General features: G+C 43.0%; 85 protein-coding genes and 1 rRNA gene (1 of these 86 running past the window's edge). 40 read left to right on the forward strand and 46 right to left on the reverse strand.

Translation table 11 applies throughout. From position 1 onward, the window contains the following. Window positions 1-18, reverse strand: the 5' portion of a protein-coding gene (locus tag AAEO56_RS09845; RefSeq protein WP_341696878.1) for a zinc-dependent metalloprotease family protein. The gene continues 606 nt to the left of window position 1, outside the view; 18 of the gene's 624 nt are visible here — the first part of the coding sequence; its start codon is at window positions 16-18; its stop codon lies off the left edge, out of view. Window positions 19-334: 316 nt separating this feature from the next. Between AAEO56_RS09845 and AAEO56_RS09850 the strand changes: the two genes are divergently transcribed. Further along, a complete protein-coding gene (locus AAEO56_RS09850; RefSeq protein ID WP_341696879.1) occupies window positions 335-814 on the forward strand; it encodes a hypothetical protein in 480 nt (159 codons plus the stop codon). 311 nt (window positions 815-1,125) lie between these two features. After that, complete coding sequence (locus tag AAEO56_RS09855) at window positions 1,126-3,597, forward strand: beta-glucosidase (RefSeq protein ID WP_341696880.1); 2,472 nt, start codon at window positions 1,126-1,128, stop codon at window positions 3,595-3,597. Window positions 3,598-3,687: 90 nt separating this feature from the next. Here AAEO56_RS09855 and menD read toward each other — a convergent pair whose 3' ends face one another. The 5 genes from menD to ccsA form a co-directional block, all read right to left on the reverse strand. Next, the gene (gene menD / locus AAEO56_RS09860) at window positions 3,688-5,346 is read right to left on the reverse strand and encodes a 2-succinyl-5-enolpyruvyl-6-hydroxy-3-cyclohexene-1-carboxylic-acid synthase (protein WP_341696881.1); all 1,659 of its coding nucleotides are present in this window, start codon (window positions 5,344-5,346) and stop codon (window positions 3,688-3,690) included. After that, window positions 5,347-5,649 carry a hypothetical protein gene (locus AAEO56_RS09865; RefSeq protein WP_341696882.1) on the reverse strand — a complete coding sequence of 101 codons (303 nt, stop codon included), beginning with the start codon at window positions 5,647-5,649 and terminating at the stop codon, window positions 5,347-5,349. It abuts the gene before it with no gap. 2 nt (window positions 5,650-5,651) lie between these two features. After that, entirely contained in the window at window positions 5,652-6,242 is a 591-nt protein-coding gene (locus AAEO56_RS09870; RefSeq protein WP_341696883.1) for a glutathione peroxidase, read from the reverse strand. A gap of 77 nt (window positions 6,243-6,319) precedes the next feature. Next, window positions 6,320-8,032 carry a hypothetical protein gene (locus AAEO56_RS09875; RefSeq protein WP_341696884.1) on the reverse strand — a complete coding sequence of 571 codons (1,713 nt, stop codon included), beginning with the start codon at window positions 8,030-8,032 and terminating at the stop codon, window positions 6,320-6,322. Window positions 8,033-8,040: 8 nt separating this feature from the next. Further along, the gene (gene ccsA, locus AAEO56_RS09880) at window positions 8,041-11,184 is read right to left on the reverse strand and encodes a cytochrome c biogenesis protein (RefSeq protein ID WP_341696885.1); all 3,144 of its coding nucleotides are present in this window, start codon (window positions 11,182-11,184) and stop codon (window positions 8,041-8,043) included. 169 nt (window positions 11,185-11,353) lie between these two features. On the opposite strand from ccsA, the gene AAEO56_RS09885 reads away from it, so the two are divergent. The 8 genes from AAEO56_RS09885 (at window position 11,354) to AAEO56_RS09920 (ending at window position 21,249) form a co-directional block, all read left to right on the forward strand. Beyond that, window positions 11,354-13,279, forward strand: a complete 1,926-nt coding sequence (locus tag AAEO56_RS09885; RefSeq protein WP_341696886.1) for a M1 family metallopeptidase — start codon at window positions 11,354-11,356, stop codon at window positions 13,277-13,279. Window positions 13,280-13,458: 179 nt separating this feature from the next. Beyond that, window positions 13,459-14,214, forward strand: coding sequence for a Rossmann-like and DUF2520 domain-containing protein (locus tag AAEO56_RS09890; RefSeq protein ID WP_341696887.1), 756 nt, complete (start codon window positions 13,459-13,461; stop codon window positions 14,212-14,214). Next, window positions 14,207-14,734, forward strand: a complete 528-nt coding sequence (locus AAEO56_RS09895; protein WP_341696888.1) for a KdsC family phosphatase — start codon at window positions 14,207-14,209, stop codon at window positions 14,732-14,734. The genes AAEO56_RS09890 and AAEO56_RS09895 overlap by 8 nt, the downstream gene beginning before the upstream one ends. 116 nt (window positions 14,735-14,850) lie before the next feature. Further along, entirely contained in the window at window positions 14,851-15,750 is a 900-nt protein-coding gene (locus tag AAEO56_RS09900; RefSeq protein ID WP_341696889.1) for a UbiA family prenyltransferase, read from the forward strand. Beyond that, entirely contained in the window at window positions 15,737-16,321 is a 585-nt protein-coding gene (locus tag AAEO56_RS09905) for a Maf-like protein (protein ID WP_341696890.1), read from the forward strand. Before AAEO56_RS09900 ends, AAEO56_RS09905 begins: the two co-directional genes overlap by 14 nt. Then, window positions 16,322-16,858 (forward strand): mechanosensitive ion channel domain-containing protein, encoded by a 537-nt coding sequence (locus AAEO56_RS09910; RefSeq protein ID WP_341696891.1) that lies wholly within the window; start codon window positions 16,322-16,324, stop codon window positions 16,856-16,858. Between the two features lie 5 nt (window positions 16,859-16,863). Then, window positions 16,864-19,335, forward strand: coding sequence for a PIG-L family deacetylase (locus tag AAEO56_RS09915; RefSeq protein WP_341696892.1), 2,472 nt, complete (start codon window positions 16,864-16,866; stop codon window positions 19,333-19,335). Window positions 19,336-19,527: 192 nt separating this feature from the next. Next, window positions 19,528-21,249: a sodium:solute symporter gene (locus tag AAEO56_RS09920; RefSeq protein WP_341696893.1), complete on the forward strand. Its 1,722-nt coding sequence runs from the start codon at window positions 19,528-19,530 to the stop codon at window positions 21,247-21,249. Window positions 21,250-21,378: 129 nt separating this feature from the next. Here the strand turns inward: AAEO56_RS09920 and AAEO56_RS09925 are convergent, their stop codons facing one another. After that, on the reverse strand, window positions 21,379-21,960 hold the full coding sequence (locus AAEO56_RS09925) for a hypothetical protein (protein ID WP_341696894.1): 582 nt from the start codon (window positions 21,958-21,960) through the stop codon (window positions 21,379-21,381). An 86-nt stretch (window positions 21,961-22,046) separates the two neighbouring features. Then, entirely contained in the window at window positions 22,047-22,901 is an 855-nt protein-coding gene (locus tag AAEO56_RS09930; protein ID WP_341696895.1) for a DUF2911 domain-containing protein, read from the reverse strand. Between the two features lie 145 nt (window positions 22,902-23,046). Between AAEO56_RS09930 and AAEO56_RS09935 the strand changes: the two genes are divergently transcribed. After that, window positions 23,047-23,517: an SRPBCC family protein gene (locus AAEO56_RS09935; protein ID WP_341696896.1), complete on the forward strand. Its 471-nt coding sequence runs from the start codon at window positions 23,047-23,049 to the stop codon at window positions 23,515-23,517. Continuing rightward, the gene (locus AAEO56_RS09940) at window positions 23,499-24,797 is read left to right on the forward strand and encodes a cryptochrome/photolyase family protein (protein ID WP_341696897.1); all 1,299 of its coding nucleotides are present in this window, start codon (window positions 23,499-23,501) and stop codon (window positions 24,795-24,797) included. The genes AAEO56_RS09935 and AAEO56_RS09940 overlap by 19 nt, the downstream gene beginning before the upstream one ends. A gap of 32 nt (window positions 24,798-24,829) precedes the next feature. On the opposite strand, the gene AAEO56_RS09945 is transcribed toward AAEO56_RS09940, so the two are convergent. Beyond that, window positions 24,830-25,516 carry an HAD family hydrolase gene (locus AAEO56_RS09945; RefSeq protein WP_341696963.1) on the reverse strand — a complete coding sequence of 229 codons (687 nt, stop codon included), beginning with the start codon at window positions 25,514-25,516 and terminating at the stop codon, window positions 24,830-24,832. 53 nt (window positions 25,517-25,569) lie between these two features. Beyond that, on the reverse strand, window positions 25,570-26,226 hold the full coding sequence (locus AAEO56_RS09950) for an HAD family hydrolase (protein ID WP_341696898.1): 657 nt from the start codon (window positions 26,224-26,226) through the stop codon (window positions 25,570-25,572). A gap of 157 nt (window positions 26,227-26,383) precedes the next feature. On the opposite strand from AAEO56_RS09950, the gene AAEO56_RS09955 reads away from it, so the two are divergent. The 3 genes from AAEO56_RS09955 to AAEO56_RS09965 are packed head-to-tail and all read left to right on the forward strand — an operon-like array spanning window position 26,384 to window position 27,810. Beyond that, window positions 26,384-26,926, forward strand: coding sequence for an RNA polymerase sigma factor (locus AAEO56_RS09955; protein WP_341696899.1), 543 nt, complete (start codon window positions 26,384-26,386; stop codon window positions 26,924-26,926). A gap of 30 nt (window positions 26,927-26,956) precedes the next feature. Next, window positions 26,957-27,358 carry a hypothetical protein gene (locus AAEO56_RS09960; protein ID WP_341696900.1) on the forward strand — a complete coding sequence of 134 codons (402 nt, stop codon included), beginning with the start codon at window positions 26,957-26,959 and terminating at the stop codon, window positions 27,356-27,358. A gap of 8 nt (window positions 27,359-27,366) precedes the next feature. After that, the gene (locus AAEO56_RS09965) at window positions 27,367-27,810 is read left to right on the forward strand and encodes a sensor of ECF-type sigma factor (protein ID WP_341696901.1); all 444 of its coding nucleotides are present in this window, start codon (window positions 27,367-27,369) and stop codon (window positions 27,808-27,810) included. A gap of 55 nt (window positions 27,811-27,865) precedes the next feature. On the opposite strand, the gene AAEO56_RS09970 is transcribed toward AAEO56_RS09965, so the two are convergent. The 3 genes from AAEO56_RS09970 to AAEO56_RS09980 all read right to left on the reverse strand — a co-directional run bounded on the left by AAEO56_RS09970 (window position 27,866) and on the right by AAEO56_RS09980 (window position 30,956). Further along, window positions 27,866-28,585: a glycosyltransferase family 2 protein gene (locus AAEO56_RS09970; RefSeq protein WP_341696902.1), complete on the reverse strand. Its 720-nt coding sequence runs from the start codon at window positions 28,583-28,585 to the stop codon at window positions 27,866-27,868. Continuing rightward, the gene (locus AAEO56_RS09975) at window positions 28,586-29,827 is read right to left on the reverse strand and encodes a hypothetical protein (protein ID WP_341696903.1); all 1,242 of its coding nucleotides are present in this window, start codon (window positions 29,825-29,827) and stop codon (window positions 28,586-28,588) included. A 76-nt stretch (window positions 29,828-29,903) separates the two neighbouring features. Further along, entirely contained in the window at window positions 29,904-30,956 is a 1,053-nt protein-coding gene (locus AAEO56_RS09980) for a WD40/YVTN/BNR-like repeat-containing protein (protein WP_341696904.1), read from the reverse strand. 84 nt (window positions 30,957-31,040) lie between these two features. Here AAEO56_RS09980 and AAEO56_RS09985 point away from each other — a divergent pair, with 84 nt between their 5' ends. Genes AAEO56_RS09985 through AAEO56_RS09995 form a run of 3 tightly spaced genes read left to right on the forward strand, consistent with a single transcriptional unit; the run spans window position 31,041 to window position 33,287 of the window. Then, window positions 31,041-31,736, forward strand: a complete 696-nt coding sequence (locus tag AAEO56_RS09985; RefSeq protein WP_341696905.1) for a hypothetical protein — start codon at window positions 31,041-31,043, stop codon at window positions 31,734-31,736. A 28-nt stretch (window positions 31,737-31,764) separates the two neighbouring features. Continuing rightward, entirely contained in the window at window positions 31,765-32,262 is a 498-nt protein-coding gene (locus AAEO56_RS09990) for a hypothetical protein (protein WP_341696906.1), read from the forward strand. Window positions 32,263-32,264: 2 nt separating this feature from the next. Next, a complete protein-coding gene (locus AAEO56_RS09995; RefSeq protein WP_341696907.1) occupies window positions 32,265-33,287 on the forward strand; it encodes a hypothetical protein in 1,023 nt (340 codons plus the stop codon). Between the two features lie 38 nt (window positions 33,288-33,325). On the opposite strand, the gene AAEO56_RS10000 is transcribed toward AAEO56_RS09995, so the two are convergent. Next, window positions 33,326-33,685, reverse strand: a complete 360-nt coding sequence (locus AAEO56_RS10000) for a DUF983 domain-containing protein (RefSeq protein ID WP_341696908.1) — start codon at window positions 33,683-33,685, stop codon at window positions 33,326-33,328. Between the two features lie 105 nt (window positions 33,686-33,790). Here AAEO56_RS10000 and AAEO56_RS10005 point away from each other — a divergent pair, with 105 nt between their 5' ends. From AAEO56_RS10005 to AAEO56_RS10015, 3 genes are all read left to right on the forward strand, one after another. Further along, window positions 33,791-34,672: an AraC family transcriptional regulator gene (locus AAEO56_RS10005; protein ID WP_341696909.1), complete on the forward strand. Its 882-nt coding sequence runs from the start codon at window positions 33,791-33,793 to the stop codon at window positions 34,670-34,672. 197 nt (window positions 34,673-34,869) lie between these two features. Then, window positions 34,870-36,084: an RsmB/NOP family class I SAM-dependent RNA methyltransferase gene (locus AAEO56_RS10010; protein WP_341696910.1), complete on the forward strand. Its 1,215-nt coding sequence runs from the start codon at window positions 34,870-34,872 to the stop codon at window positions 36,082-36,084. Between the two features lie 70 nt (window positions 36,085-36,154). Next, complete coding sequence (locus AAEO56_RS10015; RefSeq protein ID WP_341696911.1) at window positions 36,155-37,249, forward strand: endonuclease; 1,095 nt, start codon at window positions 36,155-36,157, stop codon at window positions 37,247-37,249. 293 nt (window positions 37,250-37,542) lie between these two features. Here the strand turns inward: AAEO56_RS10015 and ettA are convergent, their stop codons facing one another. Further along, a complete protein-coding gene (gene ettA / locus AAEO56_RS10020) occupies window positions 37,543-39,237 on the reverse strand; it encodes an energy-dependent translational throttle protein EttA (protein WP_341696912.1) in 1,695 nt (564 codons plus the stop codon). Between the two features lie 87 nt (window positions 39,238-39,324). On the opposite strand from ettA, the gene AAEO56_RS10025 reads away from it, so the two are divergent. Then, on the forward strand, window positions 39,325-40,221 hold the full coding sequence (locus AAEO56_RS10025) for a helix-turn-helix domain-containing protein (protein WP_341696913.1): 897 nt from the start codon (window positions 39,325-39,327) through the stop codon (window positions 40,219-40,221). Between the two features lie 12 nt (window positions 40,222-40,233). Beyond that, window positions 40,234-40,806 carry a DUF1572 family protein gene (locus tag AAEO56_RS10030; protein ID WP_341696914.1) on the forward strand — a complete coding sequence of 191 codons (573 nt, stop codon included), beginning with the start codon at window positions 40,234-40,236 and terminating at the stop codon, window positions 40,804-40,806. A 1-nt stretch (window position 40,807) separates the two neighbouring features. Here AAEO56_RS10030 and AAEO56_RS10035 read toward each other — a convergent pair whose 3' ends face one another. Continuing rightward, window positions 40,808-40,990 (reverse strand): CAL67264 family membrane protein, encoded by a 183-nt coding sequence (locus AAEO56_RS10035; protein WP_257868009.1) that lies wholly within the window; start codon window positions 40,988-40,990, stop codon window positions 40,808-40,810. 43 nt (window positions 40,991-41,033) lie between these two features. Then, window positions 41,034-42,038 carry a DNA polymerase III subunit delta gene (gene holA, locus AAEO56_RS10040; RefSeq protein ID WP_341696915.1) on the reverse strand — a complete coding sequence of 335 codons (1,005 nt, stop codon included), beginning with the start codon at window positions 42,036-42,038 and terminating at the stop codon, window positions 41,034-41,036. 54 nt (window positions 42,039-42,092) lie between these two features. Between holA and AAEO56_RS10045 the strand changes: the two genes are divergently transcribed. The 3 genes from AAEO56_RS10045 (at window position 42,093) to AAEO56_RS10055 (ending at window position 44,455) form a co-directional block, all read left to right on the forward strand. After that, on the forward strand, window positions 42,093-42,545 hold the full coding sequence (locus tag AAEO56_RS10045) for a type I restriction enzyme HsdR N-terminal domain-containing protein (RefSeq protein WP_341696916.1): 453 nt from the start codon (window positions 42,093-42,095) through the stop codon (window positions 42,543-42,545). Further along, a complete protein-coding gene (locus tag AAEO56_RS10050; RefSeq protein WP_341696917.1) occupies window positions 42,542-43,549 on the forward strand; it encodes a glycosyltransferase family 2 protein in 1,008 nt (335 codons plus the stop codon). Before AAEO56_RS10045 ends, AAEO56_RS10050 begins: the two co-directional genes overlap by 4 nt. Before the next feature lie 63 nt (window positions 43,550-43,612). Continuing rightward, on the forward strand, window positions 43,613-44,455 hold the full coding sequence (locus AAEO56_RS10055) for an OmpA/MotB family protein (RefSeq protein ID WP_341696918.1): 843 nt from the start codon (window positions 43,613-43,615) through the stop codon (window positions 44,453-44,455). A gap of 105 nt (window positions 44,456-44,560) precedes the next feature. On the opposite strand, the gene AAEO56_RS10060 is transcribed toward AAEO56_RS10055, so the two are convergent. Together AAEO56_RS10060 and AAEO56_RS10065 are read right to left on the reverse strand one after the other, a co-directional pair. Next, complete coding sequence (locus AAEO56_RS10060) at window positions 44,561-45,034, reverse strand: hypothetical protein (protein ID WP_341696919.1); 474 nt, start codon at window positions 45,032-45,034, stop codon at window positions 44,561-44,563. Between the two features lie 577 nt (window positions 45,035-45,611). After that, window positions 45,612-46,106 carry a DNA-deoxyinosine glycosylase gene (locus tag AAEO56_RS10065; protein ID WP_341696920.1) on the reverse strand — a complete coding sequence of 165 codons (495 nt, stop codon included), beginning with the start codon at window positions 46,104-46,106 and terminating at the stop codon, window positions 45,612-45,614. Window positions 46,107-46,305: 199 nt separating this feature from the next. Here AAEO56_RS10065 and AAEO56_RS10070 point away from each other — a divergent pair, with 199 nt between their 5' ends. The 3 genes from AAEO56_RS10070 to AAEO56_RS10080 all read left to right on the forward strand — a co-directional run bounded on the left by AAEO56_RS10070 (window position 46,306) and on the right by AAEO56_RS10080 (window position 48,912). Further along, the gene (locus tag AAEO56_RS10070; RefSeq protein ID WP_341696921.1) at window positions 46,306-47,001 is read left to right on the forward strand and encodes a YciE/YciF ferroxidase family protein; all 696 of its coding nucleotides are present in this window, start codon (window positions 46,306-46,308) and stop codon (window positions 46,999-47,001) included. 74 nt (window positions 47,002-47,075) lie between these two features. After that, window positions 47,076-47,732 (forward strand): DUF6766 family protein, encoded by a 657-nt coding sequence (locus tag AAEO56_RS10075; RefSeq protein WP_341696922.1) that lies wholly within the window; start codon window positions 47,076-47,078, stop codon window positions 47,730-47,732. 25 nt (window positions 47,733-47,757) lie between these two features. After that, on the forward strand, window positions 47,758-48,912 hold the full coding sequence (locus AAEO56_RS10080) for a zinc-dependent alcohol dehydrogenase (protein WP_341696923.1): 1,155 nt from the start codon (window positions 47,758-47,760) through the stop codon (window positions 48,910-48,912). Window positions 48,913-48,994: 82 nt separating this feature from the next. Here the strand turns inward: AAEO56_RS10080 and AAEO56_RS10085 are convergent, their stop codons facing one another. Further along, window positions 48,995-49,858, reverse strand: a complete 864-nt coding sequence (locus tag AAEO56_RS10085) for a hypothetical protein (protein ID WP_341696924.1) — start codon at window positions 49,856-49,858, stop codon at window positions 48,995-48,997. A 411-nt stretch (window positions 49,859-50,269) separates the two neighbouring features. On the opposite strand from AAEO56_RS10085, the gene ku reads away from it, so the two are divergent. After that, a complete protein-coding gene (gene ku, locus AAEO56_RS10090; RefSeq protein WP_341696925.1) occupies window positions 50,270-51,055 on the forward strand; it encodes a non-homologous end joining protein Ku in 786 nt (261 codons plus the stop codon). Between the two features lie 5 nt (window positions 51,056-51,060). Continuing rightward, the gene (gene ligD / locus AAEO56_RS10095; protein ID WP_341696926.1) at window positions 51,061-53,853 is read left to right on the forward strand and encodes a DNA ligase D; all 2,793 of its coding nucleotides are present in this window, start codon (window positions 51,061-51,063) and stop codon (window positions 53,851-53,853) included. Window positions 53,854-53,993: 140 nt separating this feature from the next. Here the strand turns inward: ligD and sucD are convergent, their stop codons facing one another. The 9 genes from sucD to AAEO56_RS10140 all read right to left on the reverse strand — a co-directional run bounded on the left by sucD (window position 53,994) and on the right by AAEO56_RS10140 (window position 62,647). Next, entirely contained in the window at window positions 53,994-54,866 is an 873-nt protein-coding gene (gene sucD, locus AAEO56_RS10100) for a succinate--CoA ligase subunit alpha (protein WP_341696927.1), read from the reverse strand. A gap of 105 nt (window positions 54,867-54,971) precedes the next feature. Continuing rightward, window positions 54,972-56,087 (reverse strand): hypothetical protein, encoded by a 1,116-nt coding sequence (locus AAEO56_RS10105; protein ID WP_341696928.1) that lies wholly within the window; start codon window positions 56,085-56,087, stop codon window positions 54,972-54,974. A gap of 37 nt (window positions 56,088-56,124) precedes the next feature. Then, window positions 56,125-56,487: a nuclear transport factor 2 family protein gene (locus AAEO56_RS10110; RefSeq protein ID WP_341696929.1), complete on the reverse strand. Its 363-nt coding sequence runs from the start codon at window positions 56,485-56,487 to the stop codon at window positions 56,125-56,127. Window positions 56,488-56,489: 2 nt separating this feature from the next. After that, a complete protein-coding gene (locus AAEO56_RS10115) occupies window positions 56,490-57,419 on the reverse strand; it encodes a UDP-3-O-(3-hydroxymyristoyl)glucosamine N-acyltransferase (RefSeq protein ID WP_341696930.1) in 930 nt (309 codons plus the stop codon). An 80-nt stretch (window positions 57,420-57,499) separates the two neighbouring features. After that, the gene (efp, locus tag AAEO56_RS10120; RefSeq protein WP_341696931.1) at window positions 57,500-58,066 is read right to left on the reverse strand and encodes an elongation factor P; all 567 of its coding nucleotides are present in this window, start codon (window positions 58,064-58,066) and stop codon (window positions 57,500-57,502) included. A gap of 92 nt (window positions 58,067-58,158) precedes the next feature. Then, a complete protein-coding gene (lpxA, locus tag AAEO56_RS10125; RefSeq protein WP_341696932.1) occupies window positions 58,159-58,941 on the reverse strand; it encodes an acyl-ACP--UDP-N-acetylglucosamine O-acyltransferase in 783 nt (260 codons plus the stop codon). 11 nt (window positions 58,942-58,952) lie between these two features. Next, on the reverse strand, window positions 58,953-60,341 hold the full coding sequence (locus AAEO56_RS10130) for a bifunctional UDP-3-O-[3-hydroxymyristoyl] N-acetylglucosamine deacetylase/3-hydroxyacyl-ACP dehydratase (RefSeq protein WP_341696933.1): 1,389 nt from the start codon (window positions 60,339-60,341) through the stop codon (window positions 58,953-58,955). Between the two features lie 15 nt (window positions 60,342-60,356). After that, a complete protein-coding gene (gene lpxD / locus AAEO56_RS10135) occupies window positions 60,357-61,379 on the reverse strand; it encodes a UDP-3-O-(3-hydroxymyristoyl)glucosamine N-acyltransferase (RefSeq protein ID WP_341696934.1) in 1,023 nt (340 codons plus the stop codon). Between the two features lie 23 nt (window positions 61,380-61,402). Continuing rightward, entirely contained in the window at window positions 61,403-62,647 is a 1,245-nt protein-coding gene (locus AAEO56_RS10140; RefSeq protein WP_341696935.1) for an HD domain-containing protein, read from the reverse strand. Between the two features lie 189 nt (window positions 62,648-62,836). On the opposite strand from AAEO56_RS10140, the gene AAEO56_RS10145 reads away from it, so the two are divergent. Both AAEO56_RS10145 and AAEO56_RS10150 read left to right on the forward strand, forming a co-directional pair. After that, window positions 62,837-63,115, forward strand: coding sequence for a hypothetical protein (locus tag AAEO56_RS10145; protein ID WP_341696936.1), 279 nt, complete (start codon window positions 62,837-62,839; stop codon window positions 63,113-63,115). 127 nt (window positions 63,116-63,242) lie between these two features. Beyond that, window positions 63,243-63,932, forward strand: coding sequence for a hypothetical protein (locus AAEO56_RS10150; RefSeq protein ID WP_341696937.1), 690 nt, complete (start codon window positions 63,243-63,245; stop codon window positions 63,930-63,932). 20 nt (window positions 63,933-63,952) lie between these two features. Here AAEO56_RS10150 and AAEO56_RS10155 read toward each other — a convergent pair whose 3' ends face one another. From AAEO56_RS10155 to rpsA, 3 genes are all read right to left on the reverse strand, one after another. Further along, complete coding sequence (locus AAEO56_RS10155; protein WP_341696938.1) at window positions 63,953-64,492, reverse strand: hypothetical protein; 540 nt, start codon at window positions 64,490-64,492, stop codon at window positions 63,953-63,955. 293 nt (window positions 64,493-64,785) lie between these two features. Next, a complete protein-coding gene (locus tag AAEO56_RS10160) occupies window positions 64,786-65,304 on the reverse strand; it encodes a hypothetical protein (protein WP_341696939.1) in 519 nt (172 codons plus the stop codon). Between the two features lie 366 nt (window positions 65,305-65,670). Beyond that, window positions 65,671-67,452, reverse strand: coding sequence for a 30S ribosomal protein S1 (gene rpsA, locus AAEO56_RS10165; protein ID WP_341696940.1), 1,782 nt, complete (start codon window positions 67,450-67,452; stop codon window positions 65,671-65,673). Window positions 67,453-67,749: 297 nt separating this feature from the next. Here rpsA and AAEO56_RS10170 point away from each other — a divergent pair, with 297 nt between their 5' ends. Continuing rightward, window positions 67,750-70,998, forward strand: coding sequence for a T9SS type B sorting domain-containing protein (locus AAEO56_RS10170; protein ID WP_341696941.1), 3,249 nt, complete (start codon window positions 67,750-67,752; stop codon window positions 70,996-70,998). A gap of 138 nt (window positions 70,999-71,136) precedes the next feature. Continuing rightward, on the forward strand, window positions 71,137-74,448 hold the full coding sequence (locus AAEO56_RS10175; RefSeq protein ID WP_341696942.1) for a T9SS type B sorting domain-containing protein: 3,312 nt from the start codon (window positions 71,137-71,139) through the stop codon (window positions 74,446-74,448). Between the two features lie 163 nt (window positions 74,449-74,611). Here the strand turns inward: AAEO56_RS10175 and AAEO56_RS10180 are convergent, their stop codons facing one another. The 12 genes from AAEO56_RS10180 to AAEO56_RS10235 form a co-directional block, all read right to left on the reverse strand. Next, on the reverse strand, window positions 74,612-75,988 hold the full coding sequence (locus AAEO56_RS10180) for a nucleoside permease (protein WP_341696943.1): 1,377 nt from the start codon (window positions 75,986-75,988) through the stop codon (window positions 74,612-74,614). A gap of 81 nt (window positions 75,989-76,069) precedes the next feature. Next, window positions 76,070-76,762, reverse strand: coding sequence for a (d)CMP kinase (gene cmk / locus AAEO56_RS10185; protein ID WP_341696944.1), 693 nt, complete (start codon window positions 76,760-76,762; stop codon window positions 76,070-76,072). A 2-nt stretch (window positions 76,763-76,764) separates the two neighbouring features. Continuing rightward, window positions 76,765-77,784, reverse strand: coding sequence for a type IX secretion system protein PorQ (gene porQ, locus AAEO56_RS10190; protein WP_341696945.1), 1,020 nt, complete (start codon window positions 77,782-77,784; stop codon window positions 76,765-76,767). 108 nt (window positions 77,785-77,892) lie between these two features. Further along, on the reverse strand, window positions 77,893-80,343 hold the full coding sequence (lon, locus tag AAEO56_RS10195) for an endopeptidase La (protein ID WP_341696946.1): 2,451 nt from the start codon (window positions 80,341-80,343) through the stop codon (window positions 77,893-77,895). Between the two features lie 198 nt (window positions 80,344-80,541). Continuing rightward, window positions 80,542-81,837: a DUF6252 family protein gene (locus AAEO56_RS10200; RefSeq protein ID WP_341696947.1), complete on the reverse strand. Its 1,296-nt coding sequence runs from the start codon at window positions 81,835-81,837 to the stop codon at window positions 80,542-80,544. Window positions 81,838-81,977: 140 nt separating this feature from the next. After that, window positions 81,978-82,715: a hypothetical protein gene (locus AAEO56_RS10205; protein WP_341696948.1), complete on the reverse strand. Its 738-nt coding sequence runs from the start codon at window positions 82,713-82,715 to the stop codon at window positions 81,978-81,980. 56 nt (window positions 82,716-82,771) lie between these two features. After that, window positions 82,772-84,055 (reverse strand): MFS transporter, encoded by a 1,284-nt coding sequence (locus tag AAEO56_RS10210; protein WP_341696949.1) that lies wholly within the window; start codon window positions 84,053-84,055, stop codon window positions 82,772-82,774. A 313-nt stretch (window positions 84,056-84,368) separates the two neighbouring features. Continuing rightward, window positions 84,369-85,184 carry a M48 family metallopeptidase gene (locus AAEO56_RS10215; protein WP_341696950.1) on the reverse strand — a complete coding sequence of 272 codons (816 nt, stop codon included), beginning with the start codon at window positions 85,182-85,184 and terminating at the stop codon, window positions 84,369-84,371. Between the two features lie 31 nt (window positions 85,185-85,215). Then, complete coding sequence (locus AAEO56_RS10220) at window positions 85,216-87,615, reverse strand: glycoside hydrolase family 31 protein (RefSeq protein ID WP_341696951.1); 2,400 nt, start codon at window positions 87,613-87,615, stop codon at window positions 85,216-85,218. 190 nt (window positions 87,616-87,805) lie between these two features. Further along, complete coding sequence (gene glgB / locus AAEO56_RS10225; RefSeq protein ID WP_341696952.1) at window positions 87,806-89,707, reverse strand: 1,4-alpha-glucan branching protein GlgB; 1,902 nt, start codon at window positions 89,705-89,707, stop codon at window positions 87,806-87,808. Between the two features lie 225 nt (window positions 89,708-89,932). Further along, window positions 89,933-91,558 carry a maltokinase N-terminal cap-like domain-containing protein gene (locus AAEO56_RS10230; RefSeq protein WP_341696953.1) on the reverse strand — a complete coding sequence of 542 codons (1,626 nt, stop codon included), beginning with the start codon at window positions 91,556-91,558 and terminating at the stop codon, window positions 89,933-89,935. A gap of 2 nt (window positions 91,559-91,560) precedes the next feature. Then, on the reverse strand, window positions 91,561-93,501 hold the full coding sequence (locus AAEO56_RS10235; protein WP_341696954.1) for an alpha-1,4-glucan--maltose-1-phosphate maltosyltransferase: 1,941 nt from the start codon (window positions 93,499-93,501) through the stop codon (window positions 91,561-91,563). Window positions 93,502-93,576: 75 nt separating this feature from the next. On the opposite strand from AAEO56_RS10235, the gene AAEO56_RS10240 reads away from it, so the two are divergent. The 5 genes from AAEO56_RS10240 (at window position 93,577) to AAEO56_RS10260 (ending at window position 96,312) form a co-directional block, all read left to right on the forward strand. Then, a complete protein-coding gene (locus tag AAEO56_RS10240; RefSeq protein WP_341696955.1) occupies window positions 93,577-94,443 on the forward strand; it encodes an alpha/beta fold hydrolase in 867 nt (288 codons plus the stop codon). Next, complete coding sequence (gene msrB / locus AAEO56_RS10245) at window positions 94,443-94,961, forward strand: peptide-methionine (R)-S-oxide reductase MsrB (protein ID WP_341696956.1); 519 nt, start codon at window positions 94,443-94,445, stop codon at window positions 94,959-94,961. Before AAEO56_RS10240 ends, msrB (AAEO56_RS10245) begins: the two co-directional genes overlap by 1 nt. Before the next feature lie 21 nt (window positions 94,962-94,982). Then, window positions 94,983-95,378, forward strand: a complete 396-nt coding sequence (gene msrB / locus AAEO56_RS10250; RefSeq protein ID WP_341696957.1) for a peptide-methionine (R)-S-oxide reductase MsrB — start codon at window positions 94,983-94,985, stop codon at window positions 95,376-95,378. A 25-nt stretch (window positions 95,379-95,403) separates the two neighbouring features. After that, entirely contained in the window at window positions 95,404-95,595 is a 192-nt protein-coding gene (locus tag AAEO56_RS10255; protein ID WP_341696958.1) for a hypothetical protein, read from the forward strand. Window positions 95,596-95,667: 72 nt separating this feature from the next. Next, window positions 95,668-96,312, forward strand: a complete 645-nt coding sequence (locus AAEO56_RS10260) for an endonuclease III domain-containing protein (protein WP_341696959.1) — start codon at window positions 95,668-95,670, stop codon at window positions 96,310-96,312. A 41-nt stretch (window positions 96,313-96,353) separates the two neighbouring features. Here the strand turns inward: AAEO56_RS10260 and AAEO56_RS10265 are convergent, their stop codons facing one another. Continuing rightward, window positions 96,354-96,620 carry a hypothetical protein gene (locus tag AAEO56_RS10265; protein ID WP_341696960.1) on the reverse strand — a complete coding sequence of 89 codons (267 nt, stop codon included), beginning with the start codon at window positions 96,618-96,620 and terminating at the stop codon, window positions 96,354-96,356. Between the two features lie 276 nt (window positions 96,621-96,896). Then, a 5S ribosomal RNA gene (rrf, locus tag AAEO56_RS10270) occupies window positions 96,897-97,005 on the reverse strand. Between the last annotated feature and the right edge of the window lie 15 nt (window positions 97,006-97,020).

Consider the following 97,020-nt stretch of genomic DNA (forward strand, 5'->3'; position numbering starts at 1 on the left):
CAAAATAAATCTTCTCATGCCCAAAAATATAAAATTCCGTATGCTGTGCATCTGTTTAGTCAGGGAATTTTAAATGTTTGAAACATTTGTATAACCAGCAACCGTAATTTTGCAAAAAAAATGTGTTTAGTAAGGTTTTTGATGGATTTTTTCGTCAATAATGCACACCTGCATACCTTAAAAAATTGCTATTTTTACCCTTCAAAATAAACAAACATACCTCTATGCATTACCACATCATTGCTGCGGCACCTGCTGCATTCTTTTCGGCGAATGCCCGAATAAATGTAAAACCTTTATCATCAATTACAAACCAAACAAAAAACTAAAAACCATGAAGACAATATTTATTTATATAATTGCAGTAATTGTAATCGCGATCATAATCCTCGTATTAATAGCAAGAGGCAAGACAAGGCGACAACTTCAAAAATCTAATAACAATATACAGGGATTAAAAGATGGCAAGGCAAACCATGAGTTTGAGATGCCGGGACCGCTTGATGGAGCTTCGATTTCAAAAATTAAAAATGCATTAGCGGCACAAAATTTCAGGATAATTGATAACGTCAGCGATGGTATTATTGCCTACTCGGGTAAAAATGAGGATGCTACTTTACATGGATGGCAGAATATAGACAGCCTGAAACTGCCTTTGCGTATTGTGGTGACCAATACACCAACGGGTAACATCAAGGTGAAATTTTCAGATGATTACGGCTTCCAGATTTTAAATACTGCACAAAAGGAAAAATTCAACAATGTATACAGCCCGGCTTTTACACATTACGAAACCCTTTTAAAAAATATTTAATTGATACCCGGGTGGGATATTTTACAAAGGTGTTCGGAAGACGAAAATGTTCTTGTTGCGATTAAAACATAGAAGCTACTTATAATTTTTTACCACAAGGGACACGAAGATTTACACAAGGCGCACAAGGAAAACCGCCAAATTCGGAAGGTCACAAGGCTTTGTGTCCCTTCTGAGTAAACATTTTATAGCTCTGCTTTGTGATCTTCGTGAAAAACCTTGTGTCCTTCGTGGTAAAAATCTTTAAAATAAGTCTTCTGAACACCTATGGATATTATACCTGCCTGACATAACTAAAAAACATACATTCTATGCGTTATCATATTATTATTGCGGCGCTGGCTGCATGCCTTTCGGCGAATGCCCAGGTTTACAAAGACACTAATGCACAGGTAGAAACACGTGTTGAAGACCTGCTTTCTAAAATGACCCCTGAAGAAAAAATCGATTACATAGGCGGTTACAAGGGTTTTTATATTCGTGGCATTGAGCGCCTTGGCCTGCCAGAAATAAAAATGACCGACGGCCCGGTGGGGACCCGAAATGATGGTAAAACTACGGCCTACCCTGCGTCTATACTCACTGCCGCAACCTGGGATACAAATCTTGGATTCAGGCTGGGTGAGGCTTTAGGCAATGATGCCCGTGAGCGCGGTGTACATATACTACTGGCTCCCGGCGTAAATATTTACCGTGCCCCAATGAATGGGCGTAACTTCGAATACCTTGGCGAAGACCCATATTTGTCAGGTGAAATGGCAGTGGGTTATATTAACGGCGTACAAAGTAAAAAAGTAGTAGCTACCGTCAAGCATTATGCCGCCAATAACCAGGAATGGGACCGCAATAACGTGAGTTCGGATATGGATGAGCGAACACTGCAGGAGCTATACCTGCCTGCATTTAAGGCTGCTGTGGCCAAAGGAAAAGTGGGCGCCGTAATGGACAGTTACAATCTAATAAATGGTGAACATGCTACGCAAAACAGCCACCTGAATAATGATATTTTAAAAGGAGACTGGCGCTTTGACGGTATAGTGATGTCCGACTGGGTTGCGACCTATGATGGTGTTGCTGCAGCAAAAGGCGGGCTTGACCTCGAAATGCCAAATGGTGCATTTATGAACCGCGCAACATTGCTGCCAGCCTTGCAGAACGGTACACTTGACCAGCACATTATTGATGATAAAGTGCGCCGTATACTCAGGATCATATTCCGGTTTGGTTTTTACGATACCAAATACACAATGGCTGAACCGCTTAAACCGAATCCGGAGAGCGAGAAAGTGGCGCTGGACCTTGCCCGTAGCGGTATTGTACTGCTTAAGAATGAGAGCAATATCCTTCCACTTTCCAAATCAGTTAAAACCATTGCCGTTGTAGGCCCAAATTCTAAAGGTTATATTGCAGGCGGTGGCAGTTCATATACAGAGCCTTTTCACAGTACCGGCCTGTTAGACGGCATTAAAGCTGCTGCGCCCGGCGTTACGGTGAATTTTGTGGATAACAGCATTCCTCAAATGGAGAATTACATTGCTTCGTCTCCTTTTTTTGATGGCAAAGGATCTAAAACGCACGGACTTAAAGCGGAATATTTTAAAAACAAGAATCTTGAAGGCAGGCCGGTGGCAACCTTTACAGATAAAAGCATGAACCATGACTGGCCAGGAGTGCCTGACGTTATGGGTATTCCCGAAGATAATTTCTCCATACGTTTTACAGGGGTAGTACGTCCCGATAAGACGGCAACTTATAAATTTGGCGTTCGTGGTGATGATGGCTTCCGCCTTTACGTAGATGAAAAACTTGTTATCGATATGTGGGCCGACCACGCTCCTACCCTCAAAATGGCCGACCTGCCGCTTGAAGCCGGCAAAGAATACAACGTTCGCCTTGAGTTCTATGAAAATTCCGGTGGTGCAGTGATCGCATTTGCCGTATATAATGAGGTGATCGACTTTAGTGCCGCTGAAAAGGCTGCTGCCAGCGCCGATGTGGTTATATTGAGCGCGGGATTTAATATGTCGAGTGAAGGTGAAGGTTTTGACCGTACGTTTGAGCTTCCTCCGTATCAGGAAGATCTTATAAAAGCGGTGACCAAAGCCAACCCAAATACTATTGTAGTATTATATGCCGGAGGAAATGTAGCCATGCAAAACTGGCTGCCAGGGACCAAAGGCCTGCTGCATGCCTGGTATCCGGGACAGGAAGGCGGTACAGCTATTGCCGAGATACTCTTTGGGACTGTAAACCCAAGCGGGAAACTGCCGGCAAGCTTTGAAAAGCGTTGGGAAGACAATCCCACTTACGACAGCTATTATGATGCCGACAATAACAAGCGGGTGACTTATGGTGAAGGGCTAAATGTGGGCTACCGCTTTTACGACAATAGCCGTACCAAGCCTCAATTCCCATTTGGATACGGCCTTTCCTATACTGCGTTTGAATACTCTGACTTAAAGGTTTCGGGTAAAGGCACGAATGTTACCGTGACCTATAAAATAAAGAATACAGGTAATTATGACGGCGCTGAAATAAGCCAGGTATATGTACATCAACTGGAGAGCCCGGTTTACAGGCCTTTGAAAGAACTTAAAGGCTTTAATAAAATATTCCTAAAAAAAGGAGAGTCAAAAACTATTTCGGTAGCCCTTGATGCCGATGCCTTCTCTTACTATAAGAGTGATAAGAAAGCTTTCGGTTATGATCCGGGGACTTTTGAGATCATCGTTGGGGCATCGTCAGAAGATATAAGGCTGAAAGGCAACGTAAAGGTGAAGTAGTTCGGCGTTTACAAAATTCGTAAAACAAATAATCCGCTATGATGCATAGGCACTTAGCGGATTATTTATTTTCTACTATTAAAAAAAGGATTATGCCAATGCTTTAAAATATTGCAACAGTACGGCATCATTTTCCCGCATTGGTGTAAATATTTCAAGAATTTTCGGCTGGCCCGATTTTTCCATAAAAGAGTATAAAACAGTTTTTAAATCATGCTCATTTGACGCAGATTGATATCCGAAACCATACATTTTTGCCAAATGCTCTGCCGTAAGGTTGTGGGCGGTTTCAAAATAGGTATTGAACACTTCATTTTCAGAGTGTCCCGGCAATATCCTGAAAATGCCCCCACCGCCATTATTGATAAGTACTATTTTAAAGTCTTTCGGGATATAATTATTCCACAAAGCATTGCTGTCGTATAAAAAGCTGACATCCCCTGTAATCAGCACGGTTTCCTTTTGGCTTCCCACTGCCGCGCCTATTGCAGTCGACGTACTTCCGTCAATACCGCTTGTGCCGCGGTTACAGAAAACCTCGATATCCTCACGCATTTCAAACAGCTGCGCATAGCGTATAGATGCGCTGTTGCTGATTTGCAATTGCGAATTATGGGGCAATGCAGGCAGTATTATTTCAAACGCTTTAAAATCAGAGAAAGGTATTTTAGATAAATATTCATCCTGCTTAACCTGCCTGTAGGCCTTCAGTTCCTGCGCCATCTTATTATAGTGGCTTGCTGTGGTTCCGGTTTTCGAAAGCAAGTTTTTCAGGAAACTATTAGCGTCAGTTGTAAAGTGTTGTGTCAATGCGCCAAAGGTGTCATAAGCCCTTAATTTGTCAATGTGCCAGTGTTCTGCCGGACTGTATTTGCGCAGCCAGGCTTTTACACGTTTGGAAACCACCATACCGCCAAATGTCACCAGTATATCAGGCCGCCATGCTTCAAAGTCATCATGGGAGAATGGCGTAATAATCGTATCAATACTGCCCAAAAAATTCTCATGGTGCAGGTTAGCCAGTGTCTCAGTCATTACAATAACCGAGGGGTCGTTCGCCAGTTGTTCAATAATAGCTTTATCTATAGTATGAGGGTCGTTCACCCCTACCAATACAAGCTTCTTTCTCGCGGCATTCCATTTTGCAATGTACGGAGCCAGATCTTCCTCAACTTCCGGTTCTTCAATAATAGTATCGAATACAGGTGCCTGTATGGAAAGACCCGTTACCGTTTCATAAAGCGGCTCTTCGAAGGGTGCATTGATGTGTACCGGCCCTTTTTGCCGTAAAGCGATATTGATGGCCTCGTTTATCCTGGTATCGTTTTCTGCGGAAGCGTCCTCGAGAAGGTTGGCGTTATATAGTATATGGTTCGCATAGACATTTTCCTGCCGTATCGTCTGGCCGTCGCCAATATCGATCTTATCATGCGGCCTGTCGGCAGATATAACGATCAGCGGTATCTGGCTGTAAAAGGCTTCAGCAACTGCCGGATAATAATTCAATAACGCCGATCCCGACGTACACACTACAGCTACCGGTTTTTTTAGCTGCTGTGCCATACCTGTTGCAAAAAAGGCAGCACAGCGCTCATCGGCAATACTGTAACAGGTAAAGTTGGGATTGTTGGCAAACCCTATGGTTAAAGGTGCATTGCGCGATCCCGGGGAAATAACAATATCAGTAACTCCTTTAGCGAGGCATATTTCGATAATACTCTGTGCCAAAGGTATTTTAGGATAGATCATTTATTTAATTACGTTAAATGTAATAAGCATTGTAGTTATAAAAAGAAATGTAAGCCCCGCAAGGAAAACAATATCGGCAATCTTTTCATACTGGGGTTTTGGCGCCAGCCTGCTGCTCCGCATTGAAAGGTACGAAAGCATACTGCTCGCCATAAACATTACAATAGCGGCGGCGGTAAATTCATCGATAAGCGATGCCTCACTTGAATTTGATATCCTGAGGGAAGTGAGTACGACAAAACACAACCCCAGCAATGTTGATGAAGTTGTGAGTATGTGCGGAAAATTGTTATCCCCGGCCATTATCAGGCTTTTATCCAGCCAACTATTTCAGGGGAGGTAGGCAATGTCTGGGGTTGTATTACTTTTTCAAGTTCGCCATTTTCGTTGATAAGGTATTTCTGGAAGTTCCATTCTACCTCGCTATCCTGGAGGCCGTTTTTGCTCTTTTGAGTAAGAAACTTGTATATTGGGGCCATATCGCTTCCTTTAACGGATATTTTATCCATCATTGGGAAAGTAACACCATAATTCATCTCACAAAACTCAGCAATCTCTTTATTGGTACCGGGCTCCTGCGACGCAAAGTTATTGGCAGGGAAACCTACGATCACGAACCCTTTATCCTTATATTCTTTATACAATGCCTCAAGATCCTTATACTGGGGTGTAAGGCCGCATTTTGATGCCGTATTTACAATAAGCACTTTTTTGCCTTTAAGAGATGCAAAGTCAAATTCTTTGCCGTAAAGGTCTTTTACCTTAAACTGGTATATGGTTTCTTTTGCCATTGGTTTGTTTTTTTCGGTTGCTTTTGCAGTGGTTTTCGTCTGGGCCTGGTTTTGGCAGCTGCACAAAAGCAGCAGTCCGCATGCCAGCATTACAATATTTTTCATGGTTATTTAATTTATATAAAATTACGGAAAAAAGGATAAATCACATCAGGAACATACTACTATCTGATCCTCCTTTATTATATTTCGCTGTATTCGCCTGTCTCATGAAAAAACTGGAACAGCCTGTTCTGTAGCTTGTGGTCATCATCCCTTTCGAGGAGCAGGCTAATGGTGTCTCCTATTCCATTTTCGGCAATCACAACTGATTTATATGTTTCAGGATGCCTGTCCGAGTATTCATCCTGTGTGTAGAACCTTGAGACCGGGAGTAATTTATATCCGCGAATTTTAAGTTTCTTATTGTTAAAATTATTTTTGAACAATTGAGGAAAAATTACATTCAGCGCTTTTTCTTTTTTCGTAAACACATCATATTCAGACAACTGAGAATCCTCAATTCGTGATTCATATTTTTCCATCCTTTCACGTTTTGCAAAATAGTATTTATCTTCCTCAGATCCTTTCAAAGACAGCTTTGAAGATAACTTTACATTTACCAAAAGCTGTTTTTTTGCTTCATACTTCGGCTGGTCGATGTGTATATTGAGCAGTTGTGCCGACTTAAAACCAATCTGGCCCGGAAAATTTTTCTCAAGAGCATCCTTTACATACTGGTTGATAATGATCTTCCTATACGAAAAGGTATATAGGTCATAATAAGATTCCAGACTATACGCTTCAGGAGTAATTGTTACCGAGTACCGTATCGGTAAATGCTCTTCTCGTAATGCTGCCCTGATTGTTTCTACATCATCCAGGTTATTGATCGTTGCCTTAACCGGGCCATACTCCTTATTTTCATCAAAATCGTCCAGGGAAAAATGAAAGGCGTTATTGGTATATGCCAAATCCTTATTGAGTGTGTCAGAAATTATTTGAAGGACATAGAACTTTGTGTCTGTCTTTACTTTTTTTGGCTGAAGATTGACTTCCTGGTAATTGTGTTCGGGCAATTTAAATTGTTCAAGCACTTTCTTTACATTCTCACTTACTAAAAGTGACGTACAGCCGGAAAACGAACTAAATCTCGGAATGTCATATAGCCTGTCGGGGCCCTCCTGCAATGACCCGTTTACGAGGGTAGGGATCACATCCATAACGAATGGTTGTTGATATTCGCGATATTCCCTGTATATTTTTGGGTCTTTTGCTTCAAACTCCGGTGTCAGCCCGTGAATATCCAGTTTTAAAGGCTCGAGAAAATAATAACGTTGGGCATAATTGAATTTATTTTCGAATATTTTTTCAAGGGAAATTTCATCAATAATTGGTTTGAAAACTTCATTGTAAATAACCCTTTGGTTATGATAAAATTTGGTTTTATTAAACACTTTATCAAAATCCTCATCATTATATTCTTTAATACTTTGCGAATCGAAAACAACTTCCGGAACGGTTGAAAGGCTGTACTTATCGATCATCTCCTGAGTAAGGTAAGGATTAATCTTCATGATAATCATTTTTTTTGAATATTTCGATGCCATTTCCTCTGTAAGTGGCAGGTTTTTATTCCGTCCTAAATAATACCATTGCAGGCGCTTTTTAAATTTCTCAATCTTTTCAATATCCCATACTATTGCTTCATTCCAGGCCAGTTCATGCCATGTAAAATAGTCCTCATATTTTTCCAGGAATTCAGTATTCCAATCAATAACACGATTTTTGCTTATTGCGTTCCAGTCCAGTTCATATTCATACCTGTCTATAAAAGAATAGGTTAAAGGGAAAAATTCGCAGGTATGCGATAAAAAATTATCCCAATAATATCGGATTATAACTTCTGTTTGCATAAGATAAGCTACTTCTTAAAATGTTTCGTGTAGCGGATATTTGCCAAAACACCAAGCAGTACTACAGCAAGCGCCATCCAGAAGAAATACATTGGTGTGCGGAGTTCGCCGCTTGCATACGAGTGCAGTCCGGTGAGGTAGAAATTCACACCGAAATACGTCATCAATATGGATGCAAAAGCAAGTACACTGAAGAAGTTGTATATCCATTTACCCCTTAATGCAGGCACAAAACGCATGTGTATTACAAACGCATATACCATGATGCTCACAAGCGCCCAGGTCTCTTTCGGGTCCCAGCCCCAGTAACGGCCCCAGCTTTCATTGGCCCATTGGCCACCCAGGAAGTTACCGATACTCAGCATCACGAGGCCTACGGTGAGCGCCATTTCATTGATGTAGGTGATCTCTTTGATATTGAGTTCCATTTTGTGCTTGTTCTTTTCGTTGGTGAACAGCATGAGGAACAGTGCCACAAGGCCAAGTACACATCCCAGGGTAAACGGCCCGTAACTTCCTACGATAACCGCAACGTGTATCATGAGCCAGTAAGAGTTAAGCACCGGAACAAGGTTGGCTATTTCCGGATCGGTCCAGTTCCAGTGTGCTACCATCAGTACTACAGACACAACAAAACCTGTTGAAGCCACAGTAAGCTGCGATTTCCTTCCGAATGCCATACCGAAGAACATGGTAGCCCAACCTACATAAATTACCGATTCGTATGCGTTACTCCATGGCGCGTGGCCCGAAATGTACCATCTGGCAATAAGTCCCAAAGTATGCAACAGAAACAAAACCCCAATTATAATGTGCGAAACATTAGCGGCAACCTTAACCCATTTTGCGGAGTTAAATATTTTCATGATAACGAACACAAACATCAACAGGCCTGCATACATATACCAGGAAAACAGCTTTTTGAAGATGTCGTACCTGTTGTACAGTATCTCTGCCTCCACTTTATCATCGCTTGGCATGATCGATGCGCCATATTTGTGCTGATACTTTTTCAGGCCTTCCAAAAGGCTGTCTGCCAGTTTGTAATCTTTGTTTACAACGGCCTCGCCCAATGACTGGAAGTACGCAGGCACAACATTTCTTATAGTATCAAGCCCAATACCATCCTTTACTGCCGCTTCCGGATAGGAAAGCCATTTATTATCTTTATCGTTTGGTATCGGCAGTACTTTAAGTATCTGACCTGATATTGCCCAATTGAGCAGGTTGATACGCTTATCAAGATCGATGAAATCTTTCTGGAACTGGTTAGGTTCCCTTTCTTTATATGCGCCATCGAGTATGGTCTCTAACTTGTAATTGCCCTGGTTGTCAAAAAAGTCGGACATGGCTGCATATTTCGCTTCCTTGTCCAGCCCGGCTATTTTCCTGATGCTGTCGTTACCGCGCTTTAGCTGTATTATTGGCACTTCATACCATAACCTGTCCATCAACGCCATAGACAGGAATACCTGGTCGGCGTTCATTCCTTTATACGTATCGCTCTTGCTAACTTTACGAAGCAGTTCCGAAGAGAATGTATTGGCAGGCTTCATCCGTCCGCCCGCATCCTGTATTATGAGACGTCCGAATTTTGCGGCATGTTCTTCACTTACCTGGTATTTTTGCAGGATGGAATCTAATTGTTTCTCGGTTGGCTTTTCGTGTGCATGGCTTTGCGAATAGCCGCTAATCCCAAAGAACAAAACGAGTATTGTGGTTAATGCGGCTTTTTTAGCCTGTACATTATCCAGTTTCTTTTTCAGGTCGCCAAAACGTGTATTCTTATCAAATAGTATTGCCATAAGCCCTATATAGAGCAGGAAGTAGCCGATATAGGATATCCAGGTACCCCAGAAATCATGGTTTACCGACAGTCTTGTACCTTTCTCGTCGTCATCAAAGCTGGCCTGAAAAAACCGGTAGCCCCTGTAATCCAAAACATTGTTCATAAAGATACGGGTATCGAAAGTATTGTTTTTTTCCTTATCCATTACGGTAACCTTGCTCTCGAAGGAGGCGTAGCTTTTCTCAGTGCCGGGATATTTCTCAGCGATAAAATCATTAAGTTTAATGGCGAAAGGAAGGTCGTATTGCCTGCTCCCGTAAGTAATGGTAAAGTCGAGGTTGCCCAATTTAAACATCTGAGGCTCGCCAATCTGGCCTTTGCCGCCAAGTAGTGTAACCTCTTTCTCTTTGCCTCCCGATTTAACAGTGACAGTGAGCGCCGATTGTTCTTTGGTTTTTAAATCCTTGTTTGATTTATAGACTATTTTCCCTTTAATGGGCTGGTCCGGAATTACGAAAACAGTGCCCGAGAGGTTATACAGCGAACGGAACATCAGTGGCTGGGTGGTATCTTTCGCGACATTTCCCTGAAAACGGTCTTTCATACGCATAAAGTTCCCTTCAAAAGGGGTAGTAAGCGTATAGGTTTCACCTTCTTTATTGATATTAATAGCACCTTTGGTAGGCTTATTGAAGGCAAAGAGTATGTTATGAATGCTTTGCACTTCGCCTTCTATAAGGAAATGGTCGTGGCGGGTACCTGACCCCTGCTCTACCAGTTTTAAGTACAGCTTGCCGTTATTATCCTGTACAATAGTATCTTTTGCGCCAAGCACAAAATTTTTATATTCTATTTCAACAGGTGTCTTATCAAATTCGTCTGTAATGCTGAAATAGTTAGATGCCAGGAACGGCACTTCTTTGGATGTAAACAATAGGGGTTTTTCAAGCCTCTTGCGGCTCATCTGGCCGTTATATTCGCCATCGATCAAAACAGTGAGATAGGCTTTATCCGAGTAAAAACGGCTTTCGGTTGCATTTTCGCGTATTGGCATCATCCCTTCAAAACTGACGTAACGCGTTACAAAAGCGCCGGTTATGATCAGTATAAAAGAAAGGTGCAAAAGCAGGGTTGCCCATTTTTCTTTCTTGTTAAGCTGATAGCGTTTTATGTTACCAAAAAAATTAATTACGAAAAGCAGCATGATTGCCTCGAACCATTTTGCATTATAAATAAAAACACGGGCTGTCTCTGTATTGTAAGCATCTTCGATAAAGGTGCCTATTCCCATTGCTGCTGCAAAAACCAGGAAAAGCATAGCCATTAAACGTGTTGAGGAAAAGAACGAAATTATTTTATCCATGAGTGTGGAAAGTTGAATGTAAATTGGTGCAAATTTACTCAAAACTTCAGTGTAAAAACTTACTTTATCTATAAAAATATGGCAGTGAAATATAATTTTAATATTAATCAGAAGTTAGGTATATTTGATGTTTCGCTTATTAATAACCAATACAAACTTTTACGATTTAATGAGAATACCTAAATTACTGTTACTCCTAAGCCTTACAGGGTTAACTTCCTTCGCACAGGAAGCAGTGACAAAGAACAACCAGTCGGAATTTGACGATGTTATGTACCGAAGGGGTAATGAATACCGCGCAGCATCGGGCGTGCCGGGTCCGCATTACTGGCAAAACAATGCCGATTATGCTATCGAGGCCGAACTGGATGATAAGACCAATATCCTGAAGGGCAAAATGACAATGACGTATTATAACAATAGCCCACAAAGCCTTGATTATATCTGGATGTACGTGGAGCAGAACCGCTTTACACCTGATTCCCGCGGAACGCTTACCACTCCCCTTGCCGGTAACCGCTACTCAGGCGATACCGATGGCGGGCTTACCATAACCAACCTTAGCGCCAAAACCAAGGGCGATGCTTCAAACAAATACCTTATTTCTGACACAAGGATGCAGGTTTTCTTTAATGAGCCGCTGAAGCCTAAAGGGAAAGCTACAGTTACAATGAACTTCGAGTTTAAAATACCTAAAGCGGGTATGGACCGTATGGGCCAGCTAAATACGCCAAAGGGTACTATTTACTCATTAGCGCAATGGTACCCGAGGGCGGCAGTTTATGACGATGTTGTAGGCTGGAATACTGAGCCTTACCTTGGCGCAGGCGAATTCTATGTGGAATATGGCAACTTCGATTACAAAATAACGGTGCCGTATGACCATATTGTGGTGGGTTCGGGTGAATTGGTAAACGCCAAAGAAGTCCTTACCAAACAGCAGCAGTCACGCTGGGAACAGGCAAAACAAAGCGACAAAACCGTTTACCTTATCACTCCCGAAGAAGTAGGCAATACGAGTGTTACTAGGCCAATGCAAAGCGGCAAAGCGACATGGCATTTTAAAATGACAAATACCCGCGATGTGGCGTTTGCAACATCAAAAGCATTTGTGTGGGATGCCGCCCGTATCAATTTCCCAAGCGGGCGCAAGGGTATGGCGCAATCGGCATATAATACGGAAGTGAAAGGCACCAAGGCATGGGGCCGCTCTACCGAATATACAAAAGCGTCTATTGAGCACTATTCTAAAATGTGGTTTGAATACCCTTACCCTAACGCTGTGAACGTTGCATCGAACGCCGGTGGTATGGAATATCCAGGGCTTTCTTTCTGTGAAGCCGGAGCTACAGGGGCCAGCCTTTGGGATGTAACCGACCATGAATTCGGACACAACTGGTTCCCGATGATAGTAGGTTCCAACGAGCGCCGTTATGCCTGGATGGACGAAGGTTTCAACACTTTTATCAACTATTACAGTACGCTTGACTTCAATAATGGTGAATACCCATCTGACATCGCAAAAGCACAGAACAGGGTACACTGGTTCAAATGGAAAAGCAGGGAGAGTATCGCTACCTACCCTGACGTTGCCAAAAACATGAACCTTGGCTATACCGCTTATTATAAGCCTGCTACAGGGTTGATTATGCTTCGCGAATACATCCTTGGGCATGACCGTTTCGACTATGCTTTCAGGAGCTATATCAAAAACTGGTCATTCAAACATCCACAGCCTACGGATTTCTTCAATGCAATGGATAATGGTGCAGGTGAAAACCTGAACTGGTTCTGGAGGGGATGGTTTGTAGAGAACGGCAACATAGATCTTGGAATACTGGAGGTTACGCAGGACACCGGATCGGCAATCATTAAATTTGTAAACAAAGGCGACTTCCCGATGCCGGTTGTCTTTAAGATAACCTATGACGATGATACTATCGAGATGCGTACCCTGCCTGTTGAGGCCTGGATGCGCCAGAACGAATGGAAATACCTTGTAAAATCAGACAAGAAACTGAAATCCGTAGAGATCGACCCGCAGAGGTTTATCCCGGACATCGACCTGAAAGATAATAAATGGGTAAAAGAATAATGGAAAGCGGCTTCGGCCGCTTTTTTGTTTAATTCCGCAAAGATTCACAAAGAAGACGCAAAGGACCACAAAGATATTTGGAGATATTAAATTCCTTTGAGAAACTTTGAGCTCCTTTGCGAATCTTTGTGAAATAATTCACTCTGATAACCTGAAAGTTTTTTCATAATTTAGCGACCATGTTAAGAGTAGTTATTATCGGTTCGGGAAATGTAGCGCAGCACCTTGCCAAAGCAGTTGAAAGATCAGGCAGCGCAACACTGGTGCAGATTTATGCAAGGCATGCCGAAAAGCTCGCATTTATTGTCCCTGAAGATAAGATCACGGCTTCATTGAATAATTTGGCTGAGGCTGATATGTACATCATTGCTGTTACTGACGATGCGATTGCCGAAGTATCTTCGAAATTGCCGTTTGAAGGAAGGCTCGTTGTCCATACTTCGGGAAGTGTGGCGATGGAGCAACTGGATAGCAAAAACCGTCGCGGAGTATTCTATCCTTTGCAGACCTTCTCGAAAAATAAGGACGTTGATTTTAAGAAGGTACCGCTCTGCCTTGAAAGCGAATATGAAAATGATTATGTAATACTGGAAGAATTGGCGAATGCCTTATCGGATAGTGTTTATAATACAGGCTCGGAACAACGGAAGGCATTGCATGTTGCAGCGGTTTTTGTAAGCAACTTCTCCAACCACATGTATGCATTAGGAAGCGCTATTTGTGAGGAAAACAATATACCTTTTAGCATTTTAAATCCACTGATAATGGAGACGGCGGATAAGGTAAACACGCTCTCCCCTATCCAGGCTCAGACAGGCCCGGCAGTGAGGCATGACCAGAAGACAATAGAAAAACACCTTGATTTCCTTAAGGATAATAGCAGGAAAGAGATTTATAAAATATTAACCCAATCGATACAGAACACAAATGGCTGAAAGCTATAAAGAAATAATGAACGGCATCACCACATTTATCTTTGATGTGGACGGCGTGCTTACCGACGGTACCATACATGTAACACCTACTGGGGAAATGCTCCGTAATATGAACATACGCGATGGTTATGCCATGAAAGCGGCCGTAGAGAACGGCTATACGGTATGCATCATTTCAGGCGGTCTGAACGAAGGAGTGCGTATCCGCCTGCGCAACCTTGGCATTACCGATATTTACCTCGGTGTGCCCAACAAAGTGGAGACTTTTAATGAATTTATCGACATTTATAATATAAAGCCGGAGCAGGTGTTATATATGGGAGATGACATACCGGATTACCATGTGATGCAGTTGGTGGGCCTGCCTACCTGCCCGCAGGATTCTGCCCCCGAGATCAAGGAGATCAGCAGGTACATTTCGCACAGGAATGGCGGTACAGGCTGCGTGCGCGATGTCATTGAGCAGGTAATGAAAGTACAGGGAAAATGGATGGAGCATTTTAATGCCAGATACGATTAAATTCCAAATAACAAATCCCAAATAACAAAATTTAAACTCCAAACTTCGGACTTCGGACCTCCGACTTCGGACAAATCAACAAATCAACAAATCCACGAATCAACATAAGAATAAGAATGAAGATATTAAAACTGATAGAACTACCTAATCTGTTATTACTGACTTTTGCCATGCTTGTTTTCCATTACGGTTTTTTGGACCAGCAGCAATCCATTTTGCCTGCATTGAACGGATGGCAATATGGCCTTTTCACGTTATCGTGCGTTTTTATTGCGGCAGGTGGCTTCCTGATGAATAACGTAGCAGGCATTGGCCGTCCGGAAACAGGCCTTACTGAAGCGCAGGGTTACAATCTTTATATAGCCCTTACACTTATCGGAGTCGGCTTTGGCTACTACATAGCGAATTTTGTGGGAAAACCTATGTATGTGGGCATATTCGGCGTAGCAGCCGCCACCATTTATATCTATGCAACAAGCCTGAAACAGACACTCCTGATAAGCAATATTATTGTGGCTCTAATTATGGCATTGCCTGTTGTTGCTATTGGCATCTTCAACCTCTACCCTATCCTTACCCCCGACAACCAGCCGATATTGGCCACGCTGTTTTCACTTCTTTTGGATTATGCCATATTCATATTTACGATCAGCCTCCTGCTTACTTTTGTAAATGACCTTGCCAATACGGATAGCGACTATAATTCCGGCATCACCACGCTGCCTATTGTTATGGGTAAAGACCGCACCATAAAAGCCGTTTGTGCATCTACAATTGTGCCAATGGCGATGTTGGTATATTACGCCAATACTTATATCATCGACCTGTTGTGGGCCTTAGGCTACGGCCTGCTGTTCATTGGCGGCCCGATGATCTATTTCATTATAAAATTGTGGGCGGCAAAAACTCAGAAAGACTTTAAACATCTTGAATTGGTACTGAAACTCGTTCTGTTTTTCACGGCTATATCGATGGCGGTAATAACCTTCAATATCAAATATAATGCTCAGGGATAAATTAAAAAATTATAAAGTGGTACTGGCATCCGGGTCGCCAAGAAGGCAGCAGTTCCTTAAAGAGCTGGATGTGGACTTTGAAGTACGCCTTAAAGAGGTTGAAGAATTTTACCCTGAAACGCTTAAAGGCGCCGAAATAACCGACTACCTCGCCGAGCTCAAAGCAGCCGGGCTGGACGGGTCGCTCACGCCAAATGAGATACTTATTACAAGCGATACCATCGTGTGGCTTGAAGGAAAAGCGTTGGGCAAACCAACAGACTATGATGATGCTTTTGCTATGCTGAGATCGCTTTCAGGGAAAACGCATGAAGTGATCACATCAGTTTGCATCAAAAACCTGTCGAAAAAGGATGTGTTTAACGAAACAACGCGCGTTACGTTTATCCCTCTGTCGGACGAAGAAATAAAATACTACCTCGATAACTACAAGCCTTTTGATAAAGCCGGCTCGTATGGTATACAGGAATGGATCGGCCTCGTAGCGATCGCAAAAATTGAAGGATCGTATGCCAACGTAGTGGGAATGCCGGTTGATAAAGTGTACCGGCATTTGAGTAAATTTGCATAAATGAAAGAATTTCAGCACTACTTATATTACAAGGAAATACTACGCACAGTTATAACTGTAATAGTATTTATTGCACTGAGCCAAATAATAAAGCGGCTTACCAAACGCTATGCCCGTACTGCGCACCTTTCGGAACACCGTACCAACCTTATCACGAAGTACATCGATATTTTTATGATGATATTGTTCGCCGTGGTAATGATTGCAATATGGGGTGTAAATTCCAAAGACCTCTACCTCGTATTTTCGTCAACTTTTGCTGTAATAGGAGTTGCATTTTTCGCCCAATGGTCCATACTCAGTAATATTACATCGGGCATGATCCTTTTCTTTACCTTTCCTTTCCGCATAGGCGATGTGATAAGGGTGCATGACAAAGATTTCCCTATAGAAGCGCAGATAGAGGATATAAAAGCTTTTCACACGATACTCCGTACACGTAGCGGCGAACTCATAACTTACCCTAACAGCCTGCTACTCCAAAAGGGAGTAAGCATCATCCCTATAAAACAAGAGGATAAAGAATTTTACGATTAGATACAATGAAGAAACCACTCATATACCTATTACTGTTTGCCTGCACGCTTTGCTTTGCACAGCCCCAAAAGCCGTCTTCAGCAGAGATATATAATAAGCTTGAAAAGCTTAATTTCCTTGGCAGCGCGTTATACATAGCAGCCCATCCGGATGATGAGAATACAAGGCTTATCTCTTTTTTGGCAACAAAAGAGCACGCCCGTACCGGCTACCTTTCGCTTACCCGTGGCGATGGCGGACAGAACCTTATAGGCCTTGAGCTAAGGGAATTGCTGGGTGTTATCCGTACACAGGAACTTATAGAGGCCAGAAAGATCGATGGCGGCGAGCAGTTCTTCAGCCGTGCCAATGACTTCGGGTATTCTAAAATGCCGAATGAAACACTGGAAATCTGGGACAAGGCAAAAGTATTGCAGGATATGGTATGGGTTATCCGAAAATTCAGGCCGGATGTGATCATCAATCGTTTCGACCACCGTTCGCCAGGTACAACGCATGGGCACCACACGTCTTCGGCAATGCTTACGCAGGAAGCATGGGATTTGGCAGCCGACCCGAACTATGAGCCAAAACAACTGGAATATGTAAAAACATGGTCACCAAAACGACTGCTGTTCAACACTTCATGGTGGTTTTTTGGAAGTAAGGAAAATTTTGAAAAGGCCGATAAATCTAAATTTGTGAACCTGCAGACGGGCATTTATTTCCCATTATTAGGTAAGTCTAACCAGGAAATTGCAGCATTGAGTCGGAGCAAACACAGGTCGCAGGGATTTGGCTCTACCGGGCAACGGGGTGACGACATGGAATACCTTGAGCTAATAAAAGGCGATGACCTGAAAAACAGGCAAAACCTTTTTGAAGGCATCGATACGACATGGAACCGTGTTCAGGGCGGCAAGCCTGTAGGCGATGCCATAGCCGTCATACTAAAGAATTTTGATTTCAAAAACCCTTCTGCCTCTGTTCCGGCACTTACAGATGTATATGTAATGATCAACAAGCTGGAAGATAAGCACTGGGCACGGATCAAGCTTGAGGAAGTAAAAGACATTATTGCAGCCTGTAGCGGTTTGTACCTCGAAGCAGTCGCTGAACAGCAGTCCATTACTCCGGGCAGCACACTAAAGCTGAAATGGGAAGCCATCAACCGCAGCAGCATACCAATGACATTAGAATCAGTAACCGCCGCAGGGAATATTGCGCTACCACTTGACAATAACGTGGGCCAGGCAGGCGACATCGACATTAAAATACCGGAGAACAGCAACTTTACTTCCCCTTATTGGCTTACCGAAAAAGGCACTTCAGGTATGTACCGTGTGGATGACCTTCAAAAGATAGGTATCCCAGATATTATCAGGGAGCAATTTGTCGATTTTAACGTGCGTATCGGAGCTACTACGATCCCTTTTAAAAGAGAGATCGTTTATAAATCCAATGACCCTGTGATGGGCGAAGTGTACCAGCCATTGGATATCATCCCTGCAGTTACGACGAAGATACTTAACAAGGTACAGTTGTTCACCAACAATAAAAAACAAACTATCAGTATCCGTATTAAAGCGGGTATTGATAACTGCAAAGGCAGCCTGAGGTTCGAATTGCCTGCCGGATGGAAAGTTACCCCTGTATCAATTCCGTTTGACCTGGCCCGAAAAGGAAGCGAAACGGTAGTTGATTTTGAAGTTACCCCTCCCGCCGAACCATCCGAAGCCACAGGGCGAAGCATAGCTACCATAAACGGCAAGGACTTCGACAGGGAGCAGATGATGATTACCTACCCGCATATCGTATCCCAACAGGTATTGATGCCTTCAACAGCAAAGTTCACCAAAGCCGACCTGAAAATACGTGGCGAAAAAATAGCCTATATAATGGGTGCGGGCGACAACGTACCGGAAAGCCTAAGGCAAATGGGTTACGAAGTAGCGCTGCTCACACCGGAAGCTATCTCTGCCGAGACACTAAAAGGATTTGATGCAGTTGTAATGGGAATCCGTGCTTACAATGTGCTCGATGCCCTTGCATTCAAGCAGCAGATATTGTTCGATTATGTGAAGAATGGCGGCAACATGGTAGTACAGTACAATACTACCGGAGAGCTTGTTGTAAAAGAACTCGCCCCCTACCCGCTCAGGCTTTCACGCGACAGAGTGACTGAGGAGAACGCTAAAATGACCTTCCTCGACCCTTCAAACCAAGTACTGAACCATCCGAATAAAATTACGGACAAAGACTTTAAAGGCTGGGTACAGGAACAGGGATTATATTATCCTGACCAGTGGGGACCTGAGTTCGTACCGGTGCTTTCGTCCAACGACAAAGGCGAGGAAGCCAAAAAAGGCGGCCTGCTTGTAGCAAAGTATGGCAAAGGTTACTATATTTATACCGGGCTGAGCTTTTTCCGCGAACTGCCGGAAGGTGTTTCGGGTGCCTACAGGCTGATGGCGAATATCATCGGGATAGGGAAGTAATTGATTATTTTTGATTGATTATTGACTATTGCCCAAATGGCCACAACTAAAAGAAATAAAAAATAAAAATTAGAAAATAAAAAATAGTGAAAGATAATCCTTCATCGTGGAAAAAGAGCTACTCGCTGGTGCTGCTGCTCAACGTGATCTACATACTGCTTTTCTATTTCCTAATGCAAATTTTCTCCTGATATGCAGTTACTTGACTGGATCATCTTATCGGCAACGCTTCTATTTATTGTAGCCTACGGCGTAATAAAAACAAAAGGCAGCAAAAATGTCGAAGAATACATACTTGGCAGTAACCAAACTCCATGGTGGACGGTTGGGCTATCGGTTATGGCCACACAAGCCAGCGCCATCACGTTCCTTTCTACACCGGGACAGGCTTTCCATGACGGTATGGGGTTCGTACAGTTTTATTTCGGGCTGCCGCTGGCTATGGTGGTTATCTGTATCACCTTCATACCAATATTCCATAAACTAAAAGTATATACGGCCTATGAATTCCTGGAGCAGCGCTTTGATGTAAAGACAAGGACGCTGACATCGGTTATCTTCCTGATACAAAGGGGGCTTGGAACCGGCCTTACTATTTATGCACCCGCCATTATCCTGTCGTCCTTACTCGGCTGGAACCTGAACCTTATGAACCTTGTTATAGGCGTAATGGTAATTATCTATACTGTTTCGGGCGGAACAAAAGCGGTTAATGTTACACACAAGCAGCAAATGTTCGTTATTATGACGGGGATGGCTTTTGCGTTCTACATGATATTAGATTACCTGCCGGAAGACCTTAGCTTTACGAATGCGCTGCATATTGCCGGTGCCAACAACAAGCTGGATGTGCTCAACTTTTCGTTCGATCCCGAAGAGCGATATACAGTATGGAGCGGTATCGCTGGCGGATTCTTCCTAATGCTGGCCTACTTCGGCACCGACCAGTCGCAGGTACAGCGCTATCTTTCAGGAAAGTCCATTCGCGAAAGCCAGATGGGGCTTATCATGAACGGCCTACTTAAGGTGCCGATGCAGTTTTTCATCCTCCTTATAGGGGTGATGGTATTTGTATTCTTCCAGTTCCATGCTGCGCCGTTGCATTTTAACCCGAACAATACTGCTATCATCAACAGTTCTCAGTATAAAGCAGATTACCAGCGCCTCGAAGGACAGCTCAAAGATGTGGCATCAGAAAAAGAAGAGATCAGTCTTCTTTACGTACACCAGCTTAACCAGGATTTTGATAATAAGGAACTCCATAATAAGCTTGTATCCCTTAACAGCAGGGAAAAAGACCTTCGCGACCAGGCAAAGGACCTCATAAAAAAAGTCGATAAAACCGCCGAAACCAACGACAAGGATTATGTATTCCTGTATTTTATTCTGAATTTCCTTCCGCATGGCCTTGTAGGACTGCTACTCGCCGTGATATTCTCGGCAGCCATGTCGTCATCTGCATCCGGGCTTAATGCGCTGGCATCCACCACAACCATAGATATCTATAAACGGTATGCAAAAACCGAAAAGCCCGAAAAGCATTTTGTTGATATGACAAAGCTGTTCACGCTCATGTGGGGTGTCATCGCGATACTCTTTGCCTGCTTTGGAACGTTGTTCGAAAACCTCATCCAGTTGGTAAACATCATCGGCTCGATATTCTACGGGACAGTGCTTGGGGTATTCCTTGTGGCATTTTACATTAAATATATTGGTGCCAAAGCAATGTTTTGGAGCGCACTTATGACCCAGTGCATCGTAATTGCTATTTATAAAGTATTCGTTTACGACCTGGAGATACTAAGCTATTTGTGGCTTAATGTTATCGGCGCTACATTAACGATAGTACTCGGGCTGATACTTCAGAAGTTTTTAGGTGGTAAGGATAAACAGCAAGAGTTAGTAGAGATTTAAATTTCGTAGCAGTCATCTAAGCACTTGTTGCTAAACATAAGTCCTGCTGTCCGCTATATCTGCTTCGTTCCTCAGCAGGATATCGCTTCCATCAGGGCTAAAGTAAAAATTTGTTTTGTAGAGGTTATACTATTTGGGAACCGCAAACTCAAAAAAAATGGTGTCCCTTATCATCGCCTTATGTAGATCACTATATCTAGTATCATATTCTCGAAAAGCGTGCCATGTTGAGTTAGCTTGGTACAATAAAATTCCTATAGAATCATTTAGGTATATATTATCAATATGTGATGCCCCTGTTGTAATAGGCCTTCTATAGATAGGTTCAGAATAAAATTTTAGAACTTTAACTTTCGAACCTTTAAAAACAAATGTTTTCTCACCCAATAAACGGAATTTTTTTGAACTATAAGTGTATGTTGAATCTCTATAATAAGTTAAGGTATCTGAATCATAAGTGTTAGTATAGATAAATACAGTCTTATGTGGATAAATGATTCGTTTTACTGACATTGTATCAAGTTCTCCAACTTTATCATGATTTTCCAGATTGGCACCAACATTAAAATAGGAACTGAGCAACCTTCGTTCTATCGTATATTCAGAAATTGATTTGATTTTATCTCTGGTTTTAGGCATTTTACTCTTTACTGTATCAGAACAGGAAAGAATCATAAAAGCTGAAATTAGCAAATAGGGAAATATTTTCATTCGATAAATCTATAAAAAACAATCAATATACAACAAAAAAAAACGGCCACTTCTCAGCAGCCGTTCTTGCAATAGTGATAAACAATTTATTTTCTGCTCCACTCATTGATAGAGTCCCTGTTCATTTTTGCGTAATCAGCGTTACCTGCTTTTTCAGATGCAGCAAGCGATTGTTTAGCCGTTTCGATGGCGCCTTTTTTGTCTCCAAGCTTGGCCTGAATCAATGATTTCTGCCTTAGGAAATAGAACGGCACATCATTAGCAGGAGATTTTGCAATAGCCTGGTTCATCCATACCAATGCTTTATTTTGGTCACCGTTCGACTGATAGTAGTACTGTGCAGCAGAGAAAAGGTCATTAGCCGACGGTCCGCTTATCGTAGCATCGATGCTTTGCATTGCCATTTTTTTGGTAGGCACCTCAAATTTAAGGGCAACCATTGTTTTTTCCCATGCGATCTCAAGGAAAGCGAAGTCATTGTCAAGTCCGTTTACACCTATTGTAAGTGTTTCTACAGGACGTGAAAGGAATTCCGGCTTAACCGATGCGCGCAGTACTTCTTTGCTGTCATCATATTTTTCAGGAAGCCCCCAGTTGTTTGTGTCGTTGTAAAAGATCACATCCCAGCTATCTGCTTTAGGTTGTGTATACAAAGCATAGTGGCCTGCTTTAAGCGTTTTTCCGGCAATTACCACATCATTGCTGAAGGTGATAATTGTGTTGGCATTAGCGCCCGTCCTCCACATTCTTCCGAATGGCACAAGCTCTCCGTATACCGACCTTCCTCTTGCACTTGGGCGGGAATATTCGATTTTAACATCTGTGAGGCCTACCTTCTGTTCTATGACAGCTTTTGGGCTCGCCTGAGGGGTTACGATCTGTGCCTGTCCGTTTACCATAAACGCCAGAATCAGGGCTGCGGTGATGAATATTTTTTTCATAATTCGTGTTTTTTATTAAAATGTTTGCAACTGCGAAATTAGTGATTAATGCTCGTACGATTGTTAAAAAAAGTTAAAATTACTTTGTAAATTTTAATTATTGTGGTTGTAGATTCCTAACTTCACCATCTGAATTATTTACTATATGCTATATACCTTCCATACAAAACAAAAGCTCCCTATATCATTGCAGGAAGCCTGGGATTTTATTTCCAATCCTAAAAACCTCGCCGTAATAACCCCGGATTCGATGGGATTCAAAACGCTTTCAGGTGATGACCGCGCGATGTATCCCGGACAGATCATCCATTATACCGTAACGCCGATGCTGGGTATTAAATTGCAATGGGTTACAGAAATCACTCATGTTGCAGACAAAAGTTTTTTTGTAGACGAACAACGCTTTGGTCCTTACTCCTTTTGGCATCACAAGCATTTTTTAAAAGAAATCCCGGGCGGCGTTGAGATGGAAGACATTGTGCATTATAAAATCCCAATGGGTTTTCTTGGCACGTTGGCACACCCGTTTTTAGTCAAGCCAAAACTGGAAGAAATTTTTGAATACAGGGAAAAGAAATTAATCGAATTATTTGGAGAATGGACAGCCAAGCAATAAACATATTCTGGTTTCGCCGCGACCTGCGGATAGATGACAACACAGGCCTTCATGAAGCGTTGGCTTCAGGAGAAAAAGTTTTGCCCATCTTTATTTTTGATGAGAATATCCTTGACGAACTTCCAAAAGATGATGCCAGGGTAACATTCATAATGGAGCTTTTGGGTTGTATCCAAAAGGTACTGGAAAAACACAACAGGTCGCTCGCTGTATTTCATGGTGACCCGGAGGCGGTATTGGAAAAATTGATTTCGGAACATTTTGTCAAATCCATCTATACGAATCATGACTATGAGCCGTATGCCCTGAAAAGGGATAAAGTTATTCATAAACTCTTAAGCGATAAAGGTGTTGGTTTTAAGACATTTAAAGACCAGGTTGTTTTTGAGAGGGCCGAAGTTGTAAAAGATGATGGCTCGCCGTATGTCGTGTATACCCCCTACATGAAACGGTGGAAAGAGCAATTCAAAAAAGAAGATTTGAAGCAATATGATATTCACCTGACTGCCGATAAAATTGCCGTTCACGACTACCCATTTTTAAATCTTGAAGACATCGGTTTTACTGAGTCGGTCATTAAGCCTGCACCGTATGATATCTCGAACGCGCTGATCGATAATTATGAAGGTACACGGAATTTCCCTGCAATTAATGGCACATCGGGATTGAGCCCTTACCTTAGGTTTGGTGCGGTAAGCATACGGGCACTGGTAAAAAAAGCCTCCGAAAGCAACAACAATACCTTTCTCAACGAATTGATATGGCGCGAATTTTTCATGCAGATTTTATGGCATTTCCCGGAAACGGTTACCAAAAGCTTCCGACCTAAATATGACAACGTGAAATGGTTACACGACGAAAGTAATTTTAAAGCCTGGTGTGAAGGGAAAACCGGGTATCCTATTGTGGACGCGGGTATGCGTGAGCTGAATGCTACGGGGTTCATGCACAACAGGGTCCGCATGGTCACAGCCAGCTTTTTATGCAAGCACCTGCTAATCGACTGGCGGAAGGGTGAAGCCTATTTCGCCAAAAAACTGTTGGATTATGAGCAGTCGAGCAATGTGGGCAACTGGCAATGGGCATCGGGAAGCGGTGTAGATGCTGCGCCTTATTTCAGGATATTCAATCCGTCGGAACAGGTTAAGAAATTCGATAAGGATCTCGAATATATAAAGAAATGGGTGCCTGAGTTCCAGGAAATGGACTACCTCCCTATTGTGGATCATAAAGAAGCGCGGGAACGGGCACTCAGGGTATATAAGGAAGCGGTAAGTTAAGCACACAACCCCCAAAGTGGGCACCGCTATTGCTACTCCCCCTTCGGGGGTTGGGGGGCTAATTTTTGTATCTTCTCAAAATCCAGTTTCCTTAAATCCGTAATAACTTTATCAGCCAGCGAAGTATCCTGTCCCATGGAATGTTCGCTTTTATAACCAATACAATACACACCGGCAGCCTTTGCGGCCTTTATGCCGTTGGTGCTGTCTTCAATTATAACGCATTCTTCTTTGGTAAAACCCGACCTTTCAACAGCCTCAAGGAAAATGGCAGGATTAGGCTTGGAAAACTCGAAATCCTCGCCGCTTATCGTCGCGTCAAAATAAGGATGCAGGCCAAACCGTGTAAATACCTTCTCTATTTTTCTTTTAGATGCCGAAGAAGCCAGTAATAGCTTCATGCCGTTAGTATGCAAATTGACGATTAGGTCTTTTACGCCCGGAAGCAGCGCCAGGTCTTCGGCTTTATCAAAAGCCTCAAAATAATATTTGTATTTTTCTTCCAATAGCTCTTCATGGGTCTTTTCTATAGGATAAAGATCCTTTAGCTTCTGGATGATATTCTTATCGGAGTTACCAATGAAGGTAGCATACACATCATCAGGTACGGTAATGCCCAAAGCTTTATACATCTTTTGGTTGGCGCCATAGCCTATCGGCTCCGTGTTTACCACTACCCCATCCATATCGAATATTACGCTTTTTTCATAGCATTTCAGATTTCAGAATTTAGATTTCAGATTGAGCTGCACAGTAAGGATTAGCCTGAAAACTATTTCAGGTTCTTTATCTTTTCGTAGTTAAGTTCATTAAAATGGCTTATCACCATATCCGCTTCGGCCAGTTCCTGCAGTATTGCATTCTCGCTTTTATAGCCAATACAAAAAATACCTGCGGCTTTGGCGGCTTTAATTCCGTTGGTGCTGTCTTCGATCACGATGCATTCTTCTATTGGTGAACCGGAAAGTTCGGCTGCCTTCTCAAAAATGGCAGGGTGTGGTTTTGACTTCGGGAAATCTTCTCCACTCACGATATGCGAGAAATACGGATAAAGGTCAAATCGTCTGAATACCCTGCCAATAGTGACTTTGGCAGAAGATGATGCCAATACAAGCTGCATTCCTTTGCTGTGCAGGTCGACGATCAGGTCCTTTACTCCGGGCAGCAGGTCGAGGTCTTCTTTCTGGTCGAAAGCATTATTGAAAAGCTCCCTCTTATAGTCTACCAAGCCATCCACTTCATCCAGTAATTGAAAAGTTTCTTTTAGTTTTTGGTAGACATTTTTGGTGGAGTTGCCTGTAAATGTGGCATACATTTCATCGGAAACATCAACGCCCAAATGCTTAAAGTGCTTTTGGTAGGCAAAATAGTGAACAGGTTCGGTATCAACGATCACCCCGTCCATATCGAAAATAACGGTATTTATCATAATTGGCTTAAAATGCAAAAATACGCTATAGCCCCTGAATTTTTTATTTTTTATTTTCTATTTATGATTTGCCTTTTGGAATATGTTATTTGCTATTTGGGATTTACCCAATTAAACCTTTTGGCGTAACTTTAGTCAAATAACAAACGTTTCAAACTTGCAGGACGAAAAGGCATTTATAGCGGAACTGCTCAACCCCATAACGCAAAACACTGCGTTCAGGCAGCTTGTATCACAATACAGCAGGCCGTTGTACAGCCATATACGGAATATTGTACTCGACCATGATGACACGGACGACGTATTGCAAAATACTTTTATCAAGGTTTTCCAAAACCTGAAGAACTTTAAGGGCGAAAGCAAGCTGTTTTCCTGGGTTTACCGCATTGCCACTAATGAGGCGATTACGTTTATCACTTCCAAAGCGAAGAAAAGTAACATAAGTAACGAAGAAGTGAACCAGAAAGCACTGGAAAACCTGCAAGCTGATGATTATTTTGAGGGAGACGCATTGCAGCTAAAGCTCCAACAGGCGGTTGCCACGCTGCCCGAAAAGCAACAGCTTGTCTTTAAGATGAAATATTTTGAAGACCTGAAATATGAAGATATATCAGAGATAACGGGCACATCGGTTGGGGCGCTTAAAGCTTCTTACCACCATGCGGTTAAAAAAATAGAAGATTACATCAATACACATTAAACCTTTTACGAATATATAAGTCTTATTGCTATGAACGATTTCAGATTAGATAAAGAACCTAAAATAACCACAGGATTTAAAGTTCCCGATGCTTATTTTGACAGCTTTACCGAAAGGCTTATGCAGCAGCTTCCGCAACAGGAAGTACGGGTAATACCGCTCTATAAGAGGAAGCCGGTATGGCTATCTGCCGCGGCCTCGTTTATCATCATGTTTATGCTGGGTATTTTCTTTACAACGAATACTGCCACGCCACAGCCTGATGATGCCGAAATAGAAAGTTATCTTACATACCATGCGGGCATGAGTTCGTATGACCTGATGCAGCACCTTGATACGCAGGATATTGCCGAGCTCGAGCAGTCTATCCCAGTGAGCGACGAAGCCATTGAAGAATATCTTTCGGATGAATCTATAGACCTAAACGAATAACTATGAAAATGAAGCTGATACTACCGTTATTATTAGTGTTTTCCCTGGGCGCTTTTGCACAGGGCGGCAAAGACAGGAAAGAGAAATGGCAGCAAATAAAAGCCCTAAAAGTATCGTTCCTGACCACCGAATTGAAACTTACGGCTGAGGAGTCGGAAAAATTCTGGCCCGTTTATAATGCTTACGAAGAAAAACAATACAGGATAAAGCACGACAAAATGCGCCCGCTTATTAAAAAAATAGATGAGACAGGCCCCGATAAAATGTCTGAAAAGGATGCGTTATCCTACCTTGAGCAATTGGAAGATGCAGATGAAGAATTGTTTAACCTTCGTAAAAAGCTCGTAGCCGATATGAAACCCCTGATTGGGCCGGCAAGAGTGCTGAAGCTTAAAAAGGCTGAAGAAGATTTCAATAAGAAACTCCTCAGTAAATACAAGGAAAAAAAATAAGATTAGATAAATAGTTTGGTTAAATAGGGAGCTTCGGTTCCCTTTTTATATTATTTTATTTTAAACGCAGCATGCCATATTTTAAAATACAATAGATGGCATAAATGCCATCTTTCCAGCCAATCTTTTTTCCTTCGTCATAGGTCCTTCCGTAATACGAGATGCCTACTTCGTAAATCCGGATCTTTTTCAGCCTGGAAATTTTGGCGGTTACCTCAGGCTCAAAACCGAAACGCTTCTCTTTCAATACAAGTGTTTTTAGTATTCTGGCATCAAAGAGCTTATAGCAGGTTTCCATATCCGTTAAATTCAGATTGGTGAACATATTGGAGAGGAACGTTAGAAACCTGTTCCCTATTGTATGCCAAAAAAACAGTACCCTGTGCGGGTTTCCACCCATGAACCGTGATCCGTAAACAACATCGGCATGTCCATCTAATACAGGCCGGAGTAGCAGGTTGTATTCATTCGGGTCATATTCAAGGTCGGCATCCTGGATAACTATATAATCGCCCGAAGTATTGGCAATTCCGGTGTGCAGGGCTGCCCCCTTTCCTTTATTGGTACTATGGAGGAAAAAGAGAATGCCCATTTCAGGATTTTTGGATATGTAATTATTTATTATGTCTACTGTGTCATCGGAAGAACGGTCATCGACTATCACTACTTCTTTAGAAATACCATCAGGTAAAGTAACCTTTTTAATTTTGTCAAGGATAAGATGAACTGTTTTTGCTTCGTTATAAACGGGTATTATTATAGATAATTTTCTCATTTATTCCGGGATATGTTTTTTTGTTTTATCAGCGTATGTTTTACCAATAAGCAGGATGGCAAAGGGAAAAAAAACGATATGGAAACGGTCACCCTGCTGGCATGATATGCCCGAAACCGCAATATTACATAGAATGAAAAGGCTCATCAAAGTATAGATATCAGGCCGCCTGCGCGTACGGAAACAGCAATACAATGCAAGGAAAGAGCCAAGCACTGTAAAAAACCTGTTTTGGTATTTTGAAATAATGCTCATTAAATTCTTTGCAGTTTCAAAATAGCTTGTACCGTTAAGGTTTTTGCAGACATTAATACAGTCGCTCGGGGATTTTGTATTATCTGCGAGATTCAGTAAATACGCTTTTATAAGGTTTATCTTATTATTTTTCAACTGTTCAACAGCATCGTTTACCGCTGTTTCTTTTTGCAAAGGAAAGGGCAGGCTTAGCATATATCTGGCCCTTGCATTGGCTTGAACAAATTCCTCATTTGTATTCAACAATTTAGCTCTGTTTCCCAAATAATTATAGTAGGTAACCCCGTCAATGTAGCTCAGTGTAAAATCGCCATATTCCTGCCTTACCATTAAGCACTGAAATATAATAAGACTCATAGTTACATAAATTAGAATGGCACTCCTGTTAAGTACATTTTTTAAGAGCTTTCTGCTGAAATATAACATGATAAGTATACAAAATAATTTTGCTCCCGGCTTTATGAGAATCGCAAAAAGTAAAATACTGATCGATAATGATAAAAAATAAAAAGACCTGCGGGAGTAATATCTGTCGATAAAATAAAAAGATAAGAGCATTATGAATGTAAATAGGCTCTCTGTCAGGAGGTGAAAATTAGTGAATAATGGACCTAATGCTGAGTAGAAAATTAAGGAAAAAGCGAAAGCCATTTTATCAGATAAGGATTTTTTTAAAAAACTGAAAAGCAACAATGCGGACGCTAGCCATGCAATTACATTAATCACGAGGCTAAAGTTGTAAACGGAGGTATCATCGCCTCCAAAAAGATAAGGCAGACCCGTAATAGCTGCCATTCCCAAGGGCCTGTAATAATGTGCTTTAAAATTGTGGTAAAGAAAATCAGCAGATTCCCTGTAATTATCCGAATCGGAATAAATTACGTTTTGATTTTTTATTTGGAGTATTTCGTTAAGTAAAGAAATCCAGACAATACCTATGAACACTAGCAGTATTTGGTACCTATACCTAAATAAAAAACCTTTCATCTGTAATTTTTGCGTAAAAATAGCTTTTTTTAAGGAATTTTTTACAAGTTCTGGAGCCAGTTAAATAATTGCTGATTTAATTTAGCCTCAAACGTAAAATCTTTTTCTGCCCGGCAATTATAAATGTTTTTGCATCAGCAAAACGCAGGGTATGGTAGTTCTTTTCATCGAATATTTTTTTCCACGTAGCACCACGGTCATAGGAATAAAAGATTCCAGAAGGGCCTACTGTCATAAGCTCATCGCCATTGCTTCCGGGAACAAACTGTACACACGAAGCATATCCGAAGCTTTCTCCATCTGCAACCTTTTCCCAGGTCTTACCGCCGTCTTGGGTAATTATCTTATTACCTGTATTGGCATCTAATTTTTCGTAATTACCGCCTACAGCAAAGCCGATCTCATCATCATAAAAATCAGCAGAGAATATTCCTGTCATTTCGCTACCCTGCACTATCGGCGTATCATATACTTCCCAGCTTTTCCCTTTATCAGCCGAAAAGAAAACACGTGATTTCTTTCCTCCTGACACAATCCAGGTATTGCCGCTTTTCACAATAAGGTTAGTATTGCTAGCCGCAAAAGCCGCCTCGCCCTCCACGACCTTTAGCATTGTCCCACATCTGATCTTTTTCCAGGTTTCCCCGCCGTCTGAGGTAATGATCACCGAAAGGCAGCCATCTGTAGGGTCGCCCATCGCTATACCTTCTTTGTCATTGTAAAACTGCATACTGTCGTAGAACACCTTCTCCCCTGTTTCAGAATAAACTTCCTTACTAGTCTTTCCGTCTTTGGAAATTTTATAGAGCATGGCCGGTGTACCGACATTCAGTATAAAAATATCATTCTTAGTTTGCGCGATAGCCCTGAATTCAGGAAACAACGTGTCTTTTGAAATCACACCGCTAAAGTTTTTTCCGCCACTAAGCGACACCCAGCCATATTTGCCCATACTTGCGGCATACCAGGCTTTATCGCCATCGATCGTAATGGCCCGGATGCTAATCTCCTCATTCAGGAGCGTATCTGCTTCAACGATTGTAAATGAGGGTTTGTAGTCTTTTTTCTCTTCTTTTTTGCACGACAATAATGCCGCAGCAAACAACAATATCAAAAGGCTTTTTTTCATGGTTTTGGTGTTTATAGTGCTAAAGTAATAATTTAACACCGATGCCCGCGTTAAAGGATTTTATATATTTACGAAAACAAACCTATGAAAGCAATTGCCCGACTGGTTATATGCCTGCTTACGCTGCCCTGCTTTGCGCAAACCGCAACGCTTAAATTCCTGGCGGGATTTGGCGAAGCCCCCAACGGTTATAATACGGAATTTTCTTTGGCTATCAATGGCAAGATTTATAATGTTACCGATAGCATTCCCCAAACGATACACCTTTCCAAAAAAGGCCTTGACAAATGCTCAGCTATTATAGGTAAAGACACGCTGCATTTCGTAGCAAAATTCAGGAAGGGCGAAACCTATATTGTGCGGCCGGGCTGTTGCTGTGCTTTCTTTACATTAGAACCCGAAAACAATCCAAAACGCGGCACTATAAGCTTTAAAAATAAGACCAAGGAAAACCTGCTAATTATTGCTGCCGAAGCCAATAATGAAGACGTAGCCCCGGGTAAAACTAAAACAGAATTCACTTATGAATCAGCCATGTGTATGTTCAAGCCCTGCTCGATAGTAATTGCCAAGACCGCTTATAACGACCCGAAATACAATTACCATAATGATGGTAGGGATTACGATATCTTATGGAAAGAGCAGGGAAAATATGTTGTCGACAGTACCTTTTTCCATTTTATGCATGGCGAAAGAATTAGTGTTTCCCTTGATAAAAAAGGAGAAATGACAATAAAGCTGGACGGGTATCTTAGCCCGGAAGAACACCTGAAATTTTGATTTAAACCATTGATAACCAACAAATATTATGAGAAAAATTATCTTTACACTAAGCTTACTATTCACAATTGCGATGGGCTACACACAATCATTACCGGATTATGATGCAATACCCCTAAAGGCTGAGGGCGATTATAAGCCGGCTGAAGGCGCTGCATTGCAGGCTTCGAACTATCTCTTATCAATTCCGGTAAGAACAGATACTGTCGAAGAAGCAAAAAGCGCTGCCTTCATGATCAAATGGATGATGGGTACGCCGGATTACACCTTTTCTATGGAAAGTACCGAAGAGATCATGGGCAATGATGATAATATTATGACAATATATATGGCGGCGATGACGAAATTCTGCCTTGAGAATAAGAGCCTGGCCAAAGATCAGGCGGCTGTTAAGATTGGCACATGGAAAATTATTGCCGATTATATTGATAACCCTGCACATAAAGTAAAGCAGACTAAAAAGATGAAAAAGCTTATTGAAGCAAATAAATCCGGCAAACTTGAAGAATTCCTGAAAGATAAGTAATTATGAAACGAAAGCAATTATTGTTGTTACTCTGCCTGATAAGCTTTTTCAGCTATAGCCAGGGGCTTACCATACCCCAATGGGAAAAGTTGGAACAATACAATATTATAGATGACAGCCTGCTCTCTCATGCTGAAAGAACATTGGAATACACAATCGCCCCAAAAGATTGCTACAAGTTTATCCCTAATGAAGACGCAACAAAGTTCATAGCCTTTTTCGTCAACAGTGCTCATGATGCCGGTTATGAAAGGCTGACACGGTTTGGTGGCACATTCCAGACAGAGACGGGCGGCAACGGCAACTATTACTATGGCTATGTGTTGTGGGGAATGCAATACGAAGGCAAATGGTATTTTGACAAGGACGATGAGCACAAATTTTATAGTGAGAATACAAAGTCGGCCAAAAAAAATTTCCTGATTAACAGGGTGACCTATCATAAATTTTTCCCGAAAGGACAGGCTTTTTGGAATGGCAAAGGAGGCAATATGTTTGCGATGATGGAAAAAGGAAATCCTTATGCCGATGATTATCCGGGGGTTCCCGAACTGGTTGCAAGGGCAAAGACGCGTTCCGTAGCATTAGACAGGATGGCGCGCAACGAGCGGACGGAAGCATTTGCCTGCAACTACCAGGACAGCCTCTGGAATGCGCTGCATACGGCACATCCCATGAATTATACCAAAAGATACAAAGGAAAATACATGGAAAATTATTGCATGGTACTATACAACCCGGACGGCAACAGTATTTTGATGCCTTTAGTGTATTACAACGATCACGGGGAAATCTGGCTGCGCTACTTTTATCTGAAAAGGACCGGTACCCGGAACAGCCTTTACAAATGGAATAAATTTGAACACAGGCAGGTAAACAGGCCGGAGGGCGATGAATCGCTTCAGATTGTACACGATATCCGGACGATCATAAAAAATTGGGGATGGGGCACACAAAACATGATCAGCACCCCTTCTTTCTGGCAAGATAATTTTAAGGAAACAGACCTGATTCCTATCCCCTGATTAGTCTGATGATCTAAAAATCCAACAATCTAAAATACTTATATCTGCCTGTTCTTTCCGTCCAGCAAATAGATCCATATCATTCTTGAAAGCCTGAAATTAAAGGTGCTAAGCAGTATAGACATTATCCCAATAAGCACTATCATTGTTATGATTTCCTTCACAAAAAAGTGTGCTAAAAGAAAGAACACGATCATCTCACCTACCGTTACCGCATAACTTACGAACATCGACCCGAAGAAATAGCCGGGCTCTTTTTCAAATTTATGATTGCAAACAGGGCAGTGCTCATTCATCCTCGGCATTTTGAACAGCAACGGGTTACCTTTCGAACTGAACACTTTTCCTTTTCCACATTTTGGACATTTCTCTGTTAAAATTCCTACTATTGCTGACATATTATTTTTTTGGTAAATTTACAACTAATAACCCCAACAGGCCATATCATATTTACGCAGAAATTTGTACTTTTCGGACATTTGAGGATAAAAAAGACATTCGGAATGGATAAGGTTAATGTACTCCGTATACATCAGTTCGATGAAGGCCATGAAGCGGAGGAATTTTACGCCAATACATTGCAGGAACATCTCCGCACACGCCATAAGGATATTGCGCTGCCCCACTCCCACGACTTTTACCTGGCTATACTTTTTACAAAAGGCAACGGTATCCACGAAATTGATTTTACGACATACGAAGTAAAACCCGGCGCACTCTTCTTTTTGAATCCGGGACAGACGCATCATTGGGAACTTTCTCAGGATACAGAAGGTTACATCTTCTTCCACTCGCAGGCTTTTTATAACCTGCACTATACCCATAGCCGACTCAACCGCTTCCCGTTCTTTTTCAGTATGCACCAGTCGCCGGCGCTTTATCCCAATACCCAGTCATTGGAAAAGATAAGCCTGCTGTTTCGCACGATCCTTGAAGAATACACCAACAGCAATATCCTCAAAAAAGAAGCTGTTATCGGCCTTGTAGACCTTACCTATATTGAAGCCTCAAGAATATATCCCGAATATGAAGCGGATACAAACAGCGCCCAAAACAATTATTATAACAGGTTCAGGGAATTTGAGGCGTTGGTAGAAGATAATTACCGCCAAATGAAATCGCCATCACTCTATGCCTCCATGATGGCCGTTACATCGCGGCACCTGAACCGTATTACGCAGTCGGTCGTGGGTAAATCGGCCAGTGAAGTAATAACAGACCGTGTTCTGCTGGAAGCCAAAAAAATGTTGGTGCTGCAGAAGAAAAGCTTCAGCGAAATTGCGATCGGGCTTGGTTATTTGGATTATGGTTATTTCTCGCGTCTCTTTAAAAAAAAGACAGGAGAAACACCATCGGAGTTTTTGGGTAGGTATGGGAAACGATAGTTATCCACTGTTGCACCGTCACTGCGAGGAGGAACGACGAAGCAGTCTTTCCAAGGGACCAAATAAAGATCGCTTCGTGCCTCGCGATGACAGAGCCGACAGGCATTTGTAGTGCATTTATTCCAAAAGAACCCATCACTCCCGACCAGCACGAAATTCCCTAAAAATTCAATACCTTTGCGGTTCAATTTTTTACAATGAGATTACACAGGAATTTAGTTTTTACGGTTATTGACTCCCTTGGGTTCATTTTTAACGATGGTGAGTATGCCGATAAGGTTGTTGCCCGAGCCCTTAAGAAAGACAAGCGCTGGGGCAGCGCCGACCGCAAATTTGTTGCCGAAACAATATATGAGATAGTACGCTGGAAAAGGCTTTATGTTGAGATAGCCGAAGTAAAAGAACCGTATGACCGTGATAACCTGTGGCGTATTTTTGCCGTATGGGCTGTGCTTCGCGGCATTACCCTGCCGGATTGGAAATACTTTGAAGACACACCTTTACGCCGCATAAAAGGCCGCTTTGATGAACTTTCAAAAATACGAAAATACCGCGAATCGATACCCGACTGGATGGATGAGCTTGGCGTAAAAGAGCTTGGCGAAAAGAAATGGGAGAAAGAGCTTGCTGCACAAAACGAGCAGGCCAAAGTAATACTTCGTGTAAATACCCTGAAGACTACACGTGAAAAGCTAAGGGCTATCTTGATGGACCTTAACATTGACACCGAAGCCCCGAAAGAATATCCTGACGCATTAGTATTAAAGGAAAGGGCGAATGTTTTCCTTACCGATGCTTTTAAGGAAGGATTGTTTGAGGTCCAGGATGCATCATCGCAAATGGTGGCACGCTTCCTTGAGGTAGAACCCGGGATGCGCGTAGTAGATACCTGTGCCGGTGCGGGAGGAAAAACCCTGCATATGGCTTCCCTTATGGAGAACAAAGGCCAGCTTATTGCAATGGACCTTTATGAAAGCAAGCTAAAACAGCTCAAGATACGCGCGAAACGTGACGGCGCCTTTAATATCGAATACCGTATTATCGACAGTACCAAAGTCATTAAGAAACTTCACGAGAAAGCCGACCGCGTGCTTATAGACGCACCCTGCAGCGGCCTCGGCGTACTGAAAAGGAACCCTGACAGCAAATGGAAACTACAGCCCGAATTTATTGACAATATCAGGAAGACACAGGCTGAAGTCCTGGAAAGTTACTCTAAAATTGTGAAGCCGGGCGGGAAGCTGGTATATGCTACGTGTTCTGTGTTACCTTCTGAAAATCAGGAACAGGTTAAGAATTTTTTAACGACAGAGATAGGCAAGGAGTTTACCTTTGTAAAAGAAAACAAGATCCTTGCGTCCGAAAGCGGTTTTGACGGCTTTTATATGGCCTTGCTGGAACGGAAAAAATAAATATGATCTGATGTTAAATTTCAGGTAGTGTGGAAATTATCGCCTACATTTGACGTCCTAAAAATATGCAATGAAAAAAATAATTACCCTCTTATTAGCTACAGTCTCTGGTGTAGCGCTTGCACAGGATGGAGCACCTGCTTCGCCCTACTACAATGGATTTAATTTTAACCAAGGTGGTATGGCCCTGAAAAGCGCCCTTGCAACCAAGATTACAAGCACGCATACCAAGCAGCTTTCATACCAGGAGGCTGAAAACGCTATAAAAATTGTCGACCTGGATCCGGCTGATGGCACGCATACCAATCTTTTCCTGATCTATGGCTTTAGCAGCAACCTTTGCCCGGCATCTTCATCTGATGACAAAGACCACAGGAGAAGGAATAAAGAAATGGATGATGACGGTACCGCTGCATCATGCCTTTGGAACAGGGAGCATACGTACCCGAAAGCACTTGGAAATCCCGATCTTGGCACTTCAGGACCGGGCGCCGATGTGCACCACATAAGGGCAAGCGACAAAAAACGCAATGGCGACAGGAATAATGATAAATTTTTTGACGGTTCGGGAAATTCATTTGAAACGGGCGAACAATGGTACCCTGGCGACGAGTGGAAAGGCGATATCGCAAGGATGATGATGTACATGTACCTTCGCTATGGTAACCAGTGCCTTCCTAAAAATGTAGGCACGGGCGCTACAGTTGCTTCCGATACCAATATGCTTATGCTTTTCCTTGAGTGGAATGCAGAAGACCCTGTATCGCAGTACGAAGACAACAGGAATACCTACCTTGGCAATGCCGGTAATACTTACGGACAAGGCAATAGGAACCCGTTTATAGACAATCCTTACCTCGCTACACTAATATGGGGCGGGCCGGTAGCGCAGGATCGTTGGGGTATTGCAGGTGTAGAGGATATCCTTGCAGCCACAGTATCGGTATATCCTAACCCGGCAGTGAATAATGAAATAAACATCTATTCTGAAACTGAAATAGACGAAATACAGCTCATCAACCTTAATGGCCAGCTGATACAATATATCCAGCATCCGCAGCAGGATAACAATACCTACAAAGTGAATAATCTTCCTCAGGGCTTCTACCTTCTGAAAGTGGTTGCTGATGAGAAATCGCTCACTAAGAAAATTGTAGTGAACTAACAGAAAGCCTATCTACTGAAATGCCCCCAAATATTAAAACTATTTGGGGGCATTTTTTTTAAAGCAGGTTGATAAAGCTATTAGCTTGCATTTCTTTTGTGTGCAATAGTTGGCCGAAGCACTATACAATGTATACCTTTTTAAAAAAACATACATTATGGGCCTTATCTAATTTTACCGGACCGAATTAAATTAAAAAGAATGAGCCCGATAAACTACCGGGCTCACTATAATCAAATTTAAATATAGATCTGTCAAAAACTTTTTACCTACTATAATAATTGAGGTTTCCTTTATCCGCGTATCAGCTTTTTGTATTTGATACGCTTCGGTGTCAAATCACCGCCAAGGCGTTTTTTCTTGTTCTCTTCATATTCAGAGAAGCTGCCTTCAAAGAAATACACTTCCGAGTTACCTTCGAATGCAAGTATGTGCGTACATACCCTGTCGAGGAACCACCTGTCGTGGGATATTACCACTGCACAGCCTGCAAAGTTTTCCAAACCTTCCTCAAGCGCACGGAGCGTATTGATATCAAGGTCGTTGGTAGGCTCATCCAGAAGCAATACGTTACCTTCTTCTTTCAGGGTAATAGCTAGGTGCAGCCTGTTCCGCTCCCCACCTGACAGTGTATTTACTTTCTTATTCTGGTCACTTCCGCTAAAGTTAAAACGGCTCAGGTAAGCACGTGAATTTACCTGCCTGCCGCCCATCATGATAAGTTCCTGCCCATCGCAGAAGTTTTCCCAGATTGTTTTATTAGGGTCGATGTTGGAGTGCGACTGGTCAACATAGGCTATCTTCACAGTTTCACCTACGGTAAACTCTCCTTTATCCGGCTCCTGCTCTCCCATTATCATCCTGAATATAGTAGTTTTACCCGCACCGTTCGGCCCGATGATACCTACTATACCTGCTTGTGGCAATGTAAAGTTCAGGTTGTCATACAGCAATTTATCGCCGTATGCTTTGGCAACGCCTTTGGCTTCGATAACATTGGTACCAAGCCTTGGCCCGTTAGGTATGTATATTTCGAGTTTTTCGTCAAGCTCTTTCTGGTCTTCGTTCAATAGCCTGTCGTAGTTTTGCAAACGGGCTTTCTGTTTTACCTGACGGCCTTTCGCTCCCTGGCGTACCCAGTCAAGCTCGCGCTCAAGGGTCTTCCTGCGCTTGGAAGCGGTTTTCTCCTCCTGCTCCATACGCTTCGACTTTTGGTCAAGCCATGACGAGTAGTTGCCTTTCCACGGAATGCCTTCTCCCCTGTCGAGCTCCAGTATCCAGCCTGCCACATTATCAAGGAAATAACGGTCGTGCGTTACGGCAATCACCGTTCCTGCATAATGCTGTAAGTGCTGTTCAAGCCATAGTACGCTCTCGGCATCAAGGTGGTTGGTAGGCTCATCCAGCAAAAGCACGTCCGGCTGTTGCAGCAATAGGCGGCATAAAGCCACACGCCTTTTCTCCCCGCCCGAAAGCACATTTATAGGTGTATCCGGCTCCGGCGTACGAAGGGCATCCATCGCTATCTCGAGCTTCGTATCCAGTTCCCATGCACCCGAAGCATCGATCCTGTCCTGCAATTCTGCCTGGCGGTCCATCAGTTTCTGCATCTTATCGGCATCCTCATATACTTCCGGGTCGCCAAAGCTGTCGTTTATTTTATTGAATTCATCTAAAAGGGCAACCGTTTCGGCAACACCTTCGCGAACTACCTCGATTACTGTTTTGGTTTCATCAAGCAATGGCTCCTGCTCCAGGTAACCCACGGTATATCCGGGTGCGAAAACCACATCGCCCTGGAAATTTTTATCTACTCCGGCAATGATCTTTAACAGTGACGATTTACCGGAGCCGTTAAGACCCAGGATACCAATTTTGGCACCGTAGAAAAAGCTCAGGTAAATATCTTTTAAAACCGGCTTTTGTGCGCCGGGATACGTCTTGCCCACACGGGACATCGAAAATATTACTTTCTTATCGTCTGACATTATATTGATTATTTAATAACAAAGATAGTTTTTAAAGCAATAAAAGCAAATCGTGTTTTCGTCAAATGTTTGTACCTTTATCCTATTATGAGCAGCATAATTTATACTTTACCGGAAGGCTTTACTACAGGTACTGATGATACCCTTATCTATTTTTACACGAACGACAGGCCGTCTGAAAAGAATAAAGTCGTGTTTACTAAAAACATGCTTTGCCTGCTACAAAATGGCATAAAGGTAGTGCACACCGCTAACGGTAAAGAAATCGTTACCAATGAAGAAGTGTTGATGCTGGCAAGTGGCAGCATTTTAATGTCGGAGCAAACTGTGGCAAATAAATATGAGGCTATCCTTATTTTCTTTGGCAACAAAACGCTGTCCGATTTTTGTGCCAAACGCAGATTGTCCTTTAATGAAAAATCACCTTCCAAATCCATCTTTAAAGTTCCGCAGGATAGCTTCCTTAAAAATTTTTGCCTGTCCTTAAAGCTTTTAAAGGAACAGGGGAATAGCGAGATGAATGAGGTTAAAATACAGGAGGTACTCAATTACATCAGTACTACCTCTCCTGATATTTTCAATCGTTTTGTAGGGCAGGCACTGGCAGGCAAAAGCGATATCAAAATTAAACAGGTGGTCGGGCTGAATTTACACAATGGGCTTACCACAGAAGAACTCGCTTTTCTATGCGATATGAGCGTTTCTACATTCAAGAGGCATTTTGCAGCTCTTTATAATATGCCTCCGCAAAAATATTTCCTGCAGCAAAAAATGGACCAGGCGAAGTTGCTGCTTTCATTGCAAAAGCGCCCCTCGGAAATCTACGCTGAGCTGGGTTATGAAAACCTCTCGGCATTCAGCAATGAATTTAAAAAGCATTTTGGGCTGTCGCCAAAGCAGTTCCAAACCGAGAATGGCCCGGGAGAAAAAGCTTTTGGACTTCCGGAGCAACAATTTTTTAAAGATGTTCCTGCAACTTTGTAAAAAAAACAGACAATGGAAGGTTACCTTGAAAGCACGATCAAACAATTTGAATATTATAAATTGCTGGGAGAAAAAACATTTGCCCAATTGCCGGATGACAAGCTGTTCTGGCAATATAACGACGATAGCAACAGCATTGTCATAATAGTAAAGCATCTTTCGGGCAACATGCTAAGCCGGTGGACCGATTTTTTAACCACAGATGGTGAAAAAGAATGGCGTGACCGCGATGGCGAATTTGAGAATGACATTGCCACAAAGGAGGAAATGCTGCAAAAATGGGATAATGGCTGGAAAGTTTTATTGGATACCCTGAAATCCCTGACGGAAGATGATCTTTCAACAATCATTTATATCCGGAACCAGGGCCATACGGTTATGGAAGCTATCAACAGGCAGCTGGCGCACTACCCTTACCACATTGGGCAGATTGTTTTTATTGGGAAAATGGGAGCAGCACATTGGAATTCACTCTCTATCCCGAAAGGAAACTCAAAGGAATTTAATGCGCAAAAATTTTCTCAGCCAAAACATAAGCAGCACTTTACAGACGAATACCTGAACGATGAGGAAATTACAATATAAATTATACCCGTCCCTTAAGTGAGCTGAATACCCATGCTATGGCAAAAAAGCCTACACCCACTGCCGAAAAACCCCATCCTGCCACATCGGCGTAGCGGTACACACCCAGGCCAATCAACAGTAATCCCATTATTATCATTATAAAGGTAGCCCACCCAAGAATAGTATTCTTATTCATTCCCATGATTATCTTTTCAGTTTAGCCTGCAAATATCGGGATTATATCCTTAATTAAAAATCTTAACCAGCATCTCTTTTAGCAAATCGGATTGCGGGATGGCATTTGAACCAACCCCCTTGCTCTTTACATCTATATCACGAAGGGTCGCAACAATCCCGCTGACTTTTTTCATGGGATAATTGCGTAGTGCAATATCGTAGTCCTTAACGAAGTAAGGGTTTATTTTCAGGGTTTTAGCCACATTGCCGGGGTTTTTATCTTTCAATCCGTGGTATTGCAGCAATTGCGAAAAGAACCCGAACACAAGCCCTGTGGTCATAACCAATGGATTATCTTTAGGGTTTTGCGAAAAGTATTCGGCAATCTTATAGGCCTTCAGCTCATTTCGTTCCCCTATCGCTTTACGGAACTCGAACACATTATAATCTTTGCTGATGCCTATATTATCTTCGATTACTTGTGGTGTGATTGTACTGCCTGGTGGAAGGATAATCGTAAGCTTTTCCAGTTCATTGCTGATGCGGCTCAGGTCATTCCCCAAAAACTCAACAAGCATTGCAGCAGCTTTTGGCTCGATTCCGTAATTTTTCCCGGAAAGCAGGCGCTTTATCCAGTCGCCTACCTGATTGTCGTACATTTTTTTGCTTTCATAAACAACACCTGCTTTTTCAAGCATTTTGGTCACTTTCTTGCGCTTGTCGAGGGTTTTGTATTTATAGGCAAAAACCAGCACGGTAGTTGGCTGCGGGTTTTCGGCATAGCTCTCGAGCTTTTCTATGTTGCGGGAAAGTTCCTGTGCTTCTTTAACAATAACCACCTGCCTGTCGGCCATCATGGGGTACCGCTTGGCACTGGATATAACATCCTCGATACTCACATCCTTTCCGTATAGCACCATTTGGTTGAAGCCTTTCTCCTCTTCGGTAAGAATATTGTTTTCAATATATTCGGTAAGCCTGTCGATATAGTAAGGCTCCTCCCCCATTAAAAAATAAATGGGCTTTATGTTGCCCTGCTTTATATCGTTTACAATCTTTACAACTTCGTCCATGCGGCTTTTTAAAACATTTATTGATGGTACAGTCAAAAATCATAAATTTGCCTGATGCAAAAGCTGAATTTTCCCGACTATACATTCCGTTTCAAAAATAGTGAAAATAAGGTCGCTATCTTTGACGAAATCCGTAAAAAATTTGTTGTCCTGACACCCGAGGAATGGGTACGCCAGCATGTAGTCCGTTTTCTGCTGGAGCAGAAAAACTACCCAAAATCGCATATCAACGTAGAGAAAATAATTAAAATAAACGGTTTAACCAAACGATACGATGCCGTTGTTTTCCAGCCTGATGGAACGATATTTTTATTGGTAGAATGCAAAGCGCCGGGGGTGCCCATTTCGCAAAACACCTTCGACCAGATCGCGCGTTATAACATGACCGTAAATGCCATGCACATGATGGTTACCAACGGGCTAAATCATTACTTTTGCCAAATGGACCACGAGGAGGAAAAATACATCTTCCTTCCCGACCTTCCTGAATACACACCCAATTTATGAAAAGCATCGCAGTCGTAATATTAAACTGGAATGGTAAAGGCCTGCTCGAGCAGTTCCTGCCTTCGGTCATGTCACATTCTGAAGTTGCAGCGATCTACGTTGCCGATAACGCCTCAACTGATGATTCTATAGCTTTTGTAAAAGCAAATTACCCGGCAATACATATCATTCAGAACAACGGCAACTTTGGGTATGCAAAAGGCTATAACGACGCACTTGCCAATGTTGAAGAAGAGATTTATGCCCTTGTTAATTCAGATGTAGAAGTTACCGAAGGCTGGCTGGAACCTGTCATTGAACTTTTTGAACAAGATCCTGAAACTGCTATTATCCAGCCCAAAATACTGGATTATAAAAACAAAACGCACTTTGAATATGCAGGCGCTGCAGGCGGCTTCATTGACAAGTATGGCTACCCTTTTTGCAGGGGCAGGATATTCGATACAATAGAGGAAGACAACGGCCAATATGATGATATTACAGAAATATTCTGGGCATCAGGTGCCTGCTTTTTCATAAGGAAAGATGTGTACAGAGAATTGGCGGGATTCGACGAAGATTTTTTTGCGCACCAGGAAGAGATCGACCTGTGCTGGCGGGCCTTTAACCTGAATTATAAAGCCCGTTTTTGCCATAAGTCGGTAATTTACCATGTGGGAGGAGCAACGTTGAATAGCATCAATCCACGCAAAACGTATCTTAACTTCCGGAATTCACTTTGGATGATCGTGAAAAATGTTCCCGCGCTACAGCTGTTTCCTGTACTGTTTATGCGGATGCTGCTTGATGGTCTGGCCGGGATACGATTTTTATCCAAAGGGCAGGCGGCACATTTTGGCGCAATTTTAAAAGCACATTTCTCTTTTTACATAAAGTTTTTTCATTTTATAAATAAAAGGAAATCAAATAAGTACAAAAATTACTACAAGACAAAGAGTATTGTTTGGGCTTATTTTATAAAAGGCGGCAAGGTGTTTGATAAAAATTTTAACAATAGTTTATAGACAAACGCGTTATTATTTATTCATGTAATTCTTAAATTTGTTAAAATTTTAAAACACGAACGTATGAAAAGAGCCATTCTATTACTCACATTATCAGCTACGATGCTGACTTCGTGCGGGGCAAAGAAGAAAATTGCCGAGCTTGAAGCTAAGAACAAGGAATGCCAGGACCTTTTGAATTCGGCTACTGTAAAGCTAAACACCTGTCTTGCAGAGAAAGACGTTATGGCTTCCCGTATCGAGGACCTGAAGTCGAGCAACAACCAACTGATCACAACCAAAGACCAGATAACCACGTTATCATCTAAAGGCGCTGAGAATCTTGAAAAAACGTTGGAAAGCCTTAAGGAAAAAGACCTTAAAATTACACGTTTACAGGATGCACTTACGCGTAAAGACTCGGTTACCATTGCACTTGTGTCGAGTATTAAAAGAGCTGTTGGCGTAAACGATCCGGATATCGAGGTAAATGTTGAGAAAGGGGTAGTTTACATATCGATCGCTGATAAACTGCTATTCAAAAGCGGAAGCTACCAGGTAAGCGACCGTGCTAAAGAAATATTAGGCAAAGTTGCTGCAATAGTAAAAGATAAATCTGATTTTGAATGTATGGTTGAAGGCCACACTGACAATGTGCCTATCAAAAACCCGGTACTTCAGGATAACTGGGATTTGAGCGTTAAGCGTGCAACGTCTATCGTAAGGATACTGCAGAATGATTTTGGTATAGATCCTAAGCGCTTAGTTGCCGCAGGACGTAGTGAGTTTGTGCCGCTTACAGGCAATGATACTGCTGAAGGAAGGGCTACCAACAGGAGGACAAGAATACTTGTACTACCTAAAATTGACCAGTTCTACGATATGCTTGAAAAAGAAATGAAAGGACAGCAGGCCGGTAAAAAATAATTGGCAGGCAGATAATACTAAAAAATCCGGTTGTGATGAACAACCGGATTTTTTTATGCCAAAAATTAATTTGTTTATGATGTCTCTAATCTGAACCTTATTGGTTTACATTTTGTTTTTGTAAATCATTGTCATTGTAAATATCCTGCTAAAATAAATGCCAAGGCATTCAAAGTCTTTCTTTGACTGGGCATCCTGCTTTAATATTCCCTTTTCAAGAAAGTACTTTTCAGCAGCTGTTGTAGTTTTAGTTTTACCCTGCGTATAAACGATATTAAATACCGTTACCCTGTATTTGCCATCGCCGGGCTCTATCTCAAAATCAAAACTGACTTCATCTTCCATAAAGGGTGACGTATCCGGGCATATATTTTTAATATGAGAACCCTTTCCTTTATAAACGGCATTTTTTGAAGATGTAATGGTGAGCCTTGGATGCTTTGCCAACAGTTCCGGAATATTGGCCTGGTCGCTTATCACGACATTTTCCCATACAAGATTTTTTTGCCGTGCGACAAAATTATTTGCCTGCGACCAACAGGAAGCCGAAAACAATAAAAGCAGAAGGATTTTTCTCATGTAAATCAATATTTTACACTAAAAAGTATAAACGTTTCAAATATATGTATAATTTCATTCCGCCCTGCATAGCGCCGTTATAATTAATATACTTTTTATTATAATATACTGTTTAGTTATCACCGTGTAGCAGGCCACATATATCAATACCATTGCACCTCTCCTGCATAAGTAATGATTCGGCATGACAGTCAATTCCTACCCATAACACATCACTATTCATACTAAATTTTAACTAAAGTTAAATAAAACCTAAAACCACAAGTTTAGGTGTTACCCAAGAATAGATATAATTTACTACTAATCTAAAAAAGTTATTTATTAGTTAATTTTTTATTTAAAAAATCATTACATTCGTAAAAGTTTGTTTGTAACAATTCTTTAATATTAATTTAAATAAGTTATGTTTTAATTTTTTGAACTTGCACTACGTTTAACAGGAAAAAAGTAACCCCATGAACTGGACTAACCTACAAAACAGAGTAAGGCATTTTATACATGCAAGTATAAGAAGCTACAGGCATCGGAAGTTAAAGAAGTATTTTACTTCCTGACTTGAAAACGAAGATCCTCCCATTTATTTTTGTAAGGTAAGCGGAAGGATTTTTTCTTTCCAGGCTTCGAGCTTTTTAGCAAAAGGCATTGAGGCGTTCGCCCCGCTGGGAGATGGCAACGTCGCGTAATCAATTCCCTCTTTCCTGCCCACATACTTGTCGTAATATGCCGATGCATTTTTACTGGAAAAAAATACATGCTTTATATTGGGATAGCTTTTATAGAAATCTGTAAAATCGTTAGGAACCTCATTCTTTATCCTGCTGTCCAGGCTTCCCTCCCGCTCACAATATTCCAGCACATCCCACACAGCTATCTGATGCTCTTTTAACAGCTCCAGCTTTTGCGAATATTCGTATGTGTATTCCCTATCGAATATTAAAAAAAGCAACTTCCAGAAATGGTTGCCCCTATTACCATAATATTCCTGCAATTCAAGCGATTTTTCGCCCGGCATTGTACCCAGAATAAGTATTTTAGAAGCTTTATCTACAAAAGGCGCAAATGCTTTTTTCATAAGGATGTAATCTTTTTACGTTAAAATGTAATTGTAAGGATTAATTTTAAGATGACTGTAACACAGTGAGTTAAATATGTGTTAGAGAATTTTATTTTAAGAATTCATTAATAGCATGCGCTTGCACCATTATCTAAATTTGATTTGTAATCCTCTAAGGACAAAGTAAAAACAATTAATCAAAATTAGAATAAACATTATGAAAACAGCAACAAAATCGCCTGCTAAAAAAACTACCGGTGCAGCGTCTGACAGTACTGCTTCAAAAGCAACCGCTACAAAAAGCACTCCCTCTAAAACTACTACAAAAGCAGCTGCATCAAAATCGGCAACAGCCAAAGCGCCTGCGACAAATTCCCGCGGACAGGTAAAACCAAAAAGGACCGCAGCTGAAGGGCTTCGCGAATTTTACGTTGATTGCCTTAAAGACATTTACTGGGCAGAAAAAGCCCTAACAAAAGCTTTGCCGAAAATGGCAAAGAATGCTACTAATCCAAACCTGGTTGCCGCACTTCAGGACCACCTTGTAGTAACAGAAGAGCAAATTGCACGCCTTGAAAAAGTATTTGAGCTTGCCGGTAAAAAAGCAGTTGCCAAAAAATGCGAAGCTATGGACGGGCTTATCAAAGAAGGACAGGAAATTATGGAAAGCACTGAACCGGGTGCAGTTCGTGATGCAGGTATCATTGCCGCTTCTCAAAAAATCGAACATTACGAAATCGCTACTTACGGAACACTTTGTGCTTTTGCTAAAACATTAGGAGAAGACGAAGCCGCTGCCCTCCTTCATGCAACGCTTGAAGAAGAGAAAGAAGCTGACATATCACTTACAGAAGCAGCCTATAACACCATAAACTTTGATGCTGCTGATGCAGATGATAATATGATGGCGTAGTCCAGCAGCATTCTTGAAAGATGGGGTTTATTGCGAACCCCATTTTTTATTATATCCAATTTAACACAGCGTACATGAAAAAGTTTTTAAGAAACAACAGCCTCTCCATAACCTTTTTCATACTGTTTGTAGCCGCACTGGCCGCACAGGTTATCTTCGGGCTTAAAGAATATAATAAAGAACTAATCGAAGACGGAGGCGCAGCAGTAACGATCTACCAATATTTTACATCCGGGCATTTTGTAGAATCGACATTTGAAAATTGGGAAAGCGAATTCCTTCAAATGGCATTGTTTGTTTTGTTTACGATCTTTTTAAAAGAAAGGGGCTCGTCAGAATCGAAAAGCTTTGATGAAGCGGAAGAAGTGGACAGGGAACCCGAGCCGAATCGAAAGGATGCGCCCTGGCCGGTAAGGAAAGGCGGCTTCATCCTGACATTATACAGGCACTCACTGACAATAGCCCTTTTCATCCTGTTTGCAGTGTCATTCGTGCTTCATTTTTACGGCAGCCTTGATGACGAGAATGTAATGAAAGGCCTTAAGGGCGAACCACTGGAAACGGCAGGAGAATATATAACAGATTCCCGATTTTGGTTTGAGTCCTTCCAAAACTGGCAAAGTGAATTCCTGTCAGTATTTGCCATTATAGTACTCTCGATTTACCTGAGGCAGCAGGGCTCATCGCAATCCAAGCCGGTTGATGCGCCACATTATGAAACCGGCGAATAAGTAAGAACCATCTAAATAATTTTATATGAAAGCAGTTGTATTTCACAAACCGAAGGACATGCGTGTCGAAACGGTTGAAGACCCCCGTATTGAAGAAGCACGCGATGTAGTGCTGAAAGTTACCTCTACAGCCATTTGCGGTTCCGACCTGCACATTTATAATGGTTTCATTCCGCAGGCAAAAAGTATGGTCATGGGCCACGAGTTCATGGGTATCGTAGAAGAAATAGGCAGCGGCGTGCGCAATCTAAAAGTGGGCGACCGTGTGGTTGTCCCCTTCCCTATCTCATGTGGTACATGCCACTTTTGCAGTATGAGCCTCCCAACACATTGCGAAAACTCCAATGATAACTATGGCCCTGAAGGCGGATTGCTTACTGAAAAAGGGGCAGCGCTTTTTGGCTATACTGACCTTTACGGTGGCTACAGCGGCGGGCAGGCAGAATACGTTCGCGTCCCTTATGCTGATTATGGGCCTCGTAAAGTTCCGGAAGGACTTACCGATGAACAGGTACTGTTCCTTACCGATATCTTCCCTACGGGGTGGAGCGCTATCGACTGGGCAGAACTAAAAGGCGGAGAAACGGTTGTTGTGTTCGGCTGCGGGCCGGTGGGCATTATGGCTATGAAATCGGCATGGCTGAAAGGCGCTGGACGTGTTATTGGTGTCGATACCCGCGAATACCGCCTTGAAATGGCGCGTAAGGCTGCCAATGCGGAAACTATTAACTATAATGAAGTAGATGCCGTAGAGGTTATCCGTGACATGACGGGCGGCTATGGCGCCGACGTATGTGTGGATGCCGTAGGGATGGAAGCCGACCACAGCCTTTGGACGAAGGTTAAAAACGCAGTACAGGGAGAAGCCGGGACAATGCGGGTACTGGAGCGTTGTTTTGATGCTGTACGCCGTGGCGGGACTGTTACCGTTGTAGGTGTGTATGGAACCCCGTTTGACAACTTCCCTTTATACCAATGGTTTGACAAAGGGATCAAACTGCGTGGCGGGCAGGCGCCGGTACACAATTATATCGACCACCTTATCGACCTGGTAAGTACAGGAAAGGTGACGCTGGAAGATATCATTACGCATAAAGTACCGCTGAGCGATGCCGCAAAAATGTATGATATCTTCGACAAGAAAGAAGATAATTGCGTGAAAGTAGTATTAAAACCATAAGGAAATAACTCACGGTTAATAAATCTAAAAAGCGGTAAACCTTGTGATTTACCGCTTTTATATATAATAGCCCAGCAGAATATTATAACCTGAAAATACCTCCTACCGAAATCATTTTCTGGAAATAGCTGAAATGCTGCGAGGCCCTGTCAGCTCCTTCGTAAGTAGTACGGATATAGGGCATATTGATATAACCGGTCTTAAACTCACCCAGCACAAAAAAGTGCTTAAAAAAAGTTAGGTTTATCCCCGCCTCGGCCATAACACCATAACCGGAAATATGAAAATCATCGTGGCGACGCTTTCCTAAAACGGTTGCATTTGTTTTTGGATATAAAAATCCTCCATACACGCCCTCGGTAAGGTTTATTTGCACAATATCGGTATTACTGATACCGAAATATTTGGAAAAATCATCGATACGCGATATGCCTGCATTTACAAAATTAAGCCCGTCGGTATGTTCAAAGGTCAGGAAATCCTCGGTGAGTACTACCGGCACATTATTATAGGTGCCGTTAAATACCGAACCTGCATCACCCGCCGGCAAATCGATATATCCATTCATATTTACCGAATTGTTCTGCGTCATTACATATTTCATGTGGTCCAACCCGATACCGATACTGTAATGATCGCTAATATAGTAGCCAACACGTAGATTGGTTTGTGGTATGGTCATACGGCATGGGTTAACGTAGTCAACAGTCCATCCCTTTGGCTTGTCATGTGCCTCGACATCATACAGGGTAAAGTTATAGCCATTCCCTGAGAAGTTAATATCCGATTTTGAATAGCTTTCGCGGTTTCCGCCCCAGTATACAAAAAATTTGCCATTGTTGTGTGCCGTATATCGTTCAGGGTTTCCGTTCAATACTTCCTGCGCAAAGGCACTGGTGGTCAGGATACAAAAAAGCAATAACGCTTTTATGATTTGTGGTTTCATTTTAATGGTAAAAAAATAAGGGTTTTTATTGGAATTAAAACATATTCAAAATGGCTGTGTGTCATATAAAAAACCTTTAAATTGAAGGTTTTTAAACTGCTATTTTGAATATGAAAATTCATGATATGTTATATTGCCGCAAATGTCGGTATTTTTTTGCTCTTAAGAAAAAATTAAGAATAATAAACTTACAATGTCTTGTCCATTTCGATACTGCATGGAAATGATTGTACGAGGCCGGGAGAAATTATTTAGAAAAACATATAGCATTGATAGTAAGCACAATGCCCGTCATACGGCATGTGTGAAATTAATATTAAAACTATAGGAAAGCGTTATCATAGTCACTAAATTTAAAAAGCGCTAACCAAAAGGTTAGTGCTTTTGACCATTTAACCAAAACACAACACTATGAAAGCATTATGGAAAGGCAGCATCAGCTTCGGATTGGTGCACATCCCTATCAAATTATACAGTGGTACGCAAACGCACCGTATTGCACTAGATATGGTGCGCGAAAAAGACAAGTGCGCCATACAATATGTACGCGTCTGCAAAAAGGACGGCAAGGAAGTACCCTGGGAAGAAATTGCAAAAGGCTACCGCAAGGAAAACGGAGATTATATTATCCTCGATAAAGACGACTTTGCGAAAGTAATGCCCGAAAAAACACAGTCGCTGGATATATTCGAATTCATTAATGAAGATGAGATACCATCCAAATACCTCGAAAAGCCTTATATAACCGAACCTGCTAAGGAGGCTAAAAAAGTATATGCATTGCTGCGCGAAGCCCTTAAGAAATCGGGTAAAGTTGGGCTTTGCAAATTTGTCATGCGTACTACCGAGCATTTGGGCATACTAAAAGTTGAGGACGACGCCATACTGCTGATACAAATACGTTTCCAGGACGAACTGCGCGACCCTGACGAGGCCGGTATGATACCAAAAGATATTACGATATCCAAGAAAGAGCTGGATATGGCCATAAGCATCATCGACCAGCTTACGGATAAGTTTGAGCCGGAGAAATATAAGGATACTTATAAAGCGGAACTCATTAAAATGATAAAGCAAAAATCTGCTGCAAAATCAGATAAGAAAGAACCGGCACCTACAAAACGAAGAAAGACACCTGCTGCTAAAGATAACCTCCTCGACCAGCTTAAAGCAAGCCTTGCCGCGATTAAAAACTAGATGCCATGAAACTATCTGAATACAACCGCAAACGGGATTTTGACAAAACCAAAGAGCCCAAAGGGAAAGTAAAGAAGACAGAAAAAGAATTGCATTTTGTGGTTCAGAAGCACGATGCCTCCCGCCTTCATTATGACTGGCGGCTTGAGATCGATGGTGTACTTGTCAGCTGGGCAGTACCTAAAGGCCCTATTGCGGACACCACAGTAAAACGGCTTGCCATGCATGTGGAGGATCACCCAATGGATTATATTGATTTTGAAGGAACAATCCCGAAAGGGCAATATGGCGGCGGTACGGTGATGGTTTGGGATACAGGCACCTATCTTGCGGAAGGATCGGATGATGTTGCGGAAAGCGAGAAGATGCTGAAGAAAATGCACAAAGACGGCAATATAAAGGTTGTGATCCATGGCGAGAAGCTGAAAGGTTCTTATCATTTGGTTCGAATGAGCGGCAAGGAAGACGAATGGCTATTACTAAAAGGTAAAGATGAATATGCCGATAAAAAGGAGTTCGACCAGCATTCGGTGCTTACAGGAAGGACACTGGAGGAAATAGAGAATGATAAGAAATCGGATATTTGGCAAAGCAATAAGGAAGAGAAAAATAGCTTTCACGGCGATGCAGACCATATTCTGGATGAAGAGCCTGAAATACCTAAAAAGAAAAACACTAAGAAGGTGACTAAGTCAAAGGCCGAGGCTGAGACATCTGAAAAACCTTCTTTCACCGCCGAAGATGTTGCCGATGCGAAACCTTTAAAAACCTTCCCTACAGCATGGAAGCCACAACTTGCCACATTGGCGGATGCGGCATTCGACAGTGACGAATGGATATTCGAAAACAAGTATGATGGCTACAGGGCGTTGATACAAATACATAAAGGCAAGGTTAAATTGGTATCACGCAACAGCTTGTCCTTTAACTCCAAATATAAAGATCTGGTGGACGCGTTTAGTGGCATTAAGGACGATATGATACTTGATGGAGAGATCGTTGTAGAAGATGAAAAAGGGCTGAGCCATTTCCAGTGGCTACAGTATTTTGCCGAAAACCCCGGCCGCGGAAAGCTGAAATGCTATGTATTCGATATCCTGTATTTCAATGGTTACGACCTTACTTCTCTTGATTTGCTGCAACGCAAGCGCATACTTGAAGCAATATTGCCGCAAACAGATGAGATCATTTATTCCGGGCATGTTGTGGGTGAAGGCATAAAAGCTATGAAAGAAGTAGAAGAAAAAGGTACTGAAGGGCTTATCGCCAAGAAGATAACCTCTCACTACCATGTAAACAAGCGCAGCAAAGAATGGCTGAAGATAAAGGTGACCAAGGAGCAGGAAATGGTCATTGGAGGCTTTACGGAGCCCAAAGGTTCACGAAGCGGGTTCGGTTCCCTCCTGCTGGGTTATTATGAGGACGGCAAGCTGCAATATTCAGGAAAAGTGGGCACGGGCTTCAATGAGGGCTCGCTAAAGGATATGTATGAAAAACTTACAGCACTGGAACAGAAAACATCACCATTTGCCGTAAGGCCAAAAGAACCCAAAGTACATTGGATAAAACCGGAGCTCGTTGCCCAGATAAAATATTCCGAGTGGACAGAGACGAACAGCCTGCGCCACCCGGTGTTCATTGCCCTGCGAACTGACAAAAAACCTAAAGACGTGAAAAAAGAGACTGCAATATCAAGCCCGGCCCCCTTATCATCCGAAGGGAAAATAGCTTCCGTTGGGAAAACAAAGCCAAAAAAAGCAAAGGCAGAAGCTAAATCAGAAAATACTGAAGATGTTAAGCCTAAAAAACCTTCGGCGAAAGCCACAGAAAAACCTATAGCTGAAAGTAAATCTGTAGCAGCAAAAACTAAAGCACCAGCAAAAAAATCTTCGGCCAAAGCAGGCAAGCGGGGTTGGGATACGGAAAAGGTTGAAGTTACTCACCCTGACAAAATATTCTGGCCTAAGGAAGGCTATACCAAAGGCGATGTCATCAATTATTATGATGAAATGGCAGAGTGGATACTGCCGTATATCAAGGACAGGCCGCAGTCGATGCGCAGGACACCAAACGGTATTGATAAAGAAGGTTTTTTTCAGAAAAATGTTGCAGGTTCCGCGCCGGATTGGGCACAGACCGAAAAGATACATTCCGATTCGACCGATGAGTATATCGAATACCTGATTTGCAACGATAAAGAAACGTTGATATACATGGCTAATCTGGGCTGTATCGAAATCAATCCATGGAGCAGCCGCTTAGGCTCACTGGACAATCCGGATTATATAATTTTTGACCTCGACCCGAATGAGACTACTATGGCGAATCTGGTAACTACGGCAAAAAAAGTCAAAGAGATATTGGATTCCCTCAGCATAAAAGGCTACCTGAAGACTTCCGGCGGCAAGGGGCTGCATATTTTTATACCCATCAAGCCCAAGTATACGTATGAGCAGAGCCGGGATTTCTCGCACATTATCAGCCAGGCGGTGAACAACGCACTCCCAAAAATAACCAGCCTTGAGCGCATGCCGAAAAAACGCATCGGCAAAGTATACCTCGACTTCCTGCAAAACGGGAAAGGCAAAACGATGTCATGCGCCTACTCCCTCCGACCCCGCGACGGCGCTACTGCCAGCACACCATTGGAATGGGAAGAGCTTGATGAAAAGAACTTTACGGTAAAGAACTACAACATCAAAACCCTGCCGGAACGCGTAAAGGAAAAAGGAGATTTGTGGGCTGATTTCTTTGATAATGCGGTTGATTTGAAGGAGTTGTTGGATAAGTTGGGGTAATTTAAATGTCACGTTTGTCATTCTGACGAAGGAAGAATCTCAGGGTTGGTTTTTGAGATTCTTCCTTCGTCAGAATGACAGGCAATAAAAACAAAAAAGGCCATCCTCACGGACAGCCTTCAATATCTTGACAGGATAAATTATCCCATAACTTCTTTTACTTTTTTACCGATCTCTGCAGGAGAATCTACAACGTGGATGCCATTCTCCCTCATGATACGTTTTTTAGCTTCAGCTGTATCGTCAGCACCGCCAACGATCGCACCTGCGTGGCCCATTGTACGGCCTTTAGGAGCAGTTTCACCCGCGATAAAGCCAACAACCGGCTTGCGGTTACCATCAGCTTTGATCCAATATGCAGCATCAGCTTCAAGCTGCCCGCCGATCTCACCGATCATAACGATACATTTGGTTTCAGGGTCGTTCATCAAAAGTTCAACAGCTTCTTTAGTCGTTGTCCCGATGATCGGGTCGCCACCGATACCGATAGCCGTAGTAATACCAAGGCCTTGTTTAACAACCTGGTCGGCAGCTTCATACGTAAGCGTACCTGATTTTGAAACAATACCTACTCCACCTTTTTTGAAAACGAAGCCCGGCATGATGCCTACTTTAGCCTCTCCCGGAGTAATAACACCCGGGCAGTTAGGGCCTATCAGGCGGCAATCTTTATCTTGTATGTAATCATAAGCTTTGATCATGTCTGCAACAGGGATACCTTCAGTAATCGTGATGATCACTTTGATGCCTGCTTCGGCAGCCTCCATAATTGCGTCAGCAGCAAATGCCGGCGGAACGAATATAATGGTAGTGTCTGCACCTGCGATCTCTACGGCATCTTTCACAGTGTTGAATACAGGACGGTCAAGGTGCGTAGTACCGCCTTTACCCGGAGTTACACCGCCAACAACGTTAGTACCATATTCTATCATTTGGGTAGCGTGGAAAGTACCTTCGCTTCCTGTAAATCCCTGAACAATTATTTTGGAATCTTTATTAACCAGAACACTCATGATATATTTTTTAAATTATTTTTAAATCGTGATGCAAAAATAGGGTTTTTATGAAATATAATTACTGCTTTTGGTGATTTTTATAAGCCGCTGCCTGTAAAATTATTACTCCATTTCTTTCTTTTCCTTAAAAGGATATGCGTACAGGATAAAACGGGCATTGTTTGTACCATACTTCTTTTCCCATTGTTTTTTGAAGCGCTTGTAGTACCATTCCTCAGGGTATGGCGGCACACGCATTTCCTTAAATGCCCAGTCCTGAAGCACTATTCTGGCATCACCATTGCAGATACAATATTTATCTTTCGTGGAAAAATAACTATTTAACTGAGGTACCTTATTTTTATCTGCCACGCAAACATCCATATTCAGGAGACTGCCGGAATACAGGCTTGACGAAAGATATTGATCCCATTGGCCTGTAAAGCTAAATATCGGTAGTATTCCCCAAAACACGACAATAGCACCATTGCAGCCTTTAACCATTTCCCCAAAAGAAAAATTATAGGACATCTGATTTATAAACAGGGTATATAACAATAGTATCATGGCTGCATTCCACGGCCAGACAACGATATTGTAATTGATCCCAAACGGCCCAATAAAAACAAGAATAAACGAGTGCATGCCGATAAGTACCAGAGCGGGCCATTTCTTATTTTTAAAAAGCAGTAACGCTAGTCCGCATACTATCTCGATTAGGGGTAATAGTAGACCCGCATAATGGAGTTTTAAATCGGTAATTGTGGTAGTAGAAACGGAAAGGAAACGGCGCAATATCATGCTTTCCCAAATGGTATAGAGAAATCCGCCGTTAAGCTTATGCAGCCCGCTGAAGATATATATCGAGGCAAAAAGGAAAATAAAACCGCTATACAACCTCTTTGGATTATCGCGGCTGAACACGAATAAAAGCAATGTAAAGATGTATTGGTATTCCCAGGGCTGCCAACGGGTAACATCCAAAAGACAAGAGGTGATTTCGGCAATAAGAAGGAATACGGGAATGTCATTCCTTTTCGGAAAAACAAATAGTACAGCCATGCATACACACGAAATGTAAAACAAGATGCTGTGCAAAGCAGGTGAAACTGTATCGGTAAATTCAAAGACAGGAACTACAGGATACAGCCTGTCGGCCATCCATGCCTTCATGCTGAGCAGTTTGGCAATAAGCCAGAAAAAGCAGGTAATCCTTAAAAGTGTGTATTGTTTCGGCATACTTTACGGTTTCGGTTTAAAAGTATCCCAATTTAATTTACCCAAGCTGACTCATTAAAAAACCTTTGTAAAGCTTATCTTCTTTTACTTCCCAAATTATCATGAAATGAGCAAGTACCATTTCTTCTCCAGGATTTTCAAAGGCATTTACATAATGTGTATAGCGCACAGAAACCGTATCGCCTTCCGCTATCATGTGGCTTATCACAACCCTTGAGGCACAGTAGGATTTATCAAGCTCGGCAGCAAGGGCAAGCAGGTCGTTTTTCTCAAGCTGCAGGTAGCCTTTAGAGCTGTGCCATTGCAAAACAAGGTCGTTATGGACTAAACGATCCATTGCCTTTACATTCCTGAAAGCCTCTGAATTATAATATTCCGTTACAACTTCTTTTGCGGTCATAATTATTTTAGTTTTTCAAATAGTTCCGGTATGCGCTTCACGTTAGCCATCTGTTTCATAGTATCCCTGGCTTCCTGTGCAGGTGTACCCCAATACACTTTGCCGCCTTCCAGCGACTTGCTGATGCCTGACTGGGCAAGAAGTACTGCTCCAGCTCCTATTGTAATACCGCTGGTACTGCCCACCTGGCCCCAAATGGTAACGCCATCCTCGATTATGACACATCCTGCAATTCCCGTTTGGGCTGCTATAAGGCATTTTTTACCAACAACAGTATCATGTCCCAAATGAACCTGGTTATCGATTTTGCTGCCATCGCCAATGGTAGTATCGCCGGTAACGCCTTTATCAATCGTACACAGCGCACCAATGCCTACATCGTTTCCTATAACTACCCTGCCACCCGAAAGCAGCTGGTCGTAGCCTTCTGGACGTTTCTTATAATAAAAAGCATCTGCACCAAGAACCGTGCCTGCATGGATAATGCAGTTATCCCCAATTATCGTATTGTCATAAATGGACACATTTGAATGGATAAGGCAGTTCCTGCCAATAACCACATTATTCCCAACAAAAGCATTAGGCTGAATTACAGTCCCCTCGCCTATTTGTGCCGAATCTGAAACAGAGGCGTTAGATGACCTGAAAGGCCTGAAATGCTTCGTAAGTTTATTAAAGTCCCTGAATGGATCATCCGAAATAAGCAATGCTTTTCCTTCAGGACAATCTACTTCCTTATTGATGAGCACTATGGTCGCTGCCGACTGCAATGCCTTGTCATAATATTTAGGATGGTCGACAAATACAATATCTCCGGGTTCCACAACATGTATTTCATTCATGCCGTGTACCGGGAAATCAGCATCGCCCACATATTCACAACCTATTATGGCTGCTATTTCTTTTAAAGGATAGACTTTTGGGAACTTCATTTTTTTGTTGATTTGTTGATAGGTTGATTTGTTTATTCGTTAGCAATCGCATCAACAAATAAACAAATCAACAAATAAACCTATTCTTTTACACGCTCCATGTATTGGCCTGTAGCCGTATCGATCTTGATCTTGTCACCTTCATTGATGAAAAGCGGCACGTTTACTGCTGCGCCCGTTTCAACAGTTGCAGGCTTGGTAGCATTTGTTGCGGTATTACCTTTAACGCCCGGCTCCGCATAAGTAACCTGAAGAACAACCGAAGCAGGCATATCTACCGATAGCGGTGCATCAGTTTCTGTATTCCATATCACCATTACATTTTCGCCTTCTTTCAAAAGGTCCGGTGCGTCAAGGATGTTTTTGTTAAGGGAGATTTGCTCGTATGTTTCCACGTGCATAAAGTGGTACTGGTCGCCTTCAGGATAAAGAAACTGGAATTTGTGTGTCTCCACCCTTACATCTTCTATTTTGTGGCCTGCAGAAAATGTATTATCAAGCACTTTACCATTGGTAAGGCTTTTAAGTTTAGTCCTTACGAAAGCAGGCCCTTTACCCGGTTTCACATGAAGGAATTCGATTATTTTGTATATATCGTTATTGAACTTGATGCATAAGCCGTTCCTGATATCTGATGTACTTGCCATTTCTTTTGTTTATTTTTTATACGTTTATTTGTTTATCTGATCTTTTTCATTGCGTTAATATTCCTGTTTGCCAAATCAACGCATCAACTTTATTAAAACCCGGTATATCCTTTCATAACACCGCGTGATGAATTCCTGATAAACAGGATGATTTCATCGCGTTCCGGTGTTGCCTCCATTTCAGCTTCAATGATGCTGAGGGCCTGGGTTGTATTATAGTTTTTTTGATACAATATCCTGTAAATATTCTGTATCTCCCTAATTTTTTCGGGAGTAAAGCCCCTGCGCCTGAGTCCTACGGAGTTGATGCCTACATAGGAAAGCGGCTCTTTTGCAGCCTTGGTATATGGCGGTACATCTTTACGCACGAGTGATCCACCCGATATCATGGCATGGTCGCCAATGCTGATGAACTGGTGTACAGCGGCAAGTCCGCCAATGATGGCGTAGTTCCCAACGGTAACGTGGCCTGCCAAAGCAACACCATTTACTATAATGGCATTATCGCCTATATGGCAGTCGTGTGCTATGTGTGCGGTCGCCATCACAAGGCAATTGTTCCCCAATCTTGTCTGACCGGATGCAATTGTTCCCCTGTTTACGGTAACACACTCGCGTATAGTACAGTTATCACCTATTATTGCAAGCGATTCTTCTCCTCCAAATTTAAGATCCTGTGGCACAGCAGAAATTACAGCACCCGGAAATATATTACAATTTTTGCCTATCCTGGCACCTTCCATGATAGTAACATTAGATCCTATCCAGGTTCCCTCGCCTATCTCTACATTATTATGTATCGTAGTGAAAGGCTCTATTACTACATTCTTGGCTATTTTAGCGCCCGGATGTACGTATGCTAGCGGTTGGTTCATTTACTTTTATTTTAGCTGGTTCTGGCAATTTGTGCCATTAGTTCTGCTTCGGCAACGAGCTTGCCATTAGCGTATGCATTTGCCTGCATGTGGCATATCCCCCTTCGTATCGGCGAAATAAGGTCGCACTTGAATACAAGGGTATCGCCCGGAAGCACTTTATGCTTGAACTTTACATTGTCTATTTTCATAAAATAGGTCAGGTAGTTCTCCGGGTCCGGGACAGAGCTCAGGATAAGGATACCGCCTGTTTGTGCCATTGCTTCAATTATCAGGACACCCGGCATAACCGGCGCTCCGGGAAAGTGGCCCACGAAGAAACTTTCGTTCATCGTTACATTCTTAAGGCCTACCACATGGTTATCGCTCATTTCTAATATCTTATCAACCAAAAGAAATGGCGGGCGATGCGGCAGTATGCTCATTATCTTGTGGATATCCATAAGTGGCTCCTTGTGCAGGTCATATACCGGCACCTGGTTGCGCTGTTCTATCTTGATTAGTTTTGACATTTTTTTTGCAAATTGGGTATTTACGAAATGCCCCGGTTTATTGGCAATTACCTTACCGCGTATCCTTGTTCCGATAAGCGCAAGGTCGCCTATAACGTCAAGCAGTTTGTGTCTTGCTGCCTCATTGGGGTAATGAAGCGTTAGGTTGTCCAGTATCCCATTTGGCTTTACAGCGATACTCTCTTTACCAAAAGCTGCTTTAAGGCTTTCCATAGTCTCAGGAGAAATTTCCTTATCTACGTATACAATAGCATTATTAAGGTCGCCTCCTTTTATCAGTCCGTTTTGCAGCAATGCTTCCAGTTCGTGAAGGAAGCTAAATGTGCGCGAATCGGCAATTTCTGTCTTAAAATCACTAATATTTTTAAGTGTGGCATTTTGGGTACCAAGCACTTTAGTACCAAAATCTACCATGGCGGTAACCTGGTAATCGTCAGCCGGCATGACAATGATCTCGCTTCCTGTAGCTTCATCGGTATAAGAAATAACTTCTTTTACGATATACACCTGGCGCTCGGCTTCCTGTTCTTCTACACCAACTTTTTCTATAGCTTCTACAAAAAACTTCGACGATCCGTCCATAATAGGAGGCTCGGAAGCATCCAGCTCTATAATAACATTGTCTACATCGCAGCCAACAAATGCGGCCAGTACGTGTTCGGATGTTTGTATCTTAACGCCTTTCTTTTCAAGATTTGTTCCTCTTTGGGTATTGACAACATAATTGGCATCAGCCTCTACAACGGGCTGCCCTTCCAAATCTACCCTTACAAAAGTATAACCGTTATTAACCGGTGCGGGTTTAAAGGTCATTGTAACTTCTTTACCCGTATGCAGGCCGACCCCTTTTAACGATATTTCGCTTTTGATTGTGGTTTGTTTAACCATTACCTATACTTTTAGTTATTGTTTGTTTTGCTGCTTAAGTTCTTCAATATCCGATACAATCTTAGGGAAATTCCTGAAGTGTACGTATGATTTATTGAAATCAGAATAACCCAATGCGGGGCTGCCCTGCACTATTTCACCATCGGGAATGCTTTTGCCAACACCCGACTGTGCCTGTATGCGAACGCCGTTGCCAATTGTAATATGGCCCACGATACCTACCTGCCCTCCGATTACACAACCACTGCCGATCTTAGTGGAGCCCGCTACACCGGTTTGCGATGCTATAACGGTATTTTCTCCAATCGTTACGTTGTGCGCTATCTGTATCTGGTTGTCCAGCTTAACGCCTTTTTTTATTATAGTAGAACCCATTGTAGCCCTGTCCACTGTCGTGCAGGAGCCGATGTCAACATTATCCTCTATAATTACGTTTCCTATCTGGGGTATTTTGCTGTAAGTGCCGTCCTCGCCGGGCGCAAAGCCAAAACCGTCTGATCCGATAATTGCTCCCGAGTGGATAGTACACCCCTTTCCTATCAGGGTTTCCGAATAGATTCGGACACCTGCAAAAAGGATGGTATCATCGCCAATGATCACGTTATCGCCCACAAATGTATTGGGGTATATCTTCACATTGCTGCCTATCTTTACATTCTTGCCAATATAGCAAAAACTGCCAAGGTACAGATTGTCGCCATACGTAACGCCCTCCGATAGTACCGACGGCTGCTCGATACCGCTTTTCATCAGTTTTACCTGGTTGTAGTATTCCAGCAACTTTGAGAACGACTGGTAGGCATCATCTACCTTAATAAGGGTAGTGGTAATATCGTTTTCAGGTTCAAAAGTCCTGTTTACTATGGTAATGGTTGCCTGTGTGGAATATATGTAAGGCAGGTACTTGGGGTTGGCCAAAAAGGTAAGCGAACCATCTGTCCCCTCCTCAATTTTGGCCAGCCTGAATACTTCGGCATTGGGATTGCCCACAATGTCACCTTCCAGTAAGCCTGCTATCTGTTCTGCTGTAAATTTCATCCCGACAAAAATATAAAATTTAATTAAATAGCTGCCTGTTCCAAAAGTACTTTTGGAAAACACAGGTAATACTTGGTCACCGGCTTGGACAAAGCCTTTAAATTCAGTTGGTCTGACGCTTCAACAACGTCTTCTACAGTCCTGTCTTTCTTCAATATATGTATGGGCTCACCGGTTTTATTGTAGGCCTGGTTCTTTATTTTGCCTTTAAACACAAAGTATTCGGCTTCTTTTTCACTAATGCCGTATAATTCCATAATTCTATCCCTTAACGCTATCGCTTTTACCTTATCTACTTTCTCGGCCTGCATCTTTATTTTGAGCAGGTCGCGGTTAATGATCATCCTGCTAAGTTCGCTGAGCACAAAATCATCGTGGAACTGCCACATCTTTATAGCGCTTATAATATCAAAATCGTCAAGGTACGAAAATTTTGTAAGCACCTCCTGGGTGAAGTCGTCAAGGCTTATTTTATTTTCAAGAAAAAACTGCAACGGAGCACTCGCACCCAGTTGTTTGCCATGCTGGGTAAGTTCTTTGGCACGCTTTAATATTTTAGTAAGTATCAGTTCGGCAACAACGCTGGTTTTGTGAAGGTAACACTGCCAGTACATCAGCCTGCGCGCCACAAGGAACTTTTCTACAGAGTAAATTCCTTTTTCCTCGATCATCAGCATATCGTCCTGCACGTTAAACATTTGTATCAGCCTCTCGCTATTAATGTTCCCTTCGGCAACACCACTGTAAAAACTATCCCGCTTCAGGTAATCCATCCGGTCCATATCCAGCTGGCTCGATATGAGCTGGAGCATGAACCTGCGGTGGTATTCTCCTTTAAATATTTGTATGGCAAGGGTCAGCTTTCCGTCAAATTCCTTATTCAGGCTGTCCATGAATAACAATGATATCGCTTCATGGCTTACATTCTCTACAATACTGTGTTCCATAGCGTGCGAAAACGGGCCGTGCCCTATATCGTGCAATAGTATCGCTATATCAAGCGCCGTTTCCTCTTCGGGCGATATAGCTACACCCTTAAATTTCAGTACCTGGACGGTGCGCTGCATAATATGCATACAGCCCAGTGCATGGTGGAAACGCGTGTGATGCGCGCCGGGATATACGAGGTACGACATGCCCATTTGAGAAATACGCCTGAGCCTTTGGAAATAAGGATGCTGGATAAGGTCGTACACCAGCGGATTGGTTATGGAAATAAACCCGTAGATAGGGTCGTTTAAAATTTTAAGCTTGTTGATCTCGCTCACTGTGGCACATTTTAAAACAAATATAGTAATTACGCAATGGCCTGTTACCCCAAAATGCGGATTTTTAACAATACATGTAAGGATTGTTAACGAAAATTAATAGTCAGCGTTAAACATAGGTTAATCATAGGTTTACAGCTACCTGATTACGAAGGTAATGCCTAATTTTATAATTATAAAAATGCCGCCATGATAAAAACAGCGTTCATACTACTTTCTCTCTTTGTCTTTACGGCTTTCGCCTCGGCCCAGGAAAAGCAGGATGTAATGCAACGCCAGCCACCCGTTGTAACGCAACAGCAGGTAGAACAGGATGCGAAACTGGCAAAGGAACAGCGCCGGAAGGCCGAGCAGGAACAAAAAGCACAGCTGGAAAGGCAAAAACGGGAAGAGCGCACACTAATAACCAACAATACTACTAATAACACATCGACTAAGAAAACTTCAACACGTACCGGAGAACAATAATAAGTTATTTTTTGTTACTTAGGTTATTGAAGGAGAGCCTTGCAAAGGAATTTGCAGGGCTTTTTTGTTTTATATCCTCAGGTGGCATAATAGTTGCACAGGCTTTGCCACAACCTAAAACGGCATAATGAAAAAAACACTACTTGCATTATTGGTAACCTTTACCCTGCCTGCCTGGGCACAAACTAAAGTCGCCCTTGCCTCCTTATATATTGAAAACAGGATTGACCTGAATGATTTCGGAAAGGATGCTTCGTTTTCTTATGACATTGTGGGCGACTATATATTTGACCTGAAGCCGCTGGTAAACCGGTTCCGCGATTCGCTGTTTGTACATTTCCCGAACAAATCGTATGCGTTGCTCCCGGAGACTACAGTAATAAAAGATAGAGGATACAAAGTTTTCCGCCCCAGGTACTATGACGATTTTAGCTCACTGGAATGCACATCGCCGGCGGGCTATAAAATAATTTATATTGAGGATACTGATTTTGCGGCGGGACAACTTGGGCAGCTGTTACCAATAACCGACGAAACAATGTACATAGCCATAGATTTCAAGCTAATTAAAGGAATAAAACCGGGTGATCCGGCACGCATGCTTGCACATGCTACCATCAAAAAATACAACAAAACAGGAAAGCAAACCCTCAACACCTCTATCTCCGTTACAAATAATACCGATACCAAAGCAAATGATCCATCTGAAATAGAGCCTAAAGAGGCATTCATCTTGTGTCAAAGCGCCATGGAGGAACTCACGCGTGTTATGAAAGCAACTTTTAAAAAGCAAGTCCCGCGAAAAAGTAAGCATTAAGGTACACTGTTACCGCAGAACTATTTACAATTAATTCCCTGCATTGCTCCTTCGGGCAGGCCAAGTTCCCTTGCTTTTTTTACATCGGCACATGCCATTGCCATGTCGTTCTTATCCTGTGCCAGCCTTGCCCTGCAGGAATAAACATACGCCAGATTCTTTTCAGGGGCATTTTGCGCATCGATTATGGTGGTGTAATCAGCCATAGCTTTATCGGATTGTCCCATCATCTGATAATTAGTTGCACGTGACACCAGCGCCCTCCACGCCTGCTCTTCGTTGCTTACCTCAAGCGCTTTGCTATAGATATTTACAGCTGCTTCGTACCTGCGGGCCTTGCTCTGTACTACAGCTTTTTCCATTAATTCCTGGAAGTCGCCATTAGGTTTGCTATCTCCTCTTATAGTAACCTCATCAATAACTTTTACAGCAGTTTCTTTTTTAGGTGTTTCAGACTTGACGGCTTTACTGTTGCCGGTTTGGTTGTTGTATTTCGGATAGGTTTGCGCAGTTGTTGTAACGCCTGCAAATAAGATTGCGAAAAGTAGTAAGTGTTTCATAGTTAGTAGGATATTAGAATCACTAATTTATGAATTTTTCGTTTACTCCCATTAGTTGAGCATATAAAAATCCCTCATTGCAGTTGACAACGGTTATTAGTCGTTAGTGTAATTTTGTTTTCGTTTGGCAAGAACTGACATGCATAGTCTTTTAAAAACACCTGATAAACAAACGATTAACTGCTCTTTCTTTAAAGTAAATTAGGTTTCTGATTTTTGCCATTACAACAACCTCAGGCATCAATAAAAAAACCACCTGCAAGAGGTGGCTTTATTTACTGTTTTCTGTCGGACTAGAATTTCTCTCCCGTCGTTTTTTTAGATGTACCATTGTACTCTACAAGTGTAGCAAACGCTTTTTTCAATCGCTCTACAAGAGTTTGATCCGGAGTAAGATTGAAGGGTGCGCTGTAATCATTATAGTTTGGGCCTGCTATTGACATGTACTCAAACTGATTGGAACTTCCGTCGCCGCACTTTGCACTGCCCAGTTGCTTGCCTGACATAAAGAAATCATCAGAATACTCATTACTTAAGCCGGTAACTTTATTAAGGTCGATTGTCGTTGTGCAAACATCCCCTGAGTTCATTTGCTTTGAATACACAAAAAGGCCGTTGCTGTAGGAAATAAATTTCCTTGGCACAGCCAGGTTTTCCTGTAGCTTACTTGCAATCCAATCCATTGTCTCCGCTTTGGTTGGTTTGGCGCTTGTGGTTTTAGCTGCAGGCTTTGCCGCCGGCGTTTTTTTCTGTGCGCTAACGCCCAGGGTCATCAGTACTGCTGCAAGTACGAGTAATTTTGAAAATTTCATTGGTTGGTTTATTATTGGTTATGCCTACTATCGTTCGCGGGTTTCTGTTCGGCTCATTTTCCCCCGGTAAAAAGATATTTTTAACCGCTGCCAAATCTATCAAAATTTGTAATACGAATATTATTTTTTTGAAAGGAATTATCGATAAGTTATAATTCGTTAGCTCCTGATGAAGCAATGTTCTATTTGAGTTAATATTCGTTTTTACCCTCACGCCTTTGAGTATTCTGGAACTTCACTCATGCTGAAGAAAGATTGCCGAACTCTGTTCCTCCGCTCATAATGACACATTCGCACGTTTAACATACGATACAAAAAAAGCCCCTCCGTTTCCGGAAGGGCTTTCATATTTAAAGAGGATAAGGATTATTTGTTGTTCTCTCCTTTTTCCATTCTTTCTTTCAATTGAGACAGTGCATCGATATCACCAAGGGTGGTTTTCTCAGCATTGTTCGAAGAAGAATTGTTGTTGTTAGATTCCTGTTGGTTCCTTACATTTTTCTCTTCTTCATCACGGAAAGTAGCTGTGTGCGAAGCAACAACCCTTTTGAATTCTTTATTGAATTCAATTACTTTAAATTCAGCAGATTCGCCTTTTTTAAGTTTTTTTCCGTCTTCTTTTTCAAGGTGGCGTGTAGGGATGAAAGCAACGATATCGTCACCAAACTCTACAGTAGCTCCTTTGTCAACGATCTCAGCGATCTCTCCTGTGTGAACTGATCCTACACCGAAAGAATCCTCATACTTATCCCAAGGGTTAGCCTGGGTCTGTTTGTGGCCAAGAGACAGTTTACGTCCGTCAACATCAAGCTCAAGAACTACAACGTCAAGTTTATCACCTACGTTTACGAACTCACTTGGGTGCTTGATTTTCTTAGTCCATGAAAGGTCTGAGATATAGATCAATCCGTCGATGCCTTCTTCAAGCTCTACGAATATACCGAAGTTTGTAAAGTTCCTTACGATACCTGTGTGGCGTGAACCTACAGGGTATTTAGATGTGATGTCAGTCCAAGGGTCTTGTGAAAGCTGTTTGATACCAAGAGACATTTTACGGTCATCCCTGTCAAGTGTAAGGATAACTGCTTCTACCTCATCGCCAACTTTTACGAAGTCCTGCGCAGACCTAAGGTGCGTAGACCAAGACATTTCAGAAACGTGGATAAGGCCTTCAACACCTTCAGCAACCTCGATAAACGCACCGTAGTCAGCAATAACCACTACTTTACCTTTAACTTTGTCACCAACTGCAAGGTTTTTATCAAGCGCATCCCAAGGGTGTGCGTTCAATTGCTTAAGACCAAGCTGGATCCTTGTTTTCTCGTCATCAAAGTCAAGTATAACCACGTTAAGTTTCTGGTCTAATTCAAGAACCTCGCTTGGGTGATTGATACGGCTCCATGAAAGGTCAGTGATGTGGATAAGTCCGTCAACACCTCCAAGGTCGATGAACACACCGTATGAAGTAATGTTTTTAACAACACCTTCAAGTACCTGGCCTTTTTCAAGCTGCCCGATGATTTCTTTTTTCTGTACTTCGATATCCGCTTCGATAAGCGCTTTGTGCGAAACAACTACGTTTTTGAATTCGTGGTTGATCTTCACAACTTTAAACTCCATAGTTTTATTAACGTACTGGTCGTAATCACGGATCGGCTTAACATCGATCTGCGATCCAGGAAGGAAAGCCTCAATGCCGAATACGTCTACAATCATACCGCCTTTAGTCCTGCATTTTACAAAACCATTAACGATCTCTCCTGTTTCGTTAGCACTGATAACCCTGTCCCAAGCCTTGATAGTACGCGCTTTCTTGTGAGAAAGAACAAGCTGTCCTGATTTATCTTCGCGAACGTCGATAAGCACTTCAACTTTGTCACCTACTTTAAGGTTGGGGTTGTAGCGGAATTCGTTAAGGGAGATAACACCTTCAGATTTAGCATTGATATCAACAATCGCGTCCCTGTCAGTGATCCTTACTACTGTACCTTCTACTACCTCATCACTGTCAGTTGAAATGAAAGTCTTTTCAACCAATGTTTCAAATTCCCTTAGGTTTTGCTCGTCTACCGGATCAATACCTTCTTCGAAGTTATGCCAGTTAAACTCCTGTAGAAATTCCTCGTTTGTTTTTGTTTGTTCAGACATGCTGATTTAAAAATTTGTATCCTGTGTATTACCGGGTTTCGTGCAGCAGCAAAACAGCAGAAGTGTTTTACATAAAAATGATTTAAAACCTTAAGGAAACCTGTACTGCCAAAAGGTGCGCAAAGGTATGATATTTTTTTGATTTACAAAACATTACTCTTAAAGTTATCCTAATGAAAAATATAGGTTTTAGTTAACACTCTTTACAACCACCTTAACAGACTGCCGGTTTTTTATTCACTTATTTTATTCAAAGAAAAAAATTGCCGTAAACCACTGTAAATGAAGACAAATTGCATGAGAAATTTTACCCTCCTTACCAATAGATACACTTTTATACTAGTAATGCTTTTGCTGACTGGGATATCGTATGCGCAGCTTACCGTAAGTGTAACCCCAACCGACGAAACCTGTCCCGGCTACGGAGCGTTGTCTATTTCGGTAGCTAATGCCGATCCGGCAGCCCCGGTAGTCTATAAGGTCTACCTGCTGCCGGAAACAACAATACCGGTTTGGAACAGTACAGAATCGTATGTGCCGGCGCTGCAGGATGGAGACTACCTCGTTACGGCAACACAGCAAATTGGCGGCAATACTACCACCGCTCAGGCTAATGCCACTATCGGGTCGCTTTACGTTCCTATAGAATTTTATATAAGCAATACCACGGCCACCTGCAATACCGGAACCGATATGACTATTACCGTTACGGCAGGATCTCCCGCAACGTATGAGATTACCTCGGGCCCAGTTACCACGCCTCCGCAATCTTCGAATGTTTTCAGCAATATACCTTCAGGGACTTATGAAGTGCGTATAACAGATACCTGCGGAAACGGTTTTACAGGAACACATACTTTTGTTACAGAGCAAACGACATTAACACTGGCCGGGCCGGAATTTCCGGATACCGTTTTTTCTTCCTGCAACACAGTAAATGCCCAGTTTACCGTGAGCACGCCCACGGCATCAGGTATTGTATATCCGCTGGATGTACAAATAACGGTGACACCTCCTGATGGCAGCGCGAATCTGGTGTACAATCAAAATATAGCTTCCGGCGATTCGTCATTGCTTACAGTTACCCAGCCCATCGCCTATTATTCCCAAAATTACCAGGTAAGCATCAGGGTAACCGACCCTTGTGGCAATGTGTACCAGCAAAATGGTACTGCAGATGTGGCATTAAGAGCTACTGCGGGCGTTGCGCAGGTATCCTGTACCGGCCAAACCCTTACTGTAAATGTCACAAATCTGGTACCTCCCTATACGCTAGAATTTACTTCTGCTCCAGCCGGATTTGCAGCCGCAGATTATAACAGCTCTTATCCCGGCCCCTACACCGGACCCGCAGTATTTGGAACAGAAAGCAACCCAATGCCTTTAGGTTCCTATTCGATTACAGTAACCGATGCCTGCGGCCATACCGACAGCTTTAACCGCGAAATAGTGCAGCCGGAAACACCTGAACTGATAATTAATGCCGTTAACAACAATTGCCAGACACAGCTTGGAAGGGTAACCCTCAAGGTGCCGGGCAATGCTGTATTTGAAAGCGGCACCCTTGTTTCAGCGCCTTCTGCCTATTCCGGCGCAACCCCGGCCGATGTATCCGCAAATATAACCAACGACGGGAGGCTTACGGTCTCGAGCCTGCCTCCCGGCAATTACACTTTCGACCTTTCCGATTCGTGCGGCAATAGTTATGATGATATTGTAGTTAACATACCGCAATTTGCCCCCCTTGCACCGGAATATACCTCAGCCCCTGACTGTACGGCAGGATTAGGTACTATTTTAATACAGCCTGCAGTTACCGCAGTAACTATAACAGCTGCCCCGCCGGGGTTTGGCTACACTCTTCCCTACACTGCTACTGCCAATATTTTTGACGGCAGCTTCAGTATGGACGGCCTTGCACCCGGCACTTATACCTTTTCCGTTAATACAGAATGTCAAAATGGGTATACGCAAACCGTCGAAATAATTCCATTCTCTGTTACCACAAATTCTATCGCTGTTGTACCAACCTGCGACGATTTTAGTATAAATATCGCCTATAGCTCTAACGCTGGCGAATCGGTGAGCTTCTGGTTGCAAAGGTATAATGAGGAGACCGACTCCTGGGAGCATCCTAATACCGGCACAGCTTATACCGAAAATGATGAACTTACCGCAATTAACGCTTTCCCGCTTTCGGCCACAAACAATAGCCTGACCGTTAATGGCGAATTCCGCGTATTGAAACAGCAAAAATCCTATTGCATGGGCAGTTTAGGTAAAACAGAAAAGAATTGTATAGAGGAAGTGTATGAATTTGAATTTTATAATGTTTTGGGCATCACAAGTATCTATAACCGTACCTGTGTAGGCGAAGATTTTGAAGTGGAAGTGAATGCGACCGGGATCGACCCACATTATGAGATCATAAGCAAAGATAATGACACGTCTTTTTATGTAGATAATGGCACTAATAATATTTTCACAGGTCTGGAATCGGCGCTGTATGTACTAAGGGTAACCGATGCGTGTGGCGAATTCCGCGTAGAGCAATTCAATATCGCTGAACTTCCGCCACTTATCACTGCCAGCGTGGCTGATGATCTTTTATACTGCGACCAGGCTGGTGAAGGCTCGGGAATTTTCGACCTGTCCTCACAGGACGATGCCGTACTTGGCGATGTAGACCCTGATATTGCCATAGTGACCTACCATGCCACCCAACAGGATGCTGACCAGGGTAGTAATCCCCTACCGACTAACTATACCTCTTCTGGCTCGGCAACAATATATGCCCGTGTAGAATGGATCATAAACCCATTATGCTTTGGTACGAGTTCTTTTAGTATTATCTCAAGGCCGGCATTTGAGCTGCAAATGGCTGATACATGGGGAATGTGCAACGGCCAGCCCGTTACGATAACTGCTGATTCCGGCTACCCGGCCTACAGCTGGTCTACAGGCGAGACGACCCAAAGCATTACCGTTACAGAACCGGGAGACTATACTGTGACCGTGACTGACATTTGTGAAGTTTCTAAAACGGTATCTGCCGTGGTGGCAAACCAGCCGATGATAACAAACCTGGAAGTTGCGGACTGGACCGATAACAACAATACGATTACCGTATTTACAGACGGGACAGATACATCTGCCTACCAGTATTCATTTGACGGTATAAATTACCAGGACGAGTCTATATTGACTAATGTTCCTTCCGGTATACATACCGTATATGTACGCGACAGGTTCGGGTGCTTTCCTCCCGATGAGAAACAGGTTATGATTGCGGCCTACCCTAAATATTTTTCACCAAACGGCGATGGTAATAATGACAGGTGGCGTATTGCATTTGCCGTGCTGGAGCCGGGGCTTACCGTTCAGATATTTGACCGCTACGGAAAACTGATTACCAACTTCGGGGCCACTAGCGATGGCTGGGATGGTACTTTCAACGGAAGGGTAATGCCTGCGGATGATTACTGGTTTATTGTGAAGCGCGGAGACGGCAGGGAACTGAAGGGGCATTTTGCAATTGTGAGATAACTATACTGATGGCAAAAACAATAATTTATATTCCAAACAAAAATTTAGTTTTATGTTAAAAATAAACAGATATTGTTAACTTGTTGCTATTAATAATATCTTTAGCAGAATAATTAAGCATAAACTTAATTTTTTGCTATGAATATTTACCTGCAAAAATATTACAGGCACCTGCCGGCAATAGCGCTATGCCATTATATCCGCGTGGCTGTTGTGCTATTTTTTGCAGCACCTGTAGCTGCGCAGGATTTTACTCTTACTGTAGCAAAGACTGATGAGCTTTGCCCCGGTAATGGCTCTATGACGTTTTCTGTTGAAAATGCTGCCTCCGGGGTGCCTGTAAATTACAAAGTATATGCACTGCCAAATACTACTACCCCGATCTCTGACAACTCCAATACGTCAGTTACCGGGCTTGTCGACGGAAACTACCTGGTGGTCGCAACCCAAATTGTAAATGGCAGTCCGGTAACTGATGAGGAACAGGTATCTATTGAAGATAATACAATACCGCTCGCGTATGAGATAAATCACGTAAATGCGTATTGCGGCCCTGATGGTTCGCTTACAATAACAGTAACATCGGGCACTGCTGTTACCTATGAAATACTTGTGGGCCCTGTAATAAGGCCACCGCAAAGTTCCAGTATATTTAATAATCTCCCTGCCGGGAACTATAGCGTGAGGGTGGTTGACAACTGCGGTTCGGGAAATGTGATTACCCACGAAGTGTTTTCAGACAGTGCTGTATTGGCAATAGGCCCTAGCCTGTTTCCCGACGTGACCTTACCTGCTTGCGACCAGATAACCGTTAACAACAGGGTAAGCTCTTCCAACAACATTGATATGGCCTATCCGCTGGAAGTTACCATAACAGTATATCCTCCGGGCGGCGGAGCGCCTTTGGTGTATACGCAGTCGGTAGCTGCTGGCGGGCCTCAGGAAGCGGATGTACGGCAGGTAATATCCTTTTATTATGACACGCCCTATTATTATGATATAAAAGTAGTCGACCCTTGTGGGACAGTATATTTGGCCGAAAATAAACTTGTTGACCAAAAGCTTGCTATCAGCCCTGTATTTGATGATATGGGCTGCGGGTTCAAAGCGCTGAAGCTGACACCCGCCAAATACATTCCGCCCTATACCATTACATTCCTTGAGTCACCGGACGGATTTAACCCTGCAGCTTTCAACCCGGGACATCCCGGCCCTTTTACTGAAACCGAAGTAACGTATGGCGATGAGCAAAACCCCGTGCCTATCGGCCTTTATAAGTACAGCATTACAGATTCCTGTGGGCATACGGGTACCGGGGAGGCCGAGTATGTTGAGCCTGAGGTAGAACCTATAGCCAGCGTATTTAATGCCGGTTGTACCGGTGGCACCGGCCGTGTAGAAATTAATATCCCGGGCTTTATAATTGATGTTGCCACAGTGACCGAAGCGCCCCAGGAATATGAAGATCAATATGGATTGCCCAATGATGTATCGGAGTTTATCACAGAGGATGATGGGCTTAAAATAAATGACCTTGTTATCGGGGAATATGTTGTAACTCTTGTTGACACATGTGGCAATGTATGGCCGCCACTGCATTTTGAAATTCAGCAGGCACCCGGTTCGGTGGGTACACCGCTGGCCCGGCCCGACTGCACACCCGGAAAAGCAAGCGTTACGCTCGGCTCTACCGGAGGCGCCCTGACCCTTGTAAAGATTACCTCAGCGCCTGCTGCCTTTACTGAGCCCCTTCCCTATGATGTCTCTTTTAATATATCAACTGTAGATAATACGTTCTACATGGACGATCTGCCACCGGGAAATTACAGTTTTATTGCAGATACCGAATGCCAGACAGGCATAACGCGAAACGCGACCCTAAACGCGTACTCGGTCACGCAGAACGATTTTGAACTGATAAGGCATTGCGGGTCTTTCGACCTCGAAATGCACCATGCCAGTAATGCAGTGGCATTCCTTTCCTTCTGGCTGCAAAAATACAATACCGTTACCGGAACATGGGGCCATCCTGTTACGGGTGCGTCAGAACCCGCTGCCGGGCCGTATGACGCTATAAACGCATTACAGCTTACCAACAACAGCACAGTACCCAGCCTTACTCAAACCGGTCAGTACCGCGTTATGAAATTGTTCCAGTCGTTCCCAAGCGGCAGTGTAGGGACAAAAAAACTTTGCACGGAAGAACTCTATGATTTTGAATTCCTGAACGACCTGCAGATAACAAGGATAGCGAGCCTTACCTGTTCCGGCGCCATTGGCGACGTGCAGGCAGATGTAGAGGGCGCTGCACCCATCAATTATGAAATAATCAGCAAGAACGGCGATACTTCCTTCTATATAAACAACGGGCAAAATAATATTTTCAATGCGCTGGATACGGCCTATTATGTCATAAGGGTAACCGACCTGTGCGGCAATCTTAAGACACAGACTTTTAATGTGGCCGACCTCCCTTCGCTCGTTACAGCAGTACAGCCGGGCGACCTTGAGGTTTGTGATGAGGGTAATGACGGTAAAGAAACATTCAGTCTGTCGCAACAGGACGCCATAATACTTGACGGGCAGGATCCTGCATTAGTGGCTATAACCTACCACATTTCGCAGGATGATGCTGACAGCGGCCAAAATCCTTTGGCAGCCATATATGAATCGGCTACGGCAACTATCTATGCCAGGGTGGTGTATAACAATAACACAGCATGTGTAGCCACCACTTCGTTTGATGTTATTGTACACAGCACGCCACAATTGCAAATGGAAAGCATCTGGACAGCATGTGAAGGACAGGATATAGAAATAGTAGCCGATCCCGGTTATACAAGCTATGAGTGGTCCGGCGGGCAGACGACGCAATCTATAATTGTATCCCAAACAGGGAGCCACACGGTAAAAGTCACCAACGAGAATGGATGCGAAGCCGAGAAAACCGTATTGGTGAGCATATCCCCGCTTCCTGTAATAAGCCATATCGATATTACCGACTGGACGGATAACAACAATAGCATTACCGTGGTAATGGAAGACGAAACACTTGCTGCTAATTTTGAATATTCAGTCGATGGCATCAACTTCCAGGATAGCAATACTTTTTCCGGCCTTGCCGCCGGCCCCTATATTGTCTTTGTAAAAGACAAATTTGAATGCGGCCTCGCCACCAGGCCTGTCTTCCTACTCACCTATCCTAAATTCTTTACGCCAAACGGTGACGGCATCAATGAAACATGGCGCATAAAATATGCTATTATGGAACCGGACATGCTGACTTATATCTATGACCGGTATGGCAAGCTCATAACCGGATTTGACATTGAAAGCCCGGGATGGGATGGGACATTAAATGGAGTGCCGCTTCCCTCTACCGACTACTGGTTTGTCGTGAAAAGGCAAAATGGCGAAGAAAAGAGAGGGCATTTCTCGCTGATACGGTAATTTTTATTTCAGATTTCAGAAGGTAGATTTTAGACTGAGCTTCACTAATACAAACTGAAATCCGAAGTTTTTTCGCCCCCAATTATTTTTATCTAAAATTTATTCAAACAAAACAGGCCGCCTAAAAAGACAGCCTGATAATTTTATTTCTGATGTTTGACAGTTAATGTTTTACATCAGCTACTACAGCCGGATCATGCTTATGCTTGAACATTACGGCAAACAAAATGGCGATAACCAATGAATATGCAGCAAAGGATAGCCATATATCATGCCATTCCCTCATTGTAACAGCAGTATCGAAAATTCCCTGCGCATCGACTTTTGTGCCGCTCTCCGTTAAAAATTTTGTCATAACCGCATTATCCGTTGTAGTATCAAGGTACGCGGCCAGCTCAGTCGTGCTTTTAAATGATCTTGTAAAATAACTGTCAATAAGCCAACCCGAAATGACGCTTCCCATTACGGCCCCAAAACCGTTAGTCATCATCATAAATAAACCTTGTGCCGATGAGCGTATTTTAGCGCTTGTATTGGTCTCTACAAACAGGGAACCTGAAATATTGAAAAAATCAAATGCCATGCCATAAACTATGCAAGATAATATGATCATCCACAGGCCGGTTGTAGGGTCGCCATAGGCAAATAAGCCAAAACGCAATACCCATGCGAACATACTTATAAGCATTACCTGTTTGATGCCAAAACGCTTAAGGAAGAATGGTATCGCGAGTATAAACAATGTTTCAGAAATCTGGGAGATCGACATTATGATGGTGGAGTACTTTACCACGAATGAATCGGCATATTTTGGAAAATGCTTGAACTCATCCAGGAATACGTCGCCATAGGCATTCGTTAGCTGCAACGCGCCACCAAGGAACATAGAGAACACAAAGAACAATGCTATCTTGTAATTGCCAAATAGTTTAAATGCGCCAAGTCCGAGTGTTTCGCCGAGCGAAGCATTTTCTTTAATAAGGCGCTGCGGTTCACATTTTGGAAGTGTAAAAGCATAAATGGCGAGTGCAATCGCAGCTATCGCAGCTATATAAAACTGGAATTCAGTAGCTTTATTATCGGTAAGATTCGTTATCCACATAGCTACAATAAAACCTATTGTACCCCATACACGAATGGGAGGAAAATCCTTAACTACGTCATTGTTATTAAGTTTTAAGGCCGTATAGGATATGGAATTGCTCAGCGAAATGGTAGGCATGTAAAAACACATTGCCACAAACATCACGTAAATGAACGTTGTAGGATCTTCAACCATTGGCAGGCAGAATAATGCCCCTGCATACAGGATATGCAGTATGCCGTATAACTTTTCTGCATTAACCCATCGGTCGGCAATGATACCGGTAAGCGTAGGCATAAATATAGAAGCAAATCCCATGGTGCTGAAAACAAGCCCAAATTGTGTACCGTCCCAGTGTTTTGTTCCAAACCAGTAGTTCGCGATCGTGATTAGCCATGCCCCCCATACAAAAAACTGGAGGAAGCTCATTATAACAAGACGGTTTTTAATGCCCATAAAATCTTCTATGTTAAATTAACATTTTATTAACGGCGGTAAATCTATAATAAAAAACAGATATTCGGAACAACTATATCGTTAAAGTTGGATCGCTTCTGTTGCGAGGCCAAGCACCAATTCAAACTGTTCCTGCCTGGAAAGTGTGGAATTATCTATTACAATGGCGTCAACTGCCTGTATGAGTGGGGAATCTTCCCTGTTGGAGTCTATATAATCGCGGTCCTGTACGTTCTTCAAAACTGCTTCGTAGGTCACAGCCTCGCCTTTTTGGGTAAGTTCGTCATAGCGCCTTTGGGCACGTGTTTCGGGGCTGGCTGTCATAAATAGCTTCAGTTCGGCATTCGGGAAAACTACGGTACCAATATCCCTGCCATCCATCACCACGCCTTTGTTCTCGCCCATATGCTGCTGCTGCTCTACAAGCTTGGCGCGCACTTCAGACACTTCTGCCACATGGCTTACCAGTGAAGATACTTCCAGTGTCCTGATTTTCTTCTCGGCATTTTGACCGTTGATATACATCTCGGCAAAGCCTGCGTCTGGATTAAACCTGAAATCAAGTTTAATATCCGGTAAATTTTTTATCAGGCCCTGCTTATCGAAATGGGTTGGGGATATGAAGCCATTTTCCATGGCATACAGCGTGATAGCCCGGTACATGGCGCCGCTGTCTACATAGGCATAGCCCAAATGGGCAGCAACCTGTTTGGCAAGGGTGCTTTTTCCTGTAGATGAAAAGCCATCTATGGCGATAGTAATTTTTTTATCCAAGGCTACTGTAAGTTTATCGTTAGCCCAAACAGGCTGGTATTGGCTGCAAGGGTATATCTTGAGTACGAGTAATCGAACCGCAATTTATTAAATCTTAAGCCTACACCGACAGAAATACCCGAAAAAGTTCGTTTATCCTGGATACTAAGTTCTGCAGACCTCCTGAAGTTGTAACCAGCCCGCAGATTGAAGCTCTTGCCCGGAAATAATTCTGCCCCAAGGATAACGTGACGCAATGCATTATTTATAAAAGATACTTTTTCCGGGGTGCTGCCGCCATCGATATTTTCTTCGGCCCTGTTCGGATTAGAGAAGGCAATGTTCCATTGCTGCAGGTTTTCCAGGGTGATGTGCCACCTCAACGGTACATTTTCCAGCTTTTGGGATATACCCGCAATAACTTCGAGCGGCAATGGTTCCTGCAGGCCGGCATAGGTAGTAAACTGTGTACCGGCATTCCTGATGGCGAGCGCAATATTTATGTCGTTAACCTCATCAATATAAATACCGCCAATATCTATAGCACCTCCAAAAGAATTATAACTTTCTAAAGTCGAGGATATCAGCTTAGCATTAGCTCCCAGGTAAATATCAGTATAAGGAATATTAAAAGCATAGCCAAAGGAAAGTGCGATCTCGCTACCTGTAAAATCGCCTGTGAGCATACCCGATTCGTCGCGGCCTTCAAAGGTTCCGTAATTCACATAGTTAACCCCGGCGTGGAATGTCTGTACATGCCTGTCCCATGTATAAGCATAGGCGGCGGTACCATAGGTAACTTCGCCGTAATAATTGCCATAATTAACGGAAAGCTGGTTGTCCATTTCAGGATTGATTGTTGCAGGGTTATAAATGCCCTGGTTGACATCGTAATCGTAAAGCGTAATGATCTTTCCGCCTAAAGCAGCCTGGCGCGGCGAGGTGACAAGGTTTAAGAACTGGTATGTATACTTACCTCCTATCTGGCTAAAAGACAAAGTGGTACAGAATAAAAAGAGATAAAGTAACCGGTTTTTAAACATTGCTTGTTTATACGTTTTGTGCTTACTATAACGCAACTGCGAAGATATTATTTTTTAAATAAAAAAACGGCTAAGAATTTTAGCCGTTTTATGAGTATTTTGAAGTGTTTAAAGCACTTTTGCATTCTTAGCCTTTTGGTCGGTTACGGCAAATTTAATTACCTCGCCCATTTCCCTTACATAATGGAAGGTGAGCCCCTGCAAGTAATCCTGGTTGATCTCTGCAATATCCTGCCTGTTTTCCTCACAGAGGATAATTTCTTTAATATTCGCTCTTTTTGCAGCGAGTATTTTTTCCTTGATGCCGCCTACAGGCAATACCCTGCCCCTGAGCGTTATTTCGCCTGTCATTGCCAGGTTTTTTTTCACCCTTTTTTGGGTGAACGAAGATACCAGCGATGTCAGCATAGCCACACCGGCGCTTGGCCCGTCTTTTGGGGTTGCGCCTTCCGGTACGTGGATGTGTACGTTATAATTCGTTATTACTTCCGGGCTGATGCCAAGCTGCTCTGCATTCGATTTTATATATTCTAAGGCAATGGTAGCCGATTCCTTCATTACCGTCCCAAGGTTACCGGTCATGGTCATGTTGCCCTTACCTTTGGAAAGTATTGATTCTATAAACAATATATCGCCACCCACGCTGGTCCAGGCCAATCCCGTAACCACACCGGCAACATCGTTGTTTTCATACTTGTCGCGTTCCATCCTTGGGGCACCCAGTACTTTCACGATATCCTCATCGGTAACTTTCACGTTGTACTCCTCCTCCATCGCAATGCATTTGGCAACATTCCGCACCATTTTAGCGATCTGCTTTTCAAGGCCGCGCACCCCTGATTCGCGTGTGTATCCTACAGCGATCTGTTCCAGCTGTTTTTTGCCTATCTGTACATCCTTTGGTTTCAGGCCGTGCTCTGCAATCTGTTTTGGCAGCAGGTGTTTTTTGGCTATCTCAGTTTTTTCCTCAATGGTATAGCCTGTCATATTGATGATCTCCATCCTGTCGCGCAATGCCGGCTGGATCGTCGTAAGATTGTTTGCCGTCGCAATGAACATCACTTTCGAAAGGTCAAAACCCATTTCAAGGAAATTATCATAGAATTCGGAGTTTTGCTCCGGGTCCAGCACTTCGAGCAACGCCGAAGAAGGATCGCCCTGGTTGCTAACACTCAGCTTGTCTATCTCATCCAGTACAAATACAGGATTAGCTGTACCCGCTTTTTTAAGGCTTTGGATAATCCTGCCCGGCATGGCACCGATATAAGTTTTCCTGTGGCCCCTTATTTCCGCTTCGTCACGAAGGCCGCCAAGGGAAATACGAATGTATTCCCTGCCAAGTGCTTCGGCCACCGACCTGCCTATAGAGGTCTTACCCACGCCCGGAGGGCCATAAAGGCATATGATAGGAGATTTCATATCATTACGAAGCTTAAGCACTGCAAGATGCTCTATAATACGTTTCTTAACGTCATCGAGCCCGTAGTGGTCTTTATGCAATATCTTTTCGGCACGCTTCAGGTCAAAATTGTCTTTGGAGTATTCGTTCCAGGGCAGGTCGAGCATCAGTTCAAGGTAGTTGCGCTGTGTACCGTATTCTGCTGCCTGCGGATTCGTACGCTGTAGCTTGGCAACTTCTTTCTCAAATTGGGCTTTTACTTTGTCATTCCATTTTTTAGACCTTCCCTTTTGGCGCATATCCTCGATCTCCTGGTCGTGCGACACACCGCCAAGCTCTTCCTGTATAGTTTTCATTTGCTGATGCAGGAAGTACTCGCGCTGCTGCTGGTCGAGGTCAAAGCGTACTTTGCTCTGGATGTCGTTTTTAAGTTCCAGCTTCTGGAGTTCAAGGTTCATGTAACGCAATGTTTCAAGAGCCCTGTCCTTCAGGTTGTTTATTGCAAGGAGGTCCTGTTTTTCTTTAACCGAAAGGTTCATGTTCGATGAAACAAAATTCACCAAAAACGAATCGCTCTCAATATTTTTTATAGCGAAGGTAGCTTCTGTGGGAATGTTCGGGCTTTCCTTTATAATCTGGATGGCAAGTTCCTTAATAGATTCGATGATCGTATTGAACTCTGCATCTTTTTTATCAGGCCTCACTTCACTTACCTCTTTTGTAGTTGCTTTCAGGTACGGTTGGTCGGTAGTTACAGTATCAATCTCAAATCGCTTTTTACCTTGGAGGATAACGGTAGTATTTCCATCAGGCATTTTCAATACCCGCAGTATCCTTGCTACGGTACCTACTGGATTAATATCGTCTGCCCCCGGCTCTTCTACCGATTCGTCTTTCTGGGCCACTACCCCAATTATTTTGTCGCCCGCGTTGGCATCATTGATAAGCTTTATCGACTTATCACGGCCTGCCGTAATTGGAATAACTACGCCCGGAAACAGCACCATGTTACGCAATGGTAGTATGGCGAGCGTAGCGGGCAACTCCTCGTTGTTCATTTCTTCTTCATCTTCGGGGGTCATTAACGGAATTAATTCTGCATCCGTGTCAAGTTCCTGAAGTGACAAACTGTCAATATTTAATATTTTTTGATTAGGCATATCCTTAAAAGGTCATTTTGTCATTAAACATATTTGTTATCCGAACAGTGTTGTCTAAATAAAACTGTTCTTACGTACTGGGAGCCAGCCATAAGAGGCAAGGGCAGCCAAATTTGCAATCTCTATATTTCAATCATTGTGCCATAAAAAAATCCGCCGTAGCGGATTTTAATATATTTAAATGCAATATAGTCAGAATTAATATTCTACATCAAACTGCCCATTTGTAATAGTATGTGTTGGAACTCCACCACCAGCATCTACAATAGTATACTGGAAAGTACCAACGATATGCCCATCTTCTTTAGCAGTAATAGTAACTGAGCCTTCTAATGCGCTAAGAGTGGTATCCTCGTCAACAATGTAGAATCCCTTAGCATCACTTCCAAATTCATTGCTGATCGCGTATGTACCTGCTCCAAGGTCATCGGATATTACCAGAAGAATACCCGAGCCATTAGTATCAACACCCTGAATGTTTATAAAAGGGCTGGTTCCGCCTTCAATAAAGCTTGTAATAACACTGTTTGCATAATCTTTAGCTGTACCATCTACAGTTGCTTTAAATATGTCACCCGTGGCGTTATCAGTTGTATAAGGAACATTATCAAAAACTCCTTCAGTAAATGCCTTTTCGTCATCTGCATCATTAATTGCGTTAAAGCTGAATGTCCCCGAAATAGTATGGTTCACTGTATCTATATCCGATATGGTTACCGTACCGGCATTTTCTATCAACAAGCTGCTGTATACATTATCATCATCTTCGCTCGCCGCATAAGATAAAACTGCCAGATCCGTATAAGTACCTTCAGCGGTAGCATTTATTACTATAGCTACATATTCGCCATTCGCTCCTCTGAAACCGGCTATAGATGTCAATCCTACACCCATTGTAGCCTGCGCATCATCAGCTGTAAACTGTGCCCCGTCAATTTTAACCTTAAATAATGACTCCGGCTGAGGGCCAACAGTACCTGTATAAGGAACGTTTTGGAATGCTCCATTCGTAAAGGTAATTGAAGGTGCATCTACTTCTACATCATTCCTGTACCCCACAAAATTAAACGTTCCGGATATGGTATGGTTTGTCGTATTGATAGATGTTATAGTAACCGTACCGTTAGGATCACTTTCCAGAGAAGGATTTACGTTCGTGTACATATACATAGTGGTAATCGACGGCTGGTATGATATTAACCCGCCATCTGCCAGATTATAGGTACCAGTCGTTGTTCCCGGTACTATAAGGCTTACATTTTCCCCACTCGGCAATTTCACACCTGATACTGCTATTGAATTTCCGCTTACTACAGCAGTTGCCTGGGCAGTTGCAAATGTACTTCCATTGAAATCTACTTTAAATGAAGCAGGTCCTGATGGCTGCTCGCCATTATCTATAAGTAGCGGATCTACCGGCTCAGAATCACACGAAGTGAACCCTATAGCCGCAAACAGCATTATAAAAGCAGTTAAAAAGTTTAATTTTTTCATAGCAAAATTTCTTTTATTTTAAGGTCTCAAATATAACAGAATTAAATTAATATAAAAACCTTATTTTGTTAATAGTCTACCTACAAATATTTTAAACAGAAACCGCCCCTGATGGAGCGGTTTCAAATACTGTATTTTATTTAATTCACATCGTAAGACTCCAGTGTTTCAATAACATCATCGCCACCGTCAGATGCGGTAAGTATAATTTTTACCGGGCCTACGTCTTTGGCCCACCAGTAGTCTGATACTGTCTCGGCACCCATAACACTCTGCGTCACGCGTGCATGGATAACATGGTTAAAAGTTTCGCCTTCAACTTCTATTGAAATGTCTTTCTCAAGTATCTTACCCAGAATAGTCCCTTCATATTGCATATCCGGAATTTCGGGCATACCAGGCATGTCAAATGTCATACTTTGGGTAAAGGTATCTGTCCAGGTTTCACCAACATTAAGATAATCTTTAAAAATAATATAGTTAAGACCAGAAATACTCATCCCCGTGTTGGTAGTAGCCGAAACCCTTACATAATAACTTCCGTTATCTACCCTTGCATATGCATCGCCCGTAGCAAATGCCGGGCCGTTGGAGCCGAAGAATTCATCAAACTTATAATAGGTTTCTCCATCTATCGTCTGCGTAGCGCCTATTGTCATATCCTGGTCGGTACCATTGGTAATGTTGTAAAACCAGGTATTATCAACCGCCAATGGCCAATAGGTGCCATCGCCGCCATTGTTGTTCCCGCCACCCCCGCCGGGATTATTGTCATCCGGATTTTGCTCGGTAAGCACCGGATCTGTTGGTTCGGTATCACAAGAAACGCCTATAATTGAAAGCAGTGTGATTGCAAACAGCATTTTTATTGATTTCATAAAATTGGTTAGTTAAATAGGTTAGTGTGCCAAATATATAAAATAAAACAAATGCTTTAACTTTTTTTTGGCACCCTCAATAACAATACAATCCCTATGACAAAAAACACTGTAAGAAAGACAACCGAGTACCGCTGGCTATGCAAGACCTGGTCTATCGCCCCGTAAAGGAGCATGCCTATAACAATGCCGATTTTTTCGGTTACATCATAAAAGCTAAAGTAAGAAGCCGTATCTTTTGTCTCAGGAAGGAATTTAGAATAGGTACTTCTTGAAAGGGACTGTATACCGCCCATTACCAAGCCGACAAAAGCTGCCGTAATATAAAAATGTACCGGCTCAGTTACAAACCAGGCACAGCTACAAATTACTGCCCATACGATATTTATCCCTATCAGGGTTTTTATATTTCCGTGTTTTGCCGATAGTTTGGAGGTAATTACCGCACCGGCAACTGCAACCAGCTGTATAAGCAAAATACTGATGATGAGCCCCATGCTCTTGCCGCCTTCATCCGGCCAGTTGATCTCTTCCGCGCCAAAATAAGTTGCTGCAAGCATAACGGTCTGTACTGCCATGCTGTACACAAAGAAAGCGCCGAGGTATCTTTTTAGCCTGATGTTTTCTTTGAGCTGAAGCCAAACCTTACGCAGTTCCCTGAAGCCATTCAGCATGACATCACCGGTTACTTTATTTCTTTTAACGCCTTTCGGCAAATAATAATAAGTATACTGGCTAAACACGATCCACCACAATCCTACAGCTACAAAAGAAAACCGCATTACCTGCATTTTATGTTCATTTGCAACGTTAAGCAATACTGCCAGGACACCCACCAATAATATAACGCTGCCAATATATCCCATTGAATATCCTTTGGCGCTCACGGCATCCTGCTGTTCCGGATGGGCAATATCGGGAAGGTAGGAATTATAAAACACCAGGCTTCCCCAAAAGCCTACAAGGCCAAACAGGTAACAGACAAGACTCAAATACAGGTTTTCTTTATTAAACCAATACAACCCAATGCATGCTAATGCCCCTATGTAACAAAAAGCTTTAAGGAATGATTTTTTATTTCCGGCATAATCGGCAATTCCCGACAGCAGCGGCGATATAAAAGCGACAATAAGAAATGCAAATGCAGTTGTAAAACTGATTATTGCAGTGCCCTTCATCGAAGTGCCAAATACATCGATCATTTCCCCTTTTTCGATGATAAGTGTATAAAAGATGGGGAATACTGCCGAAGCAATAACAAGGCTGTAAACGGAGTTCGCCCAGTCGTAGAAAGCCCAGGCGTTCAGGAGCTTTTTGCTGCCCTTTTCAAGTTGTGCCATAGTGTTTGGTTTGGTTACCAAAACTAATGTATTTTTTGAAATAATAATAATTTATCGGAACACCGATGACACAGATTCGGCGGATGACCGCAGATTTTCTTCTGAGCCTGAATTATGATTACAGCTATTTAGCATTTTAATAACGTATGTATAATTTTGAAACGTTTGCGTGAGGGATGGAAGCGGCATCCCCCGCAGGGGAGCAATAGGATATATTCGCCGCGGCGAACCGACGCTGTAGCTTGCGGAAGCGGCACGCCCCCAAAAAAAAAGCCGCCCTTTCAGGCAGCTTGATTATATCTTATATTATACTCTAATATTTTACACCAAATTTGGCAGCCGCACTCTTGGCTTTTGGTATTTCACTTTTGATATTATTGATACGCGTAGCATCAGATGGGTGGGTACTCATAAATTCAGGCGGCGCTCCACCGGTTGAATTCGCCTGCATCCTCTGCCAGAACTCCAGCGCTTTATCAGGATTATAGCCTGCTATAGCCATAAGCGTAAGCCCTATTTCGTCAGCTTCATTTTCATGCTTCCTGCTAAAAGGCAATATCGCTCCATATTGCGCTCCAACGCCATACGCCTGCTGGAACAGTTGCTGTGTCTGGGCCGTTTTTCCAGATGTTGCAACGGCAACGCCTGTAGCGCCCAATTGAGCTACTGTTTCTGCACTCATACGCTGTGCACCGTGGTTTACCAACGCGTGTGCCACCTCATGCCCAAGTACTGTAGCAAGCCCGGCCTCATCTTTTGTTATTGGAAGTATGCCTGAATATACCACTATCTTTCCACCTGGCATACACCACGCGTTCACTTCCTTATTTTGTACAAGGTGGTATTCCCACTGGTAGCCGTCAAGATAGCCCTGGTAGCCGTTAGCGTTCAGGTATTTTTCGGCTGCGGCCTTTATCTTTTGACCCACATTGCTCACCATTTGCGCCTGGCTTGTGCCACTTATCACTTTGTTTTCCGTCAAAAACTGGTCGTACTGCGCAAAAGCCGTTGGGAATATCTGGTCGTTAGACACGATATTAAAATCCTTTTTCCCTGTAAACGGGTTTGTAGTACACGCGCAAAACAGGATAAACAGCATTGCCGATAAGGTTAGCATACTTCGTTTCATATCTTAAATAATTAAATTTTATTCAAATTTACTAAATACCTTTGATATGTAATTCAGAAAAATCCTTACTTATAGTTAAACTATTGTGAATATTTAATTTCAGATCTTCTAATGAAACGGTTTCGTTGTCTACCTCAATGCTTTGCACTATAAACGGAAGGCCTGTAAGGTTAATCTTAAAGTTAGAATATGGCGTTATGTACTTACCTTCTTTATGCTGCCTGATCACGAGATTTTTCTCCTTGCCTGTCAGGGTAAACGTCCTGAGCGCATAACGTCCCTTCGTATAATCGTAGCCATCCTGTGCATCTTCAAACACAATTGAAATTTCTTTGCCTTCTGTATAATATACATCCAGGGTAAGCTCCTCGATCTCTTTTTCGCCCACATACTGTTGTATGGGATATTTTGGGATAATGGCGCCTGCCTTTACAAAAATTGGAATCTGGTCGAAAGCCGTGTCTACCCATAGTTCTTTACCACCCGTCACCACTTCATTGGTCCAGTAGTTGTACCACGTGCCCCTTGGGATATACATCCTCCGCCCTACCGCATTCGGTTCCAGTATCGGGCATACTAATATGTGGTTCCCAAAAATGAACTCATCCGTCCTGTAATGGGTTTGAGTGTCTTCCTGATCGTAATATACCAGTGGCTTGAGCATTGGCAGGCCTTCATCGATATACTGCCAAAACATGGTATATAAGTAAGGTAAAAGCTGGTAGCGCAATTCTATAAACTTGCGGGTAACATCAATTACTTCCTGCCCGAATGCCCATGGCTCCTGCTCTCCGTGATGGCCTGAGGAATGCGTACGGCAGAATGGGTGGAATACGCCTAACTGGATCCAGCGTGCGTAAAGCTCCCCGGTAGGCTGCTCCGCAAAGCCGCCAATGTCGCTTCCTGTAAAGCCCATGCCGCTCAGGTTCATGCGCTGCACCTGCACGTTGGCAATCCAGAGGTGTTCCCATGTCGCCACGTTATCACCCGTCCATGACGAGGTATATCGCTGCGCCCCGGAATACGCCGACCTTGTAATGATAAATGGCCTTTTAGGATACGAGAAACGCTTTACGCCCTCGTAGGTAGCACGTGCCATCTGGGTACCGTAGATGTTGTGTGCCTTGCGGTGACTGCATGGGTGGCCGTCATAATCGTGACGAACGTCCATAGGGAAGGTCTTGCCGGGGACTTCCATCACGGCGGGTTCGTTCATATCGTTCCAAACGCCTTTTACGCCAAAATCGGCAATAAGCTCTTTGAAAAGACCGGCCCACCATTCGCGTACTGCGGGGTTGGTATAATCGGGGAAGTTGCATTCGCCCGGCCATACCTTGCCTTTCATGTAAGGGCCATCGGCACGCTTGCAGAAATAGTCATTTTCTATCCCTTCGTTATATACCGAGTATTCGGTGTCTATCTTGATGCCCGGGTCGATGATCACGATGGTCTTGAAGCCGTCTTCTGCCAGTTCGGCCACCATACGTTTCGGGTCGGGGAAATATTCTTTGTTCCATGTAAAGCAGCGGAACCCTTCCATGTAATCGATATCAAGGTAAATGGCATCGCATGGGATTTGTAGTTCTCTGAATTTTGCGGTTACTTCCTTCACTTTGCTTTCCGGATAATAGCTCCATTTGCACTGGTGGTAACCTAATGCCCATAGGGGCGGAAGCTCGGGTTTTCCGGTAAGGTCGGTATATGATGTAACTACCTCCTGCATTTGCGGCCCGTAGAAGAAATAATAGTTCATCTCGCCGCCGTCTGCCCAAAAGCTGGTAACATTGCGGCGTTCATGGCAAAAATCGAAAAAGCTGCGGAAGGTATTATCAAAGAAAACACCGTAAGCATCCTTGCCGTTAAGGCCTATGTAAAATGGAACTGCTTTGTATAGCGGCTCCTGGTCTTTTTGGTAAGCATACTGGTCGGTGGCCCAGTTCTCGAGGCGTTTACCTTTTAGGTTCAGGTGGGTAGCTTTATCACCAAGGCCGTAGAAATTCTCGCCGTCTTTGGAGACCTTGCTCATTTTCACCACATTGCCGCCGTATTCGTAGATCTCTTCCCAATGAAAGCCCAGCTCGTCTTCGAGGAGAACGGCACCTTCAATGTCGTAAATCCCTGTGCGCAGGTCGCTTTTATGGATGTGGCATTCCAGCTTGCTGGTCAGTATTTTATAATATTCATCCTCTTCCGTAACTTCAAACTTATTGAAGCCACGGGAGTGGTTCTCATCTATGGCATAAGAGAAATCATCGCTGAAATAGCCTTTCGTAGTGAACCGGAAACGCAACAGGCTGTCACGGAATACGGTTACCTTGAGGATTACATTGTTATCGGTATAAAAAAAGGCGCTGTCGACCTCTTTATTGAATTTTACTATTTTCGAGGGATAGAGATCACCCTTGCGTTCCAGTTCGGTGTTAATTATCATATGTGCTGTTTAAGTGCAAAAATTCAAATTTATAAGTTTGAGGGAATTTTAAGAGATTTATTTTTTACGAAAACGTTGATTGTTGATAAGTATTAAAGGCTAACCGTTACAATTTCTTTTTTTGCCACGAATTACACGAATTCATCCACATTGAAAAAATTAGTGTAATTCGTGTAATTCGTGGCAAAAACTATTTTATAGAAAACACCATAACTCCAAGCGGTGGCAATGTCAAGGAAACAGACTGTTCCCTCCCGTTCCAAGCAATAGCATCGGTTTTGATCTTTTTATTGGAAACACCGCTTCCGCCAAATTGCTCATCATCGCTATTGAAAACTTCTTTTAATTTTCCTGGTGAAGGCACACCAATCCTGTAATCTTCCCGGATAACCGGTGTCATATTGCAGACAACGAGAAGGTTCTCTTCGGGATTATTGCCTTTCCGGATGTAGGACAACACTGAATTCTCACTGTCGCCATAATTGATCCATTCAAAGCCATCTGCCGAAAACTGCTTTTCGTATAATGCGGGCTGCTTTTTATATAATTTGTTTAATGCCGTAATTACGTTTTTGATGCCTTTATGATAATCATAATCGAGCAAATGCCAGTCGAGGCTCTGCTCGAAGTTCCACTCGCTGCTTTGACCGAATTCGCTGCCCATGAACAACAATTTTGCTCCGGGGTGCGTGAACATACAGCCATACAGCAGGCGCAGGTTGGCAAAACGCTGCCATTCATCACCCGGCATCCGCCCCAGGATGGAATGCTTGCCGTACACCACCTCGTCGTGCGAGAGCGGCAGCATGAAATTTTCCGTAAAGGCATACGTCATACTGAAGGTAAGGTCGTTTTGGTGGTGCCTGCGATATACAGGTTCTCTTTTAAAATACTCTAGTGTGTCGTGCATCCAGCCCATCATCCATTTCATCCCGAAGCCCAATCCGCCAATATACGTAGGCCGTGACACCATCGGGAATGAAGTACTTTCCTCGGCAATCGTCTGTACTCCCTCAAAGCTGCGGTATACTTCCTCATTCATGTCTTTCAGGAAGCTGATGGTGTCCAGGTTTTCCCTTCCGCCATAAATATTCGGTTCCCACTCGCCCTCGTTACGGGAGTAATCGAGGTACAGCATCGAGGCCACGGCATCTACACGCAGGCCGTCGATATGGTAGCGGTCGAGCCAGAAAATGGCATTGCTGATAAGGAACGAGCGGACTTCATTGCGCCCGTAATTGAATATCAAACTCTTCCAGTCGGGGTGGTAGCCCTTGCGGATGTCGGGGTGCTCGTACAGGTGCGTCCCGTCAAAAAAGCCCAGCCCGTGCGCATCGCTCGGGAAGTGCGACGGAACCCAGTCCAGTATAACGCCGATGCCGGCCTGGTGCAGTTTGTCGACCAGCATCATGAAATCCTCAGGCTTACCGAAACGTGATGTCGGGGCGAAATAACCAACCAATTGGTACCCCCAGGACGGGTCGTAAGGATATTCCATTATGGGCATGAATTCCACATGGGTAAATGCCATTTCTTTTACGTAGGCCACAAGCTGGTCGGCGAGTTCGATATAGCTTAGGAACCTGTCCCCCTCTGCCCTGCGCCAGGAACCCAGATGCACTTCATATACCGAATAGGGTTTGTCGAGGCCGTTCTTATCCTGACGACTTCCCATCCATTTGGTATCTTTCCAGGTGTGCTTCGTATCCCAAACCACCGATGCGGTATTAGGCGGCATTTCGCAGTAAAAGGCAAACGGGTCGGCCTTTTCCGTCTTTATATCGTTATGGCTGGAATGTATTTTATATTTGTATTTTGTGCCTTTGTCAATGCCGGGAATGAAACCTTCCCAAATGCCCGAACCGTCCCACCGTACGTTGAGCGCATGCTCGCCTTCGAGCCAATAATTGAAGTCACCGACTACCGATACGGCCTTCGCCGATGGCGCCCATACCGCGAAGTACACGCCTTTCTGTCCGTCCACTTCTATCAGGTGCGCCCCGAGTTTTTCGTACAGGCGGTAGTGTTTTCCGGCTTTAAACAGGTCGATGTCAAAATCGGTAAAAAGGGAATGGGGCTGAACTTTATTCATTATTTTTTATATTCTATTTATTATTTTAAAACGCAATCCCTTTAGAGATTCTTCCTTCGTCAGAATGACAAAACAGTACCTTATAAAGATTGCTTCGTCGTTAACTACTTATAGTCCTCACCGCCGACCCCTCTCCCAAGGAGAGGGGAGCGAGACGTGTTGACAATCCGTTTAAGCTTGGGCAGACTGCAGCTCAATCTAAAATCTGCAATCTACAATCTGAAATTAATACCCCATTATACTCGCAATCCCCCTCAAAGGTATCACCGCCCATCTCGGACGTGAGTTCAATTCATAGCCCAGTTCATACACCGCTTTTTCGAGGATGCAGTACTTTAAAAGGAATGCTATCTCTTTGTTGTATCCGATGTTCAGGTTGCCTTCCTGCGCCTTTTCTACATAGGTATCGAGGTACACGCCGACCATATAATTGAACAGCAGCTCCCCTGCCTTAAACAGCTCTTCCTGTTCAAACGGGTACTTGTCCTTATTATTAAAAATGGTCGCATATATCGCATAATGGAACGAGCGGAACAACCCTGCCACGTCTTTCAGCGGCGGCTGTTTGACCTTGCGGTCGCGGATGGTGCTTTCGGGTTCGCCCTCAAAATCGAGCAGGTAAAAATCGTCCCCATTCACCAACACCTGCCCTAAGTGGTAGTCACCGTGTATGCGGATGCGCTCGCTTTTCAGCTGTGTCCAGTCGAAATTGAGGAAGTGTTTCCTAATATCCTTTTTCTTATCTAAAAACTGGTGCGCCAGTTCCAATGCCAGCCCATCCAGCTTGTGGAGGTTGTTCTCAATGGTATTGAGCCTGTTCTGGAACTGGTAAATGAGGCGATTTTTGAGCCATACGGTATAGTCGCCGTTGTAAGTCGTTGGCGTGAAGGACGTATCGGTGGTATCCCCGCCAAGGGCAATGTGCATTTCCGCAGTGCGCTGCGCTAATGTCCGTACCCTCAGGAACAGCGTCAATCCCGCCCAGTCGATGATTTCGGGCGGAATGTTGTTTATCTTTATGGTTTTGAAAAGCTCGAGGTCGGGCAGCTTATCAATCTTTATTTTCTTGTTATGGAGGTTGTCGAAAACACCGTCTACCGCTTCGAGCATGTACTTCCAGGCATCGCCCTGGTTCGGAACGAGTTCCTGCATCAGCCCAAGGGTGATGTTGTCATCCGCCATTTCTACGTTAATACTTCCTTTATAAGCGGGCGTATGCTTAAATTTCATACGCTCTGTAAGGAAACGGCTTATTTCATAATCCGGGTTGGTACTCACATAGATGCGTCGGAAAAACTTCAGCACCAGCGTATCATTGTAAATAATCGAGGTGTTGCTTTGCTCAACTCCCATAAAGCGGGATGAAACATATTTCGTATCTTTTGGCAACGATTTCCCCCTGTGGTATTTGACGTTAAAGACATCAGTCTTACTGCCACTCACAATGCTTTCGAAAACCAGCCTGCGGAAATCCTCCTGGTGCAATGCATCCACCAGATAGCCTTCAAGGCCGTTGAGTGTCACAGGCGCAATGAGCGTTTTGGTATCCAGCTCATCCTCGGCCATAAAAGCCACCGGCATGAAGTAATGCTGCAGGAAGGCCTCTTTATAGTTGACCTCGATCAGCACGCCATAATAGGTGTTTTTATCGGAAGCGATCTTAAAATGATCTACCACCTCAATGTACTTGAGCGTACTGGCTTTGCCGCCATACCAACGTTTTTTGAGGATATAATTCTCCAATATATCCGATGCGAATACTTTTACGAATTCGTCGTCTTCAAAAGCGGACTTCCAGTCGGCCCTAAAGACAAACGGTGCATTAAACGTATCCTGGAGGGAAGTTGCCATGATTATTTCTGGATTTTGAATAAATGAAACGGAAGCGCCGGGTGGAGCTCTACGTAGCACCACTCCTTGTCCCAGTGGTAGCTGTTGCCGGTAATAAGGTCGGTCACCACGATATTATGCCCGTGATTTATCCCGAGTGAATGCAGCGGGATTTTCACATGCCCCTGTTTGCTGTAATAAGCATCAAGGCTTACGATCATAAGCGTTTCGTTTTCCCTTTTGTCGTCATATTTGTAATAAGCGATCAACTGGTCATTATCGGTATCGCAAAACTCAATATTGTTGGTTTGCTGCAACGACGGGTGTTCCTTCCGTATTTTGTTGATCTTGCCGATGAGGGTCGTGATCTTGTTTTCTTTTTTCCAGTCCCAATGGCGCACTTCATATTTCTCCGAATCCATGTATTCCTCCCGCCCCGGAATGGCATCGCTCACCATGTATTCGAAAACCGGCCCGTAAATGCCGACGCTTGAACTTAATGTCGCCGCAAGGAAATACTTTTGCAAATGGGTTGCTTCATTGGCTCCCTGCAATGGGAACGGATTGATATCCGGGGTATTCGGCCAGAAATTAGGACGGAAAAATTCTTTCTGCTGCGACTTTGTCAGTTCGTTTACATACTCTGTAAGTTCTGCTTTAGAATTACGCCATGTAAAATAAGTGTAGGATTGCGTGAAGCCTACTTTCGCCAGTTCGTCCATTATTTTCGGACGTGTAAAGGCTTCCGCCAAAAACAACACGTCCGGGTATTTCTTTTTCATTTCGGCTATTAGCCATTCCCAGAAATAGAACGGCTTGGTGTGCGGGTTATCTACACGGAACACGCGCACGCCACACTCCTCTACCCAAAACATTGCCGCGCTTAACAGTTCTTTCCAAAGATTTTTCCAATCGGCCGACTCATAGTATATCGGCAGGATGTCCTGGTATTTTTTTGGCGGGTTCTCGGCATACTGCACCGTTCCGTCGGGCCTCCATTTGAACCACTGCGGGAACTGCTTTACATACGGATGATCGGGCGCGGCCTGCAACGCGAAGTCCATTGCCACCTCTATTCCCTGCTCTTTCGCGGCATTAACCAGCGATTTAAATTCGTCTATGGTCCCAAGATCCGGATGCGTACTTTTATGCCCGCCATACTGCGAACCGATGCCCCAAGGGGAACCCACATCGCCGGGCTGTGCCGTAGTAGCGTTATTTTTGCCTTTTCGATTTACCTCGCCTATGGGGTGTATTGGCGGGAAGTATAAGGTGTCAAAACCCATTGCGGCAACACGCGGCAACAGGGCTTCGCAATCTTTAAACGTGCCGTGCTTTCCTTCTTCGGCAGATGCTGAGCGGGGGAAAAATTCATACCATGTACTGAACAACGCCTTTTGCCTGTCTACATATACCCTCAGTTCGGCTGATTGATTTGCAAGGATTTTAGCCGGGTATTTTTTAAAAATATCTTTCAGTTTGTCCGACATCGCTTCGGCAATAGCTGTATCGTAAGAAGCTTCATTAGAAAACAGCTTTTCCAGCTTCTGCAAATAGTCTTTTTCGGGTTTGGACGCTTTATCATATAAATCCTTCACATATTCGGCACCTTCCAGCAATTCGGATGTAACTTTCTGGTTGTCCTTGATTTTTCGGAGTGTCCCGTATTGCCAGTTCAGCGCATAATCAACCCAGCTTTCAACGCAATAACTGTAAAAGCCCTGCTTTTCGACAGTAAACTCTCCTGTCCACGCATCGTTGCCGATTTCGTGCATGCGGTTTTCCTTCCAGTTCTTTTCTTTTTCATGGCGGTATTTTACCACAGCAGCCATCACATCATGCCCATCGGAAATAATGTCGGCTGTTACGTTAACCTTCTGGCCGGTAACGCGCTTAATAAAATTTTTACCATTGTTTATCTGGGGCTGTATGTTTTCAATGTGTACCCTGCGTTGATCCTGCATTTTATTGTATTTTTAAGACTTCTAAAAATAGCCAAAAAATATTTAATTCATAACTTGCTTTAAAGTTTTAGCGAAATGTCAGAAATAAATAAAAAACACCAGTCATCGTTGAGAATTCCTAAGCCAATACTGGTAACCGCTAAAATTTTGGAGGTAACTTCACCGAAATTGGCTGCAAAATTTGCAATAAAGTTGTTCACAACGCCAATGAAGTTCAAACTTCCCAAAAGGGAGGAAGAAATGGACCGGGACAGCCGTCAGGAGATGGTTGAAATTCCTGTTTTAGGTAAAAGCATCAGAGTTTATCATTATGGTGACAGTAAACGCAAAGTACTGTTGGTGCATGGCTGGAGCGGACGCGGCACACAACTCCACTCCATTGCCGATAAATTGCTGAAATGCGGCTATTCGACCATAAGTTTCGATGCACCTGCCCATGGAAAGTCGGAAGGCAAAACCAGTGACATGACAGAATTTATCGCGTGTATCCTCGAACTTGAAAAGCAGTTTGGCCCGTTTGAACATGCTGTGGGGCATTCTTTGGGCGCTATGTCGGTATTAAACTCTATCAAGAGAGGCCTCAAAGTGAAGAAAGCGGTGCTTATTGGAAGTGGTGATATCATTAAAGATATAATGGATGATTTTTCACAAAAATTAGGCATGAATGTTGCAACAGGAGAACTAATGATACGCATGTTCGAGAAGAAATTCGGTGAAACCATCAACACTTATTCGGCGTATATAGCAGCAAAAGATGTTGTTGTCCCGGTTTTGATTTTCCATGACGAAGATGATGCGGATGTGCCTGTGAGCGCGGCATACCATATTAAGGAGCATTTGGCGAATGCCGAACTGGTAGTTACAAAAGGCCTTGGCCACCGGAAGATCCTTGGCGACAGCAAAGTCATCAAAAAAATAATCCAATTTTTAATCGAAGAATAATGAAAAAGATAATCGTATTAATGATCGCCTTAGTTTCCCTTACTTCATGCCAGGGACAGGAAAAAAAGAAAACCGTTGCTTCCAAAAAAGAAGCGATACAACAACCCGCAAAAAAAGACGGGCTAAACATGAAAACTTCCGACGCGGAATGGAAAAAAGTACTGACAGAAGAACAGTATGCCGTGCTTCGCGAAAAAGCAACCGAACGCCCTTTTACAGGCGAATATTATAAGAATTTTGCCAAAGGTGTTTATGTTTGCGCTGCGTGTGGCAACCCACTTTTCACATCAGACGCAAAATTCGATTCACCCTGCGGATGGCCTTCGTTCGACCAGGCTATTGATGGTTCGGTAATTTATAAAGAAGATAAAAGCGTTGGTATGACACGTACCGAGGTAATGTGCGCGAATTGCGGCGGGCATCTTGGCCACGTTTTTGATGATGGCCCGGAAGAAACCACAGGCAACCGCTTTTGTACCAATTCGGTATCTATAAAATTTGTACCTGCAACTAAATAATAACCTTATCTTACAAATATCATGAGCAATTACCCATTACAAAAATCAGAGGCCGAATGGAAAGAGGAATTAGGCCCCGAACGCTATAAAATATTAAGGCAAAAAGGAACAGAGTTCCCGCATAGCGGCAAATACAACCTGGCTTTTGATAAAGGCACCTACTGCTGCGGGGCCTGTGGTGAACCGTTGTTTAAAAGCGATTCGAAATTCCAGTCGAGTTGTGGGTGGCCATCTTTTGATGAGTCAATACCCGGCAAGGTGGAATATATTTCAGACAACACATTCGGAATGAAGCGCACTGAAATACTTTGTGCCAACTGCGGCAGCCACCTTGGACACGTATTTGATGATGGCCCTACCCAGACAGGACAACGGTATTGTGTGAATTCGCTATCGGTGGATTTGAAGGAGGAATAGCCAACTGTATTTTAATTAATTTCCAATGATATCAAAGAAAGAATTAAAAAGTTATATCGATAATATGCCGGATGAAATGACGATTGACGAACTCATTGATCGCCTGATATTTATTGATAAGTTAAAAAACAGAATCCATGAATCGGATAATGGTGAGACAATATCAGAGCATGGCATGAAATCTGAAATACAAAAAATGTTTAAAGGATTAGATTAAACTGATTATAAATTAAGTCTTTGGTAATCCGAAGGCTTTTCTTTTTCCTGCAAACTCCGTAATTTTATTACTATGGACTTATTTGAAGAAACGAAAGACTGGGCCAAAGCGTTGCGTCTGCTTATCGAAAAATATAAAGGGAAGGAACACCCGCTGCATTACAAGAATATTTACCAGTTGTTGGTAATGGTAGTGTTAGCAGCACAGGACAGTGATGCGAATATAAATAAGGTTACAATTGATCTCTTCAAAAAGTACCCGGATATGACCGCTTTGGCAAAAGCGAATACTGCCGAACTGACGGAGGCGCTGGCTAAAGTGCGTTTCCATGGTAATAAAATTGCATGGCTTCAGGATATTGCTTCTACTGTAAAGGAAGACAAAAATATCCCAAAGACCATGAAAGAACTTGTTGCACTAAAAGGTGTGGGCAGGAAATCGGCCAATGTGATCATGCGGGAGTCCGGCGCTGAGGCCGAGGGCATTCTGGTCGATTTGCATGTATTGCGTGTGGCACCCAGGCTTGGCATATCAAAAGGGAAGAATGCAGATAAGGTTGAAAAAGACCTGATGGCAGCATTACCCAAAGAGATGTGGGGCGAAATTGGAATGGCGTTGTCATTCTTAGGGCGGGAAACCTGCCGGCCTACTAACCCGAAACACAGCGAATGCATTGTAAGTGAGCATTGTGACTATTGCCATGCCAAAAAAGATTGACAGTTTTTATACTCTATAAAAAAAAGAAGCCGAAGCTTCTTTTAGTTTAGTATTTTAATCAGGTCGCCAGATGCTGTAAACGTACCGGTTAAGTCGACACCATCTTTTGTGAGTACCAATTTATATTCACCGTCTTCTGCTTTGTATGCTTCCTTAATGGTGTAATTCCCATAATCCTTCTTTATCTTGTCCAATGTATCTTTAGGTACAGCAGCAACATCTATCTTCTTATACTGCTTTTCCTGGAATACCGAAATAATAGTTGCAGCATCTGCTGTGGTAATTACCGAAGCGGTAAGCCCGGCCATGGTTGCAAGCGTTAACTAACTTTCTCATAGTGTTGTGGTTTAGTATTCTTTCAAAGTTAGCAAACCAAACTGTTGCACCTGTTTTAAAGAAATCCTAAAGTTTAGAAATCGAATCCGAAACGGGTGCGAATGAGTAAGAAGGTGTTCTCTTTTGAGAGGTATTTTATCAGTCCCACAAGTTTCTGCATTATTCCCAGGTTTCTGTATTGATCCCGTTTACTTTCAAAAACCATTAAAAACAAAAAACCCTTCATCGTTAGATGAAGGGTTCTTAAAGAAAGGCGATGACATACTCTCCCACAAATTGCAGTACCATCTGCGCAGGCGGGCTTAACTACTCTGTTCGGGATGGGAAGAGGTGAGCCCCGCCGCAATAACCACCTTAAAAGGTTCATTGCTT

This window comes from Flavobacterium arundinis (genome assembly GCF_038289855.1).
GTDB lineage: Bacteria > Bacteroidota > Bacteroidia > Flavobacteriales > Flavobacteriaceae > Flavobacterium > Flavobacterium arundinis.

What these genes read in the sequence shown, in the direction of transcription:
- AAEO56_RS10015 (WP_341696911.1), top strand. Translation starts at nt 36,155, where the DNA reads ATGAAAAAAATAATTACCCTCTTATTAGCTACAGTCTCTGGTGTAGCG.
- AAEO56_RS10230 (WP_341696953.1), bottom strand. Translation starts at nt 91,558, where the DNA reads ATGGCAACTTCCCTCCAGGATACGTTTAATGCACCGTTTGTCTTTAGG.
- efp (WP_341696931.1), bottom strand. Translation starts at nt 58,066, where the DNA reads ATGGCAAGTACATCAGATATCAGGAACGGCTTATGCATCAAGTTCAAT.
- AAEO56_RS09965 (WP_341696901.1), top strand. Translation starts at nt 27,367, where the DNA reads ATGAAGCTGATACTACCGTTATTATTAGTGTTTTCCCTGGGCGCTTTT.
- AAEO56_RS09895 (WP_341696888.1), top strand. Translation starts at nt 14,207, where the DNA reads ATGGCTGAAAGCTATAAAGAAATAATGAACGGCATCACCACATTTATC.
- AAEO56_RS10260 (WP_341696959.1), top strand. Translation starts at nt 95,668, where the DNA reads ATGGACTTATTTGAAGAAACGAAAGACTGGGCCAAAGCGTTGCGTCTG.
- AAEO56_RS10240 (WP_341696955.1), top strand. Translation starts at nt 93,577, where the DNA reads ATGTCAGAAATAAATAAAAAACACCAGTCATCGTTGAGAATTCCTAAG.
- lon (WP_341696946.1), bottom strand. Translation starts at nt 80,343, where the DNA reads ATGCCTAATCAAAAAATATTAAATATTGACAGTTTGTCACTTCAGGAA.
- msrB (WP_341696957.1), top strand. Translation starts at nt 94,983, where the DNA reads ATGAGCAATTACCCATTACAAAAATCAGAGGCCGAATGGAAAGAGGAA.
- AAEO56_RS10005 (WP_341696909.1), top strand. Translation starts at nt 33,791, where the DNA reads ATGGATAAGGTTAATGTACTCCGTATACATCAGTTCGATGAAGGCCAT.
- AAEO56_RS10010 (WP_341696910.1), top strand. Translation starts at nt 34,870, where the DNA reads ATGAGATTACACAGGAATTTAGTTTTTACGGTTATTGACTCCCTTGGG.
- AAEO56_RS09980 (WP_341696904.1), bottom strand. Translation starts at nt 30,956, where the DNA reads ATGAAAAAAAGCCTTTTGATATTGTTGTTTGCTGCGGCATTATTGTCG.
- AAEO56_RS09985 (WP_341696905.1), top strand. Translation starts at nt 31,041, where the DNA reads ATGAAAGCAATTGCCCGACTGGTTATATGCCTGCTTACGCTGCCCTGC.
- ku (WP_341696925.1), top strand. Translation starts at nt 50,270, where the DNA reads ATGAAAGCATTATGGAAAGGCAGCATCAGCTTCGGATTGGTGCACATC.
- AAEO56_RS10035 (WP_257868009.1), bottom strand. Translation starts at nt 40,990, where the DNA reads ATGGGAATGAATAAGAATACTATTCTTGGGTGGGCTACCTTTATAATG.
- holA (WP_341696915.1), bottom strand. Translation starts at nt 42,038, where the DNA reads ATGGACGAAGTTGTAAAGATTGTAAACGATATAAAGCAGGGCAACATA.
- AAEO56_RS10130 (WP_341696933.1), bottom strand. Translation starts at nt 60,341, where the DNA reads ATGGTTAAACAAACCACAATCAAAAGCGAAATATCGTTAAAAGGGGTC.
- AAEO56_RS09900 (WP_341696889.1), top strand. Translation starts at nt 14,851, where the DNA reads ATGAAGATATTAAAACTGATAGAACTACCTAATCTGTTATTACTGACT.
- AAEO56_RS09865 (WP_341696882.1), bottom strand. Translation starts at nt 5,649, where the DNA reads ATGGCCGGGGATAACAATTTTCCGCACATACTCACAACTTCATCAACA.
- AAEO56_RS10215 (WP_341696950.1), bottom strand. Translation starts at nt 85,184, where the DNA reads ATGAAACGAAGTATGCTAACCTTATCGGCAATGCTGTTTATCCTGTTT.
- AAEO56_RS10030 (WP_341696914.1), top strand. Translation starts at nt 40,234, where the DNA reads ATGGAAGGTTACCTTGAAAGCACGATCAAACAATTTGAATATTATAAA.
- menD (WP_341696881.1), bottom strand. Translation starts at nt 5,346, where the DNA reads ATGATCTATCCTAAAATACCTTTGGCACAGAGTATTATCGAAATATGC.
- AAEO56_RS09950 (WP_341696898.1), bottom strand. Translation starts at nt 26,226, where the DNA reads ATGATAAATACCGTTATTTTCGATATGGACGGGGTGATCGTTGATACC.
- AAEO56_RS09940 (WP_341696897.1), top strand. Translation starts at nt 23,499, where the DNA reads ATGGACAGCCAAGCAATAAACATATTCTGGTTTCGCCGCGACCTGCGG.
- ligD (WP_341696926.1), top strand. Translation starts at nt 51,061, where the DNA reads ATGAAACTATCTGAATACAACCGCAAACGGGATTTTGACAAAACCAAA.
- AAEO56_RS10155 (WP_341696938.1), bottom strand. Translation starts at nt 64,492, where the DNA reads ATGAAACACTTACTACTTTTCGCAATCTTATTTGCAGGCGTTACAACA.
- AAEO56_RS10045 (WP_341696916.1), top strand. Translation starts at nt 42,093, where the DNA reads ATGCAAAAGCTGAATTTTCCCGACTATACATTCCGTTTCAAAAATAGT.
- AAEO56_RS10000 (WP_341696908.1), bottom strand. Translation starts at nt 33,685, where the DNA reads ATGTCAGCAATAGTAGGAATTTTAACAGAGAAATGTCCAAAATGTGGA.
- ettA (WP_341696912.1), bottom strand. Translation starts at nt 39,237, where the DNA reads ATGTCAGACGATAAGAAAGTAATATTTTCGATGTCCCGTGTGGGCAAG.
- AAEO56_RS10235 (WP_341696954.1), bottom strand. Translation starts at nt 93,501, where the DNA reads ATGCAGGATCAACGCAGGGTACACATTGAAAACATACAGCCCCAGATA.
- AAEO56_RS09855 (WP_341696880.1), top strand. Translation starts at nt 1,126, where the DNA reads ATGCGTTATCATATTATTATTGCGGCGCTGGCTGCATGCCTTTCGGCG.
- glgB (WP_341696952.1), bottom strand. Translation starts at nt 89,707, where the DNA reads ATGAATAAAGTTCAGCCCCATTCCCTTTTTACCGATTTTGACATCGAC.
- AAEO56_RS09935 (WP_341696896.1), top strand. Translation starts at nt 23,047, where the DNA reads ATGCTATATACCTTCCATACAAAACAAAAGCTCCCTATATCATTGCAG.
- AAEO56_RS10110 (WP_341696929.1), bottom strand. Translation starts at nt 56,487, where the DNA reads ATGACCGCAAAAGAAGTTGTAACGGAATATTATAATTCAGAGGCTTTC.
- AAEO56_RS10255 (WP_341696958.1), top strand. Translation starts at nt 95,404, where the DNA reads ATGATATCAAAGAAAGAATTAAAAAGTTATATCGATAATATGCCGGAT.
- AAEO56_RS09925 (WP_341696894.1), bottom strand. Translation starts at nt 21,960, where the DNA reads ATGAAAATATTTCCCTATTTGCTAATTTCAGCTTTTATGATTCTTTCC.
- AAEO56_RS09910 (WP_341696891.1), top strand. Translation starts at nt 16,322, where the DNA reads ATGAAAGAATTTCAGCACTACTTATATTACAAGGAAATACTACGCACA.
- AAEO56_RS10080 (WP_341696923.1), top strand. Translation starts at nt 47,758, where the DNA reads ATGAAAGCAGTTGTATTTCACAAACCGAAGGACATGCGTGTCGAAACG.
- AAEO56_RS10180 (WP_341696943.1), bottom strand. Translation starts at nt 75,988, where the DNA reads ATGGGCATTAAAAACCGTCTTGTTATAATGAGCTTCCTCCAGTTTTTT.
- AAEO56_RS09995 (WP_341696907.1), top strand. Translation starts at nt 32,265, where the DNA reads ATGAAACGAAAGCAATTATTGTTGTTACTCTGCCTGATAAGCTTTTTC.
- AAEO56_RS10065 (WP_341696920.1), bottom strand. Translation starts at nt 46,106, where the DNA reads ATGAAAAAAGCATTTGCGCCTTTTGTAGATAAAGCTTCTAAAATACTT.
- AAEO56_RS10145 (WP_341696936.1), top strand. Translation starts at nt 62,837, where the DNA reads ATGATAAAAACAGCGTTCATACTACTTTCTCTCTTTGTCTTTACGGCT.
- AAEO56_RS09890 (WP_341696887.1), top strand. Translation starts at nt 13,459, where the DNA reads ATGTTAAGAGTAGTTATTATCGGTTCGGGAAATGTAGCGCAGCACCTT.
- AAEO56_RS09970 (WP_341696902.1), bottom strand. Translation starts at nt 28,585, where the DNA reads ATGAGAAAATTATCTATAATAATACCCGTTTATAACGAAGCAAAAACA.
- lpxD (WP_341696934.1), bottom strand. Translation starts at nt 61,379, where the DNA reads ATGAAATTTACAGCAGAACAGATAGCAGGCTTACTGGAAGGTGACATT.
- AAEO56_RS10055 (WP_341696918.1), top strand. Translation starts at nt 43,613, where the DNA reads ATGAAAAGAGCCATTCTATTACTCACATTATCAGCTACGATGCTGACT.
- AAEO56_RS09990 (WP_341696906.1), top strand. Translation starts at nt 31,765, where the DNA reads ATGAGAAAAATTATCTTTACACTAAGCTTACTATTCACAATTGCGATG.
- AAEO56_RS09885 (WP_341696886.1), top strand. Translation starts at nt 11,354, where the DNA reads ATGAGAATACCTAAATTACTGTTACTCCTAAGCCTTACAGGGTTAACT.
- AAEO56_RS10150 (WP_341696937.1), top strand. Translation starts at nt 63,243, where the DNA reads ATGAAAAAAACACTACTTGCATTATTGGTAACCTTTACCCTGCCTGCC.
- AAEO56_RS09960 (WP_341696900.1), top strand. Translation starts at nt 26,957, where the DNA reads ATGAACGATTTCAGATTAGATAAAGAACCTAAAATAACCACAGGATTT.
- AAEO56_RS09875 (WP_341696884.1), bottom strand. Translation starts at nt 8,032, where the DNA reads ATGCAAACAGAAGTTATAATCCGATATTATTGGGATAATTTTTTATCG.
- AAEO56_RS10170 (WP_341696941.1), top strand. Translation starts at nt 67,750, where the DNA reads ATGAGAAATTTTACCCTCCTTACCAATAGATACACTTTTATACTAGTA.
- lpxA (WP_341696932.1), bottom strand. Translation starts at nt 58,941, where the DNA reads ATGAACCAACCGCTAGCATACGTACATCCGGGCGCTAAAATAGCCAAG.
- AAEO56_RS10075 (WP_341696922.1), top strand. Translation starts at nt 47,076, where the DNA reads ATGAAAAAGTTTTTAAGAAACAACAGCCTCTCCATAACCTTTTTCATA.
- AAEO56_RS09905 (WP_341696890.1), top strand. Translation starts at nt 15,737, where the DNA reads ATGCTCAGGGATAAATTAAAAAATTATAAAGTGGTACTGGCATCCGGG.
- AAEO56_RS10175 (WP_341696942.1), top strand. Translation starts at nt 71,137, where the DNA reads ATGAATATTTACCTGCAAAAATATTACAGGCACCTGCCGGCAATAGCG.
- AAEO56_RS10265 (WP_341696960.1), bottom strand. Translation starts at nt 96,620, where the DNA reads ATGGCCGGGCTTACCGCTTCGGTAATTACCACAGCAGATGCTGCAACT.
- AAEO56_RS10070 (WP_341696921.1), top strand. Translation starts at nt 46,306, where the DNA reads ATGAAAACAGCAACAAAATCGCCTGCTAAAAAAACTACCGGTGCAGCG.
- rpsA (WP_341696940.1), bottom strand. Translation starts at nt 67,452, where the DNA reads ATGTCTGAACAAACAAAAACAAACGAGGAATTTCTACAGGAGTTTAAC.
- ccsA (WP_341696885.1), bottom strand. Translation starts at nt 11,184, where the DNA reads ATGGATAAAATAATTTCGTTCTTTTCCTCAACACGTTTAATGGCTATG.
- AAEO56_RS10060 (WP_341696919.1), bottom strand. Translation starts at nt 45,034, where the DNA reads ATGAGAAAAATCCTTCTGCTTTTATTGTTTTCGGCTTCCTGTTGGTCG.
- AAEO56_RS10200 (WP_341696947.1), bottom strand. Translation starts at nt 81,837, where the DNA reads ATGAAAAAATTAAACTTTTTAACTGCTTTTATAATGCTGTTTGCGGCT.
- AAEO56_RS09850 (WP_341696879.1), top strand. Translation starts at nt 335, where the DNA reads ATGAAGACAATATTTATTTATATAATTGCAGTAATTGTAATCGCGATC.
- msrB (WP_341696956.1), top strand. Translation starts at nt 94,443, where the DNA reads ATGAAAAAGATAATCGTATTAATGATCGCCTTAGTTTCCCTTACTTCA.
- AAEO56_RS10105 (WP_341696928.1), bottom strand. Translation starts at nt 56,087, where the DNA reads ATGCCGAAACAATACACACTTTTAAGGATTACCTGCTTTTTCTGGCTT.
- AAEO56_RS09975 (WP_341696903.1), bottom strand. Translation starts at nt 29,827, where the DNA reads ATGAAAGGTTTTTTATTTAGGTATAGGTACCAAATACTGCTAGTGTTC.
- AAEO56_RS09915 (WP_341696892.1), top strand. Translation starts at nt 16,864, where the DNA reads ATGAAGAAACCACTCATATACCTATTACTGTTTGCCTGCACGCTTTGC.
- AAEO56_RS10115 (WP_341696930.1), bottom strand. Translation starts at nt 57,419, where the DNA reads ATGAAGTTCCCAAAAGTCTATCCTTTAAAAGAAATAGCAGCCATAATA.
- AAEO56_RS10205 (WP_341696948.1), bottom strand. Translation starts at nt 82,715, where the DNA reads ATGAAATCAATAAAAATGCTGTTTGCAATCACACTGCTTTCAATTATA.
- AAEO56_RS10050 (WP_341696917.1), top strand. Translation starts at nt 42,542, where the DNA reads ATGAAAAGCATCGCAGTCGTAATATTAAACTGGAATGGTAAAGGCCTG.
- AAEO56_RS10025 (WP_341696913.1), top strand. Translation starts at nt 39,325, where the DNA reads ATGAGCAGCATAATTTATACTTTACCGGAAGGCTTTACTACAGGTACT.
- AAEO56_RS09920 (WP_341696893.1), top strand. Translation starts at nt 19,528, where the DNA reads ATGCAGTTACTTGACTGGATCATCTTATCGGCAACGCTTCTATTTATT.
- AAEO56_RS10160 (WP_341696939.1), bottom strand. Translation starts at nt 65,304, where the DNA reads ATGAAATTTTCAAAATTACTCGTACTTGCAGCAGTACTGATGACCCTG.
- sucD (WP_341696927.1), bottom strand. Translation starts at nt 54,866, where the DNA reads ATGAGTGTTCTGGTTAATAAAGATTCCAAAATAATTGTTCAGGGATTT.
- AAEO56_RS09870 (WP_341696883.1), bottom strand. Translation starts at nt 6,242, where the DNA reads ATGAAAAATATTGTAATGCTGGCATGCGGACTGCTGCTTTTGTGCAGC.
- AAEO56_RS10220 (WP_341696951.1), bottom strand. Translation starts at nt 87,615, where the DNA reads ATGATAATTAACACCGAACTGGAACGCAAGGGTGATCTCTATCCCTCG.
- AAEO56_RS10210 (WP_341696949.1), bottom strand. Translation starts at nt 84,055, where the DNA reads ATGGCACAACTTGAAAAGGGCAGCAAAAAGCTCCTGAACGCCTGGGCT.
- porQ (WP_341696945.1), bottom strand. Translation starts at nt 77,784, where the DNA reads ATGTTTAAAAACCGGTTACTTTATCTCTTTTTATTCTGTACCACTTTG.
- AAEO56_RS10085 (WP_341696924.1), bottom strand. Translation starts at nt 49,858, where the DNA reads ATGAAACCACAAATCATAAAAGCGTTATTGCTTTTTTGTATCCTGACC.
- AAEO56_RS09930 (WP_341696895.1), bottom strand. Translation starts at nt 22,901, where the DNA reads ATGAAAAAAATATTCATCACCGCAGCCCTGATTCTGGCGTTTATGGTA.